105 protein-coding genes (2 of these 105 cut by a window edge) are annotated in these 115,085 nt (G+C 63.5%); 44 read left to right on the forward strand and 61 right to left on the reverse strand.

What is annotated here, in order from left to right; genetic code table 11:
- The 4 genes from ABIC75_RS11295 to ABIC75_RS11310 form a co-directional block, all read left to right on the forward strand.
- Positions 1–246: the end of a hypothetical protein gene (locus ABIC75_RS11295; RefSeq protein WP_354013953.1), read on the forward strand. It extends 1,752 nt beyond the left edge of the window; only the last 246 of its 1,998 coding nucleotides appear in the window; its start codon lies beyond the left edge, outside the window; it ends in the stop codon at positions 244–246.
- A gap of 315 nt (positions 247–561) precedes the next feature.
- Positions 562–1,425 carry a glycosyltransferase family 4 protein gene (locus tag ABIC75_RS11300; protein ID WP_354013954.1) on the forward strand — a complete coding sequence of 288 codons (864 nt, stop codon included), beginning with the start codon at positions 562–564 and terminating at the stop codon, positions 1,423–1,425.
- Positions 1,418–2,344 (forward strand): NAD-dependent epimerase/dehydratase family protein, encoded by a 927-nt coding sequence (locus tag ABIC75_RS11305; RefSeq protein ID WP_354013955.1) that lies wholly within the window; start codon positions 1,418–1,420, stop codon positions 2,342–2,344. The genes ABIC75_RS11300 and ABIC75_RS11305 overlap by 8 nt, the downstream gene beginning before the upstream one ends.
- Positions 2,320–3,366: a glycosyltransferase family 2 protein gene (locus tag ABIC75_RS11310; protein WP_354013956.1), complete on the forward strand. Its 1,047-nt coding sequence runs from the start codon at positions 2,320–2,322 to the stop codon at positions 3,364–3,366. The genes ABIC75_RS11305 and ABIC75_RS11310 overlap by 25 nt, the downstream gene beginning before the upstream one ends.
- 13 nt (positions 3,367–3,379) lie before the next feature.
- Here the strand turns inward: ABIC75_RS11310 and ABIC75_RS11315 are convergent, their stop codons facing one another.
- The 7 genes from ABIC75_RS11315 to ABIC75_RS11345 form a co-directional block, all read right to left on the reverse strand.
- On the reverse strand, positions 3,380–4,027 hold the full coding sequence (locus ABIC75_RS11315; protein ID WP_354013957.1) for a class I SAM-dependent methyltransferase: 648 nt from the start codon (positions 4,025–4,027) through the stop codon (positions 3,380–3,382).
- 146 nt (positions 4,028–4,173) lie between these two features.
- A complete protein-coding gene (locus ABIC75_RS11320) occupies positions 4,174–5,130 on the reverse strand; it encodes a glycosyltransferase (protein ID WP_354013958.1) in 957 nt (318 codons plus the stop codon).
- Positions 5,131–5,178: 48 nt separating this feature from the next.
- The gene (locus tag ABIC75_RS11325) at positions 5,179–6,693 is read right to left on the reverse strand and encodes a lipopolysaccharide biosynthesis protein (RefSeq protein ID WP_354013959.1); all 1,515 of its coding nucleotides are present in this window, start codon (positions 6,691–6,693) and stop codon (positions 5,179–5,181) included.
- Complete coding sequence (locus ABIC75_RS11330) at positions 6,627–7,301, reverse strand: acetyltransferase (protein ID WP_354013960.1); 675 nt, start codon at positions 7,299–7,301, stop codon at positions 6,627–6,629. Before ABIC75_RS11330 ends, ABIC75_RS11325 begins: the two co-directional genes overlap by 67 nt.
- Before the next feature lie 3 nt (positions 7,302–7,304).
- Positions 7,305–8,468 (reverse strand): DegT/DnrJ/EryC1/StrS family aminotransferase, encoded by a 1,164-nt coding sequence (locus ABIC75_RS11335; protein WP_354013961.1) that lies wholly within the window; start codon positions 8,466–8,468, stop codon positions 7,305–7,307.
- 59 nt (positions 8,469–8,527) lie between these two features.
- Positions 8,528–9,388 carry a glycosyltransferase family 2 protein gene (locus ABIC75_RS11340; RefSeq protein ID WP_354013962.1) on the reverse strand — a complete coding sequence of 287 codons (861 nt, stop codon included), beginning with the start codon at positions 9,386–9,388 and terminating at the stop codon, positions 8,528–8,530.
- Between the two features lie 133 nt (positions 9,389–9,521).
- Complete coding sequence (locus ABIC75_RS11345) at positions 9,522–10,724, reverse strand: DegT/DnrJ/EryC1/StrS family aminotransferase (protein WP_354013963.1); 1,203 nt, start codon at positions 10,722–10,724, stop codon at positions 9,522–9,524.
- 198 nt (positions 10,725–10,922) lie between these two features.
- Here ABIC75_RS11345 and pilB point away from each other — a divergent pair, with 198 nt between their 5' ends.
- The 4 genes from pilB (at position 10,923) to coaE (ending at position 15,610) form a co-directional block, all read left to right on the forward strand.
- Positions 10,923–12,644, forward strand: coding sequence for a type IV-A pilus assembly ATPase PilB (pilB, locus tag ABIC75_RS11350; RefSeq protein WP_354013964.1), 1,722 nt, complete (start codon positions 10,923–10,925; stop codon positions 12,642–12,644).
- A 154-nt stretch (positions 12,645–12,798) separates the two neighbouring features.
- Positions 12,799–14,061, forward strand: coding sequence for a type II secretion system F family protein (locus ABIC75_RS11355; protein WP_354013965.1), 1,263 nt, complete (start codon positions 12,799–12,801; stop codon positions 14,059–14,061).
- A 71-nt stretch (positions 14,062–14,132) separates the two neighbouring features.
- The gene (locus ABIC75_RS11360) at positions 14,133–14,990 is read left to right on the forward strand and encodes a prepilin peptidase (RefSeq protein ID WP_354013966.1); all 858 of its coding nucleotides are present in this window, start codon (positions 14,133–14,135) and stop codon (positions 14,988–14,990) included.
- A complete protein-coding gene (gene coaE, locus ABIC75_RS11365) occupies positions 14,987–15,610 on the forward strand; it encodes a dephospho-CoA kinase (RefSeq protein ID WP_354013967.1) in 624 nt (207 codons plus the stop codon). Before ABIC75_RS11360 ends, coaE begins: the two co-directional genes overlap by 4 nt.
- Positions 15,611–15,617: 7 nt before the next feature.
- On the opposite strand, the gene ABIC75_RS11370 is transcribed toward coaE, so the two are convergent.
- The 4 genes from ABIC75_RS11370 to lgt all read right to left on the reverse strand — a co-directional run bounded on the left by ABIC75_RS11370 (position 15,618) and on the right by lgt (position 18,875).
- Positions 15,618–16,571 carry a Nudix family hydrolase gene (locus ABIC75_RS11370; protein ID WP_354013968.1) on the reverse strand — a complete coding sequence of 318 codons (954 nt, stop codon included), beginning with the start codon at positions 16,569–16,571 and terminating at the stop codon, positions 15,618–15,620.
- A 12-nt stretch (positions 16,572–16,583) separates the two neighbouring features.
- Entirely contained in the window at positions 16,584–17,072 is a 489-nt protein-coding gene (locus ABIC75_RS11375; RefSeq protein WP_354013969.1) for a dihydrofolate reductase, read from the reverse strand.
- A gap of 114 nt (positions 17,073–17,186) precedes the next feature.
- The gene (locus tag ABIC75_RS11380) at positions 17,187–17,981 is read right to left on the reverse strand and encodes a thymidylate synthase (RefSeq protein ID WP_354013970.1); all 795 of its coding nucleotides are present in this window, start codon (positions 17,979–17,981) and stop codon (positions 17,187–17,189) included.
- A gap of 3 nt (positions 17,982–17,984) precedes the next feature.
- Positions 17,985–18,875: a prolipoprotein diacylglyceryl transferase gene (gene lgt / locus ABIC75_RS11385; protein WP_354013971.1), complete on the reverse strand. Its 891-nt coding sequence runs from the start codon at positions 18,873–18,875 to the stop codon at positions 17,985–17,987.
- A 352-nt stretch (positions 18,876–19,227) separates the two neighbouring features.
- On the opposite strand from lgt, the gene ABIC75_RS11390 reads away from it, so the two are divergent.
- The gene (locus tag ABIC75_RS11390) at positions 19,228–22,122 is read left to right on the forward strand and encodes a TonB-dependent receptor plug domain-containing protein (RefSeq protein ID WP_354013972.1); all 2,895 of its coding nucleotides are present in this window, start codon (positions 19,228–19,230) and stop codon (positions 22,120–22,122) included.
- A 110-nt stretch (positions 22,123–22,232) separates the two neighbouring features.
- Here the strand turns inward: ABIC75_RS11390 and ABIC75_RS11395 are convergent, their stop codons facing one another.
- The 4 genes from ABIC75_RS11395 to ABIC75_RS11410 form a co-directional block, all read right to left on the reverse strand.
- Entirely contained in the window at positions 22,233–22,736 is a 504-nt protein-coding gene (locus tag ABIC75_RS11395; protein ID WP_354013973.1) for a TPM domain-containing protein, read from the reverse strand.
- Between the two features lies 1 nt (position 22,737).
- Positions 22,738–23,646, reverse strand: a complete 909-nt coding sequence (locus ABIC75_RS11400; protein WP_436407922.1) for a TPM domain-containing protein — start codon at positions 23,644–23,646, stop codon at positions 22,738–22,740.
- Positions 23,647–23,650: 4 nt separating this feature from the next.
- Positions 23,651–24,268 carry a LemA family protein gene (locus ABIC75_RS11405; RefSeq protein WP_354013975.1) on the reverse strand — a complete coding sequence of 206 codons (618 nt, stop codon included), beginning with the start codon at positions 24,266–24,268 and terminating at the stop codon, positions 23,651–23,653.
- Between the two features lie 94 nt (positions 24,269–24,362).
- Positions 24,363–24,737: a diacylglycerol kinase gene (locus tag ABIC75_RS11410; protein ID WP_354013976.1), complete on the reverse strand. Its 375-nt coding sequence runs from the start codon at positions 24,735–24,737 to the stop codon at positions 24,363–24,365.
- Positions 24,738–24,969: 232 nt separating this feature from the next.
- On the opposite strand from ABIC75_RS11410, the gene ABIC75_RS11415 reads away from it, so the two are divergent.
- From ABIC75_RS11415 to ABIC75_RS11425, 3 genes are all read left to right on the forward strand, one after another.
- Positions 24,970–26,502, forward strand: a complete 1,533-nt coding sequence (locus ABIC75_RS11415; protein ID WP_354013977.1) for a peptide MFS transporter — start codon at positions 24,970–24,972, stop codon at positions 26,500–26,502.
- A 110-nt stretch (positions 26,503–26,612) separates the two neighbouring features.
- On the forward strand, positions 26,613–27,887 hold the full coding sequence (locus ABIC75_RS11420; RefSeq protein WP_354013978.1) for an ATP-binding protein: 1,275 nt from the start codon (positions 26,613–26,615) through the stop codon (positions 27,885–27,887).
- Positions 27,888–27,986: 99 nt separating this feature from the next.
- Positions 27,987–28,550 carry a response regulator transcription factor gene (locus tag ABIC75_RS11425; protein WP_354013979.1) on the forward strand — a complete coding sequence of 188 codons (564 nt, stop codon included), beginning with the start codon at positions 27,987–27,989 and terminating at the stop codon, positions 28,548–28,550.
- A 185-nt stretch (positions 28,551–28,735) separates the two neighbouring features.
- Here the strand turns inward: ABIC75_RS11425 and ABIC75_RS11430 are convergent, their stop codons facing one another.
- The 3 genes from ABIC75_RS11430 to ABIC75_RS11440 form a co-directional block, all read right to left on the reverse strand.
- A complete protein-coding gene (locus tag ABIC75_RS11430; RefSeq protein ID WP_354014347.1) occupies positions 28,736–29,731 on the reverse strand; it encodes an isoaspartyl peptidase/L-asparaginase family protein in 996 nt (331 codons plus the stop codon).
- A 119-nt stretch (positions 29,732–29,850) separates the two neighbouring features.
- On the reverse strand, positions 29,851–31,509 hold the full coding sequence (locus tag ABIC75_RS11435; RefSeq protein WP_354013980.1) for a M56 family metallopeptidase: 1,659 nt from the start codon (positions 31,507–31,509) through the stop codon (positions 29,851–29,853).
- Positions 31,496–31,867: a BlaI/MecI/CopY family transcriptional regulator gene (locus tag ABIC75_RS11440; RefSeq protein ID WP_354013981.1), complete on the reverse strand. Its 372-nt coding sequence runs from the start codon at positions 31,865–31,867 to the stop codon at positions 31,496–31,498. The genes ABIC75_RS11435 and ABIC75_RS11440 overlap by 14 nt, the downstream gene beginning before the upstream one ends.
- Before the next feature lie 213 nt (positions 31,868–32,080).
- Here ABIC75_RS11440 and ABIC75_RS11445 point away from each other — a divergent pair, with 213 nt between their 5' ends.
- On the forward strand, positions 32,081–33,439 hold the full coding sequence (locus ABIC75_RS11445; RefSeq protein WP_354013982.1) for a 3-oxoacid CoA-transferase: 1,359 nt from the start codon (positions 32,081–32,083) through the stop codon (positions 33,437–33,439).
- A 54-nt stretch (positions 33,440–33,493) separates the two neighbouring features.
- On the opposite strand, the gene ABIC75_RS11450 is transcribed toward ABIC75_RS11445, so the two are convergent.
- The 3 genes from ABIC75_RS11450 to ABIC75_RS11460 all read right to left on the reverse strand — a co-directional run bounded on the left by ABIC75_RS11450 (position 33,494) and on the right by ABIC75_RS11460 (position 35,959).
- Positions 33,494–34,414, reverse strand: a complete 921-nt coding sequence (locus tag ABIC75_RS11450) for a sensor histidine kinase (RefSeq protein ID WP_354013983.1) — start codon at positions 34,412–34,414, stop codon at positions 33,494–33,496.
- 84 nt (positions 34,415–34,498) lie between these two features.
- Positions 34,499–35,230, reverse strand: coding sequence for a response regulator transcription factor (locus ABIC75_RS11455; protein WP_354013984.1), 732 nt, complete (start codon positions 35,228–35,230; stop codon positions 34,499–34,501).
- 111 nt (positions 35,231–35,341) lie between these two features.
- Positions 35,342–35,959 (reverse strand): arylesterase, encoded by a 618-nt coding sequence (locus ABIC75_RS11460; RefSeq protein ID WP_354013985.1) that lies wholly within the window; start codon positions 35,957–35,959, stop codon positions 35,342–35,344.
- Between ABIC75_RS11460 and ABIC75_RS11465 the strand changes: the two genes are divergently transcribed.
- The 8 genes from ABIC75_RS11465 (at position 35,958) to ABIC75_RS11500 (ending at position 48,532) form a co-directional block, all read left to right on the forward strand.
- Positions 35,958–36,704, forward strand: a complete 747-nt coding sequence (locus ABIC75_RS11465) for an ABC transporter ATP-binding protein (protein WP_354013986.1) — start codon at positions 35,958–35,960, stop codon at positions 36,702–36,704. The two genes, ABIC75_RS11460 and ABIC75_RS11465, sit on opposite strands and share 2 nt — an antisense overlap.
- Before the next feature lie 28 nt (positions 36,705–36,732).
- Positions 36,733–39,216, forward strand: coding sequence for an ABC transporter permease (locus tag ABIC75_RS11470; RefSeq protein ID WP_354013987.1), 2,484 nt, complete (start codon positions 36,733–36,735; stop codon positions 39,214–39,216).
- Positions 39,217–40,329, forward strand: coding sequence for an SLC13 family permease (locus ABIC75_RS11475; RefSeq protein WP_354013988.1), 1,113 nt, complete (start codon positions 39,217–39,219; stop codon positions 40,327–40,329).
- A 251-nt stretch (positions 40,330–40,580) separates the two neighbouring features.
- Entirely contained in the window at positions 40,581–43,277 is a 2,697-nt protein-coding gene (locus tag ABIC75_RS11480; RefSeq protein WP_354013989.1) for an RHS repeat domain-containing protein, read from the forward strand.
- A 127-nt stretch (positions 43,278–43,404) separates the two neighbouring features.
- Entirely contained in the window at positions 43,405–46,029 is a 2,625-nt protein-coding gene (locus ABIC75_RS11485; protein WP_354013990.1) for an RHS repeat domain-containing protein, read from the forward strand.
- On the forward strand, positions 46,019–46,558 hold the full coding sequence (locus ABIC75_RS11490) for an OmpA family protein (protein ID WP_354013991.1): 540 nt from the start codon (positions 46,019–46,021) through the stop codon (positions 46,556–46,558). Before ABIC75_RS11485 ends, ABIC75_RS11490 begins: the two co-directional genes overlap by 11 nt.
- A gap of 205 nt (positions 46,559–46,763) precedes the next feature.
- Complete coding sequence (locus ABIC75_RS11495; protein WP_354013992.1) at positions 46,764–47,060, forward strand: hypothetical protein; 297 nt, start codon at positions 46,764–46,766, stop codon at positions 47,058–47,060.
- 131 nt (positions 47,061–47,191) lie between these two features.
- Positions 47,192–48,532, forward strand: coding sequence for a DUF6438 domain-containing protein (locus ABIC75_RS11500; protein WP_354013993.1), 1,341 nt, complete (start codon positions 47,192–47,194; stop codon positions 48,530–48,532).
- A 299-nt stretch (positions 48,533–48,831) separates the two neighbouring features.
- Here the strand turns inward: ABIC75_RS11500 and ABIC75_RS11505 are convergent, their stop codons facing one another.
- A complete protein-coding gene (locus tag ABIC75_RS11505; RefSeq protein ID WP_354013994.1) occupies positions 48,832–49,602 on the reverse strand; it encodes a GIN domain-containing protein in 771 nt (256 codons plus the stop codon).
- Between the two features lie 130 nt (positions 49,603–49,732).
- Between ABIC75_RS11505 and ABIC75_RS11510 the strand changes: the two genes are divergently transcribed.
- Positions 49,733–50,245, forward strand: a complete 513-nt coding sequence (locus tag ABIC75_RS11510) for a hypothetical protein (RefSeq protein ID WP_354013995.1) — start codon at positions 49,733–49,735, stop codon at positions 50,243–50,245.
- A gap of 97 nt (positions 50,246–50,342) precedes the next feature.
- On the opposite strand, the gene mazG is transcribed toward ABIC75_RS11510, so the two are convergent.
- The 6 genes from mazG to ABIC75_RS11540 are packed head-to-tail and all read right to left on the reverse strand — an operon-like array spanning position 50,343 to position 54,479.
- Positions 50,343–51,158, reverse strand: coding sequence for a nucleoside triphosphate pyrophosphohydrolase (mazG, locus tag ABIC75_RS11515; RefSeq protein ID WP_354013996.1), 816 nt, complete (start codon positions 51,156–51,158; stop codon positions 50,343–50,345).
- Entirely contained in the window at positions 51,155–51,982 is an 828-nt protein-coding gene (gene cysQ / locus ABIC75_RS11520) for a 3'(2'),5'-bisphosphate nucleotidase CysQ (RefSeq protein ID WP_354013997.1), read from the reverse strand. The genes mazG and cysQ overlap by 4 nt, the downstream gene beginning before the upstream one ends.
- Complete coding sequence (nudE, locus tag ABIC75_RS11525; protein ID WP_354013998.1) at positions 51,979–52,536, reverse strand: ADP compounds hydrolase NudE; 558 nt, start codon at positions 52,534–52,536, stop codon at positions 51,979–51,981. The genes cysQ and nudE overlap by 4 nt, the downstream gene beginning before the upstream one ends.
- 21 nt (positions 52,537–52,557) lie before the next feature.
- Positions 52,558–52,905, reverse strand: coding sequence for a hypothetical protein (locus ABIC75_RS11530; RefSeq protein WP_354013999.1), 348 nt, complete (start codon positions 52,903–52,905; stop codon positions 52,558–52,560).
- A gap of 12 nt (positions 52,906–52,917) precedes the next feature.
- Entirely contained in the window at positions 52,918–53,700 is a 783-nt protein-coding gene (locus ABIC75_RS11535) for an inositol monophosphatase family protein (protein WP_354014000.1), read from the reverse strand.
- Positions 53,697–54,479: a type II secretion system protein N gene (locus tag ABIC75_RS11540; RefSeq protein WP_354014001.1), complete on the reverse strand. Its 783-nt coding sequence runs from the start codon at positions 54,477–54,479 to the stop codon at positions 53,697–53,699. Before ABIC75_RS11540 ends, ABIC75_RS11535 begins: the two co-directional genes overlap by 4 nt.
- A 62-nt stretch (positions 54,480–54,541) precedes the next feature.
- Here ABIC75_RS11540 and ABIC75_RS11545 point away from each other — a divergent pair, with 62 nt between their 5' ends.
- On the forward strand, positions 54,542–55,900 hold the full coding sequence (locus ABIC75_RS11545; RefSeq protein ID WP_354014002.1) for an adenosylmethionine--8-amino-7-oxononanoate transaminase: 1,359 nt from the start codon (positions 54,542–54,544) through the stop codon (positions 55,898–55,900).
- Here ABIC75_RS11545 and ABIC75_RS11550 read toward each other — a convergent pair.
- Positions 55,897–56,223, reverse strand: coding sequence for a hypothetical protein (locus ABIC75_RS11550; protein ID WP_354014003.1), 327 nt, complete (start codon positions 56,221–56,223; stop codon positions 55,897–55,899). The genes ABIC75_RS11545 and ABIC75_RS11550 overlap by 4 nt on opposite strands.
- Before the next feature lie 172 nt (positions 56,224–56,395).
- Between ABIC75_RS11550 and ABIC75_RS11555 the strand changes: the two genes are divergently transcribed.
- Positions 56,396–57,130 carry a 16S rRNA (uracil(1498)-N(3))-methyltransferase gene (locus ABIC75_RS11555; protein WP_354014004.1) on the forward strand — a complete coding sequence of 245 codons (735 nt, stop codon included), beginning with the start codon at positions 56,396–56,398 and terminating at the stop codon, positions 57,128–57,130.
- Between the two features lie 58 nt (positions 57,131–57,188).
- Here ABIC75_RS11555 and ABIC75_RS11560 read toward each other — a convergent pair whose 3' ends face one another.
- From ABIC75_RS11560 to ABIC75_RS11590, 7 genes are all read right to left on the reverse strand, one after another.
- A complete protein-coding gene (locus tag ABIC75_RS11560; protein ID WP_204635016.1) occupies positions 57,189–57,668 on the reverse strand; it encodes a chemotaxis protein CheW in 480 nt (159 codons plus the stop codon).
- Positions 57,665–59,530 (reverse strand): chemotaxis protein CheB, encoded by a 1,866-nt coding sequence (locus tag ABIC75_RS11565; RefSeq protein WP_354014005.1) that lies wholly within the window; start codon positions 59,528–59,530, stop codon positions 57,665–57,667. Before ABIC75_RS11565 ends, ABIC75_RS11560 begins: the two co-directional genes overlap by 4 nt.
- On the reverse strand, positions 59,523–65,639 hold the full coding sequence (locus tag ABIC75_RS11570) for an Hpt domain-containing protein (protein ID WP_354014006.1): 6,117 nt from the start codon (positions 65,637–65,639) through the stop codon (positions 59,523–59,525). Before ABIC75_RS11570 ends, ABIC75_RS11565 begins: the two co-directional genes overlap by 8 nt.
- Positions 65,640–65,721: 82 nt before the next feature.
- Positions 65,722–67,752, reverse strand: a complete 2,031-nt coding sequence (locus ABIC75_RS11575) for a methyl-accepting chemotaxis protein (protein WP_354014007.1) — start codon at positions 67,750–67,752, stop codon at positions 65,722–65,724.
- Positions 67,753–67,867: 115 nt separating this feature from the next.
- On the reverse strand, positions 67,868–68,407 hold the full coding sequence (locus ABIC75_RS11580; protein WP_354014008.1) for a chemotaxis protein CheW: 540 nt from the start codon (positions 68,405–68,407) through the stop codon (positions 67,868–67,870).
- 7 nt (positions 68,408–68,414) lie between these two features.
- Entirely contained in the window at positions 68,415–68,786 is a 372-nt protein-coding gene (locus ABIC75_RS11585; RefSeq protein WP_354014009.1) for a response regulator, read from the reverse strand.
- Between the two features lie 31 nt (positions 68,787–68,817).
- Positions 68,818–69,174: a response regulator gene (locus tag ABIC75_RS11590; protein WP_019464684.1), complete on the reverse strand. Its 357-nt coding sequence runs from the start codon at positions 69,172–69,174 to the stop codon at positions 68,818–68,820.
- 467 nt (positions 69,175–69,641) lie between these two features.
- On the opposite strand from ABIC75_RS11590, the gene gshB reads away from it, so the two are divergent.
- From gshB to ABIC75_RS11620, 6 genes are all read left to right on the forward strand, one after another.
- Positions 69,642–70,619, forward strand: coding sequence for a glutathione synthase (gene gshB, locus ABIC75_RS11595; RefSeq protein ID WP_354014010.1), 978 nt, complete (start codon positions 69,642–69,644; stop codon positions 70,617–70,619).
- Positions 70,616–71,482, forward strand: coding sequence for an energy transducer TonB (locus tag ABIC75_RS11600; protein ID WP_354014011.1), 867 nt, complete (start codon positions 70,616–70,618; stop codon positions 71,480–71,482). The genes gshB and ABIC75_RS11600 overlap by 4 nt, the downstream gene beginning before the upstream one ends.
- 108 nt (positions 71,483–71,590) lie before the next feature.
- Complete coding sequence (locus ABIC75_RS11605) at positions 71,591–72,166, forward strand: YqgE/AlgH family protein (protein WP_354014012.1); 576 nt, start codon at positions 71,591–71,593, stop codon at positions 72,164–72,166.
- Positions 72,163–72,597: a Holliday junction resolvase RuvX gene (gene ruvX, locus ABIC75_RS11610; protein ID WP_354014013.1), complete on the forward strand. Its 435-nt coding sequence runs from the start codon at positions 72,163–72,165 to the stop codon at positions 72,595–72,597. Before ABIC75_RS11605 ends, ruvX begins: the two co-directional genes overlap by 4 nt.
- Before the next feature lie 19 nt (positions 72,598–72,616).
- Positions 72,617–73,543 (forward strand): aspartate carbamoyltransferase catalytic subunit, encoded by a 927-nt coding sequence (locus ABIC75_RS11615; RefSeq protein WP_354014014.1) that lies wholly within the window; start codon positions 72,617–72,619, stop codon positions 73,541–73,543.
- 123 nt (positions 73,544–73,666) lie between these two features.
- Entirely contained in the window at positions 73,667–75,430 is a 1,764-nt protein-coding gene (locus ABIC75_RS11620) for a hypothetical protein (RefSeq protein WP_354014015.1), read from the forward strand.
- Positions 75,431–75,503: 73 nt separating this feature from the next.
- On the opposite strand, the gene ABIC75_RS11625 is transcribed toward ABIC75_RS11620, so the two are convergent.
- Both ABIC75_RS11625 and ABIC75_RS11630 read right to left on the reverse strand, forming a co-directional pair.
- A complete protein-coding gene (locus ABIC75_RS11625; protein WP_354014016.1) occupies positions 75,504–76,247 on the reverse strand; it encodes an MHYT domain-containing protein in 744 nt (247 codons plus the stop codon).
- A gap of 63 nt (positions 76,248–76,310) precedes the next feature.
- Positions 76,311–77,120 (reverse strand): hypothetical protein, encoded by an 810-nt coding sequence (locus tag ABIC75_RS11630; RefSeq protein WP_354014017.1) that lies wholly within the window; start codon positions 77,118–77,120, stop codon positions 76,311–76,313.
- A 407-nt stretch (positions 77,121–77,527) separates the two neighbouring features.
- On the opposite strand from ABIC75_RS11630, the gene ABIC75_RS11635 reads away from it, so the two are divergent.
- Entirely contained in the window at positions 77,528–77,890 is a 363-nt protein-coding gene (locus ABIC75_RS11635; protein ID WP_354014018.1) for a BON domain-containing protein, read from the forward strand.
- 67 nt (positions 77,891–77,957) lie between these two features.
- Here the strand turns inward: ABIC75_RS11635 and ABIC75_RS11640 are convergent, their stop codons facing one another.
- Entirely contained in the window at positions 77,958–79,124 is a 1,167-nt protein-coding gene (locus ABIC75_RS11640; protein ID WP_354014019.1) for a PilT/PilU family type 4a pilus ATPase, read from the reverse strand.
- Between the two features lie 99 nt (positions 79,125–79,223).
- Positions 79,224–80,264 carry a type IV pilus twitching motility protein PilT gene (locus tag ABIC75_RS11645; protein WP_354014020.1) on the reverse strand — a complete coding sequence of 347 codons (1,041 nt, stop codon included), beginning with the start codon at positions 80,262–80,264 and terminating at the stop codon, positions 79,224–79,226.
- Between the two features lie 495 nt (positions 80,265–80,759).
- Here ABIC75_RS11645 and proC point away from each other — a divergent pair, with 495 nt between their 5' ends.
- The 3 genes from proC to ABIC75_RS11660 all read left to right on the forward strand — a co-directional run bounded on the left by proC (position 80,760) and on the right by ABIC75_RS11660 (position 84,335).
- Positions 80,760–81,578 carry a pyrroline-5-carboxylate reductase gene (gene proC, locus ABIC75_RS11650; RefSeq protein ID WP_354014021.1) on the forward strand — a complete coding sequence of 273 codons (819 nt, stop codon included), beginning with the start codon at positions 80,760–80,762 and terminating at the stop codon, positions 81,576–81,578.
- A gap of 2 nt (positions 81,579–81,580) precedes the next feature.
- Positions 81,581–82,156: a YggT family protein gene (locus ABIC75_RS11655; protein ID WP_354014022.1), complete on the forward strand. Its 576-nt coding sequence runs from the start codon at positions 81,581–81,583 to the stop codon at positions 82,154–82,156.
- A 106-nt stretch (positions 82,157–82,262) separates the two neighbouring features.
- Positions 82,263–84,335 (forward strand): M13 family metallopeptidase, encoded by a 2,073-nt coding sequence (locus tag ABIC75_RS11660; protein ID WP_354014023.1) that lies wholly within the window; start codon positions 82,263–82,265, stop codon positions 84,333–84,335.
- 1,002 nt (positions 84,336–85,337) lie between these two features.
- On the opposite strand, the gene ABIC75_RS11665 is transcribed toward ABIC75_RS11660, so the two are convergent.
- The 3 genes from ABIC75_RS11665 to pdxH are packed head-to-tail and all read right to left on the reverse strand — an operon-like array spanning position 85,338 to position 87,221.
- Positions 85,338–86,162: a cobalamin-binding protein gene (locus ABIC75_RS11665; RefSeq protein ID WP_354014024.1), complete on the reverse strand. Its 825-nt coding sequence runs from the start codon at positions 86,160–86,162 to the stop codon at positions 85,338–85,340.
- A gap of 4 nt (positions 86,163–86,166) precedes the next feature.
- Positions 86,167–86,604: a secondary thiamine-phosphate synthase enzyme YjbQ gene (locus ABIC75_RS11670; RefSeq protein ID WP_354014025.1), complete on the reverse strand. Its 438-nt coding sequence runs from the start codon at positions 86,602–86,604 to the stop codon at positions 86,167–86,169.
- A gap of 29 nt (positions 86,605–86,633) precedes the next feature.
- Positions 86,634–87,221 (reverse strand): pyridoxamine 5'-phosphate oxidase, encoded by a 588-nt coding sequence (gene pdxH, locus ABIC75_RS11675; protein WP_354014026.1) that lies wholly within the window; start codon positions 87,219–87,221, stop codon positions 86,634–86,636.
- Between the two features lie 41 nt (positions 87,222–87,262).
- Between pdxH and ABIC75_RS11680 the strand changes: the two genes are divergently transcribed.
- On the forward strand, positions 87,263–88,093 hold the full coding sequence (locus tag ABIC75_RS11680) for a kinase (protein ID WP_354014027.1): 831 nt from the start codon (positions 87,263–87,265) through the stop codon (positions 88,091–88,093).
- Between the two features lie 238 nt (positions 88,094–88,331).
- Here ABIC75_RS11680 and ABIC75_RS11685 read toward each other — a convergent pair whose 3' ends face one another.
- Positions 88,332–88,676, reverse strand: coding sequence for a YbjQ family protein (locus ABIC75_RS11685; RefSeq protein WP_354014028.1), 345 nt, complete (start codon positions 88,674–88,676; stop codon positions 88,332–88,334).
- Between the two features lie 72 nt (positions 88,677–88,748).
- Positions 88,749–89,582 (reverse strand): NAD-dependent epimerase/dehydratase family protein, encoded by an 834-nt coding sequence (locus tag ABIC75_RS11690; RefSeq protein ID WP_354014029.1) that lies wholly within the window; start codon positions 89,580–89,582, stop codon positions 88,749–88,751.
- A gap of 58 nt (positions 89,583–89,640) precedes the next feature.
- Here ABIC75_RS11690 and ABIC75_RS11695 point away from each other — a divergent pair, with 58 nt between their 5' ends.
- The 6 genes from ABIC75_RS11695 to ABIC75_RS11720 all read left to right on the forward strand — a co-directional run bounded on the left by ABIC75_RS11695 (position 89,641) and on the right by ABIC75_RS11720 (position 96,759).
- Positions 89,641–90,168, forward strand: coding sequence for a shikimate kinase (locus ABIC75_RS11695; protein ID WP_354014030.1), 528 nt, complete (start codon positions 89,641–89,643; stop codon positions 90,166–90,168).
- A 4-nt stretch (positions 90,169–90,172) separates the two neighbouring features.
- Complete coding sequence (aroB, locus tag ABIC75_RS11700) at positions 90,173–91,282, forward strand: 3-dehydroquinate synthase (protein WP_354014031.1); 1,110 nt, start codon at positions 90,173–90,175, stop codon at positions 91,280–91,282.
- A gap of 98 nt (positions 91,283–91,380) precedes the next feature.
- Positions 91,381–91,638, forward strand: coding sequence for a WGR domain-containing protein (locus tag ABIC75_RS11705; protein ID WP_354014032.1), 258 nt, complete (start codon positions 91,381–91,383; stop codon positions 91,636–91,638).
- 101 nt (positions 91,639–91,739) lie between these two features.
- A complete protein-coding gene (gene hemE / locus ABIC75_RS11710) occupies positions 91,740–92,801 on the forward strand; it encodes a uroporphyrinogen decarboxylase (RefSeq protein WP_354014033.1) in 1,062 nt (353 codons plus the stop codon).
- A gap of 25 nt (positions 92,802–92,826) precedes the next feature.
- A complete protein-coding gene (locus tag ABIC75_RS11715) occupies positions 92,827–93,654 on the forward strand; it encodes a DUF4328 domain-containing protein (RefSeq protein WP_354014034.1) in 828 nt (275 codons plus the stop codon).
- A gap of 276 nt (positions 93,655–93,930) precedes the next feature.
- Complete coding sequence (locus tag ABIC75_RS11720; protein ID WP_354014035.1) at positions 93,931–96,759, forward strand: valine--tRNA ligase; 2,829 nt, start codon at positions 93,931–93,933, stop codon at positions 96,757–96,759.
- Positions 96,760–96,850: 91 nt separating this feature from the next.
- Here the strand turns inward: ABIC75_RS11720 and ABIC75_RS11725 are convergent, their stop codons facing one another.
- The 10 genes from ABIC75_RS11725 to pssA all read right to left on the reverse strand — a co-directional run bounded on the left by ABIC75_RS11725 (position 96,851) and on the right by pssA (position 106,333).
- Positions 96,851–98,197, reverse strand: coding sequence for a DUF58 domain-containing protein (locus ABIC75_RS11725; RefSeq protein WP_354014036.1), 1,347 nt, complete (start codon positions 98,195–98,197; stop codon positions 96,851–96,853).
- Positions 98,198–98,216: 19 nt separating this feature from the next.
- Positions 98,217–99,206: an AAA family ATPase gene (locus tag ABIC75_RS11730; RefSeq protein ID WP_436407911.1), complete on the reverse strand. Its 990-nt coding sequence runs from the start codon at positions 99,204–99,206 to the stop codon at positions 98,217–98,219.
- Positions 99,207–99,245: 39 nt separating this feature from the next.
- Positions 99,246–100,391 carry a DUF4350 domain-containing protein gene (locus tag ABIC75_RS11735; RefSeq protein ID WP_354014037.1) on the reverse strand — a complete coding sequence of 382 codons (1,146 nt, stop codon included), beginning with the start codon at positions 100,389–100,391 and terminating at the stop codon, positions 99,246–99,248.
- Positions 100,388–101,890, reverse strand: coding sequence for a DUF4129 domain-containing protein (locus ABIC75_RS11740; RefSeq protein ID WP_354014038.1), 1,503 nt, complete (start codon positions 101,888–101,890; stop codon positions 100,388–100,390). The genes ABIC75_RS11735 and ABIC75_RS11740 overlap by 4 nt, the downstream gene beginning before the upstream one ends.
- 62 nt (positions 101,891–101,952) lie before the next feature.
- Positions 101,953–102,978, reverse strand: coding sequence for a stage II sporulation protein M (locus ABIC75_RS11745; protein ID WP_354014039.1), 1,026 nt, complete (start codon positions 102,976–102,978; stop codon positions 101,953–101,955).
- 23 nt (positions 102,979–103,001) lie between these two features.
- Positions 103,002–103,685 (reverse strand): RDD family protein, encoded by a 684-nt coding sequence (locus ABIC75_RS11750; RefSeq protein ID WP_354014040.1) that lies wholly within the window; start codon positions 103,683–103,685, stop codon positions 103,002–103,004.
- Complete coding sequence (locus tag ABIC75_RS11755) at positions 103,685–104,212, reverse strand: RDD family protein (RefSeq protein WP_354014041.1); 528 nt, start codon at positions 104,210–104,212, stop codon at positions 103,685–103,687. The genes ABIC75_RS11750 and ABIC75_RS11755 overlap by 1 nt, the downstream gene beginning before the upstream one ends.
- 390 nt (positions 104,213–104,602) lie before the next feature.
- Complete coding sequence (gene rimI, locus ABIC75_RS11760; RefSeq protein WP_354014042.1) at positions 104,603–105,076, reverse strand: ribosomal protein S18-alanine N-acetyltransferase; 474 nt, start codon at positions 105,074–105,076, stop codon at positions 104,603–104,605.
- Between the two features lie 7 nt (positions 105,077–105,083).
- On the reverse strand, positions 105,084–105,563 hold the full coding sequence (locus tag ABIC75_RS11765) for a hypothetical protein (protein ID WP_354014043.1): 480 nt from the start codon (positions 105,561–105,563) through the stop codon (positions 105,084–105,086).
- Positions 105,563–106,333: a CDP-diacylglycerol--serine O-phosphatidyltransferase gene (gene pssA, locus ABIC75_RS11770; RefSeq protein WP_354014044.1), complete on the reverse strand. Its 771-nt coding sequence runs from the start codon at positions 106,331–106,333 to the stop codon at positions 105,563–105,565. Before pssA ends, ABIC75_RS11765 begins: the two co-directional genes overlap by 1 nt.
- 191 nt (positions 106,334–106,524) lie before the next feature.
- Here pssA and ABIC75_RS11775 point away from each other — a divergent pair, with 191 nt between their 5' ends.
- The 3 genes from ABIC75_RS11775 to ABIC75_RS11785 all read left to right on the forward strand — a co-directional run bounded on the left by ABIC75_RS11775 (position 106,525) and on the right by ABIC75_RS11785 (position 109,318).
- A complete protein-coding gene (locus ABIC75_RS11775) occupies positions 106,525–106,953 on the forward strand; it encodes a DUF4124 domain-containing protein (protein ID WP_354014045.1) in 429 nt (142 codons plus the stop codon).
- 87 nt (positions 106,954–107,040) lie between these two features.
- Positions 107,041–108,738: a proline--tRNA ligase gene (locus ABIC75_RS11780; protein ID WP_354014046.1), complete on the forward strand. Its 1,698-nt coding sequence runs from the start codon at positions 107,041–107,043 to the stop codon at positions 108,736–108,738.
- Positions 108,739–108,991: 253 nt separating this feature from the next.
- Positions 108,992–109,318, forward strand: a complete 327-nt coding sequence (locus ABIC75_RS11785) for an H-NS histone family protein (RefSeq protein ID WP_354014047.1) — start codon at positions 108,992–108,994, stop codon at positions 109,316–109,318.
- Positions 109,319–109,386: 68 nt separating this feature from the next.
- On the opposite strand, the gene ABIC75_RS11790 is transcribed toward ABIC75_RS11785, so the two are convergent.
- The 6 genes from ABIC75_RS11790 to ABIC75_RS11815 form a co-directional block, all read right to left on the reverse strand.
- Positions 109,387–110,661: a threonine/serine ThrE exporter family protein gene (locus tag ABIC75_RS11790; RefSeq protein WP_354014048.1), complete on the reverse strand. Its 1,275-nt coding sequence runs from the start codon at positions 110,659–110,661 to the stop codon at positions 109,387–109,389.
- A 1,100-nt stretch (positions 110,662–111,761) separates the two neighbouring features.
- Positions 111,762–112,208, reverse strand: coding sequence for an NfeD family protein (locus ABIC75_RS11795; RefSeq protein ID WP_354014049.1), 447 nt, complete (start codon positions 112,206–112,208; stop codon positions 111,762–111,764).
- A gap of 19 nt (positions 112,209–112,227) precedes the next feature.
- Positions 112,228–113,181 (reverse strand): SPFH domain-containing protein, encoded by a 954-nt coding sequence (locus tag ABIC75_RS11800; RefSeq protein WP_354014050.1) that lies wholly within the window; start codon positions 113,179–113,181, stop codon positions 112,228–112,230.
- 66 nt (positions 113,182–113,247) lie between these two features.
- Positions 113,248–114,630, reverse strand: coding sequence for a sensor histidine kinase (locus ABIC75_RS11805; protein WP_354014051.1), 1,383 nt, complete (start codon positions 114,628–114,630; stop codon positions 113,248–113,250).
- Positions 114,631–114,658: 28 nt separating this feature from the next.
- On the reverse strand, positions 114,659–114,976 hold the full coding sequence (locus ABIC75_RS11810) for a hypothetical protein (protein ID WP_354014052.1): 318 nt from the start codon (positions 114,974–114,976) through the stop codon (positions 114,659–114,661).
- A gap of 70 nt (positions 114,977–115,046) precedes the next feature.
- Positions 115,047–115,085, reverse strand: the end of a protein-coding gene (locus ABIC75_RS11815) for a sigma-54-dependent transcriptional regulator (RefSeq protein WP_354014053.1). 1,299 nt of this gene lie beyond the right edge of the window; only the last 39 of its 1,338 coding nucleotides appear in the window; the start codon falls outside the window, past its right edge; the stop codon is at positions 115,047–115,049.

The following is a 115,085-nucleotide window of genomic DNA, read 5'->3' on the forward strand; positions in this document are numbered from 1 at the left end:
AATGTCCTCGACAACAAGCAAATGGGCTTGGAGATGACGCGCCGGGCGTCCGATGGCGCTCCGCACGAGGCGGTTTACCTGATGAATCTGATAAAGATGGAAATTGCCGTCGGGGAACTGAACCGCGCGCAGGACGATCTTCTGCGACTGCGTAAGCTCAGCATTGGCGGTTCGCTCGACAGCAGCGTCGAACAATTGGCCACCATGTTGGCCAATCGGCACAAAACCCTGCCGCCTAGCTTTTGAGTTCTCTCAAGCATGACGATTTCACGGCACAACACAGAATCACGAGCGGCGAAGAAGAGCATGCGCGTCCTCCTCATAAGCACGTCGTACCCCAGCGATTCTCGTGATTGGCGCGGGGTGTTCATTCGTCACATAGTCGCAGCTCTCTCCAGGCTCGATGGCGTGAAGCTGAGCGTCTGGGCACCGCCAGGCGATTTGCCTTCGAACGTGGAACATGCCACTTCTCCTTCGGAGTCCCGCTGGCTCCGGAGACTCATGCGGGCCAACGGCATCTCTCACATCATGCGCTCGGGCGGAGTCAAGGGAATTCTCGCCATGATTCAGCTCCTTCGCATGTTGGGCCAATGCTATCGACGCACACGCGACGTCGACATCTATCACATCAATTGGCTGCAATGCGCCATTCCCTTGCCGGACAACAAGGTGCCAGCGCTCATAACGGTGCTCGGAAACGACCTGAAGTTGCTTCGCCTTCCCCTTATGCGTCCACTCATGCGTAGAACCATGGCCAAGCGGAAAGTGATTCTTTGCCCTAACGCTGAGTGGATGCACGAGCCACTCGCCAGAGCTTTTGGCGATGTGGCGAACGTCGTTCCGGTGTCGTTCGGCATCGACCCCACATGGTTCGCCATCCAACGCAGCAATACAACCGAACCTCAGCGCTGGCTTGCCGTGACGCGCCTCACCGCCGACAAGCTCGGCCCTCTTTTTGAGTGGTCTGAACCACTATTCGCAGAAAGCCAGCGAGAGCTTCACCTTTTCGGACCCATGCAGGAAGGTGTAGAGGTTCCCCCGTGGGTCAACTATCACGGCGCGGCAACGCCGGAAGACCTGTGTAACAAATGGTTCCCTCGAGCAACTGGCCTCATCACGCTTAGTCGACATGCGGAAGGTCGGCCGCAGGTAATGCTCGAAGCGATGGCGGCGGGGCTGCCCATCATCGCCTCTGACATGCCGGCCCACTCTTCAATCGTTTTCCATGGAAAGACTGGCCTCTTGTGCGATTCTTTCAAAACGTATCAGGACGCTTTGAACACGCTAGGATCCCCGGTCACGAACCTTCAGTACGGCAACGCCGCGCGTGAGTGGGTTCGCAATGAAATGGGTACATGGGACGCCTGCGCAAATCGTTACAGAGAAATCTATAACACCTTGCTAAGGGAGGACGCCGGTGACTGATCAGGTTCTTGTACTCGGCGCCTACGGCTTTGTTGGGACGCACCTGATCAAGGCCCTGGTTGGCCGTGGCGACAAAGTGATTGCCGTTTGCCGCCAGCCTCCCGATGCCAGGTTTGAAGGGATAGAAACGGTCATTGGAACATTGAACGAGCCGGAGCATTTTTCGCCACTGATTGCTCGTTGCCGCGCCGTCGTGCATCTCGCCTCCAGCTCGACCCCGGGAAGCTCTGCTGGCGAAGCCCTGGCTGAACTCCGCGGCAATCTTCAACCAACGTTGGCGTTGCTGGAGGCATTGCAAGAGCATTCGCAGACGAAGTTGGTCTACGTGTCCTCCGGCGGAAGTCTGTATGGGAACAATGAGGGCCATGCGTCCACCGAGGACTCTCTTATTGCCCCTCGTTCTTACCATGGCGCCGGCAAGGTAGCTGCCGAGTTCTTCATACGGGCTTGGACACAACAGTTCGCCGCGACTGCGACCATATTGAGGCCGTCCAATATCTACGGCCCTGGTCAGGCAGGCCGGCCAGGATTTGGCATCATTCCAGCCGCGATGGACAGCATCAGGCACGGCAAAACATTGCCAGTCTGGGGTGATGGTTCGACGACGCGAGATTATCTCTACGTCGACGACTTTACCGACCTTTGCCTGCGCGTGCTCGATGCCCCCCGACAACCGGGCACCATCGTGGTGAATGCGGCAGACGGAGTTCCTACAAGCATCAACGAATTACTGACCACTCTCGAGGATGTCGCCGGACGGCGTCTCGATAGGCATTATGAAATTGGCAGGCCCGTCGACGCACCGCGCATCGACATGGATACAGCATTGGCCCAGCGTCTCTTCAACTGGAAATCTTGCGTTGGCTTGCGTGAAGGATTGAAACGGACGTGGGAATGGTTCAACACCTGCCAGCACTGAATCGCCCAGCGACTCCGGTGTGCTCTGTTTGCATCGCCAACTATAATGGTGAGGCGTTGCTCGCCGACTGCGTCGAGTCCGTACTTCGCCAGGAAGGCGGCATCGCTGTGGAAATCATCGTCCATGACGATGCATCTGATGACGCATCTGTCGACCTGCTCCGCCGCCTTTATCCCCAGGTCGAAGTCATTGTCAGCGACGAAAATGTGGGCTTCTGCGTCGCGAACAATCGCATGGTCGAACATGCACGGGGCACGTTTGTTCTTCTTCTGAACAATGATGCCGCGCTCGATCTCGACGCGGTGTCGACATTGGCGGCCGCAACGATGACTCAGGATCGTCCCGGGATACTGACGTTGCCGCAGCGCGACTGGGAAAGCAACGAACTGGTCGATCGGGGCTGCCTTCTTGATCCCTTCTACAACCCGACGCCAAACATGGATCCAGCGCGTAGCGAGGTCGCCATGACCATCGGCGCATGCCTCTGGATGCCGCGAGCGCTTTGGCAACAGCTGGGAGGGTTTCCCGAGTGGCTGGGGTCCATTGCCGAAGACCTATACCTGTGCTGCGTTGCCCGACTAGACGGCTATTCTGTAAAGGTGACCCGAAGCAGCGGATATCGGCACCGGCAGGGAGCCAGCTTCGGTGGTAATCGGGCAAGCATTCGAGAAGGGCTCCGCACCACATTTCGTCGACGCTACTTGAGCGAACGAAACAAGACCGCCGTCATGTTGGTGTGCACGCCCACAGCGATCATTTGGCCACTGTTACTGACTCACCTTGTGCTTCTTGCGCTTGAAGGGGCGACCCTCACCGTCATCAAGAGGGACGGGCACATCTGGACGCGAATCTACGGGGCAGCGATCGCCCACTTCTTTCGGGACCTCGGCCGCCTGACGAAGCAACGAAAGGTGCTGCAAAATTCGCAAAAAAGCACGCTACGCCAATACTTGAGCTGCTTCAGCCCGATTCCTCGAAAGCTCGCTCTTCTGGCTCGATACGGCATTCCCGGCATTCGTTGAACAAGTTTTCGCTTCAGTGCGGTTGAGGCGGTTTTCGAAACAGGAAGAACGGCTCCCCAATATTAACGCCAGACCCTTTGGCATCGGTGTCGCGAAGCACATCGTCATGTTGAAGAACACACGAGTCAAATCCTGCCGCCACAATTCGGGCAAAAATGTCCTTGCCGAACAGCCTGACATGATCCTTCTGACCGTAGGCCTGGAGCCGTGCTTCATCACTATCTATGCCTTCGTCCTGCCATGTGACGGCTAACCCCTTGGCATAGGGAGTCTGCAGGATGGCATACCCTTCGGGCTTCAAAACGCGCAAGATCTCCGATAGCGCGGTTTCATAGTCGTTGACGTGTTCAAGTACATGGTTTGCGATAAGCAGGTCAATCGAGTCGGACGGGACGTCCATGGCCAACATATCCATTCGAACCACATCTGCGGATTGAGGATACAGATCGCACCGCATATAGCACCCTGGCTGCTCGGCAATCAGACGTTTGGCCAGCCTTTTCTCTGGCGCAAAATGGAGAATGCTTTTGCCCTGCATACCAGCAAACATGCCGGTTGCCTGCATGTACATGAAGAGGTGTCTTTCCCTGTCGTGCGACCCGCACCGCGGGCACTCGAACTGATCGAGATCGCTGCCCACCATGTCCAAAGCCTTAATCAAGCCAGGCGCTCCCGCAGACCCGCCTTCGAAAGGCATGAAACGCCAAACAGCGTTGTCGCAAAGAATACATCGCCGGCCACCGCCCGGGACCCAGCCCATGACCGCGTACCTGACCAATTTAATGATGCGCATTTAGCCCCCAAAGTCTAACGGCGATAGAGCACCGCCGGCCTACCCTCGCCAATCAATGAAGAAGCCCGCCCGTAAAGCTCCCTGATCACGGTTCGGACAATCGATGCCATAACCAGAAGAAAAAATCTTCCTCCACTGTAAGGCACCCGCTCCCGAATCCGAGGCATCCATTCTCTCATCAACGACCATTGGCCAAAGCGCAAAGAACGGAAAAATACTCGTCGCGTAAAGTCGGCAAGAGCCCTTGAAGCTAATTCGTCGCTGACGCCTGCACCGATACCGTCGAGAATGGCCTCCCAATAAAGTTGGCGGACGAGCGCATTCGAATTGGCCATCATTGAACCCGAGGCATTGACCCGGTAGCCCACCATCGCATCGGCCATATGCGCGAGAACACCGCGACGCGCGTGCCGGAGGTGGATCCGGAAATCGATAAATGCGTCTTCGATCTGGATGATCGCATCGCACAGAGACGCTCGGAAAACCATCGAACTTGTATTGAGGAAATTCCCACGTGACAGCATGTCGGAAAGACTGAACTGTGCATTGCCCACATCATTAAACAAGCCAATTGCTGCGCCATCCTCGGACACTGTTCGTGCGTTGCAGTAGACCGCCGAGCACTCGGAATGAGCCTCCAAAAATTCGACCTGCTTCTTGAGCTTTCCCGGCAACCAATAGTCGTCTCCGTCCAAATGAGCCACATACTCACCTGAAACGTGGGCGAGAATTGCCTGATAGTTGCGAGATGCGCCCAGTCGTACCTCGTGACGGAAATGCTTGATCATCGCTGGATACTTCTGCACGAAGCCCGAGACGATCTGACTCGTCTCATCGTCTGAAGCATCGTCTCCCACGAGGACTTCCAGGGACACATCCGTTGCTTGTGCCAGGATGCTCTGCAGGCACGCTTCGATATAAGCCGACTGGTTGCATGTCAGCACGCAGACGGAAATTAATACCTGGCTCATGAATAAGGTCCCATTTAAACCACCTTGGAGCTCGATCTGGAGGAGGGCCTATTTCCGCCAAGAGGCGCCCAAATTATGCCAGGGCAACATCTGAATCTCACGCAACGCCTTCAGTCGGACGATCCACCCGGCTCCAAAGAACGTTGCCACGCCCAGGATGATCAAGCCAAGCAATGCGAGGAGCGAGTCCTCAGGCAGATAACCGGAAGAGAACCGAACCACTATTGCTGCCAATGCGGCAACAACAATCACCGGCCAAATATCGCGCCATTGCGCGCGTGCGCCATACCCAAGCAATTTGCCGCTGTAGTGGGCATTGATCACGAACGCTGCCCCATTGAAGACCACTTGACTCCAGGCAATTCCGAGCACGCCTTGCGTCGCTCCTAGTGCAAGCAGCACAACCCCTAGGATCTTCTTGGCGACCTCCAGCCGGAACATCAGCCTCGAATGGCCTTGCGCCATCAAGAGATTGAGATTGATCAGGTGCAAAGGCCAAAACAAGCCACCCAGACAAAGCACTTGCAAGATGGGCACCGCTTCGACCCATCGGGCCCCGAAGAGGGTTCTTACGATGGTCGGCGCAGCACCCGCCATACCAAGCATCATGGGCGCGTTGAGCAGAATCATTCCGCGCATCGTCAGCTGCGCACCGCGTACCAGCACGGCGGGGTCGCTTGACGCGGCCGAAAACATGGGGAGGATGACACGTGCCAGCACGCTGGCCAGAAAACCGCCGGGCAGTTGCTTCGTTGAATCGGCGTTATTGTACAAGCCAAGTGCACGCACACCGTAGTAGCGCCCTATAAAAAGCGTGTAAAGGCGAGCGTAAACCATCTCCAACAGGCTCGAAGCCAGGTGATAACCACCGAAACCGAAAAGCTTTCGCGCGGAATCGAAGCTGAAGACCAGCGCTGGCCGCCATGGATGAACGAACCACAGAAGCGCGGTCGAAGCCGTTGTCATGGCCAAAACCTGCAAGGCGAGCGCCCAGACGCCGAATCCCGCCCTCGCCAACAGGATCGCCACCACACCTGATGCAATAGTGGCTACACAACCCACCTTCATCTGAGTGAAGAAATCCAAACGCTTGCTCAACAGCGTACTGTGGATTGCACCGAGCGATCCTAGCAATACGTTGACGGCCATGACGGCTGTGAGGGGCAACAGCACAGGCGCCTGATAGAAACGCGCGATTAGAGGCGCCGCGGCCCAGAGGCTAAGCGAAACGCATCCGCCTGCCAGCAAGTTGAACCAGAAGACCGTCGACTCGTCAGTGTGATCGATGTCGCCGCGTTGAATCAACGCCGCCGAAAAGCCTCCATCGACGAAGACGGTGGCGATGCCGGTAAACAACGCCAGGAGCGCGACGGTACCAAATTCCGAAGGAGTCAGCAGGCGCGCGAGGACAATTGATACGACAAATTGCGTTCCTTGCCGCAACACAACATCCGCACCGCTCCAGAGCGTGGCCGATAGTGCTCGCTGCTTAAGCATCAGCGCTTTCTTGTTGCAGGAACGCCAGCCATCATTGCGCCAGGTTCCACGGAATTGATGACGCACGCCCCCGCTGCGATGATCGCGCCGTCCCCAATGGACAATAGATTGTCGGGTCGCCCGTTAATGATGTTCGCTCCCGTCCCAACGAAAACGTCGCGTCCGATGCACACGTGGCCGGCCACGTGCACTCCCGGCGACAGGGTCGAGAATTCACCCAGGTGAACATCGTGACTGACCGTGCAGCCAGCATTGATCTGCGCGTAGGGACCGACTGCAGTGTTGGTGGTTATCACCGTTCCCGGGTAGATCACGACCCCGATGCCGATTGCTGCAGTCGCAGCTATTTCAGCGCGTGGGTGCAAGATGCTCACAGGACGCAAGCCGCGATCCAGACAGGCATCGACCGCTCGGCGACGCTGCGGGATATCACCAAGCGCCACCACAAAACGGCAATCGGCACCGACCCGTGCATCCTGTAAAAGATGCACAGGTATTCCGCTAACCGGCGAAGACGCGTACCTGGGATGGTCTACCAGAAATATAGACTCGACCGTATCACCCCAGCACTGTTCTGCAAGCCATGCCACCTCTCGCCCCGACCCGCCGGCACCAAAGATATACAGTCTGCGAAAGGGACTCTCAATTTCGGGCAAACGATGAATGCGACTCATGGGTTATGCGAGCTGGCGAAATACGGACGCGATGAACTCGATATCCGAGGCGCAAACATCTCCCCCGGTCGGCAACACAATGACGCGACTAGCTACGGCCTCGGTATGCGGCAGCATCAATCCCGCATGAGGGAACAAGTCGCGATAGGGTTTCATTCGGTGGCACCCAGGCCAGAAGTATTTACGCGCTAGCACATTTTCGGCCTGCAATGCGGCAACAATTTCGTCGCGCGTCGCACGGCTCCCATTGGTGATTTCAACAACAACGTACTGAAAGTTGTTTCGCGAAGCAGCGTCGTACGCGATCAATTCAACTCCGGGGAGTCCACGCAGGGCAAGGCTGTAAGCGTGGTAGTTCGCCTCATTGGTCTGGATAACGTCTTCGAGACAATCGAAGTTTGCCAACCCCATTGCTGCGCAAATTTCCGTCATCTTGCCGTTCGTGCCTGGATGTATGACGTTGTCGAATCCGGCGAAACCGAAGTTTCGCATCAGGCGCATTTTCCCTGCCATGTCGTCGTCGTCAGTAACGACTGCGCCACCCTCGAAGGTGTTGAAGAATTTCGTTGCGTGAAAGCTGAGAACTTCGGCGCTGCCGAACTTGCCGATCATCTGCCCCTGATACGAGCAACCGAACGCATGCGCAGCATCGAACATCAGTTTCAGACCGTTCTCTTCCGCCACCGCCTGGAGCTCAGAGACTGGCGCGGCACGCCCCCACAAGTGCACGCCAATGATGCCGGTAGTCCTGGGGGTAATCATGCGTCTAACCGCATCGGGATCCAGGTTATGGGTTCTAGGATCGATGTCTGCAAAGACCGGTGTTATGCCCTGCCAATACAAGGCGTGCGCCGTGGCGACAAAAGTGTAGGACGGAACGATTACCTCGCCGCCGAGGCCAAGCGCGCGAATCGCTATCTCCAGCGCGATCGTACCGTTGCACATCGCCACGCAGTGCTTTACGCCCAGAAAATCCGCGACTGTGCGTTCGAACTCTTCGACCAGCGGCCCATTGTTGCTAAACCAACGCCTGTCAAATATCTCGCCGGCCAGACGCATGAACGTGTCGCGACTACCCACGTTGGGACGCCCCACGTGCAGAGGTTGGGCATAGGCCGGCGCAGCTCCATGGAGAGCCAAATCAGCCTTGCTTCGCACTTCTTTCATTCGAGCCCGCTCCTGCCACATCGGTCGTTATTCCTCATGGCTGCTTTCCACGTGTTGAATCACCGCTCACGGTCCCGGACGTATGTCAGCGCGGTGATCTGTTCCGAAACGAGGCCGATCAGGAAGATGATCACCGATGCGCTCCACAGGAGGGCGCTGCCATTCGTCAGGCGCCCATAGGCGAGAAACGTGCGCAGGTAGTTGATGCAACCTAGCCCGAAGAAGACAGCACTTGCGGGAACAAACAATTTCAACGGCGAGTACAGCGTGGCAATTTTGAAAATGATCAACAGAAAGCGGACGCCGTCTTTCAGCGGCTTGATGTGGCTTTTGCCTATTCGTTGCCCGGCCTTGATAGGGACGTATGCCACCGGATAGGCACTGCGAAAGAAGGCCATCGTGCTGGTCGTGGGGTAGGAGAAGCCGTTGGGCAAAAGGTGCAGGAATTCGCGGAACTTCCCCGCGCGCACGGCACGATACCCCGAGGTCAGATCCATCACCTCGTGGCCGGTCATGCGCGTCGCCAACCAGTTGTAGATGGTATTTGCGACACCACGGCCCACGCCCGCCTGGCTGCTCCAGTCGCGTGCGCCCACCACCATGTCGTAGCCCTGCCCTAGTTTTTCGAGCAGTCGCGCAATGTCCGCCGGATCGTGCTGGCCGTCGCCATCCATGAACACCAGTACATCGCCGCTGGCTGCACGCGCGCCGCGCTTGATGGCGGCGCCATTGCCCATCGAATAGGGCGAGGACAAGCAGCTCACCCCGGCAGCAGCGCAGATATCACGGGTATCGTCGGTCGAACCATCGTCCACCACGATGATTTCTGCCTCAGGCTGGGCCAGACGCAGACGCGGCAGCAAATCTTTGAGCGCCGCCCCCTCGTTTTTGGCGGGCAGAATGATGCTTAGACGATTCAAGTGCGTGTCCCCGGAAGTAAGGCGGCATCATAACCTGAGCGTCGCGGCGATCCTTACCCCGCTCGGCCCCATATGAAATTGCGGGCGGTCCATCACATCGCACCCGGCAAGGCTTCCTGCTTTCGACAGTGTTTCAAGCCTGGATGATCGAGCGCACGGCTTCAATCACGCGTTCGGCATCCTCATCGGACATCGCCGGCGACAACGGCAAGCTCACCGTTTGGCGCCCCAACCGCATCGCCACCGGCCATTGCTCGGGCCGCCAGCCGAAGCGCTGCTGGTAGTACGGGTGCTCGGGCACCGACAGGTAGTGGACGCCGGTGCCTATGCGTAACGCGTTCATGGCCTCGAGGAACGCGTCACGCTCCAAGCCACAACGGGCGGCATCGATCATCACCGTGTAGAGGTGATAACCGTGGCGCGTTCCTTCTTCCGGCGGCGCCGGCAGGTCGATCGGCAGGTTCGCAAAGGCCTCGTCGTAGCGTTGCCAGAGCTGTTGCCGGCGCTGCCAGTTGCTTTCGACCCGGGCCAACTGATGGATGCCGATGGCGGCCTGTAGATCCATCATGTTGTATTTGAAGCCGCACTCGACCACCTGGTAGTGGCGATAGCCCTGGTCGCCGAAGCGGTGCCAGGCGTCCTTGCTCATGCCGTGCAGGGCCAGGATGCGGGCGCGGGCGATGTGTTCCTCGTCGCGCCCCAGGATCATGCCCCCCTCCCCCGTCACCACGTTCTTGGTCACGTAGAAGCTGAAGCAGCCGAAATCGCCAAAGGTGCCCACGGGCTTGCCTTGGAACTCGCTTTCGATGGCATGCGCGCAATCTTCGATCACCACTAGGCCGTGCTTTTCAGCGATGGCCATGATCTGGTCCATGGCGCAGGGACGTCCGGCGAAATGCACGGGCAGGATGGCGCGGGTTCGCGGGGTGATGGCCGCTTCGATGGCGGCCGGGTCGATGTTCTGAGTGACCGGGTCGACATCGGCAAGCACGGGCGTGAGCCCGGCGTGGAGAATGGCGTTGACGGTGGCGCAGAAGGTGAGCGGCGTGGTGATCACCTCGCTGCCCGGTTCCAGGCTGGCCGCCACCATGCTCACGTGGAGGGCCGCCGTGCAGGAATTGACCGCGGCTACCTGAGAGGGCTGGACACCTCGCCAGGCGGCGAAATCCCGCTCAAATTGCGCCACCTTAGGCCCTGTCCCGAGCCAGCCCGAGCGCAGGCAGGCCTCGACCTCGGCGATCTCAGCTTCCTCGATACGAGGGGCGCCGAAGACGAGAAAGGGCGGCTGGGTGTCAGGATTTGTCACTGATGGCGCTTCTCGGGGGCAGGCCGGCATTTCTATCCCAACGCCAGGGCGCGGTCTATGGCTAAAACCGGCAAGGCATGGCTGTTGCATGCAACAACGGTGCATCCAATTCAGGCTGGTTCTGTGCGCCCGGTCACCCCAGGGATTCCAAACCCTGAGCCCGTGGGATGACCAACCCCGTCAACTGGGGTAAATTCCCTTCTTATCAGGGGGCTGGGCCGTTTCGCTATGTCAACGCTAATGCAACCGTCGCTCGCGGGCCTCACCGGCCTAGCGCGCAGGCTCGTTTCGGAAGATGTGCTGCCGGAGACCGATGTCCGGCGAGCGGTGGCCGAGTCGACCCAGGGCAAGGCTTCGCTCGCCTCGTGGCTGCTGGACAACAATCTGGTCGACAGCGCACGGCTGACCCGCATCGCCTCCGATGAATTTGGCATGCCAATGATGGACGTGGGCGCTCTGGTTCCCGCGAATTTGCCGCTGAACCTGATCAGCGAGGCGCTGATCAACAAGCACAAGGCCTTGCCATTGTTCAAGCGTGGCAAGCGCCTGTTCGTCGGCATTGCCGATCCGATGCAGTCGCATGCGCTGGACGAGATCAAGTTCCACTCCAATTGCATGGTGGAACCGATCCTGGTGGAGCGCGGCCAGCTGTTCCGCACCATCGAGACCGCACTCAACGCGATGAGCAACGCCATGCCCGAGATGGGCGGCGGCGAATTCGACGAACTGACGCTGGAAGGCGGCGACGACGAGGCCGAATCCACCGGCATCGACGCCAACGCGAACGATGACGCGCCGGTGGTCAAGTTCGTCAACAAGATCCTGGTCGACGCCATCAAGCGTGGCGCTTCGGACGTGCACTTCGAGCCGTTCGAAACGCAGTACCGTGTTCGCCTGCGCATGGACGGCATGCTTCGCGCCGTGGCCAGCCCGCCGATGAAGCTCGCTGCGCGCATTTCCTCGCGCATCAAGGTCATGTCGGGCCTGGACATCGCCGAGCGCCGTGTACCGCAGGACGGGCGCATCAAGCTCAATCTCTCCAAGAGCCGCTCGGTCGACTTCCGCGTCAGCACGCTGCCGACACTGTTCGGCGAAAAGATCGTGCTGCGTATCCTGGACGGCTCCGCCGCCAAGCTCGGCATCGACGCGCTGGGTTACGAGGAATCGCAGAAACAGCTTTACATCGACGCCATCCACAAACCGTACGGCATGGTGCTGGTGACCGGTCCCACCGGCTCGGGTAAAACCGTGTCGCTGTATACGGCGTTGAACATCCTCAATACGGCCGAACGCAATATCTCGACGGTCGAAGATCCGGTCGAAATCCGCGTCGAAGGCATCAACCAGGTCCAGCAGAACGTCAAGCGCGGCATGACCTTCGCGGCCGCCCTGCGCTCCTTCCTGCGACAGGATCCGGACGTGATCATGGTGGGCGAAATTCGCGACCTGGAAACGGCCGAGATCGCCGTCAAGGCAGCGCAGACCGGTCACATGGTGCTGTCCACGCTGCACACGAACGATGCGCCGCAGACCATCTCGCGCATGATGAACATGGGCATTGCGCCCTACAACATCACCTCATCCGTCACGCTCGTGATTGCCCAGCGCCTGGCGCGTCGCCTGCACGATTGCAAGCGCCCCATCGAGCTGCCGCCGCAGACGTTGCTGGATGCCGGCTTCACGCAGGAAGACATCGATGCCGGCCTGACCGTGTATGAGGCCGTCGGCTGCGACAGCTGCAACGAGGGCTACAAGGGTCGCGTCGGTATCTACCAGGTCATGCCGATGCTGGAGGAAATCCAGAAGATCATTCTTCAGGGCGGCAACACGCTGCAGATCGCCGAGGCCGCCAAGAAGGCCGGCGTGAACGATCTGCGCGCCTCCGCGTTGTTGAAGGTCAAGAAAGGCATGACCAGTCTGGCCGAGATCGACCGCGTCACCAAGGACTGACCCGTCCTGGCCTGTATGCTCGCCGAGGTGGGCTGTCCGTCGCACCGAAGTTGCGTCAGGTGCCACGAATTGGTCCCAGGGAATGACTTAAGCTGCACCGATTAGACGGTCGCCATCCTGAGGCGGCCCGACCGTACCAGCAGGGGGAAATGCTATGGCCGCGGCCACCGCTAAGAATGTCAAGTCGATAGGCGCCCAGCGCGCCGAAGTCAGCAAACTGACCACGTACGACTGGATTGCGCTCGACAAGCGCGGCAAGCGCATGAAGGGCGACATGGCGGCCAAGAACGCCTCGCTCGTCAAGGCCGAGCTGCGGCGCCAGGGCATGAACCCCCAGACGGTCAAGGAACGCGGCAAGCCGCTGTTCGGGGCCTCCGGCAGCACGGTCAAGCCGCGCGACGTGGCCATCTTCAGCCGCCAGATCGCCACCATGATGGCGTCGGGCGTGCCAATGGTGCAGTCCTTCGACATCATCGCCGACGGTCAGAAGAACATCCGCTTCAAGAACATCCTCACGGACGTTAAGCAGACCATCGAGGGCGGCGCTGCATTGCATGAGGCGCTGGGCAAATACCCCGTCCAGTTCGACGAGCTCTACCGCAACCTGGTGCACGCTGGTGAGTCGGCGGGTGTGCTCGACACCGTGCTCGATACCGTGGCCACCTACAAGGAACGCACCGAAGCGCTCAAGGCCAAGATCAAGAAGGCCTTGTTCTATCCCATCATGGTGATGGCGGTGGCTTTCCTGGTCTGCGTGATCATGCTGCTGTTCGTGGTGCCCGTGTTCGCGCAGACCTTCAAGGATGCCGGCACTGAACTGCCGGCACCGACCCAGGTGGTCGTAAGCGCGTCGGAGTTCATGAAATCGTATTGGTGGGCGTTGCTCGTCGGCGTGATCGGCAGCATCAGCGCGTTGGTCTTCTTCAAGAAACGCTCGCTCAAATTTGCGCATTTCCTGGACCGCTTCATGCTGAAGTTTCCGGTGATCGGCAACATCCTGCGCAACTCCGCACTCGCACGCTTCGCGCGCACGCTGGGCGTGACCTTCAAGGCCGGTGTGCCGCTGGTGGAAGCCATGGATGCCGTGTCGGGCGCGACGGGCAGCATCGTGTACGGCGACGCGGTAAAGCAGATGCGTGAAGACGTCTCCGTTGGCCATCAGCTGCAGCTCTCCATGCGCCAGACGGGCCTGTTCCCGAACATGATGATTCAGATGGTGGGCATCGGTGAGGAATCGGGCGCCCTTGACCACATGCTGTTCAAGGTGGCCGAGTTCTACGAGGAAGAAGTGGAGAACGCGGTCGACACCCTCTCCAGCCTGCTCGAGCCCATGATCATGGTGATCCTCGGCGTACTGGTCGGTGGCATGGTGATCGCGCTCTACCTGCCGATCTTCAAGCTCGCCAGCACCGTGTAAGCTCTCGCACGTCCAGGCCCCTCTCCCGCCGGGAGGGGGGCCTTTTTCATATCAAGGCTTCGGAATCGCGCATGCTTGAACTTCCTCTCTGGGGCTGGGTCGTCGCCGCCGGCGTGCTCGGCCTGCTGGTCGGCAGCTTTCTCAATGTCGTGATCCTGCGTTTGCCCGAACGCCTCATGGCGCAGTGGCGGCTCGACGCGTTCGACACGCTGGCCATGGAGCCGGATGGCCAGGCGCTGCCTCCGGGCATCGTGCGCGAGCCCTCGCATTGCCCGCAGTGCAAACATCCGCTAGCGGTCCGGGACAACATCCCGCTGTTCGGCTGGCTGCTGCTAGGTGGCCGTTGCCGTTACTGCAAGGCGTCCATCTCCATCCAGTACCCGCTGGTCGAGCTGCTCAGCGGCCTGGCCAGTGCGGTGATCGTGTGGAAGTTCGGGCCCAACTGGGCCGCCGTCGCCGGGCTGGTGTTCACCTGGATGCTCATCGCGCTGTCCGGCATCGACTTCCGCACGCAATACCTGCCCGATCAGCTGAACTATCCACTGCTTTGGCTCGGCCTGCTGCTCAGTCTTCTTCCGGTGTTCGTGTCGCCGAACTCGGCCATTGTCGGCGCCGCCATCGGTTACCTCAGCCTGTGGAGCGTGTATTGGCTGTTCAAGCTGCTGACCGGCAAGGAAGGCATGGGCTACGGCGACTTCAAGCTGCTCGCCGCACTCGGTGCGTGGATGGGCCCCACGGCAGTGCTGCCGGTGATCCTGCTCTCATCGTTCATCGGCGCCATCGTGGGTGGCAGCCTGATCGCGCTGCGCAAGCACGGCCGTGATATTCCGATGCCCTTCGGTCCCTTTATCGCTGCGGCGGGATGGGTGTGGTTCGTCGCGGGCGAATGGATGCTGCAGCAGTACATGCAGCTGACGGGGTTGCGTTGACCGCGCCACACGCCAGCTATGTCGTTGCCCTCACCGGCGGCATCGCCGCCGGCAAGAGCGCGGTATCCCGACGGTTCGAAGCGCTCGGTATCCATGTTTACGATGCCGACGTGGCGGCGCGGGAAGTCATCGCGCCCGGCTCGGAAGGACTGGCGGCCATTGCCGCTCATTTCGGAACGGATGTGCTCGACGCGAGCGGCCAGTTGGATCGAGCCGCGATGCGCCAGCGCGTGTTCGGCAACGATGCCGAACGTCGCGCGCTGGAAGCCATCACGCATCCGCGCATACGCACGTGGCTGCACGAACGCGTGCGGGCCGATCGCGGCCCGTACTGCATGCTGGCCATCCCCCTGCTCGCAGAGAATCACCAGCACTATCAGTGGGTCGATCGCGTGCTCGTCGTGGACGCGCCCGAATCGGTGCAACTGCAACGCCTGGTGCAACGCGATGGCATCGACGAGGCGCTGGCGCGGCGCATGATCGAGCGTCAGGCGCGGCGCGAACAACGCCTGTCGCTGGCGCATGACGTGATCGAAAACAGCGGCGACGAAGCGGCGCTCGACAAGGTCGTCGTCGAACTGCACGCGCGCTATCTGTCGCTCGCACAGGCCAAGGGTTAGGCCGGTTTCACCAGAACCCGCGTATGCCGGCCACGCCCTGCCCGCCTGCGTGGCGCGCAGCATCGCGCTGATCCAGCGTCATGCCGCCGAGGGCATAGACCGGCACGACCGACGTATCAGCCATCCGCGCAAACGCTTCCCAGCCCAACGGAGTGGCATCGGGATGCGATGCCGTCGAAGCCACCGGCGACAACGTGGCGAAATCGGCGATCTGGCCCGCGCGCTCAAGATCATCTGCATGGTGGCAACTGGCGCCCACCCACTGCGTCTCAGGCAGCGGACGCGTCTCCCACATAGCCAACTGCGTCGACTTGAGCTGAACCCCGACGCCCTGCCCCAACGCCAACGCGCCTTCGACGTCGCCGCTGAGCAGAAGATGCGCGCCATGAGCGCGAGTCTCGTTCAACAGGCTTGCCGCGAGTTCTCTTACCTGCGCTGTCGACCACTGAGGAAAACGCAGAAGCACCATGCGCTCGCCTGCTCCGATCGCGCGGTGAATGCGTTGCTGCCATTCGTCGAATGCCGTCGACGGGACATCCGCGGTGATCGAGTAACGCGTGGGCAATTGGAGCGCGCGCAGGATATGCCGATCAGCAGGCGCCAGCAGGCCTAGGTCGATGGATGTCGGCTCGCACCAGCGCAGCGCCTGTCCATCCAGCGAGGCCGGCTCGCCCTGCCACTGGCGCACGATGCGCGCATCGAGCAACAGGGAGCGTTCGCCGTAACACCAGGGCACGCGTATGAGTGGCTCGCCGACCGTGGCCGCGATGCCCAATTCTTCATGGAGCTCGCGCACGAGACCATCGGCAGGCGATTCGCCTGCTTCCAGTTTTCCACCGGGAAATTCCCACAGGCCCGCCAAGTGTTTGCCGGGCGGTCGCTGCGCCAGCAGCACGCGGCCTTGGTCATCGAGCATGACGCCGGCCATGACATGCATGGGGCCGGCCGTCGAAGCGGGCATGCGCCAGGCCGCTCAGTCGTTGCGGATGTACTCGACCATGTCGAAGTCGTACGCGTGGCTGCTGTCTTTCTTGTGATGCACGCGGGAGACTTCGGTCCAGTCGCTGAAATGCACGCCCGGGAAGAACGTGTCGGCGCCATCCACCGCGCCATTGACCCAGGTGAGGTACAGGCGCTTGGCCGCCGGCAGGGCTTCGCGGTAGATCTCGCCGCCACCAATCACCATCAAGCCGGTGCCGCCAGCACGCGCGGTGCCGTCAGCCAGCGAGCGCACGGTGATCTGACCCGGGAACGGGGCCTCGTGCTTGCGGCTCATCACCAGGTTGGTGCGATCCGGCAGCGGGCGGCCGATGGCGACGGCCGTGTTGTAGCCCATCAGCACGTACTTGCCGAGCGTGAGCTCCTTGAACCAGCGCAGGTCGTCCGGCAGATGCCAGGGCAACTGGCCCTTGCGGCCAATAGCGAAGTTCTCATCCAGCGCGGCAATCAGCGAAATAGCCATGGAAATCCTTGAATCATCGACAGTATTGATTACCGCGCCGCCGCACAGGGGTCTGGCGCGGCGCCGATCTTAGCAGGACCGGACGCCGAACCCGGCATTGACAGCGCCCCGGGCCTACACGGCCACCGGCGCTTTGATGGCGCCATGCGGTTCGTAGCCCACGATGGCGATGTCCTCGTAGCGGAAGTCGAAAATCGAGCGAACCTCGGGGTTGAGTTGCAGCCTGGGCAGCGCCCGGGGTTCGCGGCTCAGCTGCAGGCGCGCCTGCTCCACATGGTTGTTGTAGAGATGGGCGTCGCCCAGCGTGTGTACGAAGTCGCCCACGCCAAGGTTGCATACCTGGGCAATCATGTGGGTAAGCAGCGCGTAGCTGGCGATATTGAACGGCACGCCCAGGAAAATATCGCCGGAACGCTGGTACAACTGGCAGCTGAGCTTGCCGTCCGCCACGTAGAACTGGAAGAGCGCGTGACACGGCATCAGCGCCATCTTCGGCAGCTCGCCCACGTTCCAGGCGCTCACCACCAGGCGGCGCGAATCCGGGTTGCGCTTGATCTCGTCCACCACCCAGCGGATCTGGTCCACCACGCCGCCATCGGCCGTAGGCCAGGCGCGCCACTGCTGCCCATAGACCGGGCCAAGGTTGCCCTGGTCGTCGGCCCATTCGTCCCAGATGCTGACGCCGTTGTCCTTGAGGTAGGCGATGTTGGTATCGCCCTGCAGGAACCAGATCAGCTCGTGGATGATGGACTTCAGATGCAGCTTCTTGGTTGTGACCAGCGGAAACCCTTCCGCCAGATCAAAGCGCATCTGCCAACCGAACACGCTGCGCGTGCCCGTGCCCGTGCGGTCGGCCTTCTCCGTGCCATGGTCGAGCACGTGCTGCAGCAGGTCGAGATAGGCGCGCACGGCTTACTCCTTGGTCGGCAGCGAAACGTTGTACAGGCGCATGGTGGGCGCGTTGCGCGACATCACCAGCAGCACCACGCCAATGACGATCAATGGCAGCGACTGGATCTGCCCCATGGTCAGCCAGCCCCAGGCGAGATAGCCCAGCTGCGGATCGGGTACGCGCACGAACTCCACGCCGAAGCGGAAGCAGCCGTAAAGCAGCGCGAACAACCCGGAGATGAGATAGCGCGGACGCGGCTTGAGCGACACCAGGAACAGCACGGTGAACATCACCACGCCTTCGAGCAGCATTTCGTAGAGCTGCGACGGATGGCGCGGCAAACCGTTGAACTGCGCCAGCACGGCCTGCCATTGCGGATGAGTGGCCGCCCAATCCATGTCGGCGGAATGCGCGTTGGGGAAAATCATGGCCCAAGGCACGCTGCCCGGCTTGCCCCACAGTTCGCCGTTGATGAAATTGCCGAGGCGGCCCAGCCCCAACCCCACCGGCACGATCGGCGCGACGAAATCCACGGTGTCGAAGAAATGCATGTTGTTGCGACGCGACCACCACAGGCCCGCCGCCAGCACGCCGAGCAGGCCGCCATGGAAACTCATGCCGCCATCCCACACGCGGAACAGCGCCAGCGGATCGGTCCAGATCCAGTGGATGTCGGCGTAGAACAGCATGTACCAGATGCGCCCACCGACAATGACGCCCATCATCACGTAGAACGCCAGGTCGCCCAGCGCATCGCGCGACACCGGCAGGCGTCCGCGCTGGCGGCGGTATTCGGCAAGCAGCCAGGCACCCAGGAAACCGCCCAGATACATCAAGCCATACCAGTGGATCTGAAGTGGTCCCAGCTTGAAGGCAACGGGATCGAAGGCAACGATGAAGGGCTGCGTCATGGGCAAACGGGCGGCTATAAAGCGCCAGTGTAGCGGGCCGCGCCGCCGGAAAGCATCGAAATGAAAACCGGGCGCGCAGCGCCATGCCATGACCCGACGTGGCTCCCTTCGCGTGCTCTGACGCAAATAAAAAGAGCGCCGCCACGGTAAAACCATATATCAGCTGACTGTTTCAACAGGCTTGCACCTACACGTCACTTTGTTTTAACTTCGGGATTACATCGCCAGTCCCCCAAGCCCGGCGATGCCACGGCACGGACCCCTTCCCCAGGGCAGTACGCGCCATCCCCATACCCAGATGTCCAGCCCTCGCGTGCTGGCTGATGGCTATTTTTTGTTCGGAGTTCCAACAATGAAGCAAAAGACCCTGCTGGCTACTGCCATCGCCGCAGCGCTCGTGCTGCAGACGTGGTCGGTGGCGGCACAGGATGCTGCCCCCGCCCAGGACCAGTCCTCGGCCAAGAGCCTCGAAACCGTGACCGTCACCGGTTCGCGCATTCGCAGCGTGGACGTGGAAACCTCGCAGCCTGTCTTCACCATGGACAGGGCGGCGATCCAGGCCACCGGTTTGACCAACGTCAACGACATCCTGGCCCGCATGCCGTCCGCCGGTACTCCGGACATCACCCCGCAGGACACCCTGTCCTCCGGCGCTGACGTTGGCGGCCGCTACGTCAACATCCGCAACCTCGGTTCGCAGCGCACCCTGGTGCTGGTCAATGGCCGTCGCTGGAGCACCAGCCTCTCGGGCCTGACCGACCTGTCGACCATCCCCGTCTCGATGATCGAGCGCATCGACGTCCTCAAGGATGGCGCCTCGTCCATCTACGGCTCCGACGCCATCGGCGGCGTGGTGAACATCATCACCAAGGAGAAGTTCGATGGCGCCGAAGCCAACGTCTACTACGGCCAGAACGGCAAGGGCGACGGCGAGACGCAGAACTACGACTTCACCTGGGGTCACAGCACCGAAAAGAACTCCATCATCGTCGGCGCCTCGTACCAGAACACCGACCCGATGTGGAACAGCGAGCGTCCGGAGACCTCGTACGCACAGGGTCCGCGTCACCCGACGGCTGGCCTGGGCCTGGGCCCGTACGGCCGCGTGGTCGACCCGAACGATCCGGACAACCAGTACGTGTACAACCATGGTGGCCAGACGACCACCCCGGGTGCGCCGGCTGGCTATCACCTGTACGACCCCAACAGCGCTGCCGACAAGTACAACACGCAGCAGGACATGACCTTCCGCGCCGGCACCAAGCTGAAGAACCTGTACCTGCAGGATCGCTACAAGCTCACCGACAACATCACGCTGCACGCCGCTGCCAGCTACAGCACGCGCGATACGTCGAGCCAGCTCGCCGGCTACCCGTTCCAGTCGGGCGCGGCTGATCCGGAAATCGTGATCAGCGGCCAGAACGCCTACAACCCGTTCCCGGGCCAGGACGTCGAATTCTTCCGCCGCACGGTGGAAATGCCGCGCGTCACGGACACCCAGTCCAACCTTGCGCACATCGACCTGGGCGCCGAAGGCTACTTCCAGTTCCTGAACCACGATTGGTCGTGGGACGCTGGCTTCACCTACGACGCCAACCACATCAAGATCCAGGGCAACGGCAACCTCTACCTGCCGAATGCTCGCGCGGCTCTCGGCCCGACGACCATCATCGACGGCCAGGTCGCCTGCGCCAGCGCCGCTGATCGCGCCGCCGGTTGCGTGCCGTGGAACATCCTCGCCGGTCCGGGCGGTACTCCGCAGTCGGTGTGGAACTACCTGAACTACACCAGCACCGATCGCCAGGCCAGCTACACCTCCGACTGGTCCGCCAACGTGTCCGGCGGTCTGTTCGACCTGCCGGCCGGCACGGTCAACCTGGCCGTGGGCGTGGAGCATCGTGGCGAGAAGGGTGTGTTCCGTCCGGACGCTGCCGACTCCGCCGGCCTGACCACCAACCTGGCCAGCGCTCCGACCAACGGCGCGTACAACACCAACGAAGCGTACGCCGAGCTCGACGTGCCGCTGCTGCGTGACCTGCCGGGTGCGCAGGAGCTGGGCATCAACATCGCCAGCCGCTACTCGCACTACAGCAACTTCGGCAGCACCACCAACAACAAGTACAGCTTCCGCTACCGTCCGTTCGCGGACCTGCTGGTTCGCGGTACCTGGGCCCAGGGCTTCCGCGCTCCGACCATCAGCGACCTCGATGGCGGCATTGGCCAGAGCTTCGAGACGTTCCTCGATCCGTGTGATTCGGTCTACGGCGCCGCCGCGACCAACTCGCAGGTCAAGGCTCGCTGCTCCGCTGCTGGCGTGCCGGCGAACTACCGCCAGGTCGACCAGACCGGCGCGCAGGTCGGCAGCACCGCCGGTGGCCAGACGCCGGTGGCGTTCCTCTCCGGTTCGAACCCGAACCTGAAGCCGGAAACGTCCATCACCCGTACGCTGGGCCTGGTCTACAGCCCGCACTACGTGGAAGGCCTGGACTTCACGGTCGACTACTACAACATCTACGTGAAGAACATCATCTCGTCGGTGCTGGCACAGAACATCGTCGACTACTGCTACATCAACGGCGACCAGAACTTCTGCAACAACTTCCAGCGCACGCCGACGGCGACCTCGAACCTCGCTGCAGGCTCGATCTCCTCGCTCAACGAAGGCCTGGCTAACCTGGGCACGCTGAAGACCGAAGGCTACGACGTCGGTATCCACTACCGTCTGCCGGAAACCTCGATCGGCCGCTTCCGCATCGCTTCGGACAGCACCTACCTGACCAAGTACGAAGTGGTCAGCGGTCCGGGCGCCACGCCGCAGGATCTGGTGGGCTTCATGTCCGGTGGCACGGCAGGCGGCACGGGCGAAGACGGCATGTACCGTCTGCGTTCGAACCTGCAGGTGGATTGGGACTTCAAGCAGTTCGGCGCCAGCTGGACGGTGCGTTACTACGCCGGCCTGAAGGACAGCTGCTACACCGCGACGGTCGAGTGCTCCTCGCCGAACTACACCAACCCCTGGTGGGGCACCTACGGCATGAGCCAGAAGGGTTCGGTGGCGTTCAACGACGCGCAGTTCCGCTACACGGCTCCGTGGAAGGGTACGTTCTCCGTCGGTGTGAACAACATCTTCAACAAGAAGGGTCCGTTCTACTACTCGGTGACCACCTCGGGTACCGGCAGCGCGCCGTACAACCCGGCGTTCGACATCGACCGTTACTGGTACGTGTCGTACAACCAGAAGTTCTAAGCTCGAAAGAGTCGAACACTTCGAAAAGGCGGGCCTTCGGGCCCGCTTTTTTTATGCCTGTGAGAAACGCAGCGATAAGGCGCCGTGCACTCCTCGGTCGCGCCTATCGCTCAGAGCAAAATCGGCCGATCCGGCAACTCGTCCGGCGCATCCTTGTCGTTGCCCGGAAAATGGCGACGCAGCAATGCATGCGCCTCGGCAATGCCATCCAGGCAGCCCTGCCGCCACTCGCCACGCGCGAAGCGCGCCAGCATATGGTCGCGAACGGCATCCCACTCGGCCTGCGTGACCACCGCCGCCACACCACGGTCAGCAAGAATCACCACGCGATGCTCGGCCATCAACACGTAGAACAGCACGCCGCTGTTGTGCTGCGTGTCCCATACGTGCAGTTGCGCGAACACCTGCCGCGCGCGGTGCTCGGCATTCATGCCGGCGAATACGGCGCCTGGCGCGAGACGCGATTCGATGGCGAAGCACACTTCGCCGCGATGATCACCTTCGCCATGTGCGATGGCCGCGGCCATCTCATCCAGCAGGCTCTTGGGAAAACGCCGGCGCAACTGGAACCAGCCGTCAAACAGATTCATCAGCAGACGTTGCGTGCGTGACATGTCACCAGCTCCCCGATGAACCACCACCGCCGAAACTGCCGCCACCGCCGCTGAAGCCGCCGCCTCCTCCGAAGCCGCCGCCACTGCCGCCGCCGAAACCTCCACCGCCGCCCCAGCCGCCGAACCCGCCGCCACCGAAACCGCCCCAACCGCCGCCGCCGATCGATCGCCCGCCCCCACCCGGCAGCAGCATCAATACGCCGCCAATGAGTGCGCCGAAGATGCCCGCGCCGAGCGAAGCGGCAAGCAGCCACACCAGGCCGCCGGTGATCACCGCGCCGACCGGCGTGCGCAACCAGACGGTGGTGCGCCCGAAGATGCTGCGCAGGAAGATGGCCGCGAACACGCCGATCAACAGCACGTGCCCGAAGTCGATGCCACGACGACGCTCGCGATTGCCGCTCTCCACCGGTGGCGGCAGCGCCTCGCCATTGACCAGCTGCGTGAGCGCGCCGATGGCATCGTGGATGCCGCCGTAGTAATCGTTGGTGCGGAATTTCGGCGCAATGTATTCGCGCGTGATGCGCGCCGTGGCCGCGTCGGGCACGGCACCTTCCAGCCCATAGCCCACTTCGATGCGCACGCGGCGATCGTTCTTGGCGATCAGCAGCAGCAGGCCATCGTCGGTGCCCTTGCGCCCGATCTTGTTCGCTTCCGCCACGGCCAGCGAATACTCGGCGATGTCCTGCGGCTGCGTGGTCGGCACCATCAGCACCACCAGCTGCGCGCCCTTGGTCTTCTCCAGCGAGACGAGCTGCGCGTCGAGCTGGTCGACCTGCTGCGGTGTCAGCGTGCCGGTGAGGTCGGTGACATGCCGCGTGAGCGTGGGAACCGCTTCGTCCGCATGCAACAGCGCCAGCGGCAGCAAAGCCACCGCCAGCACGAGCAGCAGGCGCGTCACGCGCCGCATCACGTCAGCGCGCCGAGGCTGCAGGCGCCGGCGCGGCGTTGAAGTCGACCGTCGGGGCCGTGGAAATGGCCTTCTCGTTCTCGACGGAGAAGTTCGGCTTCACCTGATAACCGAACATCTTCGCGGTGAGATTGTTCGGGAAGGTGCGGATCAGCGTGTTGTATTCCTGCACCGACTGAATGTAGCGATTGCGCGCCACGGTAATGCGGTTCTCCGTCCCTTCCAACTGCGCCTGCAGGTTCTGGAAGAGACCGTCCGCCTTGAGGTTCGGATAGTTCTCGCTGACCACCATCAAGCGCGACAGAGCGCTGGACAACTCACCCTGCGCCGCCTGGAATTGCTTGAGCTTTTCCGGATTGTTCAAGTCGTCGGCGGTGATCTGTGCACTGCCCACCTTGGCGCGCGCATTGGTGACTTCGGTGAGCACGCGCTCTTCATGCTGCGCATAGCCCTTCACCGTGTTGACCAGGTTGGGCACGAGATCGGCTCGGCGCTGGTACTGGTTGAGCACCTCGGACCACTGCTGTTTCACCACCTCGTCCTGGCGCTGGATGGCGTTGTACCCGCAACCCGAAAGGACGGCGGCGACCAACAGCAAAACAAGGACTCGAAGAAGTTTCATGGGGGTGCTCCAATCCGGTGGAGGTGCCATTGCAGCATCCCGCATGTGACGGCGCAATCTTGCAAGGCCCTGGAACGGCGCCCCGCCCGCGGCATCAGCCCACCCAGCGCGGCCACAGGACGAGGCCCCAGCTGAGCGCCGTCATGGCCAGCAGCAGGAACACCGCGGCCGACCCCATGTCCTTGGCCCGGCCCGCCAGCTCGTGGAATTCCGGACTGACCTTGTCCACCACCGCTTCCACCGCCGAATTGAGCAGTTCGGCCGAGAGCACCAGCACCGGCGGCAGCACCAGGGCAATCTTCTCCAGCGGACCATTGCCCAGCCACAGCCCCAGCGGCACCAGCACTACGGCGATGCAGACCTCCAGCCGGAAGGATGCCTCGTGGCGCCAGCCGGCCTGCAGCCCTTTCATGGACCACTTGAAGGCGTTCCAGATTTGGCGGGGCCCTCGGAAACCGCTTGCGGCCATGGTGTCGTCCTCTGTGAGATTGCGGCGTGGCCGCGCCCGTGCACGACGGGCATAAGACCTCGATTTTGCCATATCACCGGAAGGGCCGGCAGATCGCAGGTTCCTTCATGCGGCAGCGCAACGTCGCCTGAATGAATGTTGGGTTACGCTTGCCCACTTTGTGACCCGTCAGGGGTTACGCGAGCCGGCCGCCCAGCGCGGCCGTTGTCAGAACCGCAGTACGGACAATTGAATGGCAATCCAGAATCCGCCGGTCTCACAGACCAAGTCGTTTTACACGGTCTTCCTGATCGAGATGTGGGAACGCTTCGGCTTCTACGGCATGCAGGTGCTCATGGTCACCTACATGATGAAGAAGCTCGGCTTCATCGATACCAAGGCCAACCTCGTGTGGGGCGCGGCCGCTGCGTTGATCTACGCCACGCCGGCCATCGGCGGCTGGGTTGGCGACAAGCTCATCGGCACGCGCCGCACCATGGTCACTGGCGCCGTGGTGCTCGCGCTGGGCTATGCGATGCTGTGGATTCCTTCGAACAACCCCACGCTCACCTATGTGTCGCTGGGCGTGATCATCGTCGGCAACGGTTTCTTCAAGCCCAACGCGGGCAACCTCGTACGCAAGATCTACGAGGGCGACGACGTCCGCATCGATAGCGCGTTCACCATCTACTACATGGCGGTGAACATCGGCTCGATGGTCTCGATGACGGCCACGCCGTGGATCCGCGACTATGTTGGTGAACACTACGGCGACGCCATGGGCTGGCACACCGCGTTCGGCGCCTGCGCCGTGGGCCTCGTGCTTGGCCTGGTCAACTACTCGCTGATGCGTCGCACGCTGGCCCACATCGGCTCGCCAGCGGATGAGCAGCCGGTGGCAGCCAATCGCGTGCTTGCGCTGATCGGCGCCTCGCTGGTGCTGGTGGTGGTGGCGGCCTTCATCCTGCAGAGCCTGCTGGCGGCGAAGATCTGCGTGTACCTGGCCGGCATCGTGATCCTGGGCATCTTCATGCACCTGATCCGCAACGCCGAGAAGAGCGAGCGCGCCGGCCTGATCGCCGCCCTCGTGCTCACCGTGCAGACCATTTTCTTCTTCATCTTCTACGCGCAGATGGCGACCTCGCTGAACCTGTTCGCGCAGAAGAACGTGAACCTCTCGTTCGATGTGTTCGGCGTCCATGTGTTCAACTGGATTCCCGAGCAGTACCAGAACCTCAACGCGATCTGGATCGTCATCCTCAGCCCAGTGCTGGTGGCGATGTACAACGGCCTTGGCCGGGTGGGCAAGGATCCATCGGTCGCCTTCAAGTTCGCGCTTGGCTTCGGTGCCGTGGCCGTGGGCTTCTTCATGTACGGCCTGGGCGCGATGAGTGCCGTGGACGGCCAGGTGTCCTCGTGGACGATGGTGTGGGGCTACGGCTTCTACTCGCTGGGCGAACTGCTGGTGAGCGGCCTGGGCCTGGCCATGATCGCCCGCTACGTGCCGGCTCGCATGGGCGGCTTCATGATGGGCGCCTACTACGTGGCCGTGGGTATCTCGCAGTACCTGGGCAGCGTGGTGGCCAACCTGGCCGCCATGCCCGAGAACATCAGCAGCCCGGTGGAATCGCTGAACATCTACGTGGGCCTGTTCAACAAGCTGGGCTTCGTCGGCATCGCCTGCACAGTGGTCGCCGTGGTCATGCTGCCGCTGATGAACAAGCTTTCGCGCAGCCATTCCGAAGCGCACACGCCGCTACCGGCCGTGCACAGCGAAGAAGTCTGATCGATACCACTCGCCCCGCTCGTCGGGGCGAGTTTTTTTAAGGGCGCAAAGTGACGCAGCGACCCGCCCCGACAGCAGGCCGGCGGCGCAAACCGGCTAACATCGCCGGCATGAAACGCCCTTCCACGCAGCAACGCATCGGCCCCCGCACCCTGTTCCGCAGCCTGGCCTGGCTGCGCATCTGCGCCATCGCCGGCCAGAGCGCCGCCGTCCTCGTCTGCGCGCTGTGGATGCGCATGGACATTCCGCTGCTGCCGCTCATGGTCGGCATCGGACTGCTGGCCGTGTTTGCCGTGTTCGCCGCGTGGCGACTCACGCAACCCTGGCCCATCCGCCAGTGGGAAACCATCCTGCACGTGGGCGTGGACACGCTGGTGCTCGGCTACCTGCTGCACTTCACGGGTGGTGCGAGCAACCCCTTCATCACCTTGCTGCTGATCCCCATCGCGTTGAGCGCGGCGGCGCTGACCGTCGATGCGGTGCTGGTAGTGGCGGCGCTGGTGGGCGCGGCCTACGCCATCCTGCTGTTCTGGTACGTGCCGCTGCCGGTGTCGATGTATTCCACCGGCGACTTCTCGCTGCATGTGCTCGGCATGGGCGTGAACTTCGTGATCATGGCCGTGCTGCTGGGCTTCTTCATCAATCGGTTGGCTCGCTCGGCACGACTGCAGCAGCTGGAGATGCAACGCGTGCGCGAACGCGCGCTGCGCGACGAAGGCATCCTCGCCATCGCCACGCAGGCGGCCGGCGCTGCGCATGAACTCAATACGCCGCTGTCGACCATGCGCACCCTGCTGCCGGAACTGCGCCGCGAGCATGCGGGCGATACCGCGTTGGCGGAAGATCTCGAACTGCTCGAAGGCCAGGTCGATCGCTGCCGCACCATCCTTCGCGAGATGGTGGCCTTCGGCAAGGCGCAGCTGTCGCAGGAACCCGAACAGCTCACCGTCGACAAATTCATCCACGGCTGCCTGGAACGCTTTCAACTCCTGCGCCCCGAAGCCGACCTGGCGCTGGCGCTGGACCAGGAAGCCGCACGCACCGTGCTGCGCACGCCGCCTGGCCTGCGCCACGCCCTGCTCAACCTGCTCAACAACGCCGCTGATGCATCCGCACTCAATCAATCGCAGGCCGTGGCACTCACCGTGCGCCGCGATGATGGCTGGCTGGAGCTGATCGTGGCCGACCATGGTCCAGGCTTCGCCGATCCCACCGGCGAGCTTTCCGAACTCGGCCGTTCGCACAAGCAGACCGGATTGGGCATTGGCCTGGCGCTCGCCGAGGCCACCGCCGAGCGTCTGGCCGGCGAGCTGATTGCCCTCAACACCGGCCACGGCGCGCAGATGCGCCTGCGCCTGCCGCTGGCGGTGATCGCCGCGCCATAATCGGCTGCGGCGGATAGCCACAGTGGCACATGGCCACATGTGAATGCGTTGTCGCAGCGGCGAAAATGCAACATCGGCATTGCGCCGAGGAGAAACACCATGAGCGACCAGCAACTACTCATCATCGACGACGACGCCACGTTTGCCCGCGTGCTCGCCCGCGCCCTCAGCTCGCGCGGCTTCGAAGTCATCACCGCCAGCAACGCCGACGAAGCCCGCGCACTCACGCGCCGCCACCAGCCGCGCTACTGCGTGCTCGACCTCAAGCTGGGCGAAGAAAACGGCCTGCGCCTGATTCCCGAACTGCAGGCACTGGTGCCCGAAATCCGCGTGCTGCTGCTGACCGGCTACGCCTCCATCGCCACCGCGGTGGAAGCCATCAAGCGCGGTGCCCACGACTATCTCGCCAAGCCGGTCGATGCCGACGCCGTGGTGCGCGCCCTGCTCGACGGCGACACCACCGCCAGCGAAGACGACGTCATCGACGCTCCGGAAGCGCCGCTGGCCCTGCGCCGTCTGGAGTGGGAACACATCCAGCGCGTGCTCACCGAATGCGACGGCAATATTTCGGAAACGGCGCGCCGCCTCGGCATGCATCGCCGCACGCTGCAACGCAAGCTCAGCAAGCATCCGGTGCGCGAGCGCCCGGAGAATGAAGAATAAAAAACTGGGCTGAGCAGGTTGGTGCCTTCAACCTACCTCACCGTCATTCCGGCGAAAGCCGGAATCCAACGACTTCATGTGAGACCAGAAAAGGCACTGGATTCTGGCTTTCGCCGGAATGACGGTGAGGCAATTGCTTGGGACGTCTGGGTCCCAAGTGCCATCCAACCCTGCAGCTCAGTGTCTTACGGCTGGGACGCAGAGGCCGCATCCGCCGGCAACGGTTCCGACGTACCGTCGTCCTCGTCGCCGTAGATCGCCACATGCGGCACGCCGTCGGCGCCGATCCAGCCGCGATACATGCCATCGGTATTGAACGGCATCGACACCGTGCCGTTCGCATCCAACGCAATGGCGCCGCCATTGCCGCCCATCGACGGAATTTCCTGATTGATCACCTCGGCCGCCGCACGGCGCAGCGGCACGCGCATCTGCGTCACGCGCATGCAGATCTCGTGCGCCGCCACGGTGCGGATGTAGTACTCGCCCCAGCCGGTGCCCGATACGGCACAGCCGGAGTTGGCATAGGTGCCCGCGCCAATGATCGGCGAATCGCCAACACGGCCCCACTTCTTATCCGTCATGCCACCCGTCGATGTGCCCGCCGCCAGATGCCCTTGCGCATCCAGCGCCACCGCGCCCACGGTGCCAAAGTGTTTGGCCGTCTCGACGTCCGAATGCTTTTCGTCGTTGGCGTCTTCCTTGAGCGCCTTCTGCAACTGCTGCCAGCGCTCTTCCGTGCGGAAATAGGCCGGATCGACCATGGTGATGCCCATCTGCTTGGCGAAGGCCTCGGCGCCATCGCCCACCATCATCACGTGCTGCGATTTCTCCATCACGGCACGCGCCAGCAGGATCGGGTTCTTCACGCGATGCACGCCGGCAATGGCACCGGCTTCCAGCGTGAAACCGTCCATGATGGCGGCATCCATTTCGTTCTTGCCGTCGTGCGTGAATACCGAGCCCTTGCCCGCGTTGAAGTTGGGATCGTCCTCCAGCACGGTGATGGCGGCCGCCACGGCATCCACGGCGGTCTTGCCGGCCTTCAGCTGCGTGTAACCGCTCTGCAGCGCCTGGATCAGCGCCGCACGCACGGCCTTCTCTCTCGCAGGGTTCATTTCACGCTTGATGACGCCCGCACCGCCATGGATCACGAGCACCGGCGACGCCGCATGGCTCATGGACACGATCCCCAGCGCCGCAACGGCGGCGACAAGACGGCTCGACTTCACGGACGGTACTCCCCACAGCGTTGGTGGGGAGTATAGCCAGCCACCTCACCATGCTCATCCGGATGTTGTCAGCAGCCTGCGCCGGGCGTGAGATCCATCTTGAGCGTCCGGTCTTCTGTCCGCCCATGCTCATCCGCGACCTTCTCGCCAAGTTGGATGGTCCCTGTTTGCCCCGGCGGCATCCGGATAGCGGGGTACACCGTTTTGTCCAAGCTGCCTCCGCTGATCTCGGCTTTCACCTCCAGCTGACCTTCGGCCGCCTCGGCCACGCCCAACTTCACTTTCCAGGCCGGAAGCGGATCCACGCCGCCCTGGATCGTTTCGTAGTGACCACCGTCCTTGAGACAGACATCGGCGTGAAGTCGTGGCGGTTTGCCATTGACGCCCAGCTCCACTTTCAGCCGGTGGCCCCTTTTCGCGGCCGAGGCCTGCTCCGCTGCGCTCGGTTGCGGCGCATAACGGCATTCCGGATGCAGGGACTGAATGGTGGGGATGTCGGCACTCGTGCATTTCCACGAATAATTTGATGCGGCATCGGGAACCGGAAAAACAAAGAAGTCGAGATGACCTGCATCGTTGCCACGCGCGTCGGCAAGCGCGAGCGCGAAGCCACCGCCAGCCTCTACATCGAGGCGTTTGACGGTCTTGCCGAACTGTCCGCTGTCTGCCGCAGGCAATCCCAGTGTGGCGTTGCTTGCACGACCCTTGTCGCCACCGCGCCGCAGGTAGGCGATGTAGGCCTCCCGTGCGTGCTGCCACGCGTGATAGGCGTCGTCGACCGTCGACTGAGCGGGCTGAAAAGTAGCGCTGTCATTGGCCGTGGCTGCGTATATGCCGCCAGAGAGAATCAGGACAATCATAGAAAGCGTGACACGACCCGCCACACGGCGCGCCCTTCCAGGCGGCAACTGCTTCAACATGGCGATGCGTTCCGTCATGGGGTGGCGAACGGACCAGCTGCAACCTATGGGCAGGCTCATGGATGTCGACTGCGTCTTCAACATGGCTTGTGCGTACGCACGATGTTGACCCGCATGCATGCGCAGCACGGCCGCATCGCAAGCCAGCTCCTGATCCAGGTGGAAGGCGCGCAGCGCGTACCACACCAGCGGATGGAACCAGCACAACGTCACCGTGAGCTGCGCGCACAAAGACCACCAGACGTCCCTGCGCGATGCATGGGCCGCCTCGTGGGCAAGGACCAGCGCCTGCTCGCGCGCGTCATATCGACGGTCAAAATCATGCGGAACGACAATGCTCGGCCGCCATATGCCCACCAGCGCGGGGCCGATGTCGTTGCGCGATGCACGGAGTACGTCCGCGTGAATCGCCGTGCCGATGATCGACGTTGCGCCACGCAGTTGCCGCCGATAGCGACGCTGCGACACGACCATCCGCGTCACAAGGAAGGCTATTCCCAATAGCCAGACCATCGGGATGAGCGCCTGCCATGTCCACGCGGACTCCACCGCCACCGGCGCCTGCCAGTAGCTTGCCGCCGACGTCATCGTCACTACGACGGCAGGCCATCCACTTTGCACGGCGCCGACCGCGTGCGGGAGCTGGCTGACCGCTACCGCCAGCCATGGAAGCCACCACAATAGGCAGGCGCGCTCGGCGCCGAGCCAACGCCTGCAGAGCCCGCGCAAGGCCAGCACCACGCATAGCCCCACCGTCAAGGCCAACAGCACTTTCCACATGGCGGAGATCAACTCAGGGCTGCTCATCGTCAAGCTCCTGCAGCAGTTTCTTGAGCTCGGCGATGTCCTTCTTCGACAGCTTCCGTTGCTCGGAGAAGTGCGCCACCAATGGCGCCACGCGACCACCGAAGAGGCGGTCGAGCAAACCCTTGCTCTCCTGCGACACGTATTGCTCGCGCGTGAGGCGCGGCGCATAGAGATAACGTCGGCCATCGCGCTCGGCCTTCACCGCCTTCTTCTTCAGCAGGCGATTGAGCAACGACTTGACCGTGCCTTCCTGCCAGCCCTGTTGCGGGCCGACTTCCGCGAGGATGTCCTCGGCGCTGCGTGGCGACGCCCGCCACAGCACGTCCATGATGATTGCTTCCGCCTCGCTGACTGCCATGACGTCACCGTTTACGCGTGTAATTGATCATTATGTTTACACGCGTAATCGAAAGGCGTCAAGCCTCGTCCGAACCGCCATGCTCGGTCAGCCAGCAACGTTGAAATCGCATCACGTGGCCGTTTCGGGGCCCTGCGACCTTCGCTAGGCATGAGCCGTCACCAATCCGTCGTATCCTTGGCAACTGGCTCTCCCCTGCAAGAAGGCATCGCAATGGACAAGGTTTATGCAAGCGCAGCGCAAGCCCTCGACGGCCTGCTGTTCGACGACATGACGATCGCCGCCGGCGGCTTCGGCTTGTGCGGCATTCCCGAGAACCTGATCGGCGCGCTGCTGGCCGCCGGCACGAAGGGACTCACCATCGTGGGCAACAATGCCGGCGTCGATGATTTCGGCATGGGTCCATTGCTCAAGACGCGCCAGGTCAAGCGCGTGTATGCCTCCTACGTGGGCGAGAACAAGGAATTCGAACGCCAGGTGCTGGCCGGCGAACTGGACCTGCATCTGGTGCCGCAGGGCACGCTGGCCGAGAAACTGCGCGCGGGCGGCGCGGGCATTCCGGGTTTCTACACGCGCACCGCGTTCGGCACCAAGCTCGCCGAAGGCAAGGAAACCAAGGTCTTCAACGGCAAGGAATACGTGCTGGAAGAAGCCATCCACGCCGACGTCTCCATCGTGAAAGCGTGGAAGGGCGATCGCCTGGGCAACCTGGTGTTCCGCGAAACCGCGCGCAACTTCAATCCGATGATCGCCACCTGCGGCAAGGTCTGCGTGGCCGAGGTGGAAGAACTGGTGGAGGTCGGCACGCTCGATCCGAACAACGTGCACGTGCCGGGCATCTACGTCGATCGCATCATCCAGGGACCGTCGTACGAGAAGCGCATCGAGTTCCGCACCATCGCCGGCGCCAACACCGGCAAGGAAAGCCCGATCCGCACGGCCATGGCGCAACGCGCCGCCAAGGAGCTGCAGGACGGTTTCTACGTGAACCTCGGCATCGGTATTCCAACGCTGGTGGCCAATTACATTCCGCCGGGCATGGACGTCACGCTGCAGTCGGAAAACGGCCTGCTCGGCATCGGCCCGTTCCCGGATGAAGCGCATGTCGATCCGGACCTGATCAACGCTGGCAAGCAGACCATCACCGCCCTGCCCGGTTCGAGCTTTTTCTCCAGCGCCGAGTCGTTCGCGATGATCCGCGGCGGCCATGTGGATCTGTCGATCCTCGGCGGCCTGGAAGTGTCCTGCACCGGCGACATCGCCAACTGGATGGTGCCGGGCAAGATGGTGAAGGGCCCGGGCGGCGCGATGGATCTGGTCAGCGGCGTGAAGCGCGTGGTGGTGCTGATGGAGCACACCGCGAAGGATGGCTCGCCCAAGATCAAGAACCAGTGCGACCTGCCCATCACCGGCAAGGAATGCGTGGACCTGATCATCACCGATCTGTGCGTGTTCTCGGTGGAGAAAGGCAAGGGCCTTACGCTGATCGAATTGCACGATGGCGTGACGCTGGACGACGTGAAGGCGAAGACGGGCTGCGCATTCGCAGTGAGTCCGTCGCTGAAGCAATAAGCCTGAAGATGGCGGCATCCCGGTGCATACCGGGGTGTCGCGAACGTCGGTGGATTACACCGGCGCCGGCGTGGATTCCGGAAAACGGATACGCGCGACGTGGCGACGACCTTCGCGCGTCTGCAATTCAAGCGGCCAGTGGAAGCGCTCGCTGATGCGCTGCGCGATGGCCAGTTCGAAACCGTGCCGGTTCGCGCCGTGGGACGGCACGGCTTCGCCGCGGTGCGACACCGTCACCACGCCCGGCATCACGGTAACCACCACCGTGCCGCCTTCCGCCTGCTGGCACGCGTTGCGAATGAGCTGCCAGCACAACACCGCGAACACGCGCGGCGAACCGTGCAGCACGAAGCGTGCCGGTTCCTCCAACTCCAGATGGATGGGGCGGCCTTCCAGCATCTCCATCACGTCGGGCAGTTCGTGGCGGATCACGTCGTTGACGACGAAGTCTTCCTCGGTGAGGCCGTTGTCCGATTCACGCGCCAGGATCAGCAAGGCTTCGACCAAGGCTTCCATTTCGCGGGTGGAACGCTTGATGCGCTGCACGGAACGCTGGCCGAAATCGCCCAGGGAAGCATCGTCCGCCAGCATGTCGGCGGACATCTTGATCACCGTGAGCGGGCTGCGCAGCTCGTGGCTGGCATCGCGCGTGAAGTTGCGTTCGCGCTGGTTGTATCCGGCGATGCGGTTGGCGAAACCGTAGAGGCTGCTGGCCAGCGTGGCGACGTCGGCGTCCGTGCGCCGCGGCAACTGGTCGGGCCGCCAGCCATCGAGGCCGCTGGAGTGCTCGTCCCAGTCGCTCACCGCCTGCGCCAGGCGACTCACCGGTGCCCACTGGCGTCGCGCGGCAAACCACGACAGCACGCTGATGATCACGATAAGCACCAGCACCGCGCTCAGGGGCGCGACGTTGTAGAAGCCCATCAGGCACACGATCACGATGGCCAGCAGCTGCAAGCCAAAAATGATTGCCATGCGTCGATGATACAGCCCGCGCCGGAACGCCCGGGCGGGCTGTGAACTACCCCTGCTGGCCATAATCAACTCATGCGAACGCGATCATGCCGGCTGCGAGGCAGAAGCCACCTCCGACTCGAGATCGGCAAGGCGATAACCAGCGGAGTGGATGGTGTGTAGCAGCGGGCGCTCGAAGGGCTTATCGATAACGCGACGCAGGTTGTAGAGGTGTGAACGCAGGGTGTCGGAGTCGGGCAAGGTGTCGCCCCAGATTTCACGCTCGATGTCGCGGCGGCTGACCACGCGCGGCGATTCGCGCATGAGGATGGCCAGCAGCTTCAGGCCGATCGGCGACACGGTGAGCTCCTGTCCGCCGCGCACCAGGCGCAACGTGGCGGTATCGAGCGTCATGTCGCCCACGGTGAGGATTTCGGTGGAGACCTGTCGACGATCGCGACGGATCAGCGCGCGCAGGCGTGCTTCCAGTTCGCGCACTTCGAAAGGCTTCACCAGGTAATCGTCGGCGCCGGCTTCCAGGCCCACCAGCTTGTCTTCCAGCGTGTCGCGGGCCGTCAGCATGAGCACCGGGGTGGATTTCTTGGCATCGCGCCGGAGCTTGCGGCAGACGTCCAGGCCATCCATGCCCGGCAGCATCAGGTCGAGCACCACCACGTCGTAACTGTTCGATACGGCCAAGTGCAGGCCGCTGACGCCATCGGCCGCGTAATCGACCGAATACCCCCTTCGCTCCAGAAATTCGCCGACCATTTCTGCGATCTGGCGGTTGTCTTCGACCAGAAGGATCAGTCCTGCTTGTTCGTCGCGCGAGCTCATCCGTACCTCCTGAAGCTGACTTCACAAAGGTGAACAGCTAACGACCGGCGTCGTGAGGGTCACGTGAAAGAACATGCGCCCGGTTCACACGCGGTTGTGATTATCCTCACGCTAACGCAACAGTGGCGCCAGTCCCTTCCACACATTGTCGAGCACCAGGGGCTCGCCGGGCGCCAGTGGGTGAAGGCCGTCGTCCTGCATCAGCTCGGGGTTGAGCGCCACGCCGTCGAGCAGGAACGGCACCAGGGCCGCGTTCCTGGTCTTGGCCAGGTCCGCGTAGAGGGCGCGCAGGCCGTCGCGGTATTGCGGGCCATAGTTCACCGGCAGCTCAATGCCCAGCAGCAGCACGCGGGCATGTGCCTTCTGGCCGGCATCGACCATGGCCGCCAGGTTGTCCTTCAGCTGGGCCAGCGGCAGGCCGCGCAAGCCATCGTTGGCGCCTAGTTCGATCACCAGCACGGCCGGCCTGGTCTTCTCCAGCAACGCCGGCAGACGATTTCGACCGCTCAACGACGTTTCGCCGCTGATGCTGGCATTGACCACCGTCCAACCCGGCTCCATCTTGGTGAGACGGTCGCCGAGCAGATGGACCCAGCCGGACTCGACCGGGATGTTGTGCGCGGCGGACAACGAGTCGCCCAGCACGAGCACGGTTTTCGGCGGAGCCGCCTGGGCGGTGCCGGCGACGGCACCCCACAGCACGACCAGGCAACAAAGGAAACGACGCATGAGTGGTAATGCCTCCGCTTTATCCGGGAGCCTGCAATCGGGCCCCAAGGGTGTCCTGCTGGACGCGGTCGATGTTAGCAAGTCGGTGCAGGGACCCGAGGGACGGCTCGACATCCTCACCGGTGTATCGCTGCAGGTGCGCGAGGGCGAGAGTTTCGCCATCGTCGGCGCCTCCGGCTCGGGCAAGACCACCTTGCTTGGCCTGCTGGCCGGACTGGACACGCCAACCAGCGGCCATATCGCACTCGACGGCAACGCACTCGAACGCATCGACGAGGAGGCACGCGCGGACCTTCGCCGCCGCCTGGTCGGCTTCGTGTTCCAGTCGTTCCATCTGCTGCCTGCGCTCACGGCCGAAGAAAACGTGATGCTGCCGTTGGAGCTGGAAGGCCGCGACGATGCGCGTGCCAAGGCACGCGAGGCGCTGGAGGCCGTGGAACTGAGCGCGCGCCGACGTCACTATCCGGCGCAGCTTTCCGGCGGCGAGCAACAGCGCGTGGCGATTGCGCGCGCCTTCGTGCACAGCCCGCGCCTGCTGTTTGCCGACGAACCCACCGGCAATCTCGATCAGCGCACCGGGCAGCATGTGAGCGACCTGCTGTTCTCGCTCAATCATGATCACCGCACCACGCTGGTGCTGGTCACGCACGATCCCAAGCTCGCGGCGCGTTGTTCGCGCCAGGTGACGCTGGACAGCGGCCGTGTGCTCATCGCACCGCGCGCTTCGGCGGTGGCGGCGCCATGAGCATCGAACGGATCACGGAGCGTCCCGCATGAGGTTGCTCACGCTTTCCTTCCGCAGCCTGCGCCGCGAATGGCATCTGCCCGAACTGCGCACGCTGGGTGCATCGCTGGTGCTCGCGGTGGTTGCGCTTGGCGTGGTCGCCACGTTGGCTGCGCGCATGGAGCGTGGCGTGCTCGCCAGCGCTGCGGAGTTGATCGGCGGCGATATCGGCATCAGCGCGCCGCAGACCTTGCCGGCGAACTTCGCCGACCAGGCGCGCGATCGCGGCTTGCAGGTCACCCGCGGCGCCAGTTTTCCCAGCGTGGCGTTCGCGCATGAACAGAGCCAGTTGCTCGACGTGCTCGCCACCGACAATGCATACCCGCTGCGCGGCACGATGGAATTGGCGCAAGGATCGGCCGGCACCGTAATCGGCCACGGACCGTCTGCTGGTACCGTCTATCTCGATCATCGCGCGCTGGTGGCGCTGGGCCTGAAAGTGGGCAACAGCGTGCAGCTGGGCGGACGCGACCTGCGCATTGCCGCGGAACTGGTGCGCCTGCCCGACGGCGGCGAACTGGTGGCGATGGCACCGCGCGCACTGATGAACATCGGCGATGCCGAACAAGCCGGCCTGCTGGGCGTGGGCAGCCGTGCGCGCCATCGCCTGCTGGTGGCCGGGCAACCGTCACCTGTGCAGGACTGGCGCTCGTGGGTGCAGGCGCAGACGTTGCCACAAGGCGCGGAGCTGATCACGCCGGAGCAGACCCAGGAACGCATGCGCAGCGCATTCGACCGCGCCAGCGCGTTCCTGCGCCTCACGGCGCTGCTCTCCGCGTTGCTGGCTGGCGTAGCCATTGCGCTCGCCGCACAACGCTACGCACGCCGCAAGACGAACGAAGTCGCGCTGCTCCGCGCGCTCGGCACGCCGCGGCGGCAGGTGTTGGGCCTGCTGGTGGGCACGCTGGGCCTGCTTGCGGTGCCATCGGTGATCGTCGGCGGTTTGATCGCGCTGGGCCTCGCGCAGATCACGTGGAGTTTCGCCAGCCAGTTGTTCTCCGCCATTCCCACCACCTTGCCACTCGGTCCGGCCGTGGCGGCCGCGGTGATGGGCCTGGCGGTGCTCGCGGGTTTCGCGTTGCCGCCGTTGGCGCGTCTCGCCGAAGTACCGCCCGTGGCGGTGTTTCGCGAGAGCGCGGCTCGGCGCGTGCGGCGATTCGATGCGCTGTATTTCGTTCCCGCGCTGGTGGCGCTGGTGCTGATCTGGAGCCAGAGCGGTTCGGCGAAGCTGGCCGGCATTCTCGCGGTGAGCCTGGTGGGTGTCGCCATCGTCGCGGCGCTGCTGTCGGCACTGCTGTTGTGGATCGCCCGGCGCGTGGCACCCGGCGCGCATCCCGCGTTGCGCCTTGGCCTGGCCGCGCTCGCACGCCGTCGTGGCATGAGCCTGCTGCAGGCCACCGCGTTGAGCCTTGGCCTGGTCGCGCTGTTGCTGCTGGCGATCGTAGCGCCCGCCCTGCTTGAAGGTTGGCGCAGCGAATTGCCCGCCGACACGCCGAACTGGTTCGTGCTCAACCTGCAGGACGACCAGCGCGATGGCTTCCAGCAAACGCTCGCGCACATCGGCGGCGAGAAGCTCAACATGCTGCCGCTCGCCGTTGGCAAGCTCACGGCCATCAACGGCCAGCCCATCGACCAGATGCACTTCCAGGACGAGCGCGCGAAAGACTGGTCAGACCGCCAACTGCGGCTCTCGTGGGCCGCCGACCTGCCGCCGAGCAACGAAGTGATCGCCGGCCAGTGGCATGGCGATCACCCCGCGCAAGCGGAAGTGTCCATCGACACCATGTGGCGCGACATGTACGGCCTGAAGGTGGGCGACATGATGCGCTTCAACGTGGGCGAAGGCAGCATCGATGCGCGCGTGGGCAGCATCCGCAAGGTGGATTGGACGTCCTTCCGCGTGAACTTCTTCCTGGTCTTCGATCCCGCGCACGCGGCCTCGTTGCCGCACACGTGGATCGCAAGCTTCTACCTGCCGCGTGGCCACACCGAATCGCTGGCGCAGATGTCACGCGACTACAGCAACCTCAGCCTGATCGATGTGGACGCCATGCTCGACCGCGTGCGCGAGATTGTGAACCAGGTAAGCGGCGCCGTGCGCTGGGTGCTGGGTTTCAGCTTGCTCGCCGGTGCCCTGGTGCTCGCCGCGGCGCTGGCTTCCAGTGCGCAGGAGCGTCGCCACGAAGCGGCACTCTTGCGCACCTTGGGCGCGCGGCGCACGCAACTGCGCATGGCTGCCGCGTGCGAGTTCGCTTTGCTCGGCCTGGTGGCCGGGCTGACCGCAGCATTCGGCGCTGCGGGCACGGGCATGTGGCTGGGTCACGCGATCTTCCACATCGAACACTTCGTGCCGCCGCTGGGTTCGCTGCTGCTGGCTGCGTTGGCCGCCGCCATCGTGGTGATGCTGCTGGGCCTCGCCGGCACCGCACGCGTCAGCCGCACCTCGCCCATGCGTTTGCTAAGGGAAAACTGAGTGCCCGCCTGGATCAAACGTCTCGCGCACGAACGGTTGCTCATCGCCTTCGCGCTTTTGGCGATCGCGCTCGCCATCATCGATCCACAGCCGTTGGCCACCCATCAGCGCTGGTTGCAGGTGCCCACGCTGGCCGGCCTGCTGGGCCTGATGATCTGCATCCAGGGCATCCGCGACAGCGGGCTGGTGCAGCACGCGGCGGCGGCCTTGATCGAACGCGTGCATTCGTTGCGCGGGTTGGGCGTGTTGCTGGTGAGCGCCACGGCGTTGTTGTCGATGGTGCTCACCAATGACGTGAGCCTATTCCTGCTGGTGCCGTTGACGCTGGCCATCGGCAGCATCTCGAACCTGCCCGTGATGCGCACGGTGGTGTTGGAAGCGCTTGCTGTAAATGCAGGCTCCACGCTCAGCCCCATCGGAAATCCGCAGAACCTCTTGCTGTGGCAGTACACGCATCTGCCCTTTCTCGAGTTCGTGCAGAAGATGCTGCCGGCGTTCGGCGTGATGTTCCTGCTCGTGCTGTTGCTGACGCTGGTGTGGATGCCGCGCGATCGCGTGATCCTGCACGCCGAGGATATCGACGGTCATCCGGTGTCGAGCTCGCAGGCCATCTTGTCGGTGCTGGCCCTGATCAGCATGGTCGTGATGATGGAACACAACCACGCCGTGATCGGTGCACTGCTGTTGCTGGTGCCGTTTGCCTTGCTCGAGTTCGGCACGCTGCGCCGCATCGACTGGCTGCTGTTGGCGACGTTCGCCGCGATCTTCCTCGGATTGGGGCATTTCGCGGAACTGGCGTCGGTGCAGCACGCACTGGCGAACATCAACCTGGAAAACCCGCTCACGCTCTATGCCAGCGGCATCCTCGCCTCGCAGGTGATCAGCAATGTGCCGGCCACCGTGCTGCTGTTGCGCCACGCGCCCGATCCCATGGCGCTGGCCGTGGCAGTGAACGTGGGCGGTTTCGGCGTGGCCATCGGCTCACTGGCCAACCTGATCGCGTTGCGCCTGGCGAAACAACCGCGCGGCATGCGGCTGCTGCATGCGGTGTCGATACCGTTCCTGCTGGTATGCGCGCCACTGGTTTATCTGGTGACGCGCTGGTTGACATAAGTCCGGCGAGCACTGGCTCGTGAACGCCAAAACGCTGTCCATGCCTGAAGTCCTTTGTTGCTCCCGACGCTAGAACATTTCAGACAAGCATCCACAATCCCGCAAGGATATGCCGACTAGTAGAAGGCCCTCTCTCTCGCGCCAGGTGGCGTTCATTGGCGTGAATACGAGCCACTAGCCGCTGTCGTAATTGTTTGCGATCAAATTAGCCTCATCCCAAGCCCCACAACAGCTGGCGGCGGGGAGAGCCAATGAACAAGTACATCAGCTGGTTTGCCGGCGCGACCGGGCTTGCCTTGAGTTTGGTTGCGATAGCGCAGACCAAAGTCGGCGAAGACTTCACTGAACTGACCAAACCCAGCACGGAAGTGCTGACTCTGGGGCCTGACCTATTTGGTGATCAGGTAAGCATGTACACCGGCACGGTCCGGTTCTCGGTTACCGATATCTCACTACCCGGAAACAACGCGCTGTCCGTAGCCCTTGGCAGAACGGTTACGCCCGAGCACTTCTTTACCAAAACACCAACCGGACAGCTCGGCAACTGGGAGCTCGATATCCCTCACTTGCACGGCGTTTTTGCCGCCAATCTTGGTTGGCAGACATCGGGCAACAATCCCAACCAGCGGTGTTCGGTAGATCGCTCAAACTATCTTTCGGCAACGCCGCCCAATGCCAGTGGCAACCCTGCCTTTCCCTTCGCCTCGGCTGAATATTGGGCCGGGAACTCGTTGTATGTCCCCAGCGAAGGCGACAAAAAGATGCTGGTTGTTGCGCCGGGCAATTCGAATGTCCCGAATGACGGACGTGGCTACTATTGGGTCACGGCAGACCATTGGGCATTTACTTGCCTATCTTCCACGGCCAACGGAGTCCCAGGGGAAGCCTTCCTAGCTAAATCTCCGAATGGCCTAACGTATACCTTCAATTGGTTCGCCGAGGGTCCCGCCGGCACGCTGTCCAAACCATACGCCGTATGTACGGTTCCGTGCACCAGTTACCTCGCAACAAAGGAAGTATTGATATTTCCCACTCGCGTCGAGGACCGCTTTGGAAACTGGGTCACTTATACCTACGATGCAAGTAATCCCCGATTGCTCAAACGCATCGAATCCAATGATGGCCGAACGATCAACCTCAGTTACAACACCAACCTCGGATACAACAACTCGGGCCGCTTAGTTAGTGCGGAAGCGGGGGGACGAGTTTGGCGATACGTCTACAGCACCTCAGGCTATCCTGACAGCTTGAGCGAAGTTCAGCTTCCCGACGGCAGCAAGTGGTCTGTCGACCCAATGCTGGGCAGCTTGGGGGCAACGACATATTCCAACGGTTCCGACTGTGGGACACCTCCGAGCCTGACGGCCACAAGTACGCGCATCGCCATGACCGGCCCCTCAGGAGCACGGGGCGAATTCACTTTCACCGTCCGTCGGCACGGCCGCTCATACGTGCCAAGAACCTGCTCGTATCTCATAGGTGGTGCTTCCTTTGTGCAGGAGGCAAACATCATTGACGCCATGTCGATCGACAAAAAAGTGATCAGTGGCCCCGGCATGACAGAATCTATGTCCTGGACGTATGAGTACGGCCCCGCCAACGGGAGCTTTGTCGAGAACTGTACTACTACGTGCCCCACCACCAAGACAGTCACAGTCACCAATGCGAGCGGCGCATGGGAAAAGCACACCTTCAGCAATCGCTACAGCCTGCTGGAAGGAAAGCTTCTTCAAAAGGAGACGGGCAGCGGCAGCACCGCACTTCGTACAGAAAAAATCACCTACGTCGTCGATGGCACCGGCAAGGCGTATCCAACGCTGATCGGAAAATCGCCGTGCTACCGCTGTGACAAGGACGGGCAAACCTACACCCCCATCAGCTCGCAAGTACTGACGCAAGACGGGGCATCGTTCACGGCCAACTTCGACGAATTCGATAGCTTTGCGCGCGCGACCAAAGCGACTGCTTCCAGCAGTCTCGGTTACGCGAAGACCGATACCACGAGCTTTGCGGACAACCGGACGCTATGGGTACTCGGACTGTTGAGCCGCCGCGTCGATGCCGACAACGGCGATGTTATCGAGCAAGTAGATTACGACACCAAAGCATCGCCCGTACGACGATACGTCTTCGGCAAGTTGAAACACTCGATGACCTACAACTCGGACGGAACGTTCGCATCGCTTGCTGATGGCGTCGGAAACACGACGATATTCCTAAGTTGGTTCCGAGGCACGCCGACGCAGGTACGTTTTGCCGATGGCACCACGGAGTCGGCTACCGTCAACGACGCCGGATGGATCACCAATTTCACCGATAGAGCGGGATACGCGACGAGCTACCTATACGACACAGCGGGGCGCTTGACGCGGATAACGTACCCCCCTGGAGATGACGTGGCATGGCGGCCCGTTCTCTTTACTTATCGCTTCGTGCCAGCGCCGGAATTGGGAATCGCCGCCGGTCATTGGCGTCGTGATCGCATAGACGGAAGCCGAACGACCACGACCTATTTCGACGCGCTTTTACGTCCCGCATTTACCGCGGATGTAGACACGGCGGATAGCAATGCCGGCAGCCAGGTCGTCAAGCGATACGACGGCATAGGGCACCTTGCCTTTGAGTCCTACCCCACACGCGGGATCAGCGACGTCAAGCAAGCCATACCTGGTACCGCCACCTCTTACGACGCACTCGATCGCGTCGTGGAGGTTCGCCAGGATGGCGAGACAGGCCCGTTGATCACCAAGACAGAGTACCTGTCCGGCTTTCAGCGTCGCACGACCGATCCGCGCGGCAACGCGATCACCGAACAGTTCCAAGCGTTCGATACGCCCGATGACAGCGCGCCCGTGCTCATTAACGCACCGGAAGCAACATCCACGCTGATATCCCGTGATCGCTATGGCAAGCCACTTGATGTGACGCGTGCCGGACCTAAAGGCTAGCACGCGATCACAAGCCCCCCTGCCTATTCCGCGGCGACACGCCCCAGTGGCGCCATTACAGGAGTTGATGATGGAAATGGAAGGAAGCGTATACGCAAATTCGTTTGGCTGGCGTGTGAGGCGACGTGTGAAACAATATCTCAGGCGTGCAGCTGCGTGGACAATACTCGGATGTCTGCTTATTTCGCTCATGGCGCCCTCGCGCGCACTGCCTTTCTCCGACACTCAAATTCAAGCGGGTTGTCAACCACCGCAATCGATGGGTGTTGCGCAGGACTGCAACATACCGCCACGCGTCAGCTTGACCGTCACTGGAGATCGCAAGGCTCCAGCCACCCTGATGCTCGATGTGGGTGCGGTGAGCTACGACGGGCCGATCATTCACCTGTGGATCTATAAAGACGGCAATACGCTGTTCGAATTGCACGGCTCCGATTTGACGCCATACAACGATGGCGGCACGTTCTCCTACACCTATGAGTGGAAGAACGTTCCGGCGGGGACGTACACGCTGTGGGCTGGCGTACAGAGCAATATGGGCTCCATCTCCAGCAAGATCAGCGTGACAGTTGATCCCGGCAGCGGCGGTGGCGATCCCACGCCGCCTCCGCCTCCGCCTCCGCCGCCGCCGCCGCCATCGACGGTGTCGCTCACTCGTAGCTTCGTCTACGACGCCCAACAGCAACTATGCAAGACCATCGACCCCGAAGCCGGCGCCACTGTCTATGCCTATGATGCCGCTGGCAACCTTGCATGGTCCGCCAGCGGCCTGAACCTCCCAGATCCCACCAACTGCAACCGCAACGAAGCCGCCGCATCGGCAAGCGTCGTCACGCGCAGCTACGACAAGCGCAACCGTCTCAGCCAACTTTCGTTTCCTGACGGCAGAGGCAATCAGAGCTGGGGTTACACACCCGACGGCTTGCCCGCGCAAGTCATCACCACGGACAGCGCGGCGGGATTCGTCACCAACAGCTATAGCTACAACAAACGTCGCTTGCTGGTATCGGAAAGCCGCAATGCCTCTTTGGCGAGTGTGCAGGTGAATTACCGGTACGACGTTTATGGCCATTTGTCGGGCTATGCCGATGGCCACGTGGACGTCGTCTATGCGCTCAACGGCCTGGGCCAACCGACCAGAGTTTCCAGCGCTGAAGGCACGCTTGCCTCCGGCATCCGCTACCACCCCAACGGCGCCATCGCCGGCTTCACCTACGGCGACGATTTCATTCGAACCGTGCGGCAGAATATCCGGCAGTTGCCCAGTCGCATCACCGACACCAGCACCCTCGATCTCGAATATCGCTACGACCCCAATGGCAACGTTAGCGCCATCCTCGATCAAGTGCGGGGCATCGCCTATCAGCGCCAGATGACCTACGACGGCCTGGACCGTCTGACTAGCGCCACCTCGCCGCGATTTGGCGGAAACGGCGTATGGAGCTACACCTATGACGGGCTCGACAACCTACGCAATGCAAACCTGGGCGGTGTCAGTGCCCGGAGCTACTTTTACGACGCCAGGAACCGCCTGACCAACCTGCGAGATGGCAACGACACCACTGTTATCAGCTTGGCGTACGACGATCGCGGCAACGTCAGCAGCAAGAACGGTCAACGATACCTCTTCGACATCGGCAACCGCCTGCGTGAAGCGGGCGCGCCCGGCGACGTAGAATCCTACCTCTACGACGCCTATGGTCGCCGCACGCGCACGCAGCGCGCCGGAAGCGTTGGCGCGCTGGACAGCTTTTACAACCAATCAGGCCAGCTGCTGTTGCGCAGTGATCATCTGAGCACCTCATCCGCTGGGTGGCGCGATACGTCGTATATCTACCTCGGCACGCAGCTGCTGGCGGCGGTGGAGCGCCCTTCTACTGGCCTTGCCACCGTGCGCTACCAGCACACCGACGCCCAAGGTAGCCCCGTGGCCGTCAGCCAGTTCATTGGCTTACGAATCCCCGCGGAAATCACCGAACGCACCGATTACACACCCTACGGCGCGGCCATTGGCAAGGTGGTGGATGGTGTGAGCTATACCGGCCACGTGATGGATGCGACCACCGGTCTTACGTATATGCAGCAGCGTTACTACGACGCGGAGATTGGGCGGTTCTTGAGTGTGGATCCGGTGGGAGTGAAGGCGACCACTGGCAATAACTTCAATAGATACACTTACGCCAACGGCAATCCCTATCGGTTTTTAGATCCAGATGGGCGATACAGCTGCACAAACAATGATCATTGCAATGATTTTGATACGGCCATGGATATCGCAAGAAATTCGGTCAAAAGCGATCAATTAACAGACGATGAAAGAGACGGCATTCAAACTGTTTTAGACTTTATCGGAACGCCTAACGACGGCAACAAGGTGCTCATAACCTTTGACGGAGATGGCTTAAAGGGAGGAAAAACATCATATAACAAGAACGACGGAACAACGACACTCGCATTGCGCCCAGACAGCGATTTGAAGAATTTAGCAAAGAATGCGATCCACGAGGGAAAACATGGCCTGACAGACAGCTTACGAGGAAGGACTGACAACAATAGAGGAGAACGTCTAAATAATGAGATCGGTGCCTATCGAACGCAAGCCTATTATCAAAAAGCGCAAGAATACTCCAGATCATCAAAAGATCCCTGGATGCCAGGACGGGGAATAGTTGAGGAAAATATCTTATACAACGCCGAGCAATCGGTTAAGGCAGCCTGTCAAGGCTACACGGGAGGAAGCTGTGGCAATTAAGCTAAGCGCCTTGAGCAGCATAGTCGTTGCACTTATCCTGATTACCCTCGTGAACTCATGCCATGCTGATGACGCAATTGACTCTCCTCCAAACCTATCTATTGATTTCAAGACAATTTACTTCCCAGTACGGAGACCATATCCCTACGAGTCTTATCTGGACATGGATAGGATTCTTGACAAGGAAGGAAGGCAGACACTATGGGAATTACTCGATGCTTTAAACAGATACCCCATCATTGGCGCGAAGGTCTATGGCTACGCTGACGTAGAAGAATGCGAACCAAGCGAGTGCCAGAATTTATCGCTACGTCAAGCCATAGCAGTTTACGAGTGGTTTCTAAATCACGGTGTGCATCCCGCCCAATTGGGAACACCTATTGGGGAGTCGATAAACTATCCGTTGTACAGAGACGGAAGCGAGGAAGGCAAGGCCTTCAATCGTAGGGTACAACTTGAGCCAATAGATGTGCCGACCCAAGAGAAACTCGGTGAATTCAACCTGGAGGCGCATCACCCGCCGGCATAAGATAGCTCAGGCGCGATGGTCCATGGCATTAAGAAGCTGATCACTACGCTTGAAATTTGAGATCGATGAGATTGGCACACTGCACAGGCAATTTTCGGCTTCCAATGGAGTACTGCTGGAGGGAACGCATGAGGACGGCATCGATCCAAAATAGCTGGCGATACGGAAAGGATGGTATTTACATCATTCCGTCAAGGCATGATCCATGAACAATTTGCGATCCGACATTGTCCTAAGCGCGAATCGAGCGTTGCTCGGACAAGTCTTTCCAGAGCTTGTTGCGGTGTCCTGCACCATGTACAACGAACGCAAGTTTGAGTTGACGTTTTTTGTTGACTCTGCGCCTCCAGCTTTCAGAGAGGAAGATATCTCTTGTATTGAAACGGAGGTTATTGCCGACTTCCCGGAAAACTTCGAGATATCGCACAGGATCGTGCTGTCTAAGCGGGCCGCTCTCCCTGCACCCGATGCTTTTTGGATATTTCTCAGAAAGCTTGTGTAAAGACGAGTCATGCTTTGTGAGAATCGAGGCCTGCTCATGAGGCTTGAGGTCACCAGGATGATGAAATTTTTTTCCAGAAACGATACTTCGACACGTTATTTAATAGCGAATATTTTCCGCCAATTACGCCGATGAAAAAGCCTTATGCGCAATGCTTCCTGAAAGGCGCGCTTTTATCTTCGCTACTTCTCGCTGCTTCCCCTTTGAGTGCTGCAGAAAATGGCGCTGAGGAAGTCACGGTCGCTTTGGAACGATCGGCATGTTTTGGATCGTGCCAAGCTTACAGCGTCACCATCCATCGCGACGGGTATGTTCTCTTTACAACGGATATATCCCCTATCGATGAGGTTGACACCCTGCACAAGCAATTTGCGGCTTCCGATGGAGTATTGCTGCCAGGAACGCATGAGGACGACATCGATCCAAAAGAGGTGGCGGTGCTGGTCAAACAGTTTGAAGCGGCCGACTTCTGGCGTCTGAAGAGCGAGTATCGATCCGATGTCCACGATGCGCCGACTCAGGTCATAACACTCACTCTAGGTGATCGAAAGAAAGTCGTGCTCGACTACATGGGCACGCGGGCCGGAATGCCCAGGGCCGTAGAGGATCTAGAGATCGCCGTAGATCGTACTGCGGGTACTGATCGCTGGATAAAGGGAAGTCCAGGTCTTATTCCCTGGCTTGAGCGGACGAAGTTCGACTTTCATTCGGTCCATGCAGGTGAACTGGTTGTCGCGGCTGAAATGGGTGAGGCGGACGAGGCCACTGTCATGGCGCTCATCGATCATGACGCTCCCTTGGATCAGACGATCAACATCCCCGGAAGCTACCCCAGCCAGCCGGAGATGGCCGGGGTCACGTTGATAGAACATGCGATCCGGCGTGGGCATGCGGATGTATTCAAGCGCCTCTCAAAAGGGGGCTGGCTTGATCGACTGGGACGGACGGAGGCATCTCAAATCTTTGCCGAGTATGCTGCAGGATGCTCTCCTGCATTGGTTCATGCGGCAGCCGAATCGGGTGTTGATATCGACACTGCTGCCTTTCGAAAGACCGATGCCGATACAGAATCCCAAGGCAAGACTGCACTTGCGAACCTAGGGTCGCAGCACGTCTGCAGCCACGACGAGAACGCACGCGTTCTGACCGCGAAGGCACTTCTTGACCGAGGAGCAGATCCCAATCATCGGGATAGCCTCGGCAAGACGCCTTTGTACGGCGTGGAAAATCTTGATCTTCTAAACACCCTGCTCGCGCACGGTGCCGACGCGTCCGCGAAATCCAACGACGGAAGAAGCATGGTTTTCGGCAGTTGGAACGACGCCGTCGTATTGCGGCTGCTGGAGGCGGGCGCAAGCCCCGCCGGTCAATATGACTTTGGCGGCAAAACGCTAGCTCAGCAGGCCAAGGCCGGGGGCATGCCAATGGTGACACGATGGCTCGTTGCGCATCCGGAAGCGTACGAGCGATAGGCAGCTATCGGAGAGCTATTTCCATAGTTAGAGGAAATCGGCGCATCGCAAGATCGAATCTGCAGTAACCTCGACGCAGTCGTCTGAAACGAAAGTGCCCTCCTCCGGGCAAGGGCCATTGCGCCCGTCGTTATGCGACCAGAGCAGCCTTCAGCACAGGCTGCTAGTTCTCGCTCTCCTGATCAGCGAGCAGACTTGGGAAGCCTCGAATATCCAGCTCTTCCACTTCGCACCGATGACGAGGGAGAGCGTGTTTATTCGAGGTTCCCATTTGCGTCTATTGCGTGGCAAAGCGTCAATCAGTCGTCGCGATCGTGCGGCACGCTCACCTTGCCCTTGATGCCCGAGTGGCTCACGTCGCCGCTGCCCTTGGCGCCGAGGGTGAAGTCGCCTTGCACGTCGTGCACCACGAGGTCGCCCGAGCCGAGCGTGTCCACGCGCACGCTGCCGCCCACGTTGCGGATGCCGATGTCGCCCGAGCCGATGCTGCCCATGCGCGCATCGCCACGCACGCCGTTGATCTTCAGGTCGCCGGAACCGACCGAGCCGACGTCGAGGCTGCCCACGTCGTTCACGTCGATGTCGCCCGAGCCCACGCTCAGCGCGAACGGGCCGGAAATCTTGCTGACGTGCACGTCGCCGGAACCTACCTTGGTGGTCAGGCGCTGAAGGCTGGTCACCCACGCATCGCCGGAGCCCACGTTGAGCACCACCGGAATCTGCGACGGCGTCTGCATGTCGACCTTCAGGTCGGTGTAGCTGTAGCCGAAGGAAATGTGGGAGTGCTCATGGCCACCGATTTCCACCACGAGCCGATCGCCTTCGCGGTGCTGCGTGACGGTGAGATCGTCCAGCAGCTTGGGATCGGAAGCGCAGGCCTTGCCGGTCAGCGCACCCTTGCCGCCATCGCTGCCGCTGAGGTGAAGATCGTGGCTGTGCAGCTCCACCTGTACTTCGCGCACGCCGGCGAGGTCGAGGGTGAGGTCGCGCGGTGCCGAGTACTGGCATTGGTCGGCCGCGTGGGACGCCAGCGGGGCAAGCAACAGTGCGGCAAGCATGAGACGGCGCATGAATAGCTCCTTGTGAACGGGTCGAAGCTTGGATGGCGCCCCGCGGAAAAAGGTTTATAGCCTTCGCCGTCAACGTGTGTCCGCCCGCGGCGTTCTGGGACTTCACGAACCAACGTGGAGACCCGCTGCCATGCAATGCAAGACACTGCTCGCCTCCGCACTCGTCCTCATCATCGCCGGCGCGGCCACGCTGGTCATGGCCCAGGAGGCACCCCCTGCGCCCCCCGCCAAGGCCACGCAGGCGCAGGCACCCCGCAGCGCCATGCCGGGCCCCATGGATGGCCCCGGCTTCGGGCGTCCCGGTTTTGGCGGTCCCGGCATGCCGGGCATGGAGTCGCCGGTGATAGGCGACCTCACCGCACTGGAGCACCTGTACCGCGAAAGCGGCCGCACCAAGGAACTGCCGGCGCTCTACAACGAGGTGCTGTCCAGGTCACAGGACCCGCGCGTACGCACCTACGTGTACCACCAGCTCGCCCGAGTGCAGTCGGCGCCGAGCAATACGGACCAGGCCATTGCCACGCTCCGCAAGAGCCTCGACGAAAACCTGAGCAACGAGGCGAAGAAGCGCGCCGAATTCGACGAGATGCGCAGCAATTGGGAGCAGCGCCGTAACCAGGCGAAGCCCGCACCGCAGTCGTGACCCCATAACAAGAAAAGCGGCACTGTCGTCAGACAGCGCCTTGCCCTGAGGCACGGGAACCCCAGACCCCGTGCCTCTTTTTTGCCTTGAAACAGCCTCAGGCGGCCGTATCGTCCAGGCGCTTGGCGCGCTGCCAGAGCGCTTCCTGCGCGACGAGGTCATGCTCCGGCAGCGGCTTGCCATCGGTGCGCGCCATCTGCTCCATCGCGCGGAAGCGGCGCTCGAACTTGGCGTTCGCATGGCGCAATGCCTGCGAGAAATCCACGCCGGCGTGGCGCGCCAGATTCACCACCACGAACAGCACATCGCCGATTTCGTCCTGCAGGCGTTGCTGGTCGCGGCCGTTGGCGAATTCGACGCGCACTTCTTCCACTTCTTCGGCGAGCTTGTCGAGCACGGGTTGCTCGTCGGGCCAATCGAACCCCACCTTGGCCGCGCGTTCCTGCAATTTCAGCGCGCGCTTCCATTCGGGCAGGCCGCGCGAGACACCGGCCAGTGCGCTGTCGTCATGCTGCTCGCCCTTGGCAGCACGCTCGGCGGACTTGATGTCTTCCCAGGCCTTTTTCTGCGCGTCGAGGTTCTCGTAGCTTTCGTCACCGAACACATGGGGATGGCGACGAATCATCTTGTCGCTGATGGCATGCGCCACATCGGCGAATTCGAACAGGCCCGCTTCCTTGGCCATCTGCGAATGGAAGACCACCTGCAGCAGCAGGTCGCCGAGTTCGTCGCGAAGATCGGGCCAATCCTGGCGATCGATGGCGTCGGCCACCTCGTACGCTTCTTCGATGGTGTACGGCGCAATGGTCGAGAAATCCTGCTGCACGTCCCACGGGCAACCGTTCTGCGGATCGCGCAGGCGGGCCATGATGGCGAGCAGGTCGGTCATGTCGTGCTGCCGGGAATCGCTCATGACGCTTCCAGGTCAGCCGCCTCCAGGCGGGCCTTCCAGTCGATGGAGGCATCGCCCACGGCGATGAATTCCGGGTTGATCAGCGAATCGCCGCGGTTGTAGCGCAGTGGTTTGCCGGCCAGGTCGAGCACGGCGCCACCGGCTTCTTCCAGCACGCTCTGCGCGGCCGCGGTATCCCACTCGCTGGTGGCACCGCGCCGCAAATAGACGTCCGCATCGCCACGCGCCACCAGGCAGAACTTGAGCGATGAGCCCAGCGGCACCGATGCGTAATCGTCGCCGATCAACTGCTGCAGCAAGGCCACGCCCGAACCGCCATGCGAACGACTGCCGGCCACGGTGGCAGGCTCAGGCAAGTCGCGCGTGCCGATGCGCTGCCAGTCGGCACCGGCACTGCGCTGCAGCCACGCACCCTCGCCGCGCGCGGCGGCGTAGAGTTCGCCCGTCACCGGCGCCAGCACCACGCCGAGCACGGGCTCATGGTTTTCGATGAGCGCGATGTTGACGGTGAACTCGCCGTTGCGCTTGATGAATTCGCGCGTGCCGTCCAGCGGATCGACCAGCCAGTAGCGCTGCCATTCGCGACGCTGCGACCACGGCGCGGCGCGGGCTTCTTCGGAAATCACCGGCAGCGCGCCATCGAGCGCGGCGAGGCCGGCAGTGATCACGCGCTGCGCGGCGAGATCGGCCGCGGTCACGGGCGACTGATCCTGCTTGCGCTCGACTTCGAAATCCTGGCCGTAGACGACGAGGATGGCTTCGGCGGCATCGCGGGCAATCGCTGCGATCTGCTGCAGCAAGGGGGAAAAAGGGGCGTGGCTCATGTGGGCTGGAACCGGCCGGCGAGGTATTCGCGGGCCATGAAAAGTGCGGCGATGGAGCGCCCTTCGGTGACGTCGTCGCGGGCGACCAGCGTGTGCAGGTCGGCCAGCTTCCACGGCACCACTTCGAGTTCTTCGGGCTCGTCGCCTTCGAGGCGTTCCGGGTAGAGATCCTGCGCGAGCACCACGTGCGCCATGTGCGTCATGTACGAGGGCGACAGCGACAGGTTGTGCAGGATCTTGAGCTTGTGCGCGCCGTAGCCGATCTCTTCCTTGAGCTCGCGATCGGCGCCCTGCTCCACCGTTTCGTCGCGGTCCAGGCGGCCTTTGGGCAGGCCCAGCTCATAACGGCCCACGCCGGCACCGTACTCGCGGATGAGCAGCACGGTATCGTCGTCGATCATCGGCACGATGATCACGGCACCGAGCCCGCTGCCCTTCAACCGCTCGTAGGTGCGGTGTTCGCCGTTGGAGAATTCGAGATCGAGCTGCTCGACGCGCAGAAAGCTGCTGTCGTGCACGTCCCGGGTGGCATGGATGATCGGTGGCTTGCGCATCGGGCGATTGTAGCTCGCGCTTCAGCGCGGCGTGGAAATGGCGCTGCGGCGGCCCGTGAAGGCAGCCCAGATCAGCAGACCGAACAGCACAGCACCCAGCACGCTGGTACCGATGGATATGGCACTGATGGTGATGCTCAGCTTGGCCATGGGAACGCCGTTGCGCATCATGTGCGGAACATACCAGCCCGACATCCAGGTCGAGACGCCGATCAACAGCAATTCCAGAACGCACGCAATGAGCACCAGCTTGGCCGGTAGCGGTGCTTTCGGCCACCAGATGAGGGCCACCACCACGCCGGCCACGCATGCGGCGAACATCGGTCCGTGTCCGAGCAGCATGGTGTAGATGAGTGTGATGTCTTCCATGGTGTCGCTTCCTCAATGAGAAATCGTGAGCCGGTTAAGCGCCTGTGCGTGAATGGCCGGCGTGCCGGCGAGCACGCTCACCGTGTCGAGCGTGAGTGCCGCGCCATGGATATCGGTGAACACCCCGCCCGCCTCACGCACGATCACCGCCAGCGCGGCAATGTCCAGAATGTTCACGTCCGACTCGATGACGAGATCGAGCCCGCCGCGCGCAAGCAGGTGGTAATGGCAGAAATCACCGTAGCCACGGATGCGGTTGCTGTCGCGGATCATCTCGCCCAGCGCGTTCCAGCGCGCGTCGCGCGTCAGGGTCTTGATGTTGCCGGTGGAAATCGACGCCTTTGCCATTTCGTCGGTGGCGGCTACACGCACGCGTTCGCCGTCGAACCAGGCGCCGCCGCCCGCGCTGGCCCACATGGTTTCGCCATACACCGGCGCGCTCGATACGCCCAACACCAGCTCACCGCGATGCATGAGCGCGATCTGCGTGGAGAAGAACGGCGTGCGGCGGACGAAACTCTTGGTGCCGTCGAGCGGATCGACCAGCCACATCAAGTCCTGGTTGCTGTCGTCGCGGCCAAATTCCTCGCCGTAGATGGACGCCTGCGGCAAGGCCTTGTGCAGGATCTCGCGAATGGCGAGTTCGGCTTCGCGATCGGCCGCCGTCACCGGCGTGTCATCGCTCTTGAGCTCCACCGCCACGCCCTTGCGCCAGTAGTGACGCAGCACCACGCCGGCGGCATCGGCCGCGTCGCGCGCAGCCGCAAGGGCCTTGGACAGGTCCAGTTCGCTCATCGTTGTTCCCCGGGAAAGGCGGCGGCGAGACCGCCACTGTAATGGATGTGCGTGACGCCGCTGGCGTCCACGGTGCCAAACGCTGCAAGCCAACGCGACAGCGCCGGTTGCTGGCCGCGCGGCGCCGCGACGGCCGTGAAGCGGCGCGCGAGCGGGCTGAGTTGCAAACGGCCATCGATGTGCAGCGGGCCGTGGCCATCGTCCTGCAGATGCCCTTCGACGACGCCATTCACCGCGCGCAGGTCGGCACGCAGGTCGCCCAGTGGCAGATTTCCCTGCCGCGTGCGCAACACGGTGTCCTGCCACTGCACCTGGGTATCGAGCGTCCACGGCCAGCCGCCACGCAGCTGGAGGTTCGCCGCCGTTGCGCGCAACGTGCCTCGTGGCCAGCCGCCCAGCACCATGGGGCCGGCGCCGAGCACGTCCAGATCGATGCGCATCTGGACGTTCGTCCAGGTGGCTTCGCTGGCCTGTCGGCCCGTCATGCTGCCGATGAAATCGACGCGAGGGCCGTGCAGTTCCAGATGCAGGCGGTTGTCGCCGAACAACGCCATGCGCGAGAGCTGCCATTGCAGCGCGCCCAGGTTCTCGCCGCGAGCGGACAATACTCGCGCGGCCTTGCCGTTCCACACGAGGCCACTGACGTCCTGCAGTCGCACGCCATTCAAGCGCGCATCGAGCCATGGCAAGGCCCAGCGCGCCGGCAGGAACCACAGCAGCGCGAATGCAGCAACGAGTAGGGCCAACAGGCCCATCAATGCGGTACGCCAAACCTTCAAATCGGCTCCCTGGCTGGATGCAAGACTTGAGCGGGCATGCTCGAAACGCCGATCATAGCCGGATGAACACATTCCCCGCTGCCGACGCGCTGGTGCGTCGCGACCTGAGCCTGCTCTGGCACCCCTGCACGCAGATGCACGATCACCAGACGGTACCGATGGTGCCCATCGCCCGCGGCGAAGGCGCCTGGTTGATTGATACGAGCGGCCGCCGCTATCTGGACGGCATCAGCTCGTGGTGGACCAACCTGTTCGGCCACGCCAATCCACGCCTGGCGGCCGCGCTGGCCGAGCAGGCGAACACGCTGGAACACGTGATTTTTGCCGGTTTCACGCACGAGCCCGCAGTGGCGCTGGCCGAAGAACTGGTGCGCGTGACGCCACCGGGGCTGGATCGCGTGTTCTACGCCGACAATGGTTCGGCGGCGATCGAAGTGGCGCTGAAGATGAGCTTCCACTACTGGCTCAATCAGGGACACGGCGAGAAGACGCGCTTCATCGCGCTCACCGGCAGCTATCACGGCGAAACGCTGGGCGCGCTATCCGTAAGCGACGTGGCGCTCTATCGCAAGACGTATGCACCGTTGCTGCTCACGCCCATCCTGGCGCCCTCGGCCGACACGTACGAAGCGTTGCCCGGCGAAAGCCCGAGCGAGGTAGCCAAGCGTCGTCTCGACGAATTGCGCCAGCTGCTGGAACGCCATGCGCATGAAGTGTGTGCCGTGATCGTGGAGCCGCTGGTGCAATGCGCCGGCGGCATGCGCATGTATCACCCGGACTATCTCGCCGGATTGCGCCACCTTTGCGACGAATACGACGTGCATTTCATCGCGGATGAAATCGCGGTGGGTTTCGGCCGCACCGGCACCTTGTTTGCGTGCGAGCAGGCCAGCGTCGCGCCGGACTTCATGTGCCTGTCCAAGGGGCTCACGGGCGGCTTCCTGCCGTTGTCCGCCGTGCTCACCACCACGAAGGTGTATGAGGCGTTCTACGCCGAATACAGCGCCGGCAAGGCGTTCCTGCACTCGCACAGCTACACCGGCAATCCGCTGGCATGCCGTGTGGCGCTGGAAACGCTGAGGATCTTCCACGACGAACCGGTGCTGGAACGCAACCGCGTCCTCGCCGCGCATCTGCGCAAGCGCCTCGCGCCGCTACGCGATCATCCGAACGTGGCCGATGTTCGACAGACCGGCATGATCGCCGCCGTGGAACTGGTGGCCGACAAGGCCCGCCGCACGCCGTTCCCGGCGACGGAACGGCGCGGCTTGCGTGTCTACCTGCATGGGCTCCAGCACGAAGCGCTGCTGCGTCCACTGGGCGACATCATCTACTTCATGCCGCCTTACGTGGTCACCACGGACGAAATCGACCATCTGGTCGACACGGCCGTGGCAGGCATCGAGCGCGCCGTGGCTTAGTGGCCGCCGCTCACGGTGATGCTGGGATCGAGCTGCTGCAGCGCCGGGCCGAGTGTCGGCGAACCGGTGTTCTGGATGTCCTGGCTGCTGTAGCTGCGACCGGCCACGGGCAGGCAGGTGCCGGGCTTGGCCGGAATCAGGCTGCCCGTGCTCTGCAGGCAGTTGCGGTCGCCGGGTTGCGGCGGCTTCTTCGACACCGGCTGGTTCGCCATGTCCTGCTGACTTGTCTGCACCGTGGCGCCCGCCACGGCCGAGTTCTGCGCCATCGCCACCGGCACGGCGCCCAGCGCCACGACCAGTACGAGTAGGGATTTGCTGACCATGATCCACCTCCGGGGAATGAGGGATGTATGACATGCTGCGCCTGCGCCGTCCGGCAGGCAAATGCCGCCTGGCTGGCATCTCTCAAGCGTTCAGGTAGCCTCGCGCAAGCCGCATGGGACGGGGCATCGCCGCTCCGCTATGCTTTTCGTTTCCTTCCCGTCATAACGCCTCATGCGCACCATCCGCATACATGTCGAACTACCGCTGGCCGTGGGCCTGGAGTTGGCGCTGCCGGCCCAGGCAGGCGAGCACGTCGCGCGTGTGCTGCGCCTCACCGCCGGCTCGCCCGTCACCCTCTTCAATGGCGACGGCGTGGACTACCCCGCCGTGATCCAGGCAGTGGGCAAGCGAGAAGTCACCGTGCGCGTGGAAGCGGCCCAGCCGGTCGACAACGAGTCCCCGCTGCCGCTGACCCTGGCGCAAGGCGTGGCCCGCGGCGAAAAGATGGACCTGATCGTGCAGAAGGCGACCGAGCTGGGGGTGACGCGCATCGTGCCGCTGCTCACCGAGCGCTCGGAAGTAAAGCTCGATCCCGCCCGCGCCGAGAAGCGCCTGGCCCATTGGCAGGCCGTGGTAGCCAGCGCCTGCGAGCAGAGTGGCCGTGCCCGCGTGCCTACCGTGCTGCCGGCGATTCCCCTGGAACACTGGCTGCGCGAGCTTCCGCAGGATGAGGCCCTGCGCCTCGCCCTGCTGCCCGAAGGCACCCGGCGCCCATCCGAACTTCGCTTCACGGCGGCGGGTGGCGTGCTGGTGGTCGGCCCGGAAGGCGGTCTGGGCAACCGGGACACCGCCGCGCTGGCCGAGGCAGGCTTCGAAGGCCTGCGCCTGGGGCCGCGCATCTTGCGGACGGAAACCGCGGGCCTCGCCGCGCTGGCGGCCTTGCAGGCCCTGCACGGCGACGTCTAGCCCCAAACGAAAACACGCCCGCGAGGGCGTGTTTCGAAGCAACAGGGCAGCCGTGCCGTCAGCTCGCCAGTTCGAGCAATTCCAGCAGCTCCGCCTCGATGCCTTCCAGGTCCGGAATTACGGCGATGTCGTCGCGCACCAGTACCTGCGCCCGCACGCCCGGCGGCAACGGCGCGCCGTCGTGGGTGGGAATGATCAGTTCAGCGTTGAGCGTGGTCAGGCGCGGGAAGCCCTGCGTGACCACGGCAATGAACGGCAGGTCGTTATGACCGCCCAGCGCCTTCAGCACGGCCACGCGAACGGCCTGCTCGCTGTCGCCCTCGCCCGCACCGGCGAGCTTGTTGAAAGACACCAGCGGCACGCGCCAACCGCGCCAGGCGATGCGTCCCAACAGCCATTCCGGCGCGCTCTCCACCGGTTCGGGCGCCGCCGGCATCGTGATCACTTCGGCCACGGTGGCATTGGGCAACAGCAAGCGCAGGTTGCCGACCGGCACCAGGACGCAACGAATTTCACGCGGTAGTGGCAAATCGCTCATCGCCGGCCCTCCATCGACATCTCTTCCACCAGGCGCGCCGCGAGTTCCGCAGGCGTGCCCGAATAACTGTGCAGGCGCTCGGCTTCGATGCCATGCACCATATCGGCAAACTGTCCGTCCGACGATTCGATCCACACCTGGCCGCCGCGATCGTAGATCGCCTGGCAGCCACCGAGCGCATCGTTGGCCTGGCCCGCAAACACGATGGCCTGCGCATTGCGGCCGAATACGTTCGCCGCCAGCGTGAAGCTGGCATCGATCGGCGAGCTGCGCACATCGCTGTTATCCAGCGACTGCAGCTCCACGCGACCATCGCGATGCACGCGCGCCTGCTGCCCGTCGGGCACCACCAACACTTCGCCGACACGGGCACGCACGCCGGTCGCGGCAACACGCACGGGCAGCTCGCTGTAGCGGGTCAGCGTATCGGACAAGGCTTCCACCGATTTGCCGCCCAGATGCTGGACGTGCAGCACGGCCGCACGCAGATTCGCCGGCAGCATCGAGAGGAACGAACACACCGCCTCGAGACTGTCCGCCGCCGCGCCGAGCACCAGCAGGCGGCTGATCGCGCTGTCGAGATCGTCGAGGATCATCTCGGTACCGCTGGCGTCGTATTCCTTCGGCGCCAGGGCTTCTTCCATCGACACCAGCTCCAGCTTCATGCCGGGCTCGATGATGGACGCAGCCTCCTCGCCGCCTTCGGGCGCGAGGAAATCCGCAGCGCTCAGTTTCTCGATGCCGAAGCTGCTGGTCGGCGCAGGCGCAGCAGCCACCGGTGCGGGCGCCTCGCTTTCGTCGACCAGCGCCCAGGCGGAGGCCGAGCCAAGCAACGACGACGGCGCTTTCTCCGCGCTCTCCACCGTGACGGCCGACGGCATGAACGATTCGTCCAGCGGAGCGAGGGCGAGGTGATCGAGCTGGAACGGCGGTATCTGCCGCGCAGCAGCTTCCGGCGCCGGAGCGTCCAGAGGCGCGTGCCCTTGCGTGGCCAGCGTGTCCAGTCCGAACGTGCCGTCGTGCAGCGGCGGCAGTTCGTCGTGGGCGTTGAATTTCAGCGAGCCGAATTCGTTCTCGATCGCCGCTTCACCTTCCAGCGTGCCGAAGTTGCCATCGTGCAGCTGCGGCAGTTCGTCGTCCGCGGCGAATTTCAGGCCGGAACCAAACTCGTCCTCGGCCTCGACCGGCAGGTCTTTCAGCGCGGCGAAGTCGTCGATGTGCAGCGGTTCTTCCGCAGCACGGAAAGACAGCTCCGAGCCGAATTCGTCTTCGGCCGGCGCCGGTTCGTCGGCGGCGATGAAGGCTTCCAGTTCGGCAGCCAGCGATTCGGATTGAACCTCGGTGGCTTCCACCGCTTGCGGCGTGATCTCCGCCGGGGCGATCTCGGTCGGCGTGACCGGGTCCATCGCGGCGACGAACGTCGGCTCTTCAGGAACGACAACGGGCGGAACCTCGACGCTTTCCGCGAGCACCGGCTCGGCCACTTCGGGCACGTGCGGCGCATCCTGCGGACGCGGCGGATCGAGATCGCCCTGCGCCATCACCTTCACGGCGAGATGGCGCGCCCAGCGGGCACGGTCCCAACCGTCGAGCGAGCGACTGGCGGCGGCATCGTTGAACACCACGCGCGGACGATCGCCGTCGATCACGTCGTAGAGGCGATCGAGATCGTCGTCGGCGTCTTCGTCCAGGTTCACCACCAGCACTTCCGCACCGGTGGCGCTGAGCATCTGCTTGTCGAGGGTGGACAGCGCACCTTCGTGCACGATCCTGGCCCCGCGTTCGCGCAACGCTTCACGCAGCTGACCGCCGAGTTCCACGTCATCGAACAACAACGCTACCGCGGTCGCCGTTTCAGCCATTGAGCGACTCCGTGGTGCGCTGCTCGAGCACTTCGCCGATCTGTGCCAGCAACTCGGCTTCCTGGTACGGCTTGCCGAGATAGCGGTCCACGCCGATGTCGAACGCGCGCTGGCGATGCTTATCGCCGGTACGCGAGGTGATCATGATGATCGGCACGTCACGCAGTCGCGGGTCGGACTTCATCTGCGTGGCCAGCTCGTAGCCGTCCATGCGCGGCATTTCGATGTCGAGCAGCATCAGGTCGGGCACGCGCTCATGCAGCTTCTCGAGTGCGTCGACGCCGTCCTTCGCGGTGGCCACTTCGTACTCGTGACGTTCCAGCACGCGGCCGGTGACCTTGCGCATGGTGATGGAATCGTCGACCACCATCACCAGCGGACGCACGCGCTGCTCTTCGACCACCGGCGTGGCGACGGCGGTGAGGCCGTCGTCCAGGCGCTGCAGGCGACGGGCGATGCCATGGCGCACGAGCGGAGCGAGATCGAGAATGATCAGTACCGAGCCATCGCCCATGATCGTGGCGCCGAGAATGCCCGGCACCGAACTGATCTGCGGGCCGACCGACTTCACCACGATTTCGCGCGAGCCGATCACGGCATCGATGCGGATCGCGGCGCGCAGATCGCCCGCACGCGTCAGCAGCAGCGGGATCTGCTCTTCGTCGTTCGCGTGCGCTGGCACGGCGCCCAGCAGCTCGGACAGGTTGTGCAGGTCGAAGTTTTCGCCGCCGTACGGGAACGTGGGTTCCGGTTCGGCCAGTCGCTCGGCCAGTTCCGCAGGGCTGATGCGCGCCACGCCCTGCACCGAGGTCATCGGGATGGCGTAGTTGGATTCGCCGATACGAACCAGGATGGCCTGCGTCACGGCGAGCGTGAAAGGCAGCCGCAGCACGAACGTCGTGCCCTGGCCTTCCTTCGATTCGATCGACAGCGCGCCGCCGAGCTGCTTGATTTCGTTCGCCACCACGTCCATGCCCACGCCGCGGCCGGCGAGCTGGGTCACGGTGCTGGCGGTGGAGAAGCCCGGCTGCGTGATGAGCGCAAGTACCTGGTCGTCGCTCAGGCGCGTGTCGTTGCGGATGAGGCCGCGCTCCACGCCGCGCTTGCGGATGGCATCGCGATCCAGGCCGCGGCCGTCGTCGGTCACGCGCACCACCACCTCAGTGGCTTCGCGTGCCACACGGATGCGCACGGCGCCTTCTTCCGGCTTGCCGGCCTTGCGACGGTCCTTGGGCGACTCGATGCCGTGTGCCACCGCGTTACGCAGCATGTGCTCGAACGGCGCCTTGATGCGGTCGAGCAGGTTGCGATCCATTTCGCCGTGGGCACCTTCCACGTACAGCTGGGCGCCCTTGCCTTCTTCCTGCGCGGCCTGGCGCAGCGTGCGGCGCAGGTTCGGCACCATGGTGTCGAACGGCAGCATGCGCGTGCGCAGCAAGCCTTCCTGCAACTCAGAACTCACGCGCGACTGCTGGATCAGCAGCGTTTCGGCCTGGCGGGTCAGTTCGTCCAGCATGCCCTGAATGGACACAAGGTCGGATACCGACTCGGCCAGCGCACGCGAGTACTGCTGCAGCTGCGAGAAGCGGTCGAGTTCGAGCGGATCGAACACGGAGATGCCCGCTTCGCGATGCTCGCGCTGGAAGCGCGCGATGATCTGCGCTTCCGTTTCGATTTCCATCATGCGTAGCTGGCTGCGCAGACGCTGCACGGTCTGGTCGAGTTCGACCAGGTTGAAGCGGTAACCGGCCACCTGCTGTTCGAGGCGCGAGCGATAGATCGCCACCTCGCCCGCGTGGTTCACCAGCGTGTCGAGCAGTTCGGCGCGAACGCGGATCTGTTCCTGCGGCGTGCTCGGTGCATCTTCACGCTCTTCGGGCAGCAGTTCCGGCAACAGCTCCGGAAGCGGTGCCATGCGGGCCGGGAACGGCACCACGTTGGCCGCGTCCGTCGCATCGGCGGACACCGTCGAATGACCTTCGCCGGACATGGCCAGGAAGCGATCGATGACGGCCTGCGGATAAGGCACAGAGCGGCCCTGCGACACCAACTGCACCAGACCGTGCAGCTTGTCGAAGCCCACTTCCAGCGCAGCGATCAGCTCGCCGATATGCGCCGATTCCGCATGCAGCGGCTTTTCCAGCGCCGTTTCGATGGCGTGCGTGAGATCGCCCACCGGCACCATGCCAGCAATGCGCGCACCGCCCTTGAGCGTGTGCAGGTCGCGCTGGATCTCGGCCAGATGTTCGATTGCACTCGGCTCGGCACGCCACTGGGCGAGCACGCTGTCCGAATGATCGAGAATCTCGCGCGCTTCCTCGATGAAGATTTCCAGCAGGTCGGGATCGATCTGGCTGGGCAGCAGCGCGTTTTCGTCGACCGTTTCTTCGGCTGCGACGGGCGTTGCCGATGCTTCGACCGTCGGCGTTTCGGCCGCGGGCTCTTCGACAACGAGCTCCTCGACCACCGGTGCCTCGACCAGCGCTTCCGGTTCGTCGACCACGGGCGCTTCCAGCACGATCTCTTCGACCGGCGTCTCATCGGCCACGTGCAGCGCTTCGACCGGCTCGGCGTGTTCGACCACCGCCTCGGAAGCCTGTTCGGCTTGCGGCGATTCAACATGATGCGCGACAGCTTCGGCTTCCACCGGCGGCTGCGTTTCCTCGAGTTCCACCTCGTGCACGGCCACGTGTTCAACAGTGGCGTCGGCATCGTCGGTGACCGGGCCGATTTCCAGCGTCTCGGCTTCGTCGAGCAGGTCGGCGTAGGCCTTGCTGAATTCGTCCTCGGCAGCCTTGTCGATGACCGGCGTCGGCTCCAACGTGTGCGCGTTTTCATCTGCCGCGGGCAAGTGCGCATCGAGGTCGAATTCGCCCAGCGCCGCGAGCAGTTCGTCGGTGTATTTGTCGGTCTCGGACACGGCCGGCGGCGATGCCAGCTCGATGTGCTCCACCGGCAGCGACGCATCGGACAGCGCGTCGTCGAGCGATGCACCCAGCGTTTCCTCGTGCGCGGCGTCCGCCGCGTGCGTCGACGCATCGTCCGAAAGATCGGCCGGCGTTTCGAACAGCACGTGCGCCACCTGCGGTTCGGGCTGGCTGTCGCGCAGCTCCGTCAGGCGATGGATGAGGTTGGTCAGGTCCGGCAGCTGCGGCGACGGGACGTCGAACTGGCCCATCACATGATCGACCGCGTCGGCGCTCTGGCTGAGCAGCATCACGCCTTCCGGCGAAAGCGGCAGGCCCGCGGCACGTAGGCGCTTGAGCAGGCTTTCCAGCGGCGACAGCAGCTGCGTGAGCACCGGAATGTCGACCATGGCGATGGCACCGTGCAGCGTATGCACGGCACGCAGCAGGCTGTCTTCGACGCGCAGTTCGCCGTCGACGCGATTGATCGCCGTGCGGATGGTGGCCAGGTACTGGGCCACTTCGCTGCGCAGGATTTCCAGCAGCACCGGATCGATCGGCGGCATCACCGGCGCATCGATGAAATCGTGCGTCGGCATCGACACCACCGGCTCCGCCGGCGACGTCTCGATGCCGGCAAGGCTGGCGGCGGGAATCGCTTCGGCAGAGGTATCCACGCGCGGCACGCGGCGACGCACGGTGCGGCGCACCGTTTCGGTACCGCTGGTCGGCGCGATGTCGGCAAGACGCGCATCGGCCTGGCCGGCCGACAGGCGCTCGGAGATTTCCAGGATGGCAAGCAACGGCGCCGTGACGGCGCCCTCGCCCATCAGTGCGGAACGCAACTGCGGCAGCGCATCGATGGCGGCGCTGACCACTTCCTGCACGCCCTCGTTCGGCGGGATCGACTGATCCAGCACGCGGTTGAGCATGTTCTCCACTTTCCACGCGAACTCGCCGAGCACGGTGGCGCCGACGAGGCGGCCCGAACCCTTGAGCGTGTGGAAGGAGCGGCGGATGGGCGTGAGCGAATCGAGCTGCAGCGGATCGGCCAGCCACGTCTTGCGGGTGGCGTGCAGGCTGTCGATCTCTTCCTGCATTTCTTCCAGGAAGATGTCGCGGATGTCGTCGTCGATGCCGGCAGTGCTGGTCTGGAAGCTCGCGTCGATGGCGGAGGCGCCGCTGGAAACGGGCACTTCCTCGACGATTTCTTCCTCGATCTCGATCCAGTCGTCTTCGCCCGCCTGCACGGGTTCCTGCGGCGTCACGTGTACGGTGTCGGCCAGGCGCAGGCCGGTGATTTCCTGCGGCTCCGGTTCCGGCGTTTCGCTGTGACCGACGATGAGGCCGGTGAGGTCGTCGCCATGGCCCAGGCTGACGCTCTCGGAGAGCGCCGGCTGGTTGGCGAGCGCTGCGGCCAGCGCGGCATCGGCAGCGCGTGCCACGTGCTCGGGCGGCGTGGCGTCCAGCTCGTCTTCCGACGCGGCGCGGGCGGCCGGCGGCGGCCAGTAGCCCAGGCTGCTGAGGCTGTGCTCGGCCACATCCAGGATGTGTTCCAGGCCACCGCGATGTTCGCGCGCGGCTTCGAGGTAGTACTCGAGCGCAGCGAGTGCATCGGCGAGGTGATCCATCTGCGCGGTGCTGGGCACGCGACGATCGGCCAGCAGCTCATTGCCGACGAAGCGGCCGATGCCTTCGGCCAGTTCGGCCGGGCGCGGCGCGGACAGCATGCGCATGGCACCGGCGACTTCGTCCATCAGCGCGCCGACCTCGGCGAGCTGCGTCGACTGCCAGCCCGATTCCACGTAGGCCACGATGGCGTCCTTCACCTTGCCGGTGTTGGCGGTGGCCTCGTGCATCAGCGTGGCAAGGATGTGGCGAGCCTCGCTGCGCGGCAGCATGGCGGTCGGCGTTTCGGTCGTGGTTTCGCCCTCGGCACCGAGGCTTTCGATGTGATCGTCGAGCGAGGCTTCCACGTAGAGCAGCGCGCCGGCGACATCGAGCAGCAGCTCTTCGTCCGGTGCGCGCACGCGGCTGGCGATTTCTTCCAGCACGCGGCGTTGTTCGTTCACCACGCGACGCGGCACGCCCAGGGCAAGCATGCCCAGTGTGTCGCCCACGCGTTCGAGCACTTCGGTCTGGCTGGACAACTGCGCCGGATCGGCGTCGGTCTGTCGCAGGAACAGGTCGAGCGACTCCTTCACGCGCAGCAGGTCGTCCTTCAACGCCTTGGCCACGGAGTCGAGCAAGGCGCGGTTGTGGCCCGCCATCGAACCACGCGCGTGCTCGATTTCGCTGGCCTCGGGCAGCAGCGCATCGAGCGAATAGGTCTGGCGCAGCAGCTCCATGCGCGGGCTGCCCTGGCGGACCTGGCCCACGACATAAAGCAGCTTGCGTGCAAGTTCATCGGCGTCGCCACCACGCAGGCTCGCTTCGCCCTGCTCCACCAGCTGGCGGATGCTGCGATCGACCTTGCCGATCAACTGGCGCACTTCGCCCGTCTGGCTCTTGAGCGCACCCTGTTGCACGCCTTCGAGCACGCCGGCTGCGATCCACCACAGGCGACGGCCCGGGATGGTGTGGCAGCGTGCGGTGATGGCGTCCAGCGTCTGGATCATGCCGCCCAGCTGCTGGTCGTTGCCCTGGCCGCGGAACCACGACAGCAGCTGCTGCTGGAAGCGCAGGCGCAGCGTGGTCACTTCATTGCGCTGGCGCTCCACCACCACATCGTGCGGCGGCTGCGGGGCCTGCGCCGGCAGCGCGATTTCCAGGTTGGGCGTGAACAGCGCCGACTCATGCAGCGCCTGCTGGCCACGACTGGAACGCAGGTCGTTGAGCAGCGGCAGCAGCACTACCGGCACGTCGCGATGACCGCCGGACAGACGCTCCAGATAATCGGGCAACTGCATCAGGCCGCGCATCAGCGCGGCGTAGGCTTCCTCGCGATTGGCAACGTGGTCTTCGAGCAGCGAGATGGCGAGTGTCTCCATCTCCTCGGTGACCATGGCGGCGCCATACAGCTCGACCATGCGCAGCGTGCCGTGCACCTGGTGCAGGCTGTCGGCGCACGAACGCATCGCATCCCGGTTGCCCGGGTTGTCGACGTAGGACTCCAATGCCTCGCGGGCCAGGGCGAGCGTCTCATCGAGCTCGGGCTTGACCCACTGCAGGGTGGTGAAATCGATATGGTCTTGAAGTCTCATGCGCCCCTCTCAGCGGTCACGTAACGCTTTGTCACGCAACCGGCGAGGTTGCCCCCTGTGAAAATCGTTATCAGCCAACTGCTCAACCCGGCAGCTTGAAGTGGGCCACCGAACGACGCAGGTCGCTCGCCAGCTGGGCCAGGTAACCGATCGAGTCGGCGGTCTGGCTTGCGCCCTGCGAGGTCTGCGAGGTGATTTCCTGGATCGCGTTCATCGACACGGAAATATCGGTTGCCGCCGTGGACTGCTGGCGCGCTTGTGTCGAAATGTTCTGAATCAGCGCGGACAAGTCGTGCGACACGCGCTCGATGTCTCCCAGCGCGCTACCCGCGTCCTCCGCGAGTCGTGCACCGGCCACCACTTCGGCGGTGGTCTGTTCCATCGAGTTCACCGCTTCGTTGGTATCGGACTGAATCGTCTGCACCAGCGTTTCGATTCGCTTCGTGGCGCTCGCGGAACGTTCGGCGAGGCGCTGCACTTCGTCCGCCACCACCGCGAAGCCGCGGCCCGCTTCACCCGCCGACGCGGCCTGGATGGCGGCGTTCAAGGCGAGGATGTTGGTCTGCTCGGCAATGTCGTTGATCAGTTCCACGATGGAGCCGATTTCCTGCGAGGACTCACCCAGGCGCTTGATGCGCTTGGAGGTCTCCTGGATCTGGTCGCGGATGGAGTCCATGCCCGAGATCGTCTCGCGCACCACTTCGGCGCCGCGCGAGGCGATTTTCACCGAGCGTTCGGCCACGTCGGCCGATTCGGCGGAATCCTTCGACACGGTATCCATCAGGCTCGCGATCTGGTTGATCGCGGTGGTGGCCGTGCTGATGCGCTGCGCCTGGTTCTGTGCCGATTCGGCCAGGTGACGCGCGGTGGTCTGCGTTTCCTGCGCCGAGGACGACACCTGCTCCGAGGTCTCGTTGATCGTCGTCACCAGGGTGCGCAACTCGTCGATGGCGTAGTTCACCGAGTCGGCGATGGCGCCCGTGATGTCTTCGGTCACCGTGGTCTTGACGGTCAAGTCACCTTCGGCGAGCGAACCCATTTCGTCCAGCAGGCGCATGATGGCCTCCTGGTTACGCTGGTTGAGTTCGGTCGATTCCTGGAAGCGGCGGCGTTGGTCGGCAATCAACTGCACGATAAGGACGGCCAGGAAGGCGGCCGCGCCGATGGCGCCGAGCACGCCCCACCAAAGGTTCGGGAACAGGCGGCGGGTGGGCAGCTTGCCGATCTGGTCAGCCAGTTCGTTCGCGCGCAACAGCACGTTCTGCGAATCGAGCGAGGCCTGGTTGCCGGCGCGCTTCACGTCGCTGAGGTTGCCTGCGGCGCTGACCAGCTTGCCGACGGGATCCTGCAGGTTGTCCCACTGGGCCTGCATGTCGGTGAGGATCTTGCGTGCGTTGGTGTCGCCCATCGAGCGCACACCCACTTCGGTGTTGCCTTCGAGCAGGCCCTTGAGCACCGCGCCGTAGAGCTGGCCGTCGCGGGCCAGGCCGTCGGCGGCAGGCTGCGAGGCGTCGCCGCCCTGCAGCACTTCCTGCACTCGGCGGGTCATACGGTCGGCCAGCAGCATCTGGCGAGCAGAAGTGTACGTCTGCTCCGCGCTACCGCCGCGCTGCTGCAGGATGTTCACCACCTGCTCCATGCTGGAGTTCAGCAGGGGCAGTTCGCGGCCCAGGGTGAGCGCGCGCTGCGAGGAGTCCACCACCAGCGCCTTGTTCGACAGGATCTTGCCGATGTCCGTGTCCAACTGGCCCCAGGCGTTGCTGAGGGCGCTGACGGCACGACCGGCCGGGGTGGCGTTGTTGTCGGCGTACGGCTTCATGCCGCTCTTTTCATCGCCCTTGTTCAGGCGCTGAACGGCAGCATCGATGGTGTTGCGATTGGTTTCGAGTTCCTTGAAGGAATCGACGTTACCGTCCGCGGCTTCCAGTGCAAGCTTCGCCGTCTGCTGCGACAACACCTGGATCTGGGTGGTGAGACCCGTCGCCTGTGTATCTTCGCGGCCACGCAAGGTAAGCATGGCGAAGTCGACACCCGTGAAACCGAACGCAATGACCAGCGCAATGATGAGGCCTGTATAACCTCGCTCCTTGCCCATGCCCCCTGTAGTGCTCATTTCGTTCACCTCGCCCTTCTACGCCTCGCCGCCCATGCCGGCGAAGGCGTCGGATCATCGCCCTGATTCCGGCCTTGAGCAGCGCCGGTCCCACTTATGGTTCTACGTTTGCGCGTCAGGCCGCAGCCTGACGGAAGTCCGGCGCACGGACCAGCTTGCCCATACTGAACACAGCCAGTCGCGAATCGCCTACACGATCATCCACGAAACGTGCCAAACGCGGATCGTCTTCCTGCTCGGCCTGGCGGCGCTGTTCGGCGTCCACCGTGCGCTGCCCGAAGACTTCATCCACCATCAACGCCACGCTGCCGGCACCCTGGCGCACCACGAGCAGTCGCGTGCGTTCGGTGGACTGCGTGCGTTCGCCAAACAGGAAACGTGCCAGGTCGATGACCGGCACCAGGTTGCCGCGCACATTGGCCACGCCCAGCAGCCAGGGCTGCGTGCCCGGCACCGGCGTCAACAACGGCACGGCCAGCAGTTCGCTGATCTCGTCGATGCCGCTGACGAACAGGCGGCTGCCCGCGCGATAACCAATGCCGCGCCACAGGCCCGGGGCCTCAAGGCTTTCCGGCGTGCCGGACGCGTGCGCCAGCGAAAGGCGCTCGTACCGGGCAAGGATTTCGAAGGGCGAGAGCGACGCGGTCTGGCTCATCGTCGCCTCACGCAGCGCTGGGCAGAAGATCGTTGATGCAGGCCAGCAAATCCTTCTCGTTGACCGGCTTGGTGATGAAGGCGCGCGCACCCTGGCGCAGGCCCCACACACGGTCGGTCTCCATGGACTTGGTGGTGATCATGACGATGGGAATGCTGGACGTCATCGGGTCGCGCGTAAGCGTGCGCGTGGCCTGGAAGCCGTTCATGCCGGGCATGATGACGTCCATGATGACCAGATCCGGCTTCTGCTCGCGCACGCGCTCGATACCTTCTTCGGCGTTGCCGATCGAATCGACCTGGTAACCCGCCCGCTCGAGCAGCGTGGTGAACACGCGCACGTCGGTCGGCGAATCGTCAATGATGAGAATATTGGCCACAGGCCCCCCTCAGACCCTGTAGTCGTCCGTCTTAGACCGTAACGACATGTCGATGGATTGCACCCAGCAGTTCGTCTCGCGTGAACGGCTTGGTCAGATATTGTTCCGCGCCCACGATGCGCCCGCGCGCCTTGTCGAACAGGCCGTCCTTCGAGCTGAGCATGATCACGGGCGTACCGCGGAACTGCGGGTTGTTCTTGATCAGCGCGCACGTCTGATAGCCGTCGAGACGCGGCATCATGATGTCGACGAAGATGATCGCGGGCTTCTGATCGGAGATTTTGGCTAGCGCCTCGAAGCCGTCCACGGCCGTGAGCACGTCGCAACCTTCTTTCTTGAGCAAGGTTTCGGCGGTTCGACGGATGGTTTTCGAGTCGTCGATAACCATGACCTTGAGGCCGGCCAAGCCATTTCCACTTATGTTCAAGTTCACAACACCCCCCTGCGACCCGCCCCTGGCTCAGGTAAATCGTGCGACCGCCAACCGGTGGGCTAGCGGTCCCATGTTGAGATACAAACCCGCACGTCGTGATGACGTACGGCAACCATTCAGCCGGCAGGCACTCGTGCGTAGCTGTTTACCGCCTGCCTGACGTGACGTCAAGCTGAAATCTTAGGTTAAGCGTCCTACGTCATTGAATCGAACGGTTTGCCGCCCTCGGGAGTCGATCATGGGGCTGACCGGCCATGTTTCCCTTCGGGGACCATCCGCACTTTCCCGCGCTGCTGGAAGACCACTTGATCGTCGTATCGATCAACGCAATCTCCCGGCTTCGGACGACATACACTGCCACGCTCCCGTCCGGCCGGCGCCGGGCGCGGAGTGTGAATAGGCACTACTACCGGAGAATGACGATGACCCTGAAGGTCGCCGTGCTGATGGACCCGATCGGCTCGATCAAGATCGCCAAGGACACCACCTTCGCCATGCTGCTGGAGGCCCAGCGGCGCGGCCACAGCCTGTTCTACATGGAACAGGGCGACATGGCCGCCCGCAGCGGCGAGCCCTGGGCACGCCTGGCGCCGCTGTCCGTGCGCGACGACCCCACGGGCTGGTACATGCTGGGCGAGTCCGAATGGCGCGACCTGCGCGAGATGGACGTGGTGCTGATGCGCAAGGACCCGCCGGTCGACCCGCAGTTCATCTACGACACCATGGTGGCGGAGCTGGCCGAACGCGCCGGCGTGCTGGTGGTGAACCGCCCGCAGGCGCTGCGCGACTGCAACGAGAAGCTGTTCGCCATGCACTTTCCGCAGTGCATGTCCCCCACCCTGGTGACCCGCGACGCCGCCGACATCCGCGCCTTCGTGGCAACCCACGGCGAAGTGGTGCTCAAGCCGCTGGACGGCATGGGCGGGCGCGGCATCTTCCGCGTGAAGGCCAGCGACAGCAATCTGAACTCCATGCTGGAAACGCTGATCGCTGCGGGCCCGAAGGGCGAGCACAAGCAGTTCACCATGGTGCAGAAGTTCATCCCGGAGATCACCTCGGGCGACAAGCGCATCCTGGTGGTGGACGGCGAGGCCGTGCCCTACGCCCTTGCGCGCATCCCGCAGGGCAGTGACTTCCGCGGCAACCTGGCAGCCGGCGGTCGCGGCGTGGGCGTGCCGCTCTCCGACCGCGACCGCTGGATCGTCTCCCAGGTGGCGCCGGAACTGCGCCGTCGCGGCCTGCTGTTCGTGGGCCTGGACGTGATCGGCGACTACCTCACCGAGATCAACGTCACATCACCGACGTGTGTGCGCGAACTGGATGCACAATTCGGGCTTAATATCGCGGGTCAGTTGTTCGACGTCATCGAACGCACACGAATCGAGACCCGCGCCGCGTGAGCCAACCTGCTGTCCGCACCGGCGCCGACATGTTCGGCGCCACGATGCTTTTCTCGCTGTTGCTGCACGGCGTGGTGATCCTGGGGATCACCTTCACCTATGTGAAGGCCAAGCCGAGCCTGCCGACGCTGGATGTGACCCTGGTGGACGTGGCCAACCGCGACGCACCGGACAAGGCCGACTTCCTGGCCCAGGCCAACAACAGCGGCGGCGGCGAAAGCGACAAGGCCGCGCGTCCGTCCCAGCTCGTCTCCGGCGCCCTGCCCCGGCCTACGGCAGGCGTGGCGCCGCAGCCCATTGAGGCCAGCGCGCCACGGCCGCAGGAAGCCACCAACGACAAGCTGCTCACCACCACGGGCAACAGCCACTACAGCGTCAGCACCGACAGCGCCAAGCTCGAACAGACGCCACAGGATCTTCCCGAATCGCCCGCCGACATCAAGCGGCGCCAGGAGATGGCGCAGCTCGCTGCCGAGGTGCGCGACCGCAGCGAGCAATACGCCAAGCGCCCGAAGAAGAAATTCATCTCGTCCAACACCAAGGAATATGCCTACGCCGCCTACATGCGTGGCTGGGTGGATCGCGTGGAACGCGTGGGCAACCTCAACTATCCGAACGAGGCCCGACGCCGTGGGTTGCATGGCGACGTGCTGCTCACCGTCACGCTCAATCGCGATGGTTCGGTGAAAGGCATCGAGATCGTGCAAAGCTCGGGCCAGCCGCTGCTGGATGCCGCGGCACAGCGCATCGTGCGCCTCGCCGCGCCGTTTCCCTCGCTGCCCGTGGACAAGGAACGCATCGATGAGCTCAACATCACGCGCACCTGGCAGTTCATGCCCAACGACACGCTGCACAGCAGGTGAGGAGAGAGTGAAGGAAACGCGGCGGCAACCACCTCTGTTTCCTTACCTCTCTTAACCTAGACCTTGGTTGCACGGGCAGGCGGCAGCGACAGGGCTTACAATCCCCCCATGCCCGCTCCCCGCACCCCATCGCAGTCTCTCGCCGGTCAGTTTCTGATCGCCATGCCCAGTCTGGCTGAGCCGCCGTTTTCGCGCGGCGTCGCCTTCATCTGCCAGCACGATGAGGATGGTGCCGTCGGGCTGCTGGTGAACCAGCTTTCGGAATATCGCCTGGGCGACGTGCTCGCGCAGATGAAGCTCGAATGCAACGACCTGGAGCTTGCCGACGCGCCCGTGCTGATCGGCGGCCCGGTGCAGCAGGAGCGCGGCTTCGTGCTCCATCGCGAACCCGGCCACTGGGAGTCGAGCTATCGCATCAACGACGAATGGTCGGTGACCACGTCGCGCGACATCCTCATCGCCATGGCGCACGGCGAAGGCCCGCGCCTGGCCATGATGGCGCTGGGCTACGCCGGCTGGAGCGCGGGCCAGCTCGAGCAGGAACTCAAGGACAACACCTGGCTTACCGTCGAAGCCAGCGAGCGCGTGGTGTTCCATACGCCGCTCGAAGAACGCTGGAGCGCCGCCGCCGGCCTGGTTGGAGTCGATCCGCTGCAGTTGCCGGGTTACGCGGGACACGCATGAGCTGTGTGCTTGGTTTCGACGTCGGCAGCCGCCTGATCGGTGTTGCCGTCGGCAATCGCTACACGGGCAGCGCGCGCGGACTGGCGGCCATCGCCGTTCGCGATGGCGATCCCGACTGGTCGAAGCTCGACGCCTTGCGCAAGGAATGGTTGCCCGAAGCCCTGGTGGTTGGCTTGCCGCTGACCCTCGACGGCGAAGAGCAGCCGGCCAGCAAGGGCGCGCGACGTTTTGCAGATAAAGTCAGCCAACGCTACAACTTGCCGGTGATGCTGACCGACGAGCGCTACAGCTCGCAGGAAGCCGCTCAGCGCTTCGCCAGCGCGCGTGCTGAGGGCCTGAAGAAAAAGCGCGATGCTGCCACGATCGATGCCGAAGCCGCCGCGGTCATTCTCGAACGCTGGCTGGCTTCACCCGACACCACCGGACACTAAGCACGGACTTCCGCCCGCCATGAGCTCTCGCCTGCGCCACCTCACCACCCTGGAACACCTGCCCCGCGAGACCATCGAGCGCCTGCTCGATCGCGCCGAGTCCATGCGTGAGGGCTGCGCGCACGGCACGCGCAAACTGGACATGCTCTCGGGCCGCACCATCCTCAACCTGTTCTTCGAACCATCCACGCGCACGCGCACCTCGTTCGAACTGGCCGCGCGCCGGCTCAGTGCCGACGTGATCAACTTCGACATCGGCTTCTCCTCCACCAGCAAGGGCGAAGCGCTGTTCGACACGCTGCACACGCTGGAAGCCATGCACCTGGACGCCATCGTGGTGCGCCACAAGGTGTCGGGTACGCCGGAGGAACTGGTGCGCCACGCCATGAGCGGCGTCTCGGTGATCAACGCGGGGGACGGCAATCGCGCGCATCCCACGCAGGGCCTGCTCGACGTGCTGACCATTCGCCAGCACCGACCGGACTTCAAGCAACTCACCGTGGTGATCTGCGGCGACGTGAAGCACTCGCGCGTGGCGCGTTCGGACGTGCATGCGCTCAAGGCGATGGGCGTGAAGGAAATCCGCCTGTGCTCGCCCAGGGCGTTGATGCCGGAGGAATCGGAATTCCCGGGTTGCGTGATCACCGATGACTTCGATGCCGCCATCGAAGGCGCCGACGTGGTGATCATGCTGCGCCTCCAGAAGGAACGCATGGCCGTGACCGATCTACCGGACGAAGCGGCCTATTTCCGGCGCTACGGCCTGGACAACCCTCGCCTGGCCCGCGCCGCCAAGGGCGCCCTGGTGATGCATCCGGGCCCGCTCAACCGCGGCATCGAGATCGCTTCCGAAGTGGCCGACGGCCCGCAGTCGCGCATCCTGGAGCAGGTGGGCAACGGCGTGTTCGTGCGCATGGCGGTGCTGGCCGAAGTGCTGGGGCGCTGAACCTGTTGAACGCCGGTCAGGCTGGCGTTAGGCCACGGCCTGCTGAGGCTGTGGCTCACCGCGAGAGGCCGCGAATACAGGCATAATGCGCGGCGCAACATCACCTCACTCAAGGGATTAGACATGCGATCGACGAAGCGCATTGCCGCGCTGGGCCTCGCCGGCGTCCTGCTGGCTGCATGCCATCACAAGGACAAGGACGCCCCCCTCGCCTTCGTACCGGCCGACACGCCGTACGTGGTGGCCAACCTCGACGTGCTCGACGACGACACCCGCAAGGCGCTGCTGGCCCAGGCCGACTCCCAGCTGCCGTCGGAACTCGTCCAGCTGCGCTCGGCCGCCGACGAAATGGCGGAAAAAGATCCGGACCTGTCGCGCCTGCTCAAGGCCCTCATCGCCGAACTCGATGGCAAGACCATCGAAACGTTCGCACAGAACGCCGGCCTCAACATCAAGGGTCGCTCGGTCGTCTACGGCCTGGGCCTGTCGCCGGTCGCGCGCTTCGAGCTGGTCGACCCCAAGGCGTTCGATGCCTTCGTCGGTCGCCTGGAAGCGGCCTATGGCAAGCCGTTCGACACCGCCACCGTGGGTGGCCAGAAATATCGCAAGCACGTCACCACCGACGGCGGCTTGCAGATCGTGATGGCCGAAGTGGGCAAGCAGGCCGTTGCGGCCATCCTGCCCGCCGATGCACCGGAGGCCACGCTGCGGCTTGCCTTCGGCATGGATCGCCCGGAGAAGAACCTGCAGGACGATGGCCGTCTGGAAAAGCTCGCCAAGGCCAAGGATTACCAGCCCTGGGCCATCGGCCAGGTCGATTTCGCCCGATTGCTGCCGCTCGCGGCCAGCGGCAAGGACCCGTTGTTCAATGTGCTGATCAAGGCACACGCCGAAGCCGAGTCGGTCAAGACCGGCGAGCCCGTGTCCAATCAGCTGAAGGTGTCGCCAGCGTGCGAAAGCGAAGCCACGCGCATCGCTTCGCGCGTGCCGTCGGTGAGCTTTGGCTACACCAAGCTCGACGAGAAGCACCAGAACATCCGCTGGGATGTGGCCCTCGCCGACGACGTCACCAAGGCCTTCAGCGGCATGAAGGTGGAACTGCCCGGTCTGGGCGCCGCAGGCACCGCACCGTTCGACATCAGCATCGCCGTGCCGATCGCCCAGCTGCGCACGTTCTGGGGCGCCCAGGCTGAAGCGGTGGCCGCCAAGCCCTTCACCTGCCCCTCGCTCACCGATCTCAATGAAGGCTTCGCCAAGATCGGCCTGATGACGCAGCAAGCCGCGGTGCCGCCGGTGGGCGACCTGCTCGGCCTGCGCGTGGCGCTGGACAGCTTCGACGCCGGCAGCGACAACGCCATGCCGAAGTTCAGCGGCCGCATCCTGATCGGCACGTCCAACCCGGCGGGCCTGCTCGCCATGGCGCAGATGGCTGCCTCGGGCCTGCAGCAGGTGAAGTTGACGCCGGATGGCAAGCCGTCGCCGCTGCCGCCCGAACTCACCGCGCCGTTGGGTGCGCCAGTATGGGCCGCGATGGGTCCGAAGGCGCTCGCACTGGCCGTAGGCCAGGGCGAAGACGTGAAACTCGGCGAACTGCTCAACGCCGCCAGTGGCGACGCCGGCCGCCTGGGCCGCCTCAGCCTGAGCGGCGAGATGTACCAGGCCTGGGTGAAGGCCATGGGTCAGAAGGCCCAGCGCATCGCCGAGATGACTGCCGCCTCGCAGCCGGACGACGCGGAAGCGCAGGCCAGCGCCAAAGCCACGGCGGAGCGCTCCAAGGCCCAGTTCGAATCCATGGAAGCGCAGGCCGCGCGCATCAAGTCGCTCAATGGCGAGATGCACATGGAAAACAGCGGCCTGGTCATCACCAGCCAGACCGAACTGAAGTAAATCTTCCACCCCGCATGGAAACGAAAACGGGGCGCCAAGGGCGCCCCGTTTTTTTTGCAGCTCGACGAACCGGTCAGATCGACAACGCAGCACGGCGCTGCTGCCGCACGATGCTCAAGCCCAGCGCAAGCGCCAGCAGGATCACCACCACCACGAAGATGATCAGGCCCAGATGCTCGCCCTGCACGCCCTGCTCGAAACCGGCCGGCAAGGTGTCGCCCTGCATCAGCTCCATGGCCGACATGCCGGTGTAGTGCATGCCGCACACCGCCACGCCCATCGCCAGCGCGCTGCCCAGCATCTGCAGTTTTCCGCGCAGGTTGAAGGCCAGCCATAGCGCAGCCATCGACGCCACGATGGCAATGCCCACCGACAGCGCCACGATGCCGCCATCGTAGGACACCAGTGCCGACGTGAGCATCGCCGCCATGCCCAGATAGTGCATGCCCGCCACGCCCAGCCCCATCAGCACGCCCGCAAACAGCAGGTTGATGAAACGGAAGGTGCCACCGCCCACGATCGCCAGGCCCAGCGAACAGGCAACGATGGCAAGCAGCGCCGACACCATTGTCAGCAACATGTCGTAGGTCACCTGCGTGCCCATGCTGCAGGCGAGCATGGCGATGAAGTGCATGGCCCAGATGGCGCCGCCGCCCATCGCGGTGCCCGCCGCGAGAATCGCGGCCCAGCGCTGGCGGGCGTTCTGCGCCAGCGGAATGCCCAACGCGAACTGGAGTGCCGTAAACGAGCCCAGTACAGACACGGCATAGGACAACCCGACCAGCACCCAGTTGTAATGCTGATGCATGTCTTGCATGAAGCTTCCCCTTGGTTGACTACGGACGCCCAACGCCTGCCGCCGCACTCCTCCGGGTGGCAATCAGTGGGATATGTCGAACACGCACATGGATGCACCGCTGCTGTGGCAGCTGGTCTCGCGCACGAACACGGTTCGCGGCTCCACCGACTCGGCAAGCAGGCCCTCGATGAAACCGCAGAAGAAGCGACCGCCCGACGCACCGCCAGGCTGGCAAAGCGGGCAACCACGCACGTGCAGCTGATTGTCGTGATGCTCGACGGTGACCAACCCACGCAGTGCCGGCACGGCGATGCGTCGCAGTGCGTCGGTCATGCCCAGCTTGGCGCCGAGCGCGAAGTCGCGCTTGTACACCCAGGTGCCCGTACGACGGCCGGCAAGATAGAGCGACGCATCGCGCGCCTCATCGGCAACGGCGTACTCGAGGTTGATCAGCCACGGGAAAATGCGCGGGTAATCCCGGGCGAGGTTCGGCAGCATGCGCTCCACTCGCGCCACGTCCGCACCTGCCGTGAGCGTTGCGGTTTCGTGCGCCGGCGCTCGCGCCGGTGATGGCGACTGCGCCGCCTCGACAGCAGGCGTCGGGTTGGCAGCGGCCACATGCGCGCTCACCGTCGCAGCGATCTCGCTCGCCGCGAACTGTGGTCGTGAGGATTCGAAGCTCAGTACCCGCGGATGCGTGCCCAGCGCCTCTTCCAGCGCCAACTGCCGATCGTCCGGCCCGCGCAGAAGCAGCGTGAGGCAGGCGCCTTGCGCGTCCTGCGCCAATCGTTGGCGAATGAGCACGTGCCCGTACTCCGTCACCACCCGGCCCAACTCCACCAGGAGTCCTTCCCTGCGCTCGGAAACAACCCGAACTTCCAATTCGGCCATGATTCCCCCCGAAATCAAGCCAGCACTGATTGTGCTTCGCCTCGCAAATCTGCCGTATAGCCGTCTATTTCACAAGGCAGATATTCGGTTTTCAGACGTAGTTCACAGACTCATCAAACCTTCACATCGTTCGAATTTGCGCTCACGTCAGCGCACAGAAAGCCAATACGCGTCTCTTCGCAACCGTCATTGTGATGGTCATCACAATTGCCACGATCTTAGCTACGGAAACACTCTCGCAACGCGTTCATGACATCGCCTTGGCATGCGTAATCGCGTGCTGAACGGATGCGCCTCCCAGCCATCCTCGATTCATCTCGAAACTGTTTGGATGCAATTACGGAGGCCGCGAGGAGCGGCACCCGTCTGTCTCTTGGACAGCGTTTCCCCACCACAGGAGATTCCCCATGCGCATGAACAACCTGTTTCGCAAGACGCTGATTGCCGCCGGCCTCGTGGCTGCCTTCTCGGCCGTGCCGTTCGCGCAGGTTGCCGCTCAGGACGCCATGCAGAAGTCCTCGGACAACCAGACGGTGCCAGACAAGACGGCCGACACCTGGATCACGACCAAGGTGAAATCGGAACTGGCCACCACCAAGAACGTGAAGAGCACCGACATCTCGGTGACCACGATGGACGGCGTCGTGACGCTCACCGGTACCGCCAGCAGCTCGGCTGAAAAGGCCAAGGTGGAAGGCGTGGCCAAGAAGGTAAAGGGCGTGAAGAGCGTCGACGCCAGTGGCCTGACCGTCGCCGATACCGCGAAGTAAACCCCGCGGGTTGAAACGAAGAAGGAGCCCTCGCGGGCTCCTTCTTTTTACATCGTATCGACCGCGCTCAGCGATGCAGCAAGCCGCCGCCGAAGTTCTGCGAGTCCTTGGTCTGCTCCAGCTCCACGCCGTCCAGGCCTTGCGACAAGGTGTGCGCGTCGCCGCCCTGCGCGAGCTTGATGCGCAGGCGAACTTCGTTGGAGCTGTCCGCGTGACGCAGAGCGTCCTCGTAGGAGATCTCGCCTGCGTGATAAAGCTCGACCAGGCTCTGGTCGAAGGTCTTCATGCCCAGGTTGGTCGATTCCTTCATCACTTCCTTGAGCTTGTGGATCTCGCCCTGGCGGATGTAGTCCTGCACCAGTGGCGTACCCAGCAGCACTTCCACCGCCACGCGACGCGCCTTGCCGTCCGGCGTGGGAATCAGCTGCTGCGCCACCACGCCCTTGAGGTTGAGCGACAAGTCCATGAACAGCTGCGAACGGCGATCTTCCGGGAAGAAGTGCAGGATGCGGTCCATCGCCTGGTTGGCGTTGTTCGCGTGCAGCGTGCACAGGCACAGGTGACCGGTTTCGGAGAAGTTGATCGCGTGTTCCATCGTTTCGCGCGTACGCACTTCGCCGATCATGATGACGTCGGGCGCCTGGCGCAGCGTGTTCTTCAGCGCGTTGTCCCAGCTGTCGGTGTCGATGCCCAGCTCGCGCTGCGTGATGATGCAGCCCTCGTGCTTGTGCACGTATTCGATCGGGTCCTCGATGGTGATGATGTGGCCGGTCGAATTGGCGTTGCGGTAGCCGATCATCGAGGCCAGCGAGGTGGACTTACCGGTACCGGTGCCGCCCACGAAGATGATGATGCCGCGCTTGGTCATCGCCAGCTGCTTGATCACCGGCGGCAGGTTGAGCTCTTCGATCGACGGAATCTTCGATTCGATGCGACGCAGCACCATGCCCACGCAGTTGCGCTGATAGAAGCACGACACACGGAAACGACCCACGCCCTGCGCCGAAATGGCGAACTGGCACTCGTGGGTCTTTTCGAACTCTTCGCGCTGCGACGGCGTCATCACGTTCAGCACCATGTCGCGCGACTGCTGCGCGGACAGTGGACTCTGCGTGATGGGCACCACGCGACCCTGCACCTTCATGGACGGAGGCACGCCGGCCGTGATGAACAAGTCGGAGGCCTTCTTGTGCACCATCAACTTGAGGAAGGAGGTGAAATCGAAGTCGCTCATGGGAACCCCCGCAAATCATGAATAGCAAACAGCGAATAGGAAGAGCAGGAACCACGCGGACAGCGATACCCGGCCGCTCCTTGCGTGCTCTTCCTCAACTTACCCCTTGAAGATGTCCTTGTTGCGCGCGTAGCTCATCGCCTGCTGGCGCGTCACCAGGCCGCGCTTCACCAGGTCCTGCAGGTTCTGGTCGAGCGTCTGCATGCCGTACTGCTGGCCGGTCTGGATGGACGAGTACATCTGCGCCACCTTGTCCTCGCGGATCAGGTTACGGATGGCGGGGATGCCCACCATGATCTCGTGGGCCGCAATGCGTCCGCCGCCCACCTTCTTCATCAGCGACTGCGAAATCACCGCGCGCAGCGACTCGGACAGCATCGAGCGCACCATCGGCTTTTCGCCGGCGGGGAACACGTCGATGATGCGGTCGATGGTCTTGGCAGCCGAGCTGGTATGCAACGTGCCGAACACCAGGTGGCCGGTTTCCGCGGCGGTCAACGCCAGGCGGATGGTTTCGAGATCTCGCAACTCGCCCACCAGCACGTAGTCCGGGTCTTCGCGCAGTGCCGAGCGCAGTGCTTCGTTGAAGCCATGCGTGTCGCGGTGCACTTCGCGCTGGTTGATCAGACACTTCTGCGAGGTATGCACGAATTCGATCGGATCCTCGATGGTGAGGATGTGGCCGTATTCGTTCTTGTTGATGTGGTCGACCATCGCCGCCAGCGTGGTGGACTTGCCCGAGCCGGTCGGGCCGGTCACCAGGATCAGGCCCTGCGGCTGCTCGATCAGCTCGCGGAAGATGGCCGGCGCGGCCAGGTCTTCCAGCGTGAGCACTTCGGACGGAATGGTACGGAACACTGCGCCCGCGCCGCGGTTCTGGTTGAACGCGTTGACGCGGAAGCGCGCGAGGCCGGGAATCTCGAACGAGAAGTCGACCTCGAGGAATTCTTCATAGTCGCGACGCTGCTTGTCCGACATGATGTCGTAGATCAGCGAGTGGACCTGCTTGTGCTCGAGCGCGGGAATGTTGATGCGGCGAACGTCGCCGTCCACGCGGATCATCGGCGGCAGGCCGGCGGACAAGTGCAAGTCCGAGGCCTTGTTCTTCACCGAGAAGGCAAGCAGTTCGGCGATATCCATCTGGTTTCCCCTTGAACCCGATCATCTGGATGGCAAGCGCCCGGGCGGGAGGCGGTTTCCACCGGACGCGACCATACGGCGCGTGGGCGCCGAGCCGTCCGACAGGTCCATTCCCCGTTCCCAAGCTGCGGGCCGATACTACTCGCCGCGCGGGCCGGGCCACCAGTCTTTCCTTTGGCCGTAAGCCGCAAACTGCGGACCAGGTTGGAAGTTGCTGTCCGACTAGGTATCCATAGGGGCGGTTCGAAATCGCCCGTCGAGGTTCACTCTCCTCACCGTCATTCCCCCGAAAGCGGGAATCCAGTGCCTTTTGTTCGTGCATAGAGGCGCTGGATGACCGGCTTCGCCGTTGTACAGCGCCTACTGCTTTCGCAGGGATGACAGTGAGGGGGAGTCATTGCCAGGAGATCTTGGCCGGGCTCCGAGATCACTTCCGCCACGGGACGGCCACCCCCGGGCTCCGGTAAGGTACGGACCCAATAGCGAGGACCCTGCATGACACGTATCGCTTTCATCGGCGGAGGCAACATGGCGCGCAGCCTGATCGGCGGCCTGCTCAAGACCGGCGTTGCCGCCTCATCGATCACCGTGGCCGAGCCCCGGGCCGAGGCACGCCACGAACTGGGGCGCGACTTCGGCATCGCCAGCTATGCCGAGAACCGCCTTGCCGCCGCCGAGGCCGACGTCCTGGTGCTGGCGGTGAAGCCGCAGATCATGCCGGCCGTCCACGCCGAATTGCAGGACACGCTGGTCCGCCAACGGCCGATGCTGATCTCCATTGCGGCCGGCGTACGCATCGACCAGCTCGAACGCTGGTTCGGCCACACGCTGGCCATCGTGCGCTGCATGCCCAATACGCCGGCCCTGATCGGTGCGGGCGCCACGGGACTGTTCGCCAATCGCCGCACCAGCCCGGAACAGCGCGCCAAGGCGCAGCACATCATGGACGCGGTGGGTATCACCCGTTGGGTCGAGGACGAAGCGCTGATCGATACAGTGACCGGCCTTTCCGGCTCCGGCCCGGCCTATTTCTTCGCCATGGTGGAAGCGCTGGAAGACGCGGCGTTTGCCCAGGGCATGTCGCGCGAGACGGCCCGCGCCCTCGCCGCGCAGACCTGCCTCGGCGCCGGCCGCATGCTGGTGGAGAGCGGTGAAGACCCGGGCGTGCTGCGCCAGCGCGTGACCTCCCCCAACGGCACCACGCAAGCTGCCCTGGAAAGTTTTGCCTCCGAACACTTCGCCCAGATCGTTGCCCGCGCCGTGGCCGCCGCCACGCGTCGCGCCGGCGAACTGGCCGCTGCCCTGGACAACTAATCGTGAGCTACCTCGTCAACGCCCTTTCCTTCATCGTCGAGCTGGCCTTTGGCGCCGCGGCCACGCTGTTCGTGCTGCGCCTGCTGGCGGAAGCCAGCCGGGTGGACTTCCACAATCCGCTCAGCCAGTTCGTCTACCGCACCACCAATCCGGTGCTGGCGCCGATCCGCCGCCTGCTGCCCAACTGGCGCCGCATCAACATTGCCGCGCTGGTGATCGTGTGGCTGCTGATGCTGATCAAGCGCATCGTGCTGTTTGCGCTGCTGGGCCTGTTCCCCCATGTGCTGGGGCTGATCGTGCTGTCCATCGCCGACATGCTGGACTTCATCGCCATGTTCTACGTGGTGCTGATCTTCATCTGGTCGCTGATGAGCCTGTTCCAGGTGGAGACGTATCACCCGGTCTACCGCCTGGCCGGCAGTCTGGTGGCCCCGCTGATGCGTCCGCTGCGCGGCAAGCTCACGGCCGGTGGCCTGGATTTCGCACCGTGGGCGGTGATGATCGTGCTGATCCTCGCCCGTCTGTTGCTGGTGTCGCCGCTGACCGACCTCGGCGCACGCCTGGCGCTCGGCGTCTGACCCCTTTCCACTCCCTTCGCGCGCAAGGCATCGACATGCATCGTCGAGCTCCGAGCCTTGTGCGGTTCATCATCATGTCAAATCTCTCTTCTGGAGAACTCACCGCATGAAAGCGATCTTGCCCACCCTGCCCCGTCGTCTGCTCGTGCTGGCGCTTGCCGCTGCCTCCGTCGGTGGCGCCTATGCCGCCACTACCGCACCGGCGCCCACGGCCACTACGCCTGACGTAGTGGCCGATCACATCGACACCTCGGTAAAGCCCGGCGACGACTTCTTCGAATTCGCCAACGGCGCATGGCTGAAGGCGCATCCGATCCCGCCCGAGGAATCGCAATGGGGCATCGGCCAGGTGGTGCAGGACGAGCTGTACGCGAAGCTGCGCAAGATCAGCGAGGACGCTGCGGCCACCAAGAACGCGGCTCCCGGCAGCGATGAACAAAAGATCGGTGATTTCTGGACCACCGCCATGGACCAGGCCCTGGCCGACAAGCTCGGCATCACGCCGTTGAACGGCGAACTGGCGCGCATCGATGCCGTGCACGACGTGAACTCGGCGCTCGACGAGGCCTTCGCGCTGCAATTGCTGGGCGTGGGCCCGTTCTTCGACTTCTCGGTGCAGCAGGATGAAAAGCAGAGCGACGTGATGGCCGTGCACCTGTGGCAGGGCGGTCTTGGCCTGCCGGAGCGCGACTACTACTTCAACAAGGAAAAGGGTGTTGCCAAGGTACGCGACGCGTACGTGGAACACCTGCACCGCACCTTCCGCATGCTCGGCAAGAGCGACGCGGAAGCGGCCAACAGCGCCAAGCAGGTCATGGCGCTGGAAACCGCGCTTGCCAAGGTCTCGCGCCCGCTCGCCGACCTGCGCGATCCCGAGAAGAACTACAACAAGATGGCGCCGGCGGATCTGACGACGAAGTACACGCCCGCAATCGCCTGGAACACACGCCTCGCCGGATGGAAGCTGCCGGCCAGCACGGTGATCGTGGGCCAGCCGGAATTCTTCAGCGGCCTGCAGGCGCTGCTGGCCAAGACGCCAACGCCGGTGATTCGCGACTACATGCGCGCGCATCTGGTCGATACCTACGCCAGCTACCTCAGCGCGGATTTCGACAACGAGCACTTCGATTTCTATGGCCACACGCTCAACGGCCAGGCCGAGCAGAAACCGCGCTGGAAGCGTGCGTTGCGCGCGGAGAACAAGGCGCTGGGCATGATCCTCGGCCGCATCTACGTCAAGGATTACTTCTCCGAAGCCTCCAAGCAGCGTTACAACGCGATGGTGGAAGCCATCCGCACCGCTTACGGCGAACGCATCGACAAGCTCGACTGGATGAGTCCCGCGACCAAGGCGAAGGCGCACGAGAAGCTTGCCGCCGTCACCAAGAAAGTGGGCTACCCGGACAAGTGGAAGGATTACTCCAAGCTCACCATCGGCCGCACCTCGTACGCGCAAAACATGATGAATGCCACGCGCTGGCAGACCGAAGACATGATCAGCAAGTTCGGCAAGCCGGTGGATCGCAACGAGTGGGAGATGACGCCGCAGACGTACAACGCGTACTACAACCCCTCGAACAACGAAATCGTGTTGCCCGCCGCGCAGTTCATGATCCCGGGTTTCGCCGACAACCAGATCGATGACGCCGTGGTCTACGGCTACGTGGCCGCCTCCACCATCGGCCACGAAATCACCCACGGCTTCGACGACGAAGGCCGCCAGTACGACGCCAAGGGCAACCTGGTCGACTGGTGGACCAAGGAAGACGCCGCCCGCTTCAAGCAGCGCGCCGACGTGATGGTCAAGCAGTTCAACGCGTACGAACCGTTGCCCAGCATCCACATCAATGGCGAAGCCAGCCTCGGCGAAAACATCGCCGACTTCGGCGGCATCATGATCGGCATCGACGCCTTCAAGAAAACCGAGCAATACAAGAAGGGCGAGAAGATCGCCGGCTACACGCCGATGCAGCGTTTCTTCCTCGGCTACGCGCTGGGCTGGCTGTCGCAGGAACGCGAGGAGCAATTGCGCACCGGGTTGCTTTCCGATGTGCATGCGCCTGCAAAGTGGCGCGTGAATGGGCCGCTGTCGAATGTGCCGGATTTCTATGAGGCGTTCGATGTGAAGCAGGGACAGCCGATGTGGCGGCCGGAGAATCAGCGGGTGAAGATCTGGTAATTGATGCTCTGGACCCTCTCTCCATGTGGGGAGAGGGTTGCGGTGAGTGCACGTACTTGTTGTTCTGGCGAGCTCCGGAATGGGGCAAGGGCCATGAGTCTGTTTTGCTCGTCATTCCTGCGAGCTCCCAATGAGGCAAGAGCAAAGGCGCCCTACAGCGGCCGCCTCTTAGCTCGTCATTCCTGCGAAAGCAGGAGGCGCTTTTCAACAGCCGGATGGCTGGTCATCCAGCGCCTCGGTATTAGGTTGACGCGATCACGTCTAATCGCGCTTTTGTGTCGCTGCCGCGACCGGGCCGCCTACGCAGCGAGCGTTTCGATCGGCTGCCGCCGCTCGAGTCACTTTTCTTTTGCTGGCCCAAAAGAAAAGTAACCCAAAGAAAATGGCCTTTAGAGCAAAGGCTCGCAGCATCGTGCAGGGATAAGCCCGAACGCTCGAGGATGGTTGTGGCGGGACACCTATGGGAGGCCACACAGCGGGTACACCCAAGCGCTACGCAACGCGCCCGAATCGCAGAGGACTTAAGGCGGAGCCTCGCTTCGCATCGGCCTTGGTTGTCGTCGCAGTCCATGGTTGCCACTACATCACACTTCTCCCTCTCCCCTTGCGGGAGAGGGCCGGGGCATTGCCACCTTTACGGTGGAGAGGGGGCGGGTGCTCGCGAATACATCGCCACTTCGAGCTTTGCTCTTTGCTCTACGGAGTCCCCGTATGACAGCGGCGGGCGGGTGGAGGAAAGCCCGCAGGGTGGCCGCAGGGATGCGGCCAGTTTTTCGACAGGACACGGATGTCCTGTCGAAAAACCCCGCAACTCGACCGCGTACCTTCCGTCCTAAAGGACGGAAGGTACGTCATCCGGGGTTACGTTTCTTTTGGCATTGCCACCATCTCGGTGGTTACTTTCTCTTGGGCAAGCAAGAGAAAGTAACCCGGCCTTCGGCAGAAGGACGGAAGCCCGCCGGAGGTGAGCCAGGTCGCGGCAACGCTAAGACACCGAGCGCTTCACACGCGCCTCTTCGCGTTCCACTCCGCAAAAATCCCATGCATCGCATCCAACCCATCAAACAACGCCGCCGGCCCTGGCTGCAGAATGATCGGCGACTTGATCTCATACAGATCGCCAGTGCGCACGGCAGGAATCGCATCCCATCCTTCGCGCGCCGCCACCCGCTCAGGCCGAAACCGCTTCCCGCACCATGAGCCCAGGATGATGTCCGGCGCCGCGCGCACGACGTCGTTGGGGTCGGCCAGGATGCGGTGCTTAGCGAGCGACTCGCCCGACATCTGCGGAAACACATCCTCGCCGCCGGCGATGCGAACCAACTCCGCCACCCAGCGGATGCCGGTGATCAACGGATCGTCCCATTCCTCGAAGTACACCTTCGGACGCCGCGTGAACCCAGCCGCTGCCGCTTCGATACGTGCGATCTGCTCCTCCGCCTTGCGCGCATACGCGTCGGCCTTGTCGAACGCGCCGACCATCGCACCCAGGCGGCGAATATACGCGAGGATGCCTTCCACGCTGCGGTGGTTGCTGATCCATACTTCCACGCCGGCCTTGATCAGCTCGCGCGCGATATCGGCCTGGATATCGGAGAAGCCCACCACGAAGTCCGGTTCGAGCTTGAGGATCTCGTCGATCTTCGCGCTGGTGAAGGCCGATACCTTGGGCTTTTCCTTGCGCGCCCGCGGCGGACGCACGGTGAAGCCGGAGATGCCGACGATGCGGTGCTCCTCGCCCAGTGCATAAAGCACTTCGGTGGGTTCTTCGGTCAGGCAGACGATGCGCTGCGGAAAGTGATCGGTGTTGCTGCGAATCGTGCTCACGCCTTCAATGTCCCAACACGGTCACCGTGATCTTGCGCTGGTGCGGATCGAGCCGGTGTTCCCATAGATAAATCCCTTGCCACGTGCCGAGCTGCGGCTTTCCCGCATGCACCGGCACGACAAGGCTGACGCCAGTAAGAATGGCACGCACGTGTGACGGCATGTCGTCCGGGCCTTCCTCGTCGTGACGAAAAATCGTGTCGCCGTCAGGGACGGCGCGTGAAAACCAGCGTTCAAGATCGTCGCGCACGGCAGGGTCGGCGTTCTCGCTGATCAGCAGCGAGCAACTGGTATGCAGGCTGAAAACATGGGCGATGCCCGTGTGCACACCGCTGGCGGTCACCACCTCGTTCACCTTGTCGGTGATCTCGGTGAAGCCACGGCCGCGCGTGTGCACGACAAAGCCATTCTGGGCGACATGATCAGCGGGCGCTGCACGCATGCGGGAAGCCTCCGAATGGCCTCGGGTTGTCAGGGGTACAGCAGACGGCTCGTCCAGGTCTGGCCGTGACGGCTCCAGCGCACGCGTTCGTGCAACCGGAACTCGGCGCCGTACCAGAACTCCACCATGTCAGGCTCCACCACGTAACCGCCCCAGTGTGGCGGACGCGTCACGTCGCGGCCTTCGAATTCGTGTTCGTAGCGCGCATAGCGCTGCTCGAAGGTGTCGCGATCGGGCAAAGTCTGCGATTGCAGCGACGCCCACGCACCCAGCTGGCTCTCGCGCGCACGCGTGGCGAAGTACGCATCCGATTCCTCCGGCTGCAGCTTGCGCGCCACGCCTTCCACACGCACCTGCACCGCGTTGCGCAGCCGCTTCCAGTGGAAGCACAGCGCCACTTGCGGATGCGCCTCGAGCTGGCCGCCCTTGTCGCTTTCGTAATTGGTGTAGAAGCGGAAGCCGCGCTCGTCGGCGCCCTTGAGTAGCACGATGCGCGAGCTCACGCGAGCGGCCGCGTCGACGGTGGCCAGGTTCATGGACGTGGGCTCGGGTTCCCCCGCCGCAACGGCCTCGTCCAGCAGTTGCACAAAAGTGTCAAGAATTTCAGGTTTCAGCATGGGGGTCTTGAATCGTGGCTCGCGCACGCCATCATGGCGAAATGTCTCCAGATGCTAGCACGCAGAATTCCACCCTGGCCGGCCATTTGCTCGACCAGTACGCCGGCCGCATTGCCCGCGCCCGGCGGCCCTATGTGCTTGGGCTTTCCGGCCTCCAGGGCAGCGGCAAGAGCACGCTGGCGCGCGAGATGAAGGCCCAGGCCGAAATCCGCGGCTGGCCCACGGAGGTGTTGTCGCTCGACGACTTCTATTATTCGCGAAGCGAACGTGAAGTCCTTGCTCACCAGGTCCATCCGCTGCTACGCACGCGCGGCGTGCCGGGCACGCACGAAATCGAACTGCTGCTCTCCGTGCTGGCCGCCTTGCCGCAAGCTTCCGACAAGCTGCCGGTGAGCTACCCGCGCTTCGACAAGGGCCGCGACACACGCGTTGCGCCATCGAAATGGCCCAAGGTCATCCGCCCGCCCAAGCTGGTCATCCTGGAAGGTTGGGCGCTGGGGCTGAGGCCGCAGTTGCAGTCGGCGCTGGAAGAACCGGTCAATGTGCTGGAACGCGATGAAGACCCCGAGGGCGTCTGGCGCCACTGGGTCAACAAGCAGCTACGCGCTTATCAGCCGTTGTGGCGCAAGCTCGATGCCTTGATCGTGTTGCAAGCACCCAATTGGGAAATCGTGCGCAAGTGGCGCAGCGAACAGGAAGAAGAACTGCTGGCCCGTCACGCCCCGCTGGCGATGGACGCCGACACCATGGCGCGCTTCCTCGCCCACTACGAACGACTGAGCCGTCACGCGCTCGCCACGCTGGCCGAGCAGGCCGACACGTCGGTGGAGTACGACGATGACCGTCACGTCATCGCCCTCAACCACAGCTGAGCATCGGAACCTGTTTAAGGTCTCCGCCTAACCCGCGTTGTTCTTGATTGGCCTGCCGATGGTAGTGCGTAGTGTGACCACCGAGCGGCCACTCAAGAACAACCCTGCGGGCCGAGTCTGTTTGCCCACAGGACGGCGTCATCGCTCAGTCGTGTACGGACGTACACTCCTTCCCTCTTCCTTGCCCTGCGGCCAAACAGCTCTCGGCGCGGGTCACGCGGAAACCTTAAACAGGCTCCTAGCCGACCGGCTCGACCTGCACCGCCGTGCCATAGGCCAGTACTTCGGTCACGCCTTCGGCCACGTCGTTGGCGTCGTAGCGCATGCCGATCACGGCGTTCGCGCCGCGTTCCGCCGCATGGCGCAGCATCAGCTCGAACGCCTCTTCGCGCGCCTTCTCGCATAGCTCGGTATAGATGGTGATGTTGCCGCCCACCAGCGTCTGCAACGCAGCGCCAAGATTGCCGACCACGCTGCGCGAACGCACGGTGATGCCGCGCACGATGCCCATCGGGCGCACGATGCGATGGCCTGGCAATTCGTTGCCGGTGGTGACCATATGGAGCGATACGTTAGTGGGCATGAAGCGCTCTCCGGGGTAGGTTGAATGTCACGGCGATGGGATCTTCATTGATCGGCACGCCTGAATCGTGGCTCAAGCCTCGCCGTCCAGCAACGCGGCGTAGCCTTCGCGCGCATCGGGCCATTGCGGCACGAAGCCGCTGGCACGCAAGCGCGCGTTGCTCAGGCGCTTGCTGCCGACGCCGGGCGGGGCATCGCCTTCGGCAGGCAATGGCGCGTGCACGCGTCGCGCGAGATCGTCATAAAGAACGTCAAGCGGCAACGGCGTGTCGTCAACACCAAGATAGAGCGGCGACACGTCCGGCAGGAACAGCAAGTGCACGATGGCTGCTGCCGCGTCGTCCACGTGGATACGGTTGGCCCAGTGCACGTTCTTGCGTGGCACGCGCACCACCCCGCTGCGCAGGCGCTCGATCAGCTGCATGCGACCGGGGCCGTAGAGACCGGCAAGCCGCAATGCCACCGACGGCGCGTTGTCGCCCGCGTAACGTTCGGCCTCCAGCAGCACGCGACCGTTGAAGCCGGGTGGTGCAGGCGCCGTGTGTTCGTCGACCCATGCGTCGCCGTGCTCGCCGTAGACGGCGCTGGAGGACACGAACAGCAGGCGCTGCAATGCCCGCGCGTCCACCGCATCCAGCACATGCCGCAGGCCGTCCACGAAGACCGCGCGATACAACGCCTCGTCGCGCGCATCGGGCGTGGGCAGGTACACGATGTGCGTGATGTTTGCGGGCAGCGATCGCAAGGTTTCGGGCCGGGTGAGGTCGCCCTGTATCCACCGGATGCCGTCATCACCTGCGGGCACGCCGCGCCGCAGCGCCCACACCTGGTCGCCACGCGCCTGGAGCAGGCGCGCCACGCGCAGCCCCACGTCGCCCGCGCCGGCAATCAATACGCGCGCACTCATGGCATGCTCTCCGGCCATTGGCACCACTGCGCGCTTTCGCGCCTGTTAGCATTTACCCATGAATCCATCGTGCAACCTGTTCATCGTCGGGCCCACCGGCGCCGGCAAGACGTCCATCGGGCGTCGGCTGGCGGACCATTATGGGCTGAGCTTCATCGATATCGACCAGGAGATCGAGCGCGTCTGCGGCGTGCCGGTGAGCACCGTGTTCGAAATCGAGGGCGAGGCGGGCTTCCGGCAACGCGAAAGCGCCTTGCTTGAGGAATCGAGCCGGCGCAGCGGCGTGGTGATGGCCACCGGCGCGGGCGCCGTGCTCGATCCGGCCAATCGCCGCCTGCTTGCCGAGCGGGGTTACGTGTTGTGGCTGCAGGCCACGCTGGAACAGCAACTGGAACGCCTGGCGCAGGATCGTCAGCGCCCGCTGCTCGCCGGCGCCGATCGCGCCGAGCGCCTGACCGCCATGGCGGAACGGCGCACCTCGCTGTACGGGGAAATCGCGGATCTCGCCATTCCCGGCGCGCACGAAACCGTACAGGCTGCCAGCGCGCGCAGCATTCTTCTGATCGACCAGCATTGGCAACGGTAGCCGCATGACCACGACCTCGCACGCCTCGCCCCGCACCATCGACGTCGCTCTCGGCGAACGCAGCTATCCGGTGTGGATCGGCCCCGGGCTGCTCAACGATCGCGCGCGCTGGCGGGCCGCCTTGCGTGGCCGACACGCGCTGGTGATCAGCAACACCACCGTGGCGCCGCTGTATCTGGAGCGTGTGGCGCATGGGCTGGACGGGCTCCAGTGGTCGTCGTTCCTGATCGACGACGGCGAAGCGCACAAGACGTTTGCCAACGTTGGCCGCGCGCTGGAAGCACTCGCGCAACTGGGTGCCACGCGCGACGCCTGCGTGGTGGCGCTGGGTGGCGGCGTGGTGGGCGATCTCGCCGGTTTCAGCGCGGCCTGTTGGATGCGCGGTATCGATTTCATCCAGATGCCGACCACGCTTCTGTCCATGGTCGATTCCTCCGTGGGCGGCAAGACGGGTGTGAACCTGCCGGCCGGCAAGAACCTGGTGGGTGCGTTCCACCAGCCGCGCGCGGTGATCGCCGATACCGATACGCTCGTCACCTTGCCTGAGCGCGAATACCGCGCCGGCCTTGCCGAAGTGGTGAAGGGCGCGGCGATTGGCGACCCGGCGTTCTTCGCGTGGCTGGAAGCAAATGCCGCTGCGTTGAATGCACGCGAAACCGCGCCTCTGATCGAAGCCATTGCGCGCAAGGTGCAGTACAAGGCCGGCGTGGTCGCACGCGACGAAACCGAACAGGGCGAGCGCGCCCTGCTCAATCTCGGCCATACCTTTGGCCATGCGCTGGAGACGGCGGGCAAATACAAGGTGCTGCTGCACGGCGAAGGCGTGGCGGTAGGCATGCTGTTGGCGGCCCGATTGTCCGAACGGCTGGGCATGAGCGAAGCGGCCGATACGCAGCGCCTGCGTCGCCTGCTCGATGCCATGGGCTTGCCCACGACGATTCCCGCCGGCATGGACCCCGGGCAGTTGCTCGCGCTGATGCGGCTGGACAAGAAGAACCTCGCGGGCACGCTGCGGTTGATCCTGTGGCATGGCGTGGGTCGTGCGGAAATCGTCGGCGGCGTGGACGAACACGATGTTCTTGCCGTACTTCAGGCGCATACCCGCCACACCTGACGCACGCCTGCGACCCCGTCGCGCTCGCTACCGGGCGTCTGGCCTTCTAGAATGCGAGGCTTGCGGCTCCGCTGCCCTTTTCCTCGAACCCGACATCCATGCGCCTTTACCTGCAAGCCATGACCGCCACCGCCGAGGCGCCGCGCTATGTCCAGATTGCGCTGGAGCAGGATTTGCTGGGCGGCTGGACGCTGTATCGCGAATCGGGCGTGCAAGGCGGCAAGGCCACGCTCAAGCGCGAGCAGTTCCTGGAACGCGACGACGCGCTGGCTGCATTCGAGAAAGCGCGCGACGCGCAAATCAAGCGCGGCTTCCGCGTGATGTTCAGCCAGGGCCAGGATGGCCCTTATGGGTAAGTAGTGAGTGAAGAGGAGCGAGAAGTGAGAGAAATGCCGGCCGCCTTTCGCCCTCTCTCACTTCTCACTCCTCTCCCCTCGCTTCCCCCTACGGACACCCCATGACCGAAAGAACCCTCCAGAACGACCGCTTCCTGCGCGCCCTGCGCCGCGAGGCCACCGACACCACGCCCGTATGGGTGATGCGCCAGGCCGGCCGCTATCTGCCGGAATACCGCGCCACCCGCGCCCGCGCCGGCAGCTTCATGGCGCTGGCGCAGAGCCCGGAGCTGGCCTGCGAAGTGACGCTGCAGCCGCTGGAACGCTTCGATCTGGACGCGGCCATCCTGTTCTCCGACATCCTCACCATTCCCGATGCCATGGGGCTGGGCCTGAGCTTTGCCACCGGCGAGGGCCCGCAGTTCGCCCATCCCGTGCGCACCAGGGCCGACGTCGAGAAACTCGGCGTGCCCGACATGGAGAGCGAGCTGCGCTACGTGATGGACGCCGTGCGCGTGATCCGCAGGGAGCTGCACGGCCGCGTGCCGCTCATCGGCTTCTCTGGCAGCCCGTGGACGCTGGCCTGCTACATGGTGGAAGGCCAGGGCTCGCGCGACTTCGCCCGCCTGAAGGCCATGTGCTGGAGCGAGCCCGCGCTCGCCCACCAGTTGCTCGACACGCTGGCCCAATCGGTGGCGGCCTATCTGATCGCCCAGGCGTCGGCCGGTGCACAGGCGCTGATGATCTTCGACACCTGGGGCGGCCTGCTCGGCCCGGCACCGTTCCGCGAATTCTCCCTGCGCTACATGGCCCAGGTGGTCGACGCGCTGAAGGCACACCCGGCCAGCCGCGAATTGCCGGTGATCCTGTTCTCCAAGGGCGCTGGCCAGCACCTGTCCACCATGGCCGACACGGGCTGCGCCGCACTGGGCGTGGACTGGACCGTCGACCTCGCCGATGCCCGCCAGGCCGTGGGCGGCCGCGTGGCCTTGCAGGGCAACCTGGACCCGGCCATCCTGCTGGCCGACCCCGAGGTGATCCGCCGCGAGGTCCGCCGTGTGCTGGACAGCTACGGCAACCACCCTGGCCATGTGTTCAACCTGGGCCACGGGATTACCCCGGAAGTGAATCCGGAGCACGTGAAGGTGCTGGTAGACGAGGTGCACGCTTACGGGAAGCGCTAGTCAACGAGGAACAGGGGAGCAAGGAATGGCACGGGTAACCGATACAAACGAAGAGAACCTCTACCGGGCTCCGCAGAGTTCGGTCGCAAAAACGGATAGTGGGAAGACCGACTACGTCTATCGCTCGCCACGGCGGTTGGCCAATGTGGTTCGAGGCATGATCATCGGCCTGATCGTGCTCACGCTGGGCCTGGTGGTTGCACAGGGCAATCAATGGCACGTACTGCAACAGATGGCCGACAAGGCATTCGCATCGCGTGAGGAGATGCTGGCAGCGGCCACGCAAAGCGACCGCATCGTGGCCTTGCTGGCCGGCCTGTTCGGCATTCTGCTGCTGGCAACGTATATCCCTGCAGGCATGTGGATCTACCGCGCCGCATGCAATGCACGCGCCCTTGGCGCGCAAGGCCTGGACGACTCGCCCGGCCTGGCGGTGGGCTCGTATGCCATTCCGTTCGTGAACCTCGTGCGGCCATTTCGCGCGATGTCGCAGATCTGGCGCGCCAGCAGCCTGCCAGGGCAATGGCAGAAGAAAACCCAAGTGCCCGCGCTGCTGCGCTGGTGGTGGGGATTCTGGCTGCTCGACAATTTTGTCGGCTACGCCAACTTCCGTACGGCCAAGTCCACCGGCAGCATCGAGTCGCTGATTCAGCAGACCCAGCTCTCCATGGCGTCGGAGCTATTGGGGATCGTCGCCAGCTGCCTCTTCCTGTCTGTTGTCTTGGGCCTCACCCGCCTGCAGGAACGCCAGCACGCCAACCCGGAGCCGGCATCCACCGAGCGCGACGGCATGGACCTGTCCTGGCTGGATACCGCCCCCGCCATGACAGCCGGGCCCAAAGTCGGCGCCTGATCTGCGGCTCAACACGCAAGACGAACGGCTGAACACGCGTTGGCCGCCCGCGATCCGGGCGGCCGCGCTGCTGGCTGGCGCGGCCGCCCCTCGCCAAACGGCCACCTAAAGCGCAGCCGGAAAATCCGGCTGCCATAGCTTGCTGGAATAGCGGGGAAAAGGGCCTCACGGGCCCTGAGCGGCCGAAAAATGGCACCCCAGCGCCCCCGCCCGTACAATCGACCCTTTACCGTCAATCCCCACGCGCCCACCCCGGCGCGCACACGCGAGCCCCCGATGGACAAGAGTTTCGAACCCGGCCAGATCGAATCGAAGTGGTATGCCGCCTGGGAAGCCAGCGGCGACTTCAAGCCGTCCGGCCAGGGCGAGCCCTACTGCATCCTGCTGCCGCCGCCGAACGTCACCGGCACCCTGCACATGGGCCATGCGTTCCAGCAGACCGTGATGGACATGCTGATCCGCTACCAGCGCATGCGTGGCATGAACACGCTGTGGCAGGTGGGCACGGATCACGCCGGCATCGCCACGCAGAAGATCGTGGAGAACCAGCTCGCCGTTGAAAACAAGACGCGCCACGACCTGGGCCGAGAAGCGTTCGTCGAACGCGTGTGGCAGTGGAAGGAAGAGTCCGGCTCCACCATCACCAACCAGATGCGCCGCATCGGCGCTGCTGCGGATTGGTCGCGCGAACGCTTCACCATGGACGAGGGTCTGTCGGCCGCCGTGCGCAAGGTGTTCGTGGAGTGGTTCCGCGCCGGCCTGATCTACCGCGGCAATCGCCTGGTGAACTGGGATCCGCTGCTGGGCACGGCCGTCTCCGATCTGGAAGTGAACAACGTGGAGCGCGACGGCCATATGTGGTCGATCCGCTACCCCACCGCCGACGGCAAGGACAGCGTCGTGGTGGCCACCACGCGTCCGGAAACCATGCTGGGCGACGTCGCCGTGGCGGTGAATCCGGAAGACGAGCGCTACACGCACCTCATCGGCACCACGCTGCGCCTGCCGCTGAGCGGCCGCGAGATTCCGGTGATCGCCGACGACTACGTCGATCGCGAATTCGGCACCGGCTGCGTGAAGATCACGCCCGCGCACGACTTCAACGATTACGCCATCGGCCAGCGCCACCACCTCGCGCCGATCAACATCTTCACGCTGGACGCGAAGGTCAACGAGAACGCGCCCGAGAAATACCGCGGCATGGATCGCTACGAAGCACGCAAAGCCGTGCTCGCCGATCTGGAAGCCGAAGGCCTGCTCGTCGAAACCAAGGCGCACAAGCTGCAGGTGCCGGTGAGCCAGCGTTCGGATGCGGTGATCGAGCCGATGCTCACCGACCAGTGGTTCCTCGACCTGACTAGCGACGCGCAGCCAGATGGACGTCCAGGTGGCCGCAAGGAAATCACCGAACCCGCGCTCGACGCCGTGCGCTCGGGCGAAGTGAAGTTCGTGCCGGAAAACTGGAGCACCACGTACACCCAATGGCTGGACAACATCCAGGACTGGTGCATCAGCCGCCAGCTGTGGTGGGGCCACCGCATCCCGGCGTGGTATGACGAAGCGGGCAACATCTTCGTGGGCGAAGACGAAGCCGACGCACGTGCGCACGCCACCACCGCGCCCGTCGGCGCGCTGCGCCAGGACGACGACGTGCTCGACACGTGGTTCTCCTCCGCGCTGTGGCCGTTCTCCACGCTGGGCTGGCCGATGGACGGCCCGGTGAAGGACGAGCACGGCAACGTCGTCGCCAACTGGGAACACGACAACGTGTTCCTGCCCAGCGCCGTGCTGGTCACGGGCTTCGACATCATCTTCTTCTGGGTCGCGCGCATGGTGATGGCGACCAAGTACTTCACCGGTCGCGTGCCGTTCAAGCACGTCTACATCAACGCCATCGTGCGTGATGCGGAAGGCCAGAAGATGTCCAAGTCCAAGGGCAATACGCTCGATCCGCTGGACCTGATCGACGGCATCGAGCTGGAACCGCTGGTGGCCAAGTCCACCAAATCGCTGCTGATTCCGCAGGTGCGCGAGAAGGTCGAAAAGCGCATCCGCAAGGATTACCCGAGCGGCATTCCCGCTATCGGCACCGACGCGCTGCGCTTCACCTTTGCTGCGCTCGCCAGCTATAGCCGCACGATCAACTTCGACATCAAGCGTGCCGAAGGCTACAAGGCGTTCTGCAACAAGCTGTGGAACGCCGCGCGCTTCGTGCTGATGAATCTGCCCGAAGGCGAGTTGTCCGCACCCGCGAACGGCCCGGCGACGGAAGCGGAGCGCTGGATTCTCACGCGCCTCAAGCAGACGCTCACCGACGTCGAGCAGCACTTCGCCAGCTACCGCTTCGACCTGCTCGCGCAGGCGTTGTACGAGTTCACCTGGAACGAGTTCTGCGACTGGTTCCTGGAGCTTTCGAAGCCGGCGCTCAATGGCGATGACGCCACCGCCGCGGCATCCACGCGCCACACGCTGGTCGTGGTGCTCGAAACCATCCTGCGCGCGCTACATCCCATCGTGCCGTTCATCAGTGAAGAGATCTGGCATTCGGTCGCACCGAAGCTCGCATTGAGCGAGAAGTATTTGCTGGAGCGTCCGTGGCCGAAGGCCGAGGACATCGTCGCCGATGATGCCGCCACCGCTGAAATCGAATGGTTCAAGAATGTGCTGAGCGGCATCCGTCGCATCCGTGCGGAAATGAACATCGCACCGGGCAAGACCATTCCGCTGCTGCTCGCCGACGGCGATGCGGGCGATCGTGCCCGCACGGCCAAGTTCGCTGCGCAGATCAGCTTCCTCGCTCGCGTGGATGCGCCGCAATGGATCGAGTCGGGCGCTGATGAACCCGCCGCTGCCGCGGCCGTGGTGGGTTCGATGCGCGTGCTGATTCCGCTTGCTGGCCTGATCGATCTGGGCGCGGAGAAAACACGCTTGTCCAAGGAAATCTCGCGCATCGAAGGCGAGATCAAGAAGTGCGAAGGCAAGCTGGGCAATGCCAACTTCGTCGCCAATGCGCCGGCGGAAGTCGTTGCGCAGGAGCGCCAGCGCATCGCCGACTGGGGCGTGCAGTTGACGGCCCTGCGTGAGCAGGCCCAGAAGCTGGGTTGACCCGGCTGCTGTAACGCCCAACGCGAACGTATAGCCCTCCCTCTCATCCACGTCGATGAGAGGGAGGAGCAGCTCGCATGCCACGCTCCGTTTACAGCAACCCGTCGCGTTTTACGGACAGATACTTTTCCACCAGCGATCCGGCCAGCTGGTCGCACATCACGTCCAGCACCATCACGCCGTGGCTGCGCAACGCCTCGTGCGCCGCGCGACGTTGTTCCAGATATTGCGCAATGGAGCCCGCGCGAATCGCGGTGCCCATGTCGTCCACCGGCTGCGACAGCGCACTGTCCAGGGCGGACTCGCGCAGGCTCGCCACGCAAACCAGATGCCGCTTGCGCAGCATGTCGACGGCCGCGAGCAGGTCGTCCATGTCCTCGTCGCGCAGATTGGTCACCAGCATCACCAGCGCCCGGCGCCGCTGACGCAGGAACACTTCCGTCGCCGCCGCCAGGAAATCCGTGGCTACCGGTTGCGGCTGCAATCCATAACTCGCGCGCAACAGTTCGTCGATCGCCGTGACGCCGCGGCGCGGGGGAACCCATGCCCCTGCCCCGCCACTGGCAAGCAAGCCCACGGCATCGCCTTGGCGCAAGGCCAGATATGCCACTACCAGCGCCGCATCGAGCACATGGTCGAAATGAGCCAGCTCGCCTTCGCGCGCCATCAGGCGGCGCCCGGTATCGAGCATCAGGATGAGCTGCTGATTCTTTTCGTCCTGGTATTCGCGCGAGATAAGGCGGCGCACGCGCGAGCTCGCTTTCCAGTCGATCTGTCGCAGGCTGTCGCCCACCCGATACTCGCGCATCTGGTGGAAATCGGTACCTTCGCCACGCCGCCGCTTGACGTGCGCACCGACGATGCGCGACGCCTGATCGGCGCTGAACATGGCGAACTTGGCCAGCGGAGCGAAATTGGGAAAGACGCGCACGACCTGTGCCGCACCACTCGTGCGCCGTTGCCGCCACAGTCGCCAGGGCGAGTGCAGACGCACATGCGCGCCATCAAAAGCGAAGTCGCCGCGCTCTTTCGCGCAGAGGTGGTAATCGAACGAAACCACCTCGCCGCGTTCGAGTCGCAGCTGCCGGGGCAGGCCGCGCATGCTCCAGCCACCCGGATGCAGATCGAACACGTCCACGCGCTGACGCCGCATGCTGCTTTGCAGACTCAAACGTACCGGGCGCTCCACGCCGATCGGCCAGGTATCCGCCAGTTCGCGTTGGACATCCGGCGTCGCGCTTCGCATCAGGCGCGCACCATCCAGCATCAGCACCGCAAGCAGGCAACCGCCTCCTGCCAGCCAGACATCCGCCGGGAGCACGTCCAGCGCCACGACGAATCCCAGCGCCGCCCATGGCACCAGCAGCGCCAGCGCCCACGATGAGGGGCGCGGCAGGCTTCGCTGGCGCGGCGATGCGGGATGGGCGCGGGCGTTCACTGATCAAGCCTCGGGAGCATCACTTGCGGGGCGCTTCCACTTTCGCCAGCAGTGCATGCAACACGGCGTCGGTGGTCTGTCCTTCGATTTGCAGCTCCGGTGCGAGCGCAATGCGATGGCGCAGGGCCGGCTTGGCGATTTCGCGCACGTCGTCCGGCGTGACAAAGTCGCGGCCCGCCAATACCGCCTGCGCACGTGCGGCGCGCACCAGTGCAAGGCTGCCGCGTGGCCCGGCGCCCATGGCGATGCCGGGGTGCTTGCGTGTTGCCGCCACGATGCGCACGGCGTAATCGATCACCTCGTCGTCCATCGTCGTCTGCGCGGTGCCCAGCTGCATGGCCACGATTTCCTCCGGCCGCACGACCTGGCGGATCTGCGAGAGATCGAACTCCGACGCACTGCCCCGGCTCACCGTCGCCACCATGCGCTTCTCGTCGGCGTGCGAGGGATAGTCGATCAGCACCTTGAGCAGGAAGCGATCGAGCTGCGCTTCCGGCAGCGGATAGGTGCCCTCCTGCTCCACAGGATTCTGCGTGGCCAGCGTGAGGAACGGCGGCGGCAGCGACACGCTCTCGCCTTCGATGGTGACCTGCAGCTCCGCCATGGCTTCCAGCAACGCCGACTGGGTCTTGGCAGGCGCACGATTGATCTCGTCCGCGAGCAGCAGATTGGTGAACACCGGGCCGCGACGAATGGTGAAGGTTTCGGTTTTCGGATCCCACACCGCATGTCCGCTGATGTCGCTGGGCATCAGGTCCGGCGTGAACTGCACGCGTGCATAGCCGCAATCGAGCGCACGCGACAAGGCGCGCACCAGCAAGGTCTTGCCCAGGCCGGGCACACCTTCGATCAACACATGGCCGCCGGCCAACAACGCGATCAGGATCTGGTCGAGCACGTCGGCCTGTCCGATGAAGACCTTGCCCACCTCCTCGCGCACGGCTGCCGCACGCTCGGTCAACTCGGCACCAGTCATCGGAACAAGAGGTTGTGCGATATCAAGTTTCATAGGCGGGGCTCGTCAAGGCTCACATGAAGTCGGATGGGTTCAGCGCAGTTGATTGCGCAAACGGATCAGCAGCGCCACGCGCGTGCGGAACTGCGCGGGTTCGGGCATGGCCGTCGCCTCCAGCGCTTCCTGGATCTGACTGGCGGACTCGCCACAACGCTCGGCCAGCCATGCCGCCTGCAGGGGCGTGCCCAAGGCCGCCGTTTGCGGATCGCGCGCGCGCAGACGCACCAGGAAGGTATGGCGAACGGCGTCATACAAACGGTTCGCGTAACCGTAGCGATAGAGGTGCTGGCCGCTGGCATCGATATGCTCGAGCAGCGAACGACGCTCGATGTTCGGCGTCGGCAACAGCGGGCCAAAACGCTGCATCCGTTGCCAGAGCCAGCCCAACAACAGCAACAGCAATGGCGCCCATGCCATCCAGTATTCACGCCATAGCGTGCCCCAAAACGAAGGCATCGCCAGATCGTGAACCAGATAGACGGTGCCAGCCCCATAGTTCGGCGCCAACAATTGGCGAGCGAAGTCAGCGTTCAACGGCTGCCTGAGTGCAGCGGTGGTCAGAAACTCGAAGTCGGACACCACATCGACCGTGCCCTTGCCATCGGCGAGGCGCATATAGACGCTGCGACGGTCTCCATGATTCCCGACATCGTCCTCCCAGTTCAGCAAGGGCGTGGACTCCCCACCCCACCATGCAAAGCGTCGGCTGCCGCAGAACAGGGTCGAGGTCTCCTTGCCTGCAGCACGCAGGACCATGCATCGTCCCGCGCTACCGGCCACGATGTGCAGACGGCCGGCCAACGAGGAGTCGGTGGGCGATACAAGCGGAGCCTTCATCAGCAGGTGCCCTCCACGTTCCACCCAATCCACCAAACGCTGGACCTGGGCACCGGAAAGGCTGCTGGCGTCGTTGAACACAAGCACGGTGTCCTTGTCGCCCAACGCATGACGCTCGTCCCAAACCGGACGCGAGTCGTCCACCACCTGCACGTGATCGGCGCGCAACGTCAATTTCAATCCGTAGAGTGGATTGTTGCGTGCCTCGCCCGAACGAGGCTTGTCGACCAGGGTTTCGACGCGCTCGTAGTTGGCGCGCCACCAGACGGTAAACCCGGCCACCAAGGCCACCGCCAGCAAGGCGCCGGCCCACCCCCACCAAGGTATGCGTAGGCGCGTCATCGGGTGGCCACCATGGGGCCGACGATCGCGGCCGGCGCGCTCCACGCGAAGCGTTGCACCAACTCGACCAACAGCGATTCAAAGGCCTCGGTCGATGGAAACGTCTGCGCGTAGGCCGCGTATTGCCACATGCGCACCACGCGAGCGAAGGCGTCACGATCCTCGCTACCGGCCAGCTTGCGCGACGCGCGCAGGCATTCGGCTTCCGTGGCGCCGGGCACGAGCATGACGTGTGTTTGCGCCACCATGGTGTCGACGGTGGCGCGATAAAACAGGGCAAGCGCTTCGCGCCGGCGTCCGCCGTACCACATGCGTCGAATGGCAACGGGCACGTTGTCCGGCAACGGCACTACCTCTGGCGCTTCGCTGCGCAGAACGGCTTCGTTCTCCTTGGCCGCTTCACGCGGCAAGCCATCACGAAACCACGGCAGCCAGCGCTTGGCGGTGAGCGCCAGCGCAATCACCAGGGCGGCCAGCAATCCCCACAACAGCAGCTTGCCCGTCACGGCGACCAGGCTGCCCAAGCCTGACAGATCGGGCCCCTGATACGGCGGCATCTCGGCCTCCTTTTCAGGTGCGGGGTGGCGCGGCTTCCAACTGACGATCTTTTGCTTCGGATTCAACGTAGGGTCGGCATACGCATGCTCGGCCGCGCGCCGGAATGCGGCGCCCTCGACCTTCTGCCCGCCGAAGATCTGCTGCATGTCCGTAGGCTCGGTGGTCGTTGATTGTGTCTTGGCGTATGCACGGGCGGACGTCGGTGCGATGGCGAGACCTAGTGCCAAGAGACAGATCAACAGCGATGCCGCCTGCGCCAAGCGCGTCCGCAAGCGCCGGAACGCCAACTCGATATCCCAGGCTTCAAGCTGAGTGCGGCGATTGATGTACAGGCCGAACCCGGCGCCGACGTAGAACGGTTCGATCAGGCTCATCACCAGCCAGTAAGTCATATTGATGGTGATCAACAGCCACCACGGCGAAGCCTTCAGCACGGCACTGGCATGCTGAAACACTTCCGAGACGTAAACGTTGGGAATGAACAACAGCGCCGCACCCACCAGCCCCACTTGCAGCACGGCGCTGAACAGGCAGCACATCAGCGTCATCAGAAAACTGATGCCGTAGATCGACGAACCCACTTCCTGGCGTCGCAGACGCGCGCGCTCGGCGGTGCTGCCCTCCAGCAAGTCCACCGGAAGATACAAGGCACGCACCGGACCCAGGCGACGCACGGTCAGGTAAGACCACATCCACCGGCCGCTCCAACGCCGCTGCGCGAGCAAGGTTTGCCGGAGCGAGGGAATGTCGCCAAAGGTGGCGCGGGAGAGCACGTAGAGGGGCACGCGATCGAATAGCGGCTTCAGCCACCACATCAGCAGCCCCGCGATCCACCAGCGATGCAGCGCCCAGCCCACCCCATGGGCCAGCAGCAGCACGGGTAGCGTAAAGGCCAGCCAGGATGCCCAGATGACCTTGGCATAGCGCCGCGTCAGCGCCATGCCAAGCTCGATCGCCTCCCAGGAGGTGCGAGGCCGCAGGGTGACCGTGAGCGCGTCGATCCTCACTTTGCCACGCCCTCGCCTGCCGTTTCGTCATAGGCGTCGCCACGGCCACCGCGCCACAGCCAGAGTCCCACCGACAACCACAGCACGGCGGACACGCTGTACTTGATCCACGCCGGCATCCATCCGATGGATGACCAGAATGCCTCGATAAAGGCTGCCATCAACAACATGGCGAAGACACCTGCGCAAAGCAATGCACCACGACGTCCGCCGTCAATCAGTGCGTCCACCCGGCGGCGTTGTCCCGGAGCCATCAGATTCAATCCCAGGCGCAGCCCTGCGCCACCGGCAATGACGATGGCCGTCAGCTCGAAGGCGGAATGACCGGCGACGAAGCGCCAAAAGGGATCGCCATAACCTATCGCCTGCAGATGCCCAGCAACGCCGCCGATCATGACGCCGTTGGTAATCAGCACGATGACTGCGCCAATGCCTGCCGCCAGGCCGCTGGCAAACGTCTTGAATCCAATGCTGATGTTGTTCCAGATGTAGAACCCGAACATCGCCAGATCGGTTTCGCTGCCGCGACCCAGCGCGTGCGATGCGTCATGCGGGTCGTACATGGACTCGAATTTGTGCAGCGTCGAAGCATCGAACAAGGCGAAGGAAAGCTCCGGCCTGTATTGCATGGCGATGAAGATGGCCACCAGCGGCAGCCAGAACAAGACGGCCGACAGCACCATGCAGAATCGTTCTTCGCGAACCAGCCGCGGAAACCCGGCCAGCAGAAACATCACCAGGCGACGCCAACGCGGCGGCGCCGTGCGATACAGCAGCGTGTGACCGCGCTGCATCAATTGCTGCAGGCGCTCCACCAGGACCGGGCTATAACCGCGTCGCCGCGCCAACGCCAATTGCTGGCACAGGCGACGGTAACGTGCCGGTATATCGGTGTCGGCCAGGCCATGCCATTGGCGTCGCGTCGAGCGCGACTCTTTGGCGCTTTCCCCGCGCATGTCCAGCCAACGCTCGAAAGCGTCCCACTCTTGCTTGTACCGTTGGACGAAAAGCTCCTGCTTCATCTGCACGCGTCCCTGCGTTCGCCTTATTCGTTCCGGCCCAACAGGCTGTTGGCGAGGCCATAGAGTTGATGGACACCCGCCTCGCCGCGCAAACCCGTCAACGGTTCGGCCAGGTCAGCCAATTCCACACGTCGTGCCGGACTTTGCCTGGGCGCACGTTCGGCAAAGGCAATCAGGGCGGCTTGCTCGTGTTGACGCAGCACCACCGTCAAGGGGATCGGCGTGGCCGCGGTGGCCTCCATCAGTCCACGGGGCGGAGCATCGTGCACTACAAGGGTATTGGCCACCATGTCGCCAAGCCGACGCCCCCATGGGTCAAGCAGGCAGGACACCAGGCCCGTGGCATAGAAGATCGGGAGCATGTCCACGACGCGCAACAGATCGCGCGTGAACGCCGCTTGCCATCCCAACGGTCCGCCGTTGCTGGAGATCGCACGCAGATTCAATGCACGCTTGCCTGGCGTGCGCCCTGCCCATAGCGCTTCGAACACCACGGGATAGAACCACCACACCAGGAACAAGGCGATCAGGTAAAAACCCATGCCCGCCTTGCCGAGCACGCCGAACACCATGCCCGCCACCATCATGATGCCGATGCGTATCGCCACATCGATCAGCCAGGCCAGCGCACGCGGCACCGGCCCGGCAGGCCTCAGCTGCAGGACCACGCCTTCAGGAGTGACGACTTCTCGATAGGTGTCGAGCATCAAGCGTTCACGACAACGGTATCGGCCAAGAGGTCGTGTACGCAGCGGCGCTCTTCGCCAAAGATGAAAAGCGGGTCCGCCAGGACAAAGATCACGCCCACGAAAGGAATGCGGCCAATTAGGCCCGGCACGAACATGCGCAGCCAGAAGATGCGACCCAGGCCGGCGCGCTCGCCGTTGGAACGCACGATGCGCACCTTCATCCAACGCTTGCCCAGCGTCTGCCCCTCGCGGTTCAGCAGCACGAGGTTGTAGATGAACAGGCAAAGGAAGGCCAAACCGCCGAGAGCCATGATCGCCGCGAACATGCCCCCACTGCCCGCCGAACGCTTAAGGCCGCCCGTGACGGCAACGATGATGAAAAAGGGAATCATCACACCGACGTAAACCAGGCCGTCCAGCAATACGGCGAGGAAACGCGTTCCACGTTCCGCCTTGACGAAATCCACATCCGATGCCCGAAATCCTGGCGGCATCGAAGGTGCTGAAGGAGCCTCATACGGATTGCGTGTATTCGTATCTTCCATTGGCGCTCATCCTTGTCTGACGGAGGCCCTCTCCAAGCCGCAAGGACACCGCCCCCGCACGATGTCCAACGCCCTGCGCCCAGTCGCACAAACAGCACGCGCACGTAACGAACATGCGAGTGCGGCTTGCGCCACCGCGCCGATATGTTTCAGTCCACGATTCCCGGGAACAGCCCCCACGAGACACGGCACGGGAGGTCGATCCATATCCGGCCATGCATGCCGGCTACAGCCACCTCACCACGTCATCTCACCCCCCGTCCCAAACATAGCAGACCTGTTCGAAGGCATGCGACAGGTCACAAGGCCAGCTTGCGATGTACGGCCAAACCGAAAGCCGCCGAGGCAGCCCGGCGAACGCGGACGAGAGCTGTCAGGGGCAAGCCGAGCTCAGGGCGCCGGCAACAAATCCAGCGCCATCACGATGGCATCCTCGCGCCCATCCTTCGCCGGGTAATACTTCGGCCGCCGGCCGATCTCCTCGAATCCCATCGAGCGATACAGGCTCTGCGCCACCGGATTGGACGGCCGAACCTCGAGGAACACCCTGCCCGCTCCGTTCCAGCGCGCGATGTCGAGCAGGCGGCGGAACAGGAAACGGCCCAACCCCAGGCCACGGTGATCCGGGCCTACGCAAACGTTGAGCACATGCGCCTCGCCTGCCGCCACCGACAGCACGCCGTAACCGGCGATCACGCCTTCCACCCACATCACCCAGCAGGGATGCCCCGCCTTCAGGCAATCGCTGAAGATGCCGGCGGTCCAGGGGAAATCGTAGGAAGCGGCTTCCATCGCAGCCACCATCGGTACGTCGTCGCGACGCATGGCGCGGATTTCGGCGTGAGGACGGGCCACGGCGACCATGCGAGGGCTACTCCGCAGTAGAGGCCAATGCGCGACGCAAGCTGCGCAGCGCGTTCCATAAACGACGCTTGCCCGCGCCCGACGCGAGCACGCTCGCCGGTTCGTCGGCCAGCACGATATGCGCGCGGCTCAACGCCGCCGCCGGCAATTCGCGGCCCAGCGCATGGGCCTGCGCCTCGCCAAACACCAGATAGGCACGCGCTTCCGGCGCAGCCGGCAGTTGACCGTTGCTCACTTCGATGCGCGGCGCACGCGCCATGGCGGCGCCGCAGGCCATCAACGCGCGGCCGACCAGGTCCAGTTCGCGCGGCGAGCAGCCGGCGGGCAACACGACAATGCAATCACCGGACACCACGTTCGCCATGGCATCGACGGCAGGAACTTCGTTCATCGGCTCAACCGCAACCGCGCGACGCACCCAAGGCGTGACACCCAGCGCGCGAAGCACGCGTTCGCGGTGCGACGAGGCGTGCGCGAGTCCGGCCATCAGGCCACTCCTCGACGCCGGCGATGCGTGGCGCGTCCCCACAGGGTCATCACCGGGCCGGACAGCAGGTACAGCGTGAACACCACGAACAACACGCGGGGCGGATCGATGAAGAACGGCACCAGCACCAACACACCGATCAACACCCAGAGGAAGGGCACGCGGTCGCCCATCGGCAACGACTTGAAGCTGTAGTAGCGAAACCGGCTGACCATGAGCAACCCCACCACCACCGACATCACCATCGTGATGAACGCGACCTCGGCCCCGATCACGCCGAACTTGTCCATGCTCCATACGAAGGACATGCAGACCGCCGCGGCGGCCGGGCTGGCCAACCCCTGGAAATAGCGCTTGTCGATCACGCCCACCTGCGTATTGAACCGCGCCAGGCGCAGCGCCGCGCAGGCGGCGTAGATAAAGGCGGCGGCCCAGCCGATCTTGCCCCAGGTGGGGCCATAGTCCTTGAGCGTGGACAGCGACCAGGTATACATCACCAGCGCCGGGGCGAGGCCAAAGCTGACCAGGTCCGACAACGAGTCGTACTGCACGCCGAACTCGCTCTGGGTGTTGGTGAGGCGAGCCACGCGACCATCCATGCCGTCCAGCAAGGCCGCCACGAACACGGCGATGGCCGCGGAACTGTAATCGCCGGCGATGCTGGTCACGATCGCGTAGAAGCCCGCAAACATCGCGCCGGTCGTGAACAGGTTCGGCAGCAGATAAATGCCCCGATGGCGCGGGGGGCGGACGGGCGTACTGTCGCTCATGAATCAATCCGTGACGGAATGCGCGCAGTGTAAACCATCCTCCGCTTGAGTCCGGCTGGACGGGGTGCAAGGATGCTACGGCCTCACAGGGGGCGTAGGCCGGCTCCGCCGGCGCATCGGGCGTAGCCCGGAAAGCCCCCGGAACAGGCCCGCTTTCCTTAACAAACGCGCACGCCGCCCCGGAGCCCACCATGCGTCGACTGTTGATTGCCACCGCGCTGTTGCTCGCCGCGCCCCTGGTCGCCGCCCAGGCCTACAAGTGGACCGATGCCAACGGCACCGTGCACTACTCCGATGCACCGCCGCCACAGGGCACCAAGTACAACAAGGTCACCACCTCGGGCTCGGTCGAGCCGCTGGCGACGCCGGCACCGGCCGTTACCAGCGACGGTAGCGCCGAGGTTCCCACCAAGCCCAACACCACCCAACCGGTGGCCGACACGCCTGAAAACCGCGCCAAACTCTGCTCCAACCTCAAGAGCAACATGGAAACGCTCAAGAGCCAGGGGCCGGTGGTGATGGACGACGGCGGCCAGCAGAAGGTCATGAGCACCGACCAGCGCAAGCAGCAGCAGGCTGCCGCCCAGTCCCAGTACCAGCAGTACTGTTCGGGTTCCTGAGCGTCGGCGGCGAAGAGCGCCATGACCCGCGGGTTTGAGCGCCGCGGGCCGCTATAATCGCCCTCTTTCTCCGCCGGATCCGCTCGCATGCGCCTCAGCCAATTCCACCTGGCCACCGTCAAGGAAGTTCCTGCCGACGCCGAAATCGCCAGCCATCGCCTGATGCTGCGCACCGGCATGATCCGCAAGCTCGCCGCCGGCCTCTACACCTGGTCGCCGCTGGGCCTGCGCGTGCTGCGCAAGGTGGAAGCCGTGGTGCGCGAGGAAATGGACCGCGCCGGCGCCGTCGAGCTGCTCATGCCCACCATCCAGCCCAAGGAGCTGTGGGAAGAAAGCGGCCGCTGGGGCAAGTTCGGCCCGCAGCTGCTCAAGGTCAAGGATCGCAAGGAGCAGGAGTTCTGCTACGCGCCGACCGCCGAGGAAGTGATCACCGACTACGCGCGCAATGAGCTCAAGAGCTACAAGCAGCTGCCGGTCAACTTCTACCAGATCCAGACCAAGTTCCGCGACGAGATCCGCCCGCGCTTCGGCGTGATGCGCGCGCGCGAATTCCTGATGAAGGACTCGTACTCCTTCCATCTCACGCAGGAATCGCTGCAGCAAACCTACGACGCGATGTACCAGGCGTACTCGCGCATCTTCACGCGCCTGGGCCTGACGTTCCGCGCTGTGCAGGCGGATACCGGCGCCATCGGCGGCAACGCCAGCCATGAATTCCAGGTGCTGGCCGATTCGGGCGAAGACGCCATCGCCTTCTCCGATGCGTCCGAGTACGCCGCCAACATCGAAAAGGCCGAAGCCCTCGCGCCCACCACCGCGCGCCCGGCAGCCACGGCCGAACTCAGGCGCGTGGACACGCCCACGCAGAAAACCATCGACGACGTCGTGGCCTTCCTCAAGGTCTCGCCGCAGCAGTGCGTGAAGACCATCCTTGTGCGCGGCACCGAAGGCCTGGTCGCGCTGTGCGTGCGCGGCGATCACGAGGTCAACGAAGTGAAGGCCGGCAAGCTCGAAGGCATGCCCGGCGAATCCGTGCTCGCTACCGAGGAAGAGATCCTCGCCCTCACCGGCACCCGTCCGGGCTTCATTGGCCCGGTGGGCCTGCCGGCGGAAATCCCCGTCATTGTCGACCGCGATGCAGCCGTGCTCGCCGATTTCGTCTGTGGCGGCAACCAGGACGGCACCCACTACACCGGCGCCAACTGGGATCGCGATGCGCGCGTGACGCGCGTGGAAGACATCCGAAAGGTGGTCGAGGGCGATGCCTCGCCGGACGGCAAGGGCACGCTGCACATGGCCCGCGGCATCGAAGTGGGCCACGTGTTCCAGCTTGGCAAGAAGTACGCCGAGGCGCTGAAGGCCACCGTGCTCGATGAGAACGGCAAGGCACAGGTGATGATGATGGGCTGCTACGGCGTGGGCGTCAGCCGCATCGTGGCCGCCGCCATCGAACAGCGCCACGACGAGGCCGGCATCATCTGGCCCGAGCCCATGGCGCCCTGGCGCGTGGTCGTGTGCGTGATCAATCCCAAGAATGCCCCGGAAGTCGCCGAGGCTGCCGAATCGCTCTATCAGCAGCTGGCCGCACGCGGCATCGACACTGCGCTGGACGATCGCGGCCTGCGCCCCGGCGCCATGTTCGCGGACATGGAGTTGATCGGCATCCCGCATCGCGTGGTGGTGAGCGAGCGTGGCCTGGCCGCAGGCACGCTCGAATATCGCGCCCGCAACGAAGCCGAAGCCCGGGCCGTGACGCCGGACGAGTTGTTCTCGCTGCTCAGCTGAGGGCTGGCGAAAGAACCCGAAGAGGCGGCCGCGCAAGCGGCCGTTCTTTTGTCCAGCGCTGACATGGCCTGAAATATGGACTTTGGGCCGTATTGGCCATTATCGGGCCGTCAAACGCCAACAATTTTGTCGATTTGCCGTATTTTCGCTTTGCAACAATTCGAATCATCGGTAAAAATCAATAATCCAAAAGAGGTACTGCCTAAGTCGCAGTACTCAAAGTCAGCAGTCACACTCATCCCGGGAGTTACGCATGGCAGTTGATCTCAAGAGTCTCAACCATAACCAGCTCAATGACCTGATCAGCAAGGCGCAGAGTCGCCAGCAGGAGCTGCGCAAGGAAAAGGTCGTCAAGCTGCGTGAGAAAATCCACGCACTCATCAAGGCCGAGGGTTATTCCTTCGAAGACATCTTCGGCAACGCACGCGGCGGCAAGACCCGTCGCAGCGGCGGCACGGTGGCACCGAAGTATCGCAATCCGGCAGATCCCGAGCAGGTGTGGTCCGGCCGCGGCAAGCGTCCGCGCTGGTTCAACGATGCATTGAAGGCAGGCAAGAAGGAAAAGGATCTGGCGATCTGATCGCTTTATCCACGCAATAAAAAAACGCCGGCCCAGGGCCGGCATTTTTTTATTCGCGTCGCCGATTTTCAGAGCGAACGGCGCGGCGCAATCAATAGATCGCCAAACAGCAATCCCGCCACCAACGCGATCAGCAAGGTGATCAGCAGCATGGTGCTGTCCATGCCCAGCGTCGTATCGCGCTCCAACATATACGACACGCTGCGAAATCCCACGCTTCCAGGCACCAGCAAAATAATGCCCGGTTCACGGATGATCGCGCCCGGCCGATGCACGAAACGCGCGTAAAGATTGGCCACGCTGCTCAAGATCAATCCACCCAGGAACACGCCAAACGGCGCCGCCGGCAACTTGCCCGCCAATGCACCGCCCCAGCGCGTGGCCAGATAACCCAGCACCACCGCGGCCATCACCACCAGCCAATCGCGTCGTGCCGCGCGGAAGGAAATGGCGAAGGCGAAGGCACCCACCAGCAAGGCCGGATAATCCGTCCACGATGGCAATGGAGGCAGCGCGTAATCGCGCCCTTCGATGCCGAACGCACTGCACAGCTGCGTGGCAGCAACGGTACCGAAGGTGAGCTTGATCAGCGTGGCGATGGCGCCGCCCATGCGCGCCACGCCGGCCACCAGGTGCTGGCTGGAGATTTCGCGCACGGCCGTGGTGAGCGCCATGCCGGGCATCAATACGATCAGTCCCGCCAGGATCACCGATTTGATCGCCAGCGGCACCACGAATTGGCTGACGACAATGGCAATGGTGGTGGCGACCAGCGCGCTGATCGCTTCGCTCGCCACCGCCAGGCGCGGGCGCGTGGCCGACAGCACGGTGATGGTGCCGATGATGAGACCGATCAGCGCAGCCGTGACCAGATCCGCCCACGAGCTGTGCAACAGCAGCGCCACCACGCTGGCCGCAGCCAGTCCATAGCTGCCGATCACGCCGGCCTGCGTGCGGCGCGTATCCGGCCGCCCCAGCTCGCGCAACAGGCGAAAGCCTTCGCGCAATTCGATATCGCCCGCAATCACCTTGTCGGCGATCGCATCGGCATCGCTCAAGCGCGCGAGGTTCACATCGCCGGGCGCGAGGCGCATCACCTGCGTGACCTGCGCCACTTCGTCCTCGCCCTGGGTAAGGTCAGTGAACGAAATGATGATGGCCGTGGGGCTGGACCACACATCCGCCACCAGCCCCAACCGCTGCGCCGCACCCCAGATGGCGCCCTCAAGGCGCGGCGCCGCCGTACCGTACTGGTGCAGGCGACGGGCCAGTTCCAGCAGGAACGCGATGCGCGTGTTGAGTGGTGCGAGCGCGAGCGGGGTGAGGACGGCGGGAGGGTTCATCGCGGCGCGGTCCGCATGGCGCAGGCGGCGAGTGGTTTGGAGTGGGACATGTGCGGGGCGGCTGGCATGGTTGTAGTAGAACTGATTTGGATGGCTATGTCAGGGGGATGCGTTCAGCGATCGAGTGGTGGTTTCGCGAATGCCGGGAGCTGTGCGCGCACTTGCTGCGCTGTTGCGATGTTGAACGCTTGCGATCTGGGCGTTCTTTTGTGTGCCGTGACCAGAGTGCTCGCCTGCGGCGGGCTTCCGTCCTCCTGCCGGAGGCCGGGTCACTTTCTCTTGCTTGCCCAAGAGAAAGTAACCACCGAGATGGTGGCAATGCCAAAAGAAAGAGCACCCCGGATGACGCGCCTTCCGTCCGTTGGACGGAAGGTACGCGGTCGGGTTGCGGGGTTTTTCGACAGGACGTCCGTGTCCTGTCGAAAAACTGGCCGTCTCCATGCGGCCACCCTGCGGGCTTTCCTTCACCCGCCCGCCGCTGTCATACGGGGACCCGAAGAGCCAAGAGCAAAGCACGAAGTAGCAACGCTTCCGCAAGCACCCGCCCCCTCTCCCCAACCCTCTCCCACAAGGGGAGAGGGAGAAGTGTGGTGCATCGCGTATGACCTTGAAGGGCGAAGCCAAGCAAAGGCCGATGCGGAGCGAGGCTCCGCTTTAAGTCCTCTGCGATTCGGGCGCGTTGCGCAGCGCTACGGAGTGCCCGCTGTGTGGCCTCCCATGGGTGTCCCGCCACAACCATCCTCGAGCGTTCGGGCTTATCCCAACACGATGCTGCGAGCTCTTCAGGCCATTTTCTTTGGGTTACTTTTCTTTTGGGCCAGCAAAAGAAAAGTGACTCGAGCGGCGGCAGCCGATCGAAACGCCCGCCGCGTAGGCGGCCTGATCGCGGAGTCATTGCATAAGCGCGATCACACGTGATCGCGACAACCCAACACCGAGGCGCTGGATTCCGGCCTGCGCCGGAATGACGAGCGAGGAAGTCTTCGGCCGCTGAAAGGCCACTCCCCTTCTTGCCCCCATTGAAGGTTCGCAGGAACAACGAGCCAGGAACGCACGCCAACCTCACCAGCCCACAACGAAGCGTCACGCCCAACGAGCGCCTACTCAGCCACCTTCACCAACAACGTCGTCCCATCCACCCCCACCACCTCCACCATCGTCCCCACCGGCAAATCCGGCCCACTCACCAACCACAAACTGTCGCCGACCTTCGCCTTCCCACGCCCATGAACAATCGGCTCCACCAGCACATAACGTTGGCCGATCTTCTGTTCACCGCGACGATTGAGTAGCGCATCGCCCGGCTCATCGCGCATCAGGCGTGGACGCAGGCCGTACCAGTACGCCGCGCACGAGAGGAACGCGAGCACCACGAACACCACCGCCTGCCCCAGCAGCGGCAACTCTGGTGCCGCCAGCACCACCACGCCGGTGATACCGGCGGCAATGCCGATCCACAGCATGAAATAGCCGGGCAGGATCACTTCGATGGCGATCAGCACCAACGCAAGGATCCACCAGAGGTAGTGAAGCGCGATCTGTTCCATCGTCGTGGTGTCTCCGCGCTCAGGTCATTGACGGCGGCGTGCGGCGGACCGTGGCGCTGGCCTGCTGCTGATTGAGCGAATCCTTGGCCAGTTCGGCGATGCCGGCCAGCGAGCCAAGGATGCCGGTGGATTCCATCGGCAGCAGCAACATCTTCTGATTGGGCGAATTAGCCATTTCCTTCAGCGCCTCCACATACTTGGTAGCGACGAAATAGTTCAGCGCGTTGACGTTGCCGTTCGCGATGGCCTCGGACACCATCGCGGTGGCCTTGGCTTCAGCCTCGGCGGAACGCTCGCGCGCCTCGGCAGCGCGAAAGGCAGCTTCCTTCTCGCCTTCGGCGGCCAGGATCACCGATTGTTTTTCGCCTTCGGCCTTGAGGATGGCGGCCTGACGAAAACCCTCGGCGTCGAGAATGTTGGCTCGCTTCTCGCGCTCGGCCTTCATCTGGCGGGCCATCGAATCGACCAGGTCACGCGGCGGCGCGATGTCCTTGATCTCGATGCGGTTGACCTTCACACCCCACGGATGGGTGGCTTCGTCCACCACCTTCAGCAGTTTTGCGTTGATGGCATCGCGCTGGCTGAGCGATTCGTCCAGATCCATCGAACCGAGTACGGTGCGGATGTTGGTCATGATCAAGGCGAGCGCGGCCTGCTCCAGATTGGCCACCTCATAGGCAGCCTTCGACGCATCGAGCACCTGATAGAACACCACGCCATCCACACGCACCACGGCGTTGTCCTTGGTGATCACGTCCTGCGAGGGAACGTCGAGCACCTGCTCCATCATGTTCATCTTGCGCCCGATGGTGTAGATGAAGGGCACCAGAAAATGCAGGCCGGGCGACAGCGTGCGCGTGTAGCGGCCAAAGCGCTCCACCGTCCATTCGTAACCTTGCGGCACGATGCGCACCAGCTTGGCGAGCACGATGACCGCCACCACGATCACCACCAGAGCGAAAAGCTGTCCCATTGCCTGATCCCCGTTCCATGAAGGTTGGACCGAGTATAGGCGAGCCTGACGAGAGCGGATAACGGGCTAGCGCGGCCCCAGTGGCAGGAGAAGGCTGACTCGCAGACCGCCCTCTTCCCGGTTGGCCAGCGCAATGCGACCGCCGTGGGCTTCCACGATCTCGCGCGCCAGCGCCAGGCCCAAACCCGTACCCGAGCGCTTGGTGGAATAGAACGGCAACAGCGCCTGCGCCAGCACGGTTTCGCTCATGCCTGGGCCGCGATCGGCCACTTCGATGCGCACGTCACGGCCGATCACCGCGAGCGACAGCGACACGCCCTCTTCCACGCTGCCCGATTCGTGCGCGTTCTTCACCAGGTTGATCAGCACCTGCTCGATCTGCGCCGCATCGAACCAGCCCGGCTGCTCCGGCAAGCTGCCGCGCAACTGGAACTTGCAGTGCAACGACAAGGCGTCGAGAAAGGGCTTCCAATCGATCGATGACGGTTGCGGCGCGGGCAGCTTGGCAAAGCTCGCGTAGCCGGCAATGAAGCCATGCAGATGGCGCGCGCGTTCGCCGATGGTGGCGAACACGCCCGGCAGCCGCGCCGTATCGCCACGACGCGCCAGCTCCGCGCCTGAATGCGCCAGCGACGAAATCGGTGCCAGCGAATTGTTGAGCTCGTGGCTGATCACGCGGATTACGCGCTTCCATGTCGCCACTTCCTGCCGCGACAACTCGCGCGTCATGCGACGGAACAATTGCAACCGATGCGGACGGCCATGCAGGCGGAAACTACGCTGCGAAAGATGGAACGTTTCTTCGCCGCCGTCCATTTCCACGGTGAGCAAGGCATCTTCGCCGCTGTCCACCGCGCGGCGCAGCGCCTCAGGGCTGTCGCTGATGAGATCGGCAAAACTCAGGCCGTGCAGCGTGCGGCCCTCGTTGAAGAGATGGCGCGCGGCGATGTTGGCGTAGGTCACGCGGCCGCTCGCATCGGTGAGCACCAGGGCCACGGGCGTGTTCTGCACTACGGTGTCCAGCAGCAGCTCGCGCTGCGCGAGGTTCTGCCGCTGTTCGCGCAAGGTCTGGCCCAGCGCGTTGTGCATGCGGATCAGCTCGCCCAGTTCGTCACGACGCGTGGCCGCGATGGAAAAACTGAAATCGCCGTCGCGATAGCTGGCCACGGCGCCTTCCAGCGCACGCAGCAGCTTGGTGATGGGCGACATCACGCGATGGCCCAGCCACAGCGACAGCGGCAACAGGAACGCGAGCGAGACAATCAGCCCGCCGTAGAAACCGAAATGCGCGGGCGTGCCCAGATCGATACCGAGGTCGTGGCGCATCCACACCAGCATCTGCGGCAACGGCCATTGGGTGACGCCGGCATAGATGAGTGCGCCCGACAGGCCGGCAAAGCCCAGCAGCATCACCATGCGCGACTCGAGCGAACGAAGGCCCAGCCGCATCAAATTTCTCCTCCGTGAGACATCGACATCAGTGACAACCTGCCCCAGGCCCCATCGGTACGCAGTTCGCATGCGGCCCGTGGCCGTTGTTGATGATCACGCGGATCGGCGACTGGTCTGGCGGCGCGTTGTCCTTGGCCGGGTTGGCGCTGAAGTTGAAGCGCTGCGCGTTGACGGTGGCCGTGCTCAAGGTATCGCGATAGCCATCCGCCACGGTGCTCGCCGCGGCGGGCGGCAGCATCGGCAACGAAAGATTGGGCGTTTTGGAAGATGCACCGCCCTGAGCCCATGCAGCGGCGCTCAGGCAGTACAAGCCGATGACGAGAAGCAGGTGACGGTGTCGCATGGCGGACTCCCTCGGCACGGCAGACATCATCCTCGGCCTTGGGCATGTCGGCAACGTGGCCTGCCATGCGTCACGCCTGCGCCAGGCCGTAGCGCTCCATGCGGCGATA

Source organism: Dyella japonica (assembly GCF_040545895.1).
GTDB lineage: Bacteria > Pseudomonadota > Gammaproteobacteria > Xanthomonadales > Rhodanobacteraceae > Dyella > Dyella japonica_D.

Excerpts from the sequence above, each read along its gene's own strand:
- ABIC75_RS11300 (WP_354013954.1), top strand. The coding sequence starts at position 562 with ATGATTCAGCTCCTTCGCATGTTGGGCCAATGCTATCGACGCACACGC.
- ABIC75_RS11310 (WP_354013956.1), top strand. The coding sequence starts at position 2,320 with ATGGTTCAACACCTGCCAGCACTGAATCGCCCAGCGACTCCGGTGTGC.
- ABIC75_RS11320 (WP_354013958.1), bottom strand. The coding sequence starts at position 5,130 with ATGAGCCAGGTATTAATTTCCGTCTGCGTGCTGACATGCAACCAGTCG.
- ABIC75_RS11330 (WP_354013960.1), bottom strand. The coding sequence starts at position 7,301 with ATGAGTCGCATTCATCGTTTGCCCGAAATTGAGAGTCCCTTTCGCAGA.
- ABIC75_RS11335 (WP_354013961.1), bottom strand. The coding sequence starts at position 8,468 with ATGAAAGAAGTGCGAAGCAAGGCTGATTTGGCTCTCCATGGAGCTGCG.
- ABIC75_RS11345 (WP_354013963.1), bottom strand. The coding sequence starts at position 10,724 with ATGCCGGCCTGCCCCCGAGAAGCGCCATCAGTGACAAATCCTGACACC.
- pilB (WP_354013964.1), top strand. The coding sequence starts at position 10,923 with ATGTCAACGCTAATGCAACCGTCGCTCGCGGGCCTCACCGGCCTAGCG.
- ABIC75_RS11355 (WP_354013965.1), top strand. The coding sequence starts at position 12,799 with ATGGCCGCGGCCACCGCTAAGAATGTCAAGTCGATAGGCGCCCAGCGC.
- ABIC75_RS11360 (WP_354013966.1), top strand. The coding sequence starts at position 14,133 with ATGCTTGAACTTCCTCTCTGGGGCTGGGTCGTCGCCGCCGGCGTGCTC.
- ABIC75_RS11370 (WP_354013968.1), bottom strand. The coding sequence starts at position 16,571 with ATGCCCGCTTCGACGGCCGGCCCCATGCATGTCATGGCCGGCGTCATG.
- ABIC75_RS11375 (WP_354013969.1), bottom strand. The coding sequence starts at position 17,072 with ATGGCTATTTCGCTGATTGCCGCGCTGGATGAGAACTTCGCTATTGGC.
- lgt (WP_354013971.1), bottom strand. The coding sequence starts at position 18,875 with ATGACGCAGCCCTTCATCGTTGCCTTCGATCCCGTTGCCTTCAAGCTG.
- ABIC75_RS11390 (WP_354013972.1), top strand. The coding sequence starts at position 19,228 with ATGAAGCAAAAGACCCTGCTGGCTACTGCCATCGCCGCAGCGCTCGTG.
- ABIC75_RS11395 (WP_354013973.1), bottom strand. The coding sequence starts at position 22,736 with ATGTCACGCACGCAACGTCTGCTGATGAATCTGTTTGACGGCTGGTTC.
- ABIC75_RS11400 (WP_436407922.1), bottom strand. The coding sequence starts at position 23,646 with ATGCGGCGCGTGACGCGCCTGCTGCTCGTGCTGGCGGTGGCTTTGCTG.
- ABIC75_RS11405 (WP_354013975.1), bottom strand. The coding sequence starts at position 24,268 with ATGAAACTTCTTCGAGTCCTTGTTTTGCTGTTGGTCGCCGCCGTCCTT.
- ABIC75_RS11410 (WP_354013976.1), bottom strand. The coding sequence starts at position 24,737 with ATGGCCGCAAGCGGTTTCCGAGGGCCCCGCCAAATCTGGAACGCCTTC.
- ABIC75_RS11415 (WP_354013977.1), top strand. The coding sequence starts at position 24,970 with ATGGCAATCCAGAATCCGCCGGTCTCACAGACCAAGTCGTTTTACACG.
- ABIC75_RS11420 (WP_354013978.1), top strand. The coding sequence starts at position 26,613 with ATGAAACGCCCTTCCACGCAGCAACGCATCGGCCCCCGCACCCTGTTC.
- ABIC75_RS11425 (WP_354013979.1), top strand. The coding sequence starts at position 27,987 with ATGAGCGACCAGCAACTACTCATCATCGACGACGACGCCACGTTTGCC.
- ABIC75_RS11430 (WP_354014347.1), bottom strand. The coding sequence starts at position 29,731 with ATGAGCCATGCGGCGTCGCCGGTGCTCGTGATCCATGGCGGTGCGGGC.
- ABIC75_RS11435 (WP_354013980.1), bottom strand. The coding sequence starts at position 31,509 with ATGAGCAGCCCTGAGTTGATCTCCGCCATGTGGAAAGTGCTGTTGGCC.
- ABIC75_RS11440 (WP_354013981.1), bottom strand. The coding sequence starts at position 31,867 with ATGGCAGTCAGCGAGGCGGAAGCAATCATCATGGACGTGCTGTGGCGG.
- ABIC75_RS11445 (WP_354013982.1), top strand. The coding sequence starts at position 32,081 with ATGGACAAGGTTTATGCAAGCGCAGCGCAAGCCCTCGACGGCCTGCTG.
- ABIC75_RS11450 (WP_354013983.1), bottom strand. The coding sequence starts at position 34,414 with ATGGCAATCATTTTTGGCTTGCAGCTGCTGGCCATCGTGATCGTGTGC.
- ABIC75_RS11455 (WP_354013984.1), bottom strand. The coding sequence starts at position 35,230 with ATGAGCTCGCGCGACGAACAAGCAGGACTGATCCTTCTGGTCGAAGAC.
- ABIC75_RS11465 (WP_354013986.1), top strand. The coding sequence starts at position 35,958 with ATGAGTGGTAATGCCTCCGCTTTATCCGGGAGCCTGCAATCGGGCCCC.
- ABIC75_RS11460 (WP_354013985.1), bottom strand. The coding sequence starts at position 35,959 with ATGCGTCGTTTCCTTTGTTGCCTGGTCGTGCTGTGGGGTGCCGTCGCC.
- ABIC75_RS11470 (WP_354013987.1), top strand. The coding sequence starts at position 36,733 with ATGAGGTTGCTCACGCTTTCCTTCCGCAGCCTGCGCCGCGAATGGCAT.
- ABIC75_RS11480 (WP_354013989.1), top strand. The coding sequence starts at position 40,581 with ATGAACAAGTACATCAGCTGGTTTGCCGGCGCGACCGGGCTTGCCTTG.
- ABIC75_RS11495 (WP_354013992.1), top strand. The coding sequence starts at position 46,764 with ATGAACAATTTGCGATCCGACATTGTCCTAAGCGCGAATCGAGCGTTG.
- ABIC75_RS11500 (WP_354013993.1), top strand. The coding sequence starts at position 47,192 with ATGAAAAAGCCTTATGCGCAATGCTTCCTGAAAGGCGCGCTTTTATCT.
- ABIC75_RS11505 (WP_354013994.1), bottom strand. The coding sequence starts at position 49,602 with ATGCGCCGTCTCATGCTTGCCGCACTGTTGCTTGCCCCGCTGGCGTCC.
- ABIC75_RS11510 (WP_354013995.1), top strand. The coding sequence starts at position 49,733 with ATGCAATGCAAGACACTGCTCGCCTCCGCACTCGTCCTCATCATCGCC.
- mazG (WP_354013996.1), bottom strand. The coding sequence starts at position 51,158 with ATGAGCGATTCCCGGCAGCACGACATGACCGACCTGCTCGCCATCATG.
- cysQ (WP_354013997.1), bottom strand. The coding sequence starts at position 51,982 with ATGAGCCACGCCCCTTTTTCCCCCTTGCTGCAGCAGATCGCAGCGATT.
- nudE (WP_354013998.1), bottom strand. The coding sequence starts at position 52,536 with ATGCGCAAGCCACCGATCATCCATGCCACCCGGGACGTGCACGACAGC.
- ABIC75_RS11530 (WP_354013999.1), bottom strand. The coding sequence starts at position 52,905 with ATGGAAGACATCACACTCATCTACACCATGCTGCTCGGACACGGACCG.
- ABIC75_RS11535 (WP_354014000.1), bottom strand. The coding sequence starts at position 53,700 with ATGAGCGAACTGGACCTGTCCAAGGCCCTTGCGGCTGCGCGCGACGCG.
- ABIC75_RS11545 (WP_354014002.1), top strand. The coding sequence starts at position 54,542 with ATGAACACATTCCCCGCTGCCGACGCGCTGGTGCGTCGCGACCTGAGC.
- ABIC75_RS11550 (WP_354014003.1), bottom strand. The coding sequence starts at position 56,223 with ATGGTCAGCAAATCCCTACTCGTACTGGTCGTGGCGCTGGGCGCCGTG.
- ABIC75_RS11555 (WP_354014004.1), top strand. The coding sequence starts at position 56,396 with ATGCGCACCATCCGCATACATGTCGAACTACCGCTGGCCGTGGGCCTG.
- ABIC75_RS11560 (WP_204635016.1), bottom strand. The coding sequence starts at position 57,668 with ATGAGCGATTTGCCACTACCGCGTGAAATTCGTTGCGTCCTGGTGCCG.
- ABIC75_RS11565 (WP_354014005.1), bottom strand. The coding sequence starts at position 59,530 with ATGGCTGAAACGGCGACCGCGGTAGCGTTGTTGTTCGATGACGTGGAA.
- ABIC75_RS11570 (WP_354014006.1), bottom strand. The coding sequence starts at position 65,639 with ATGAGACTTCAAGACCATATCGATTTCACCACCCTGCAGTGGGTCAAG.
- ABIC75_RS11575 (WP_354014007.1), bottom strand. The coding sequence starts at position 67,752 with ATGAGCACTACAGGGGGCATGGGCAAGGAGCGAGGTTATACAGGCCTC.
- ABIC75_RS11580 (WP_354014008.1), bottom strand. The coding sequence starts at position 68,407 with ATGAGCCAGACCGCGTCGCTCTCGCCCTTCGAAATCCTTGCCCGGTAC.
- ABIC75_RS11590 (WP_019464684.1), bottom strand. The coding sequence starts at position 69,174 with ATGGTTATCGACGACTCGAAAACCATCCGTCGAACCGCCGAAACCTTG.
- gshB (WP_354014010.1), top strand. The coding sequence starts at position 69,642 with ATGACCCTGAAGGTCGCCGTGCTGATGGACCCGATCGGCTCGATCAAG.
- ABIC75_RS11605 (WP_354014012.1), top strand. The coding sequence starts at position 71,591 with ATGCCCGCTCCCCGCACCCCATCGCAGTCTCTCGCCGGTCAGTTTCTG.
- ruvX (WP_354014013.1), top strand. The coding sequence starts at position 72,163 with ATGAGCTGTGTGCTTGGTTTCGACGTCGGCAGCCGCCTGATCGGTGTT.
- ABIC75_RS11615 (WP_354014014.1), top strand. The coding sequence starts at position 72,617 with ATGAGCTCTCGCCTGCGCCACCTCACCACCCTGGAACACCTGCCCCGC.
- ABIC75_RS11620 (WP_354014015.1), top strand. The coding sequence starts at position 73,667 with ATGCGATCGACGAAGCGCATTGCCGCGCTGGGCCTCGCCGGCGTCCTG.
- ABIC75_RS11625 (WP_354014016.1), bottom strand. The coding sequence starts at position 76,247 with ATGCAAGACATGCATCAGCATTACAACTGGGTGCTGGTCGGGTTGTCC.
- ABIC75_RS11630 (WP_354014017.1), bottom strand. The coding sequence starts at position 77,120 with ATGGCCGAATTGGAAGTTCGGGTTGTTTCCGAGCGCAGGGAAGGACTC.
- ABIC75_RS11635 (WP_354014018.1), top strand. The coding sequence starts at position 77,528 with ATGCGCATGAACAACCTGTTTCGCAAGACGCTGATTGCCGCCGGCCTC.
- ABIC75_RS11640 (WP_354014019.1), bottom strand. The coding sequence starts at position 79,124 with ATGAGCGACTTCGATTTCACCTCCTTCCTCAAGTTGATGGTGCACAAG.
- ABIC75_RS11645 (WP_354014020.1), bottom strand. The coding sequence starts at position 80,264 with ATGGATATCGCCGAACTGCTTGCCTTCTCGGTGAAGAACAAGGCCTCG.
- proC (WP_354014021.1), top strand. The coding sequence starts at position 80,760 with ATGACACGTATCGCTTTCATCGGCGGAGGCAACATGGCGCGCAGCCTG.
- ABIC75_RS11660 (WP_354014023.1), top strand. The coding sequence starts at position 82,263 with ATGAAAGCGATCTTGCCCACCCTGCCCCGTCGTCTGCTCGTGCTGGCG.
- ABIC75_RS11670 (WP_354014025.1), bottom strand. The coding sequence starts at position 86,604 with ATGCGTGCAGCGCCCGCTGATCATGTCGCCCAGAATGGCTTTGTCGTG.
- pdxH (WP_354014026.1), bottom strand. The coding sequence starts at position 87,221 with ATGCTGAAACCTGAAATTCTTGACACTTTTGTGCAACTGCTGGACGAG.
- ABIC75_RS11680 (WP_354014027.1), top strand. The coding sequence starts at position 87,263 with ATGTCTCCAGATGCTAGCACGCAGAATTCCACCCTGGCCGGCCATTTG.
- ABIC75_RS11685 (WP_354014028.1), bottom strand. The coding sequence starts at position 88,676 with ATGCCCACTAACGTATCGCTCCATATGGTCACCACCGGCAACGAATTG.
- ABIC75_RS11690 (WP_354014029.1), bottom strand. The coding sequence starts at position 89,582 with ATGAGTGCGCGCGTATTGATTGCCGGCGCGGGCGACGTGGGGCTGCGC.
- ABIC75_RS11695 (WP_354014030.1), top strand. The coding sequence starts at position 89,641 with ATGAATCCATCGTGCAACCTGTTCATCGTCGGGCCCACCGGCGCCGGC.
- aroB (WP_354014031.1), top strand. The coding sequence starts at position 90,173 with ATGACCACGACCTCGCACGCCTCGCCCCGCACCATCGACGTCGCTCTC.
- ABIC75_RS11705 (WP_354014032.1), top strand. The coding sequence starts at position 91,381 with ATGCGCCTTTACCTGCAAGCCATGACCGCCACCGCCGAGGCGCCGCGC.
- hemE (WP_354014033.1), top strand. The coding sequence starts at position 91,740 with ATGACCGAAAGAACCCTCCAGAACGACCGCTTCCTGCGCGCCCTGCGC.
- ABIC75_RS11715 (WP_354014034.1), top strand. The coding sequence starts at position 92,827 with ATGGCACGGGTAACCGATACAAACGAAGAGAACCTCTACCGGGCTCCG.
- ABIC75_RS11720 (WP_354014035.1), top strand. The coding sequence starts at position 93,931 with ATGGACAAGAGTTTCGAACCCGGCCAGATCGAATCGAAGTGGTATGCC.
- ABIC75_RS11730 (WP_436407911.1), bottom strand. The coding sequence starts at position 99,206 with ATGAAACTTGATATCGCACAACCTCTTGTTCCGATGACTGGTGCCGAG.
- ABIC75_RS11735 (WP_354014037.1), bottom strand. The coding sequence starts at position 100,391 with ATGACGCGCCTACGCATACCTTGGTGGGGGTGGGCCGGCGCCTTGCTG.
- ABIC75_RS11740 (WP_354014038.1), bottom strand. The coding sequence starts at position 101,890 with ATGGCGCTGACGCGGCGCTATGCCAAGGTCATCTGGGCATCCTGGCTG.
- ABIC75_RS11745 (WP_354014039.1), bottom strand. The coding sequence starts at position 102,978 with ATGAAGCAGGAGCTTTTCGTCCAACGGTACAAGCAAGAGTGGGACGCT.
- ABIC75_RS11750 (WP_354014040.1), bottom strand. The coding sequence starts at position 103,685 with ATGCTCGACACCTATCGAGAAGTCGTCACTCCTGAAGGCGTGGTCCTG.
- ABIC75_RS11755 (WP_354014041.1), bottom strand. The coding sequence starts at position 104,212 with ATGGAAGATACGAATACACGCAATCCGTATGAGGCTCCTTCAGCACCT.
- rimI (WP_354014042.1), bottom strand. The coding sequence starts at position 105,076 with ATGGTCGCCGTGGCCCGTCCTCACGCCGAAATCCGCGCCATGCGTCGC.
- ABIC75_RS11765 (WP_354014043.1), bottom strand. The coding sequence starts at position 105,563 with ATGGCCGGACTCGCGCACGCCTCGTCGCACCGCGAACGCGTGCTTCGC.
- pssA (WP_354014044.1), bottom strand. The coding sequence starts at position 106,333 with ATGAGCGACAGTACGCCCGTCCGCCCCCCGCGCCATCGGGGCATTTAT.
- ABIC75_RS11775 (WP_354014045.1), top strand. The coding sequence starts at position 106,525 with ATGCGTCGACTGTTGATTGCCACCGCGCTGTTGCTCGCCGCGCCCCTG.
- ABIC75_RS11780 (WP_354014046.1), top strand. The coding sequence starts at position 107,041 with ATGCGCCTCAGCCAATTCCACCTGGCCACCGTCAAGGAAGTTCCTGCC.
- ABIC75_RS11785 (WP_354014047.1), top strand. The coding sequence starts at position 108,992 with ATGGCAGTTGATCTCAAGAGTCTCAACCATAACCAGCTCAATGACCTG.
- ABIC75_RS11790 (WP_354014048.1), bottom strand. The coding sequence starts at position 110,661 with ATGAACCCTCCCGCCGTCCTCACCCCGCTCGCGCTCGCACCACTCAAC.
- ABIC75_RS11795 (WP_354014049.1), bottom strand. The coding sequence starts at position 112,208 with ATGGAACAGATCGCGCTTCACTACCTCTGGTGGATCCTTGCGTTGGTG.
- ABIC75_RS11800 (WP_354014050.1), bottom strand. The coding sequence starts at position 113,181 with ATGGGACAGCTTTTCGCTCTGGTGGTGATCGTGGTGGCGGTCATCGTG.
- ABIC75_RS11805 (WP_354014051.1), bottom strand. The coding sequence starts at position 114,630 with ATGCGGCTGGGCCTTCGTTCGCTCGAGTCGCGCATGGTGATGCTGCTG.
- ABIC75_RS11810 (WP_354014052.1), bottom strand. The coding sequence starts at position 114,976 with ATGCGACACCGTCACCTGCTTCTCGTCATCGGCTTGTACTGCCTGAGC.